Genomic DNA, 94077 nt, shown 5'->3' on the forward strand with positions numbered 1-94077 from the left:
GAACCACCACCGCCCTGATGCAGCGTCAGCCCACTAGACTCGAAACAGGCACGCTGACCAGGACAAATGGAGAAACGCAACTGGAGTACTAGTACTCCAGCAGCACTTTGATGCCTGACCGGGGAAAAACGTCGACCGGTGGGAGGGTAGCGGGCAGGCCGTCACGGGCGGGTTCTGCCTGCCTGCCCCTCGAAGGGGTGTCCCCGACGCCACGGGTGTCCTGGGCCGGGGAAGCCTCAGATCGTGATCACCGAACAGACAGCCGGGACCTGCGCGGACCACCTCTGCCACCGACCTCGACCTTGGTGAAGCGTCCGTTGGCGGGGTGCTCGGGTGGTGGTCGCTGTTCAACCTCCCCCGTGACGTCCATCACCGCAACACACGTCGGCGACGAAGACGCGGTGTGCACCGAGGCCTACTGAGGTGTACCCGTTCGTTGGACGACACACAAATGGCGGCCGGAACAACTCGTGGACCTGATCGAGCAGGCTGGACTGCGCCCGGTCGCCGAACTTCGGCTCCCTGCAGATGAGCAAAGCGGGCCGGGTCTGGTCGTCATGGCCAAGCAACCCGGCTGAGAATCAGGCGTCGGAAGCGGCACAGGGGCCCGTGCCGGGTAAGGCTCCTCCGGACTGGTCGCGACGCCAGTAACCGTCGGCGACCTGGCCCAAGAGGTCGACGAGCTCGGTGAGCGCCTGGTCCCCCTCAACGTCGATCTTGGCTGCCCCGGCTGCTCCGAACACGGATCCGCACGTCCTGACCGCTTCCAGGGCCGCCACGACCGGTCTGAACGCGCGTATTTTCACCCGGAATACGAAGGAGACCAAGTGCGTCGCGATCAAACAAACCAGCAATAGCGCCATCGTTGCTACGTATGCGAACACCGCCACGACACCGAATGGGAGCGGCACCGAAAGTGCTGGCGCGTCAGTAACCGCAGTGGTGAACCTCGCCGCCTGCCTCGTCAGGAACCCCGGCAGCACGACGACATATGTGCCGATATGTTCCGCGGGCGACGACATGGCCGAAGGTGACCCCTTGACCGTGCCATGCCATAGCCCCACGATGTGCGCGAACAACCGAACAGCCGATCCCAACAACCGAACAGACCGAACATCAGCCCGAACACCCGCACCACGACATGGCGTCGCAACTGAACAACCCCCCACACTCCCCACCCAGGAGACAGCATGCGACTTCGCATTCGCGGCAGAAAGACCGCGACCCTCGCGGCCTTTCTGGCGCTCGCAGTAGCCGCCCCCTTCACGGCCGAGGCCGCGCCCCCCGACCCCAAGGCCGCGCCCGCGCCGCCCGCCCCCGCCGAGGAGCAGATCCGGCAGTACGAGATCCATGGCGCGGCCGACGCCGAGGCCCGTACCGCACTCGCCGCCACCGGCGTATCGGTGGACGAGGCGGACGCGCATTCGGCCGTCGTCAGCGCCACCGCCACCCAGGCGAAGCGGCTGCGCGCCCTCGGCTATCGACTCGAAGCGCTGCCCGCGCCCCCGGCCAGGACCAACGGGCGGGCCGTCGAGCCGTTCGACTTCCCCTCGGCCGACGCGCGCTATCACAACTACGCCGAGATGAACGCCGAGATCAACCAGCGGATCGCCGCCCACCCGAACATCATCAGCAAGCGGGTCATCGGCAAGAGCTACCAGGGCCGGGACATCATCGCGATCAAGATCAGCGACAACGCCGCGACGGACGAGAACGAGCCCGAGGTGCTCTTCACGCACCACCAGCACGCGCGCGAGCACCTCACCGTCGAGATGGCGCTGTATCTGGTGCGCGAACTCGGCGACGACTACGGCACCGACTCTCGGGTCACCAACGCCGTGAACAGCCGTGAGATCTGGATCATCCCGGACGTCAACCCGGACGGCGGCGAGTACGACATCGCCACCGGCTCCTACCGCAGCTGGCGCAAGAACCGCCAGCCCAACTCCGGCTCCTCGGCAATCGGCACGGACCCCAACCGCAACTGGAACTTCAAGTGGGGCTGCTGCGGCGGCTCTTCGGGCTCCCCGAGCTCCGAGACGTTCCGCGGCGCGCGGGCCGAGTCCGCGCCCGAGGTCAAGGTGGTCGCCGACTTCACACGCAGCCGGGTCGTCGGCGGCAAGCAGCAGATCAAGGCGGGCATCGACTTCCACACCTACAGCGAGCTGGTGCTCTGGCCGTACGGCTACACCAACGCCGACACCGCACCCGGGATGACGCAGGACGACCGGAACGCCTTCGCGGCGGTCGGCCAGAAGATGGCCGCGAGCAACGGCTACACCCCGGAGCAGGCGAGCGACCTCTACATCACGGACGGGTCGATCGACGACTGGCTGTGGGGCAACCAGAAGATCTTCGCGTACACCTTCGAGATGTACCCGACGGGCTTCGGCGGCGGCGGCTTCTACCCGCCCGACGAGGTGATCGAGCGCGAGACGAACCGCAACCGGGACGCGGTTCTGCAGCTGGTTGAAAACGCCGACTGCATGTACCGCTCCATCGGCAAGGAGCAGCAGTACTGCGCGAGCTGACGGACAGAGCGCCCCGGGACAGTGTCGTCCCGGGGCGCTCTCGTACGTACGTATCCCTGCCGCTAGACCACCAGACTCAGCGCCGCCGCGACCGCGAAGCCCGCGAGAGACAGCACCGACTCCAGCACCGTCCACGACTTGAGGGTGTCCCGCTCCGATATCCCGAAGTATTTCGCCACGATCCAGAAGCCGCCGTCGTTGACGTGTGAGGCGAAGATCGAGCCGGCCGAGATCGCCATGATGACCAGCGCCAGGAATGCCTGCGAGTGGCCGCCGTTCTCGACCAGCGGCAGCACGATTCCGGCCGTGGTGACGATCGCGACCGTCGCCGAGCCCTGGGCCACCCGCAGCACCAGCGAGATCAGATAGGCGAGCACAATGATCGGCAGACCGATGCCGTTGAAGGTGTCGGAGAGCGCCTGTGCGACGCCGCTCCCCTTCAGTACGGCGCCGAAGACGCCGCCCGCGCCGACGACGAGCAGGATGTTGCCGACCGGCTTCAGCGAGGAGGTCGACACGGCCTCGAGGGACTTGCGGGACCAGCCGCGCCTGAGGCCCAGCAGGTAGTACGCCATCAGCAGCGCGATCGTCAGAGCGACGAAGGGGTTGCCGAAGAACTCGATGACCGAGCGCAGCGTGGAGGGGTCCAGCGCGATGGAGGAGAACGTCGCGGCGAGGATGAGGGCCAGCGGCGTACCGATGATGGTGAGGACCGTGCCGAGGGAGACCGGCTTCTCCTGCGGGGCGCGGCCGGCGGCGGTCTGCTCGGCGGCGACGGCGGCCTTGGCGTCCGCCGCCGCCTCCACCATGTCCTGCGGGACCTCGACGAACAGGCGCTTGCCGATCCAGGCGGCGTAGACCCAGGCGGCCAGAACGGCCGGGAGGCCGACGACGACGCCCATCAGGATGACCCAGCCCAGCGAGACATGGAGCAGACCCGCGGCGGCGACCGGGCCGGGGTGCGGCGGCAGGAAGGCATGGGGCATCGACAGACCCGCGAGCAGCGGCATCGCGTAGAGGATGACCGACTTGCCGGAGCGTTTGGCGGCGGCGTACACGATCGGCGCGAGGACGAAGATGCCTACGTCGAAGAAGACGGGGATGCCGAAGATCAGGCCGGTGAGGCCCATGGCGAGCGGGGCGCGCTTCTCGCCGAAGAGGTGCAGCAGACGGGTGCTCAGCACCTCGGCGCCGCCGGACACTTCGAGTATCGCGCCGAGCATGGTGCCGAGCCCGATGATGATCGCCACGTGCCCGAGGATGCCGCCCATGCCCTGCTCGATGACCGAGACGGCGGCGGATCTCTGAACCGTGCCGAAGAGCTCGGTGACGGACAGACCGGCGGCGAGGCCGACGGCTATGGAAACGGCGAGCAGCGCGACGAACGGCTGCAGCCGGACCTTGATGATCAGGAAGAGTAGGAGCGCGATGCCGAAGGCGGCGACGGTCAGCAGACCGGCGGTGCCGTCGATGAGCAGGAGCAGTCCACCGGTGTGGGGTGGGGCTGGTGGTGGGGAGTCAGCGGCTATGAGCATGGCGGGGGACCTCGCGGTTCGGGGGATTTTGGGCGTGGGGGATCACGGCGCGGCGCTTGGGGGAAGCGCGCCGCGCCGTGAAGTGCGGGGTGGAGCGGGATCAGCCGGAGATCAGCCGAGGACTGCCAGGGCGTCGATCTCGATCAGGAGGCCCTGGGGAAGGCCTACGTACACCGTCGTACGGGCGGAGGCGGGCGCCCTCAGTCCCTGTTCCTCGAAGTACGTGTTGTAGATCGCGTTCATCTCGGCGAAGTGGTCCACGTCCGTGAGGTAGACGCGCATCATCATCACGTCGTCCCAGCCCGCGCCGCCCTCTTCGAGGACCGCCTTGACGTTGGCGAGGGTCTGCAGGGTCTGCTCGCGCAGGGTCGGCCCGGCGGGCGTCGGCGGCTGTCCCTCGACGGCGGGCAGGAAGCCGACCTGACCGGCGACCTGGAGGATGTTCCCCTTGCGGACGCCGTGGGAGAACTTGGCGGGCGGGGCGGTGTGGGTGGCGGGGGTGATCGCGGTCTTCTCGGTCATGGGACTTCCTTCACAGGGCCGGTCATTCACTGAGGGGATACAGCGCCTGAGTACTCCCGGCTGATGGCGTCGGCGGTGCGGCGCAGCGCCGGGAGAAGGGTGAGGAGTTCCTCGGCGGTGACGACGACGTTCGGCGCGGAGACCGACATGGCGGCGACGGCGCGGCCGTCCGCGCCCCGGATGGGGGCGCCGATGCAGTTGATGGACTCCTCGTGGCCGCCGAGGTCGGTGGCCCATCCCTGTTCGCGGACGACGGCGAGCTCCTTGAGGAACGCGGCGGAGTTCGGGATCGAACGGGACGTGTACATGGGGTAGTCGAGCTTCTCGGCGAGCGCGCGCCGCTCGGCCTCGGGAAGGTCGGCGAGCAGCAGCTTCGCCACCGCGGCGACGGTAATGGCCACGGGTTTGCCGATCCGCGAGTACATCCGGACGGGATAGCGGCTCTCGACCTTGTCGATGTAGAGGACCTCGCTCTCCTGGTACACGGCGAGGTGGACGGTGTGCCCGATCTGCTCGTTGAGCGCGACGAGATGGGGGTGGGCGATCTCGCGTACGTCGAGATTCTCGACGGCCTCCTGTGCGAGGGCGAAGAGCCGGGCGCCGAGGCGGTAGCGCTGGTCCTGCTGGCGGTAGACGAGTCCGTGCTCGTGGAGCGTACGCAGCAGCCGCAACGCGGTGGACTTGTGCACGCCGAGGCGCTCGGCGACCTGCCCGAGGTCTGCGGGTCCCTGGGCGAGCAGCGGAAGGATGCTCAGCGCGCGGTCGACGGTCTGGCTCATGGGATACGTACCTCCTGCGGGTCCTGCGTGCCCTGCGGGTGCTGCTCCGCGGTCGCGGTCCAGCCGGGGCCGAGTCGCAGTCTCCCCCAGGCGCGCGCGTCGAGTGCGACCAGCCGGTCGGCATACGCCCGAGCGGGCGGCACGGCGAGATCCCCGGCGACGGTGAGGGTGGCGGCGGCCATGAGATGCCCGTACCGCAGCCGTTCGTTGGCGCGGAGCCCCCGCAGGGTGGCGGAGAGGAACCCGGCGGCGAAGGCGTCCCCGGCACCGACGGGTGCGACGACGTCGACGCGTGGTGCGGGCTCGTCGGTGACGGTGTCGGCGGCGGGACGGGCCGGAAGATCGGCCCCGCCGGCGTTTGAGGCGCTCGGGGTCCCCTCACACCCGCACGGCGTAGGGCTGGGGGTCCCCCCACACCCGCACGGCGTGGAGGGAGGGTCCGGGGCCGGAGCCTCCGGTTCGGGATGACGCGGGCAGGGGAACTGCGCCTCGCCGCGGGCGTACGCCACCGCCCCCCGCGCGCCCCTCTTCACCACCAGGACCTCCGGTTCCGGAAGCTCCGCGCGGATCGCCGCCGCGCCCCGTACGCCCCACGCCGCCTCCGCCTCGTCCTCGCCGACGAAGACGATGTCCGAACCCCGCGCCAGGTCCATCAGCACCCGCGGATCGGCCGCGTCGTGCCACAGGTTGACGCGGTAGTTCACGTCGAACGAGACGAGCGGGCGGCCCGGGAACCGCGTCGTGAGGGTGCGCATCAGGGACAGGCAGTCCGCCGAGAGCGCGGCCGTGATGCCGGACAGGTGCAGGATCCGCCCGGAGAACAGGTCCTCGTACCGCATCGTCGACGGTGACATCGCGGACGCCGCCGAACCGGCGCGGTAGTAGACGACTTCCGCGCGGTCCGGTTCCTCGCCCGCGGTGCCCGTCGCCCGCTCGCCCGCCGTACGGAAGTAGATCCCCGTCGGCCGGTGCGGATCGCGCTGGACCGCCGACGTGTCGACGCCGTACGACGCGATCGCCGCGACCAGGTGCTCGCCGAACCCGTCCGCGCCCACCCGCCCGATCCACTTCGCGCGGTGCCCGGACGCCGCCAGGCCGCACGCCACATTGGACTCGGCTCCGCCGATGCCGCGTACGAACGACGGCACGTCGGCGAGGCGGCCCGGAGCCGTCGGCACGAACGTGACCATGGACTCGCCAAGACAGACGATGTCCACTGGGCCGGGCACAGTCGACGTCGCGGTCACCGTCGCGGTCACGATCGCTCGAACTCCTCACTGGTCGGCCGCCGGGACATCATTGACCCGGCGTTGGCTCGGATGTTAGACAGCGTTGAGCGAAGTACGCAATGACCGTTGCACATAATGCAACGCAGGTAGGCGACCTCAAGGAGACTCCATGGCAGCCGACAACGCAGTCGGACGACTCGCCGACGAACCGGTCGACCACCGCTTCAAGGCACTCCCTCCGGACGCCGCGACCGCCGGCCTCACCGTCGGCGCCCTCGCCGCCGAGCGCCGCAACCTCTTCACCGGCGGCTTCACCACCCCCGTCCTCGCCCTCTCCGCCGAGTCGGTCGAGCACAACCTCGCAATCCTCGAGACGTACTCAGAGCGCCACGGCCTCGCCTTCGCCCCACACGGCAAGACCTCCATGTCCCCCCAGCTCTTCGCCCGCCAACTGGCCTACGGGGCCTGGGGCATCACCGCCGCCGTCCCCCACCAGGCCCGCGTCTACCGCGCCTACGGCATCCAGCGGATCTTCCTCGCCAACGAGGTCGTCGACCCCGCCGCGCTGCGCTGGCTCGCGCACGAGCTGGAGGCCGACCCCGACTTCCGCTTCATCTGTTACGTCGACTCCGTACGCGGCGTCGAGCTGATGGACGAGGCTCTCAGGTCCGCGGGCAGCACCCGCCCCCTCGACGTCGTCGTCGAACTCGGCGCCGGCGAGGCCGCCCGCACCGGAGCCCGTTCGGAATCCGACTGCGCCGCCGTCGCCGACGCCGTCGCGGCCACCCGTACCCTCCGCCTCGTCGGCGTCGCCGGCTACGAGGGCGAGGTCCCGCAGGCCGACGGCGACCGCGTCCGCGCCTGGCTGCACCGTCTGGTCTCCCTCGCCGCGGACTTCGACAAGTCCGGCCGCTTCGCCGCCCTGACAGAGACGGAGGAGATCGTCGTCAGCGCGGGCGGCAGCGCCTGGTTCGACGCGGTCGCGGACGTCTTCGCCGAGATCCCCGAACTCTCCCTTCCGGTACTGAAGTTGCTCCGCTCCGGCGCGTACGTCTCGCACGACGACGGCCACTACCGCCACCTCACCCCCTTCAACCGGGTCCCCGACGAGGGCGCCCTCCAGCCCGCGTTCCGCCTCTGGGCCCAGGTCGTCTCCCGCCCCACTCCGGAGCAGGCCTTCGTCAACGCGGGCAAGCGGGACGCGGCGTACGACCTCGATCTCCCCGAGGCCCAGGTCGTACGCGACGCCCGCACCGGCGAGATCCGGCCCGCCACCGGCATCACCATCAGCGGCCTGTCCGACCAGCACGGCTGGGTGCGCACCGCACCGGACGCGGACCTGGAGGTCGGCGACTGGGTCGGCATGGGCCTGTCCCACCCCTGCACGAGCTTCGACAAGTGGCAGCTGATCCCGCTGGTCGAGGCCGACGGCACGGTCACCGACTACATCCGCACCTTCTTCTGAGAGGCCGGGCCATGGATCTCGTCATATGCGGGGCACGCGTCATCGACGGCTCCGGCAGACCTTCGTACCGCGCGGACGTCGGCCTGGACGGCGGCCGCATCGCTGCCATACGTCGCCAGGGCGACCCCGCACTGTCCGCCGGACGCACCCTCGACGCGCACGGCCTCGCACTGTCCCCCGGCTTCATCGACATGCACGCGCACAGCGACCTCGCGCTGCTCCGCGACCCCGCGCACGAGGCGAAAGCCGCGCAGGGCGTGACCCTCGAAGTCCTCGGCCAGGACGGCCTCTCCTACGCGCCGGTGGACGATCGCACCCTCGACGCGGTCCGCAGATCCATCACCGGCTGGAACGGCGGTGCGCCCGGGGACACCTCCGTCGACTTCGACTGGCGTACGGTCGGCGAGTACCTGGACCGCCTCGACCGCGGCATCGCGGTCAACGCCGCATACCTCGTCCCGCAGGGCACCGTCCGGATATACGCGATGGGCTGGGACGACCGCCCCGCGACCGCCGAAGAGCTCACCCGCATGAAGCGGCTCGTCGCCGAGGGCCTGGAACAGGGCGCGGTCGGCATGTCGTCCGGCCTGACCTACACCCCCGGCATGTACGCGGGCGACTCCGAACTGACCGAGCTGTGCCGGGTGGTGGCCGACTACGACGGCTATTACTGCCCGCACCACCGCTCGTACGGCGCCGGCGCCCTTCAGGCGTACGAGGAGGTGGTCTCCCTGACCCGCGACGCCGGCTGCGCGCTGCATCTCGCTCACGCGACCATGAACTTCGGCGTGAACAAGGGCAGGGCGCCGGATCTGCTCGCCCTCCTCGACCGGGCGCTGGACGCCGGCGCGGACATCAGCCTCGACACATACCCGTACACCCCCGGCTGCACCACGCTCGTCGCGATGCTGCCGAGCTGGGCGAGCGAGGGCGGTCCGGAGGCGGTGCTCGTCCGCCTCCAGGACGACGAGACCGCCGAGAGGATCCGCCACCACATGGAGGAGATCGGCGCGGACGGCTGCCATGGCGTGCCCATCGAGTGGGACACGATCGAGATCTCGGGCGTGAGCGACCCGGGGCTCGCGAGCTGCGTCGGCAAGACGATCGCGCAGTCGGCCGCCCGGTGCGGCGAGGCCCCGTGGACCACGGCCCGGCGACTGCTGATCAACGACCGTCTCGGCTCGACGATCCTCCAGCACGTCGGCCACGAGGAGAACGTCCGGCAGATCATGCGCCACCGGGTCCACACCGGCGGCAGCGACGGCATCCTGCAGGGTTACAAGCCGCACCCGCGGGCGTACGGCACCTTCCCGCACTATCTCGGCCGGTACGCGAGGGAGCTGGGCATCCTCACCCTGGAGGAGACGGTCGCCCACCTCACCTCCCGCCCGGCCGCCCGGCTGCGGCTGCCGGACCGCGGCCTGGTCCGCGAGGGCTACCGCGCGGACCTGGTGCTGTTCGACCCGGACACGGTCGCGGCCGGCTCGACCTTCGAGGCCCCTCGTACGCTGCCGGTCGGCATCCCGCATGTGCTGATCGACGGCAGGTTCGTGATCGAGGACGGATCGAGGACGGACGTACTGGCCGGCCGCTCGGTCCGCCGGACGGAGCGCACGCCCGCCTAATCAGCGCACTCCCGCGTAATCAGCGCACTCCCGCGTAATCAGCGCACTCCCTGCGGCCGGAACTGGATGCTGATGCGCGGCCCCACGGCGCGCGCCGTCTTCGGCACGGCGTGCTCCCAGGTCCGCTGGCAGGAGCCGCCCATCACGATCAGATCGCCGTGCCCCAGTGGCCTTCGCAGCGGGGCACGGCCGCCCCCGCGGGGCCGCAGCACCAGATCGCGCGGGGCGCCGACCGACAGGATGGCGACCATGGTGTCCTCCCGGGAGCCGCGCCCCACGGTGTCGCCGTGCCAGGCCACGCTGTCCCGGCCGTCCCGGTAGTAGCAGAGCCCGGCGGTGGTGAACGGCTCGCCGAGCTCGGAGGCGTAATGCGCGCAAAGGGCGGCGCGGGCCTCGTCCAGGACGGGGTGCGGGAGAGCGTCCCGCACCCCGTAGAAGGCGAGCAGCCGCGGAACTGCCACCTCGTGTTCGTACATCTGCCGCCGCTCGGCCCGCCACGGCACACCGGCGGCGAGCTCCTCGAAGAGGGCGTCCGCCCCGCCGAGCCACCCGGGGAGCATGTCGATCCACGCCCCGTCCCCGAGCACCGTCCGCCGTACGTCCCTCAGCGGACCGAGTCGGATCTCGTCGGTCTGGTCGAAGAGCGAACCCTGGAGATGTGCTGCCATGCCTCCAGGGTAACCAGATAATCGAACGTATTGCCGAATCAGCTCACGGCTTCGGCAGCGCGCAGCCCGGTCGGCCCAGGTCGATCTTGTTGTCGAGGCCGACACAGGGGACTATCCCGTATGTCTGCTGCGCGTAATTGATCCCGCGGCGGACCGTGACCGCGCCGTTCTCGTCGACCTCGCAGGGGTTGTTGTCGGTGCAGCGCCCGCCGTTCTCGTTGCCCGTGTTGTTGACGGCGACGACCTTGCCCGTCGCGTTGTCGACGACGGGCGAGCCCGAGGTGCCGCCGATGGTGTTGCAGCTGGAGGTGTAGCGGACCGAGTCCTTCCAGGTCCACTCACCCTCCTTGAGGCGGTACGCGAAGCCGTCGATGTTGCAGCTGTAGATGCGCTTCCAGTACCCGGAGACAACCTTGATGGCGGTGCCCTGCACCGGGTGCGCGGCGTTGAGCTCGAGCGCCTTGATGCCGTACCGGCTCTGTATCTGCTGGTAGGTGCTGGTGAGTTGGTACAGCGAGACGTCGGTGTCCGTCATCGTCGCGTACGCGATCTTGCCGGCCCGCAGTGTCGCGACTCTGGTGCCCGCGGAGTTGAGCAGGCCGAAGCTGCGGCTGGACGGCTGGTCGACTATGACCTCGCCCGCGGCCGGGAAGCCGCTCTCTATGCAGTGCCCGTTGGAGAGTACGAGGGCGGGGTCGTCGGGCTCCGAGGCCGGCATGCGCACCACCGATCCGGAACAGTTGCTGAGCGCCACCGTCCCGGCGAAGTCGACTGCTCTGGCGTCGACTTGGGAAGCGGTGGCCGCGTCGTGCGACGCCGTGTCCGGACCTGCGGCCGCGACCGCGGGCGCCGTGCCTGCCCCGAGGAGTCCGAGGACGAGCAGGGCACCGGCGAGAGGCTTGTTCATGTGGGGGTCCCCTCTTGCGACTTCTGACCGAAGGGTTCCTTCGGTTTGTCATGCGCATTGTTGGGGGATCGGCCGCCATCGACAAGGGACTGATTCCGGTCAGTCCGCTCCGTAACCGAGGCTGTCAGCCGCGTAGTCGGCTCACCGGCAGCAGAACGTGGGCCGCCGTGGCGAGCGTCCGCTCGTCGCCGAGGAAGGACTGGAGCGCCTCCTCGGTGACGGGCTTGCCCGGGACGGCGTCCGGCCAGGGGCGGCTGGCGATCAGGAGGTGCGCATGACCGCGCTCCTCGACGGCACGGAGCCACTGAGGCGGGGCGGGGCACTGGGCGCTGAGGTAGGGCATGTTGAGGACGGCACGGCCGCCTTCGACCAGCAGCCTGATCGGGGAGCGGGCCGAGCGGGTGCTGTCGGCCATGTGGTCGCCGGCCGAGAGCCCGGCCTCCTCGATCACCGCCAGCACGGCCGCCTCCCCCGCCTGCGCACCGTCGGCGCCGTCGCCGAGGGAGTAGGCGAGCAGATACGGCATGTCGTGCCCCTCGTCGGGGTCACCGATCCACGCGAGCACAGAAAGGGTGCCCAACTGGCTGCGCAGTACGGCGTTCTTGGAAGAGCTGGCAGTGGTCATGGCTCGGCACCCTAGGCCCTGCAAACGCCCCCCACCTCACCCGTTCACCTGGATGGACGAAGGCGCCCGCCGCCAATTCCGCGCTTCCCCACCGTGCCCGGCCCGGGGCGAAAATCCGTTCCCGCCGTACTCCACCTCCGTACCACGGCAGTGACTTCGCCCCGCGGGCGCGCGTTGGCCGACTTATGGCAAGGACTACAACGTCTGCCCGATGGCAGCGCGTCCAGACGGCCGCAGTGCCGAACCCGATGAGTTCGCCCACCGGGACCCCGATCTACGAACAGCTGGTCCGGGAGTGGGCCGACGCCGACCGCACACTGCCAGGCCTGCCCGACATGGAGTGGACCCGACTCGCCCACTGTCCGGCGCGGTCGGGCTTCGAAGCTGAGAGCCGCCCCGCTCCGCCGCCTCAGCGCAGGGGCTGGCTCCATGACCGCCACCCGGTCTGATTCCGCCCATGCCGTGGAATGCGGGGGTTTCCGCCGCAGCCAGAACTCGTTACCCAGGACGACGGCGGCGACGAACGCGGCCGGGGAAAGGGATGCGAAAAGATGAAGTACTCGCGGGTTGCCGCAATCGTTGCCGGTTCCGTCGTGGCGATGGGGGGTCTCCCGCCTTCGCCGCCAGTACGACGCCCATGCCTCCCATGAGCCTCAACGGTGGCCTTGAGACCCTCGGCTCGGCGCCTGCCCTCGATCTGACCGACGGGCGTTCCGCGGTGAACTCGGTCGCCGACACCGCGACCGACCTCAACAACGTCAAGGGCGCCGCCCCGCAGCAGACCCTCGAGACGGTCGGCGAAGTCGCCCCGCTGCTGGGTGGCGTCGAACTGGGCGGCTGAACCGGCCTTCTGGGAGAGCGCGTTCGGCAGGGGGTGCAGCCATCGGCGGCTGCACCCCCTGCCGTTCTGCGGGTCCAGGTCAGGGACACAATGCAGGGGTGGTGCCACCGGCAGATACCGATGACACCACCCCGATGCGAAGCGCGGTCAGCCGTTGGCCGCGACGTTGCCGAAGGCCGGGTTGAGCAGGCCGATGACGTTGACGCTGTTGCCCGACACGTTGGCCGGCAGGTGCACCGGGAGCTCCGCCACGTTGCCGGACAGCACACCCGGTGAGCTCTGGGCGACGGCCTCCGCACCGGCGTCGGCGAAGGCGGATCCGGCAGCGGATCCGGCAGCGAGACCGGCGGTGGCCAGAACGAAAGCGGCCTTCTTGACAGAATTCATGGGATAGCACCTTCTGTTCGATGTTTTGCCCGACATAGGGCTCACAGGAATCGCAACGGATTGCCCCCCGGAGATGACACGGCCCACGACGCCGGTACCCCCTGTTCGGCCCAACGCCCTTAGTAGCAACGCAATGTGTGATCCACTCGCCGCCCCGGCGCGGTACGGGCCATTTGGGTGAACCCGGACAACCCCGGAGAACCAATGTCCCGAGTCAGTAGTTCTCCAGGGCGCTCCAGTAGCGGGCATCGACGCGACCACGCGACCATGCAACAGAAGGACGGAACATGCTCAAGAAGGTTATGACCACTGCGGCACTTACCCTTTCCGTGGCGGCCGCGGGAGCGACGATGGCGCCGCAGGCCATGGCCATCGGCGACGACGGCGGTACGACGTCGCAGAGCGGAAACGACGCCGTGCAGATGTATGGCAACTCCGAGACCTTCGGGGACATGAGCCCGCAGATCGGCCTCATCCAGGGCTCGCTCAACAAGCCCTGTGTGGGTCTTCCCGCCAAGGCCGACGTCGGCTCCCTCGTCGGCGTCGTACCGATCTCGGCCCAGGACATCCCGGTCCTCTCGGCCCCGCAGAACCAGCAGTGCAGCGAGAACTCCACCCAGGTCAAGGGTGACGAGCCGCTGTCGCACGTCCTCAGCAACATCCCCGTGCTTTCGGGCAACGGCGAGGGCAACAGCTGAGCCCGAGCAGCAGACCGAAGTCCCCGGCGCCGGTTGCCGGGGACTTCGCTGTGTCCGGTTGCGTCTCTGTCATACGTCTCTGCGTACGCCTCTGTCCGGGTCAGCCGGTCCAGAAGTCCCACCAGCGGGTCAGGATGAGCATCCCGATGATGCCGGTCCACAGGACCGGCGGCATCCAGTGGAACTCCAGCAGCCCCTTGCTCCGGCCGCACCCGTGATCACCAGAAGCCACGCGAACCCACGACTGCCGCCGACTTCTCTCTCGAAAGCCCGTCGCCTTCTCCCATGGCCGACGGACACCCGTCCGCCGGTCGCCGTAATCGTCATATGGTTTCACCGCTCCGATAGCGAACTGGGGGCCTGACTGTGCCTCCATCCAGAATGGCGAATGCCCGCCAAAATCCATTCGGCAAACGGATGAAACCGGACCCTGTAGATCATTGAGCCATGGTGAAATGAACGCGCAGACCGTGCATGTTATCCGCTCCGGGTGCACGCCTCCAGCCGACGGCGCATGCGCCGTGGGGCGGCCGTGCTTCCTATCTGGCATGGCATACCTGGGCGGGACGGTCCGCATCATCGGCGGAGGGCCGCAAGACCCTCCGCCGATATCGCGCAGGGGCGTGCCGACGGCGCTACGACATTCGGGTGAAGGCACGGAACCAAACTCGTCAGGACCCGGTTGATCAGCCTGCTCCACGATCGGTCGTTCAAAGCGAAGAGGGACAAACAGTGATCAAGAGGATTCTGACCGCCGCGATGGTTACCGCTTCAATGGTCGGCGTCGGCGCGGCGATGGCACCGCAGGCCATGGCAATCGGCGACGACGGGGGCACCACGTCGACCAGCGGCAACAACGCCCTTCAGAGCTACGGCAACTCCAGCACCAGCGGTGTGATGAGCCCGCAGATCGGCCTCGTCCAGGGCTCGCTGAACAAGCCCTGCGTCGGCCTTCCCGCCAAGGCCGACGTCGGCTCCCTCGTCGGCGTCGTACCGATCTCGGCCCAGGACATCCCCGTCCTCTCGGCCCCGCAGAACCAGCAGTGCGCCGAGAACTCCACCCAGGTCAAGGGTGACGAGCCGCTGTCGCACATCCTCAGCAACATCCCCGTCCTGTCGGGTAACGGAACGCAGAACCAGTAGTACTCATGCTCGGTGCGTCAGACGTTTCGGCAAATGCAAATACGCACCTTGAGCCACTGATTCACCACCCTGGAGAATCCTCTCGACAGTTCGACAAATTACACGTGCTGCATACGAGTGACTTTCCGGACTCGCAGCCTTGTAGAGGTTTCTTCATGGGAATCCATTCGTTACAAGTGCGCAGAGGTGTTCCACAGGAAACTGGCTGCGCAGCGCGAAGGTCGCGCCTGCGCATTACACCGCTGCCGAAAGGATCGAAATGAAGCACAAGAAGGTCGCAACCGTCGCCGCGGGCGTCATCATGGCCCTGGGCGGCGCCGCGCCCGCCATGGCCGACGCGGGTGCCCAGGGTGCCGCTGTCGGCTCTCCGGGCGTTCTCTCCGGCAACGTGATTTTGGTTCCGCTTCACGTTCCGGTCAACGCCTGCGGCAACACCGCCAGCGTTATTGGCCTGCTCAACCCTACCTTCGGCAACGCCTGCAGCACCGCCTGACAGCCCAGCAGCCCGCACAGGGCCCAGTGGCACAAGACCCCGGAGAGCATCGCAGTGCTCTCCGGGGTCTTCCGGCTACTTCAGGCCCACTCGACCGCGGCCGATAACGGCTCTGTTCAACCCCCGCGCCGGTCCCTACCATTCCCATCGATCCGGCTCTTCGAGAAGCACTCAGAACTATTTGAAGAGTTGACATGCCCATGCACTTCTTTGGGCTGTCTCCGGGTGAACCCCTCACATTTCCCCGATGGGAGAATCATGTCTCGTACACTTATTGCGGGCGGCGCGACAGCGGCATTTCTTGCTTCGCTGCTTGCAGCGCAAGACGCTTCCGCAGTCAGCATCGCGCCCCCGGACAAAATCACGATCGACATCGCGACGGTGAACGGATCGGGGTGTCGCCCGGGGACCGCCGCGGTGGCCGTGTCCGGGGACAACACCGCCTTCACCGTGACGTACAGCGAGTACCTCGCGAAGGTCGGCGTGGGCGCAGGGCCGACCGACTACCGGAAGAACTGTCAGCTCAACCTCGTTGTGCACGTCCCGCAGGGCTTCACGTACGCGATCGCCAGCGCCGACTACCGCGGCTTCGCAAGCCTGCAGCCCGGCGCCACTGCCGTCCAGAAAGCGTCGTACTACTTCCAGGGCTCGCCGGACACGGCGGCGAGAAATCACCCCTTCAAGGGCCCGATCGACGACAACTGGCAGGCGACCGACTCCACGGAATGGGGTCAGATGGTGTGGGCGCCGTGCGGGGTGAAACGTAACTTCAACATCAACACCGAAGTACGGGTCAATGCCGGAACCTCGGATCCGAAGAAAACGACGAGCTTCATGACGATGGACTCGACGGACGGTGAGATCAACACCATCTACCGGCTCGCATGGAAGGAATGCGAGGAGTCCTGAGCGAACGCTGCGCCCCGGCTGCCTTCCCGGCGGCCGGGGCGTGCGCGGCACGGGGCGGGTACGCCCCCTCGGCCACACCCCCGTCGCTACGCCGCCACGCGCAGCGGGGCGAGCGCTGCCGACCAGGCGATGAGCTCGTCGAGCATCTCGTGCAGCGCCGGCTCATGGTGCTCGGCCGGCTCGCACACGCCGGGGTCGGCCGGGTCCGCCGGGCAACTCACTTGCCACCTGGCGCAGTTGCTCGACAGCGCGGCTGCCGCCATTGATCGCGTAGCTGACGAATCCGGCCGCCTTGTGCTGGCCGGCGGAGCGTGGACTGCCGCGCATCGAGGACGCCGACCGCGCGACCATTCACTTTCTGGTGCTGGTCTCCGTCGCCGAACCGTCCCGGCCACGGCTCGTCCTCACGGACAAGGAGCGGGACGAGATCGCGACCGCCGGGGTACGCACGTTCCTCCACGGATACCTGGGATGAGGCACACCGCCCCTACTGTGTGCCCATGACCGAGACCTGGCAGCCCACCGACCCCGGCGTCCTGCGCCTGCCCTCCGGACGCCTCGTCCGGGGGCGCGGCCTGCGCCGCCCGCTCCCGCCCGGTCCGACGCCCACGTACGCCGTCCATCTGCTCGGCAAGCAGCCGCCCGAGGTCCCCTGGGAAGTCCGATGGCTGCGCTGGCCGGACTTCTGGCTGCCCGGCAGCCACGCCGACGCCAGGGCCGTCCTCTGCGAGGCGTGGCAGCGCGCCGCCGACGGGCGCGTCGAGATCGCCTGCGGCGGCGGCCGCGGGCGCACCGGCACGGCGCTTGCCTGTATCGCCGTGCTCGACGGGGTGCCTGCCGACCGGGCCGTGGAGTTCGTACGGCAGAACTACGACGCACGCGCCGTCGAGACCCCCTGGCAGAAGCGCTACGTCCGCCGATTCGCCGGGTGACCGGAAGAACCGCCGGTCACCCGAATCCGACCCGCTCCAGCCAGAAGTCGAGCAGCTCCGCATCGCCCAGGATCTCGATGCGCTCGCTCCGCGCGGGCCGCCGCCGGTAGGACAGAGGGCACCGGGGCCGTCAGGTCCGCGCCGTCGACGGCGGATCTCAACAGGTCGCTCTGCATGACGATTTCGGCGCAGTAGCGGTCAAAACTCAGCAGAGTCATGGCGCCACGGCAGGCCGCACCACTGACCACGAGGTGACCAGAACAACATCGCGCCGTCCTCTGCCCGCGCCCGCAACGCAAACCGCAGGTGTACGTACCGTCCCGCCGCCCCTTTCGAAGGGAACGCGCCGTCCTGACCGGCCGAAGTACCAAACCGGACATTCACGCCACGCGCTCGTGGCCGCTCCCGGGCCGCCGCGGGGTCCAAAACAGGAAGCGATCACCTTTGCGCGCCCGTAAGCTCACCGACATGCAGGTGATCCAGTCGACGAAGCTCGCAAACGTCTGTTACGAAATCCGGGGCCCGGTCCTCGAGGAGGCAATGCGGCTGGAGGCAGCAGGGCATCGCATCCTCAAGCTCAACACCGGCAACCCCGCGGCCTTCGGCTTCGAGTGCCCGCCCGAGATCCTCGAGGACGTCCTCCGCAATCTCGGCGGCGCACACGGCTACGGCGACGCGAAGGGGCTGTTGTCCGCGCGCCGCGCCGTGATGCAGCACTACCAGACCAAGAGCATCGACCTGGACGTCGAGGACATCTACCTCGGCAACGGCGTCTCCGAGCTGATCCAGATGTCGATGCAGGCGCTGCTCGACGACGGCGACGAGGTGCTCGTACCGGCGCCGGACTATCCGCTGTGGACGGCCTCGGTGTCGCTGGCCGGCGGTACGGCCGTGCACTACCGCTGTGACGAGCAGTCGGACTGGATGCCGGACCTCGCGGACATCGAGCGGAAGATCACCGACCGCACCCGCGCGATCGTGATCATCAACCCGAACAACCCGACCGGTGCTGTCTACGACGACGAGATGCTGCGCTCGCTGACGGACATCGCCCGCCGGCACAACCTGATCGTCTGCTCCGACGAGATCTACGACAAGATCCTCTACGACGGAGCCACGCACACCCCGACCGCCGCGGTCGCCCCGGACCTGATGGTCCTGACCTTCAACGGGCTCTCCAAGAACTACCGGGTGGCGGGCTACCGCTCCGGCTGGATGGCGGTCTGCGGTCCGAAGGCGCACGCCTCCTCGTACATCGAGGGGCTGACGATCCTGGCCAATATGCGGCTCTGCGCCAATATGCCCTCGCAGCACGCGGTGGCCACGGCGCTCGGCGGCCGGCAGTCGATCGAGGACCTCGTCCTGCCGGGCGGGCGGATCCTGGAGCAGCGGGACGTCGCGTACGACCTGCTCACCCAGATCCCGGGCGTGACCTGCGTCAAGCCGAAGGGCGCGCTGTATCTGTTCCCGCGGCTCGACCCCAAGGTCTACAAGGTCAAGGACGACCGGCAGATGGTGCTCGACCTGCTGCGCACCGAGAAGATCATGGTCGTGCACGGTACGGGCTTCAACTGGCCGGAGCCGGATCACTTCCGGATCGTGACGCTGCCGGCGGCGAAGGATCTGGCGGACGCGGTGACGCGGATCGGGAACTTCCTGGACGGCTACAGCCAGCCCTGACCGGACCCTGAGCGGGCCCCGGGTATGGCCTCGGCAAAGAGTCCCGACCGGACTCAACTTTAGACAGAATCTAAGCTAGGATGGTCTCCTGACAGTGAGCAGGAGGCCATCCCCATGTACGAGCCGATCCGCACGCAACGTCGTGGGTCCGTCCACGCGATGGCCGACGACGCCCAGTACCCGCACCGCACCCGCGAGGAAGAGCTGGATATCCAGCTCGCCGGTCATCTCTCCGCGCTGCTCGCCGTCACCGACGAACTCGGTCTCGACGCGGCCGCCGACAGCATCGCGGCCCAGGTCGCCCGTCTCCGAGGCACGCCGCCCGTCCGCCACGCGGGCCTGAGCGGCGCGGACCCCGCGTCCCTGCACCGCCGGGCACTCGCCCTCGCGGGCCGCGCCCTCGTCGTCGCCGCATCCCGCGCCGACACCGCCGCCGCGATCCTCTCCGCCGAGCGGATGGACGCGCACACCGCCGCCCTGGCCGAACCCCGCCTGGTCGGCGCCCACTGACGGCCCCGGTTCGCGGGCCGCGGAGGCGCGCGGACCGGGTGCCACCTTTCCCTGCGCGCAAGGACCCGTACGCAAGAGGGGCCCACCGAAGACTTCTTCGGTGGGCCTCCGGTGCTTACCGGCGCGCGATTTCCACCCTGCGGTGCACGAGACACTCCAGAATCAAGTCGAGCACGGATTTTCCCGGGACGTGGGTTTCCAGCATCCCCAGCGCCTCCCGCGCGGTATCGAAATCATGCCATTCAAGCGAGAATGGAGCCGCCTGCCCCAGAGCGCCAGAAAGGCAGTCATCGAGAGCGGCTAGATTCGATCCGTAGTATCCACCGGGTCCGTTGATCGCCTCACCAATGGCACAGTAGAAACTGGCGAGATCCTGGATGTTCTCACCTTCGAGAACATAAGGGCCGGAGACCGGGCGGCGGGCGTCTTTCGCCTCGACCGTCCAGCCGTATCTTCCCGCCACTTCAACCCATGCCTCTCTCCGGCCCGGTGGAATTCCTGCCCAATCATTCTTCGACACAGGCGGGGAGATCGCCCAAGATTCCCAGATATCTCCGGCTCCGGCGTGAGGTTCTGTCGTGAAACAGCAGTGCACCTCTGCATCGATCGAACCGTCGTCCTTCACCACGCAGGCGTCAAGCTCGGCGGAACCGGCAAGGTAGGCCCCGATCACCCGCCCCGTCGGATCTAGAATATTGATCCAGATATTTCCCAGGTCAATGCCGGTGGATTCCCTGCGGAACCAGGATTCGACCAGCTGGTCCGAAGGGTTCAGACCCAACAGCCGGAGACAGGACATACGCACTTCCGGCTCCACGTAGCTGAATTCTTCCAGTGCGCCGTAGGAGCCCGTATAGAGGCCTTCAATATCAAGGGGGCTGCCGAGATGAGAATCATCTTCGTCATCGGCGGAAACAGCAAACCTAACCCTGGCTTCCCGACACTCCATTAGGCTGCCACCTCTTGTTTCATTGAGACAGAAATCGGTCGCGCTTTTATCCTACAGGAAGGACATGCGCCGGGCCCCGCACGCCTCGTGCGGGGCCCAGCACCCTTCATTCAGCTATTTGGTGGCCCAGTCAGGGCTTTCTGAGCTTGGGATACCACGACATCGGGAAGTTCTGGATGGTCCGATAATGGTTGTCCGACCATCCCATGGTGCCGTTGTCGAAGCGCAGGATTCTCACTTCGTTACCCGGCTTGTTCGTCGGAACGACGAATTCCTTCGCGCCCTTCCACTCCCGCTGGGTCGGCTTACTTCCTCGGAATATCTTCTGAAGGCCGGTCGACGTATCGATCTGTGGGATGCCGTTACCGTCACGGATGGCCTTGAAGTGGTACTTGACCTCCTTCGGAATGGGCTTCGGCCTCGGACCGTTCGGAACCTTCTTGGGGCAGTTGTGGACCAGTACCGGAGTCTGCTCCGCGACGACGTAGTACGTGTGGATGCCGCTGACCGTGAGATCGTGCGTCCGCTGACGCTGCTCGAAGTCACGGGAGCCGACGACTGTGGCGGTGGCGCCTTGCGGGGTGCGGAGTTCCATCCCCGGTTCAAGGTCGCCGGCCGCGACCCACGCACCCTCGGACTCCACCCAGAACGGGTGGGTCGTTGTGGAGATGAGGGCAGCCGCCTGTTCGCCCTCGGCCTTGATCGTCAGGTCGACGAACTGCTTGTCGTCCTCCGTGACAATCGTGCCGACGACCTCACGAGCCACCGTTTCGCCGGTCTCGGGATCGGTGGCGATGATCTTGTCGCCGAGCTCGATCTCTTCGATCGGTTTACTCGAACCGTCTGCGAGGAGGATCGGTGTCGCTGGTAGGAAGCTGTGCGAGACATCGCAGGATTCGCCCTGCTTCTTCAGCGCTGCCTTGGCCTTCTCCAGCTTGTCCTTTGCCTTCTGGACCTTGGAGGACTCGTCCCAGGCCTTCATCGCGCCGCTGATCAGCTCGTCGAGGTGACCCGTGATCGTCTTACCGAGGTCCCAGGCCTTGTCCAGCCGCCATCCGTACTTCTTGATCAGCTTGGCGGGCAGGCCGCCGATGAGCATGGTGGCGACATTGAGCGCGGTCTCGCCGCAGGCCCCCAGGTCGCCTGAGGAGAAGCAGTCGAGAGCGGCGTTGATCCCGAGCTCTTCCTTGGCGATTTCGGTGAGCGCGTCGGCTGCTTTCTTGACCCTCTGCTTCGTCTTGCTGTAGTTCGCCTCGGCCTGGCCCAGTTCTTGCTCGGCACTGCTGACCGCGTGGCTGGACGAGTACTTCTTGAAGTAGTTCATCGCCCACTGGAACAGCTTGGGAATGGAGATCCAGAGCCCGCTCGGGTCGGACAGCGTGACCGGGCTGTTGTTGCCGTAGGCGTAGCCGTTGACCTGCTGCGGCTGGGTGAAATCGATGATCGGGTCGGGTGAGATGAACTTGCCCAGGCCCGGGTCGTATTGGCGGGCCCCGACGTTTGTCAGGCCTGTCTGAGCGTCGATGTCACCGCCGACGAAGCCCTTTTCACTGGTCCAGGGGCCGGTCGGCTCGGCGCGCTCGACGCCGTAGGGGTCAAGGCGCCGCTGGGAGACGGCGCCTGTTGTGGCGTTGACGGACAGTTCGTTGGTGCCGTGGTGGTCGGCGGCGAGGAATGAGAGGTCGCCGTTGTCCGTCCGCATGGCGACCGTCTTGCCCGCGAAGCTGTAGTAACGGGTCGCTTCGACGGCCGTGCTGCCCTTGGCCTGGCGGAGTTCCAGGCCGGGGAGGTAGACGGTGGTACCGGTGGCGTCCGAGCGGGTGAGCCGGTTGCCGTCCGCGTCGTAGAGGTAGTCCGTGGTCTTTCCGTCGGCCTCCGTCGTCTTGGCGAGCTTGCCCTCGGCGTTCCAGCCGAGTCTCTGGGTGTCTCCGCCCAGGGTCCGCTCGTCGGTGTTGCCGGCGTCGTCGTAGCCATAGGTCGACTGCTTGTCGCCCGTGGGAGTGTTCTCGACGACCTTGGTGACGGCGTGCGGACCGGCAGGGCCCTCACCGTAGGTGAAGGTGCGCGTGACGTCCTTGGCCGCGTTCAGGCCGGTGTCGTGGCGGACCTCCTTGGTGCGGTTGCCGATTGCGTCCGTCTCGTAGGACGTCCAGTAGGGGGCGGGGCCGCCCACTGCGGACGTGCCGGGAGCCGTGGCACAGGCGGACGGGGACGAGGCGTCGAGCTTGCTGCCGACGGTTCCCGATCCGGTCGCGGTCGCCACGGTGGCGGCCGGAGTCCACGCTTCGGAGAGGCGCTTGCCACTGTCGTACGCGAAGCACTGCACGTCGGGCGATGCGCCGGCCGAGTCCGCGATGGACAGCACATTGCCGGACTGGTCGTAGGAGTATTCGGCCTTCTTGGCCGGTCCGGTGACACCTTCGATGTCGACGACCGAGCGCTTGAGGCGGTCGGTGCCCTTCTCGTAGTGGAAGGTCTGCCAGTTCTTCCTGCCGCTGCCGGTGGACAGTTCGAGCTGCTGGAGCTGGCTGGTGGGCGAGTAGACGGTGTCGGTGACGTAGGACGTCTTGCCGGTCATCGTCTTCGGCCGCTGCAAGTCGTCGTAGCCGAAGGCGATGGCCTCACCGGTGAGCCCGCCCGCGGCCGGCATGCCCTGGCCGTTGACCGTACCGTCGGCGTTGTAGGTGGTGGTGAAGACGTACGTGCCGGCCAGCTTGTCCTGTGACGCGGGGACCGTGTACGCGGTCTTCAGCGGCCGGTACATCGCGTCCATGTCCTGCGTGACGGCGGAGAAGTACTCGGTCGCGCTGGTGTACCGCAGCGAGGCGTACGCCTCGCCGAGCCAGCCCGCCTTGTCGTACTTGGTCTCGGTGAGCTTGGTACCTGTGGTCGGATCGCCGTCCCATGTGGTGACCGGGCGGCCCAGCTTGTCGTAGACCGTGGAGACCTTCTTGCCGCGGTTGTCCGTGCTGGACACGGGCCGGTCGACGTCGTCGTACTTGACCGTGGTGGTACCCGTGTCCGGGTCCACGCTCTTGACCTTGCGGTTCAGCTGGTCGTACTCGTACCGCCAGACGTTGCCCTTGGCGTCGGTGACCGTCTGCAGGTCACCGGCGGGCGTGTGGGTGTACTTGGTGGCGTCGTATCCGGAGACCGGGCCGTCCGGGTCCGGGCTTTCGCCGTGGTAGTGGCGCAGCTCGGTCATCGCACCGGCCGCGTTGGTGATGGTGGTGGAAGGGACGCCGCCCTTGGGCGGGTCGACATGAGTGCGGTCACCGCCGTACGCGATGCTCGTGCGCCACTGCTCGACGCCCGCGACCTGGAAGATCTCAGCCGTCTTGCGGCCCATGCCGTCGTACTCGTAGCGGAACTGCGAACCAGTCTCGCCGTTGGCGACGATCAGCAGTTCGTTCGAGGGTGCGCCGACGGCGTTGTAGGTCTGGTTGCCCATTTTGACCTTGCCGGTGCCGTCGTAGAACGTGTCGCCGACGAGCCGGGTTCCGTTCGGGCCCTCGCTCTGCAGCTGCCGCGGACGGAGCAGTGCATCGTAGAACTGGTACTCGACGCCGTAGCCGCCACCGTGCTCTATCTTCTCCGTCTTGATGGAGACGGGCTTGTCCCGGCGGACGTCGTACGTGTACTTGACGCTCGGGGTCTGCGTCCTGGTCCGGTCGGGGAACCACACCGAGGACACGCGGCCGAGCGCGTCGAGCGACGCCTCGGTACGGCGGCCGTTGGGGTCCGTCTGGCCGATGGAAAGGCCCCACGCCGGCGCGAAGTCGGTGGTGGCGGCGTGACCGAGCGGATTGGTGAGCCTGACCTTGGAAATCAGTCCGTTGACGTCGGTGTACTTGGTCTGCACCGAGGAGCCGGCAGCGTCCGTCTCGGACGTGGGACGCCCGAAGGCGTCGTACGTGATCGTGCCCGTCACCTGGTAGGTGCCGGTCGTGCCGTCGTGGGACGTCAGCCGCTCGGCCTTGGTCTCGTCACCCTTGGTGGGTGCGGCTCCGAACGCGAGATCGTCATAGTGGGTGCGGGTGTCGCCGATGACCTGCGTCCTGCGGTCGGTGGCGGCGCCGCAGCCGGTGGCCACGACCTCGGTGCGGGACTGCAGGGTGTAGAGGTTCTTGGCCGGGTTGTCCGCGTAGGTCAGACGGGTGCAGGTGTCATCAGCCGCCGTTGACAGGTCCGCGGAGTCGTCGGTCCGCAGCAGCCGGCCGGTTCGGTTGGAGGTGTCGAACGTGGACACCGCCTTCGTGCTGCGCCAGCCGCCGCCGGACAGCGCGGTGTAGCCGCGCGAGATGTCCGACTGCACGACGGTCGCCTTGGTGGTGGCCCACGTCTTGGTCTGGGTGGCGGTGTCGTGCTTCCACGGCTCGGTGATCGCCTTGGACGCGACCTTGGTGCCGTTGTAGGTCTGGGCCTCGATCTGGAAGCCGGTGTACTCCTTGTGGCCGGTGTACTCGGTGCCGGTGGAGTCGGTGACCTCCTCGCGGCGGGTGCCGCCGCCCGGCAGCTTGTCGCCGTCGAGTCCCTGCAGGTACGTGTAGTCGATGCGGGTCGTCATGGACTGGCCGTTGCCGCTGGTGACCTTGACCTTGCCGTAGCCCTGCCACTGGCTCCAGGTGAGGAACTTGTCCTCGGTCATTCCGTCGGGCTCCGACTTCCGCCAGCCGGCGTCGCCCTGGTAGTCGTACCGGGTGACGAGGTCGTCACCGCCACCGGTGCGGTCGGTCTCGGTGATCTCGGAGACGACGTACTTGTGGAACCAGTCCGTACGAGGCTCGATGCTCCCCGGCGGGGCCCATACGACCGGGTAGCAGCGCTTCTTCGACTCTCCCGGCCTGGGCAGGGCGGAGGCGGCGCACTCGGTCGGTCCGTAGGTGACGTCTAGCTGGGCTCCGGTCTCACTCAGCACGGTGGCCAGGCGGAAGCGGTGGATGGCGTCGATGTTGTCCGTGTCGCTCGCGACACGGTTCTTGAGGTGCACGCCCTGCAGTTCGACGGAGGGCATCTTGATGCTGCCGCCGCCGCCCCTGCCCTCATGGTCGATCTTGTTCAGCCACAGGGTCTTGGTGTCGTCACCGTTGTCGGTGAAGGTGTGCGTGAACGTCCAGGCATCGACGTCGGCATAGGCATCGGCGGCGGTGCCGGAGCTCATCTGCGTCGTGATGCCGGTCAGCCGCTTGGTCGTCCAGAACGTCTGGGAGGACTGGGGCGCGGTGCACTTGGTGGCGGCCTTGCAGAAGCGGTCGACGGGGGTGTCGGGCCAGTGCGCCGCGTTGGCGGTGGTGAACTTGGACTCGGCGCAGTCGAAGGCATCGGTCGGCAGGCAGCGCTCGGTGGTCCTGAAGACCACGCGGGCCGGCGCCTTGGTGGTGTAGACGCCGCCGTCGCGCTGGCCGTAGTCGATCCGCTTGAGGTACCCGCCGCGGATGTACTCGGTGCCGTTGACGTCCGTCTTGCCGTTGAGGGCGTACCGGTTGGTCTCGGACCCGTAGTAGTACGACATCACATTGCCGTGGGTGTCCTTGACGTGGTCGAGGTTCCACCGCCAGGCCTGCTTGCAGTGCGCGCTGGTGAACGTCGCGTTGTAGCAGGGCTCGCCGGAGTTGTTGCCGAAGACCGGGGACGTCCAGGTGGAGGCAGTGGTCTCCTTGCCCGTGGTCCAGCCGGGGAGCTTGTTCAGCCCGAACCAGTACTCGGTTCCGTCGGTGGTGGTGAGCTTCCAGTGCTCACCGTCGTTGTCACCGTTGTCGGCGCCGGTGAGCTTGGCGATCTTCGCTCCGTTCTCTGAAGCGAGGTGCCATTCCTTGGTCTTGTCGTCCTGGATCAGCTCACCGGACATGCCGTTGAGCACGATCGTGGCGTTGTCGAAGGCCCAGCACTGTTCGGCCGACGTCTTCTGGCCGTCGTCGGCGCAGGACTTGTAGCGCCGTTCGATGTAACCGGGCTCGTAGCCGAAGCCCTCACCGATCCAGGAGCCCTGGTTGTTGGTGGCTGCCGTACGGCCGTCCGCGGACTGCGAGGAGTAGCCGAGAGCCATTTCCGGCGTCAGACCACCCGGCGTCGGGACTGAGCGCAGCGGGTAGTTCCAGGAGAAGCCGCCCGAGGAGTTCGCCACCGACCAAGTCGCGGACGGGGCAAGGCTGGTGGCCTTGTAGTCACCCTTGGACGAGGAGTCGCCGGCCGCCACCGCGAAGACGGCCGGGGCGCCCGCGGCCGGGGCCGCGGAGACCTGCGCGGTCACGGACCGGGTGGCGGGGTCGTTCTTGAAGGGAATGCGCTTGGGCGTCGCCGGGCAGCCCTTGCTGCCGGGCGGCTGGGTCGCGGCGCACGCGGGCAGCTCGATCAGCTGCAGCCGCGAGCCGTATCCGCCGCCCGCGCCCTCGGCGAACTGGGCGTAGTCCAGGGAGAGCCCGACGGGGGCCGCCGCCTTGGCGCCATCGGAGCGCTCCACGGTGAGCAGCGCGGCGCTGCCCCACTTCGCCGCGGCCTTCTGGCCCAGCGAGGTGACCTTGACCCTGGAGGGGGTGACGGCCGCGCCCGCGGCGCGCTTGCCCTGCGCCGCGGCCGGGGTCACCGTGACGGGAAGACCGCCCACGGTGGACTTGGCGGGCTTCGCCGCCCCGGCCCTTGCGGCGGACCTGGCGCCGCTGTCGGCCGACTTGGCGCCGCTGTCCGCCGACTTGGCGCCCTTCACGGGCGCGGCAGGGGCCGTGAGCGCGATCTCCGTGCTGCCGGCCTGCGGCCAGAGCGCCGGGTCCAGGGTCCTTGCCGCGGCCTTCCGGGCCGGGTCGGCAGGACGGGGCTTGGTCTTGGCGTTCTTGCCCTCGGCCGGATCGGAACTGCCGGGAACACCGGGCCGCTTGGCGCCCTCTGGTTTCGCCGGTATCGCCTGGGCGGTAGCGGCCGACAATGACAGCGCCACGCCCAGGACAGTGGCGGCCACCACATGCCTGGGCATGCGTGAGGCCAGCAATCTGCCACCTAAAGACATCAGTCAACTCCACAAAGAAAAGGAAAGAGGAAGGAAGAGACCCGCCGGGCAGACGGGCTTGCCCGTGCGCGGCCGTCGTCATCGACGGCCGCGTACGGGCACCAACTGCGTTCCCTACAGGTCCGGGTCGCCGGTCAGCTGGTTCATCCGGCCGACCGCGGTCGCGTCCGCCGCGCCCGCGTACACACGCACCTCGTCGATCGAACCGGCGAAGTACTCGTCGCCGCCGCCCAGCGCGGAGCGCCCGACCTGGAGGCCACGGCTGGAGGCCCAGGTCGTGTGGTCGAAGAAGTGCTCTTCGTCGTCCGACGCCGTGGCGACCGGCTGGCCGTCCACGTACAGATCCACCTGGTGGGTGACCGCGTCATAGACCACGGCAAGGTGGGTGCCCGACAGCGAGACCCCGGGGACGGCATCGGCGTGGGTCACGGTGGTGACCTTCGCCGTACCGCTGTCCGCGTCGGTCAGCGCGAGCTCCCACTGCTTGGTCGCGGCCTGGAAGCGCACCGTGATCCGGTCCGCGTTCTGGCCCGGCAGGGAGAGCACCGTCTGCGACTTCTCCGCGTCCGGGGTGGTGAGCTTGGCTCGTACGGCGACGGTGTAGCTGTCCGCGCCGGTCACCACGGGTGTGGCCGTCCCGGCCCAGTCGTCCGTGCCGTCCAGGGCCAGGCTTCCGCCGTCGACCAGCGCCGCGTCGTCGAACTCGTCCGCGGGCTTGTAGATGGTCGCGCCGTGCAGCGCCAGCGGCTGGCCGCCGGCCTGGACATTGGCGGAGTTGCTGTCGGCGCCGACGGCCTCCAGCGGCCAGTAGCCCTTGCGCTGCGGCTTGACCGTGATGATCTGGGCGATCTGGCTCTGCGGCAGCACCCGGTCGTACGCCCGTACTTCCGCGAGGTCGCCCTCGAAGTTGTCGCGGTAGCCGTGCTTGGCGAGGACCCGGCCGATCTGCAGACTGCGGATCGAGGACCAGGTGGTGTGGCGCGCGGTCTTGGCGGCCTCCTTGTCGTTGACGTAGAGCCGCAGTTGGGGACCGGCGGTGGCGTAGGCGTCGTAGACACCGGTGAGCAGCACCCACTCGTTGACCTTGACCGGGTACGTGGCGGCGGGCGCGACGGCCTTCCAGCTCTCCATCGCGTCGACGTCCATGTCCGGTGTGGAGAACGACCAGGCTTTGTCCGTGGCGTCGTATCCGAGCACGAAGCCCGGCTCACCGGTGCTGTCCTGGCTGATGACGGCCATGTCCTTGTTCAGGGCCGTGGGCTTGACCCAGGCGCTGACGGAGAAGCTCCGGCCGGTGTCCATCACCGTGCCCCACGAGTCGAGGTAGGCGTTCTTGGTGCCGTCGAAGTGCGCGGCGCCGTCGGCCACCCCGCCTGGTCCTTCGGCTCCGAAGGTGACTCCGGTGCCCGGGCGGCCCGGGTGGCTTCCGCTGTCGGAGCTGTCCTGGGCCAGTTCGCTGCCCTGCTGGTCGTCCAGATTCCACTGGCCCGCGGCCTGCTTGCCGTCGGTGACCAGGAACTCGTGGTGGGCGGGAACGCTGGAGTTGTTGGCGCCGTCATAGGCCTCGACGGTCACCCAGTGGCGTCCGGCCCGGGGAGGATTCCAGGTCACGGTGGCCGGTGCGCCCCCAGTGACGGTGACCGTCTTCCTGGCCTCGCCGTCGAAGACGAACCGGTACTCCTTCACGTCCTTGTCGGACGCGGTGAAGGTGAACTTGCCGACCGTGCCGATGCCGTGGTGCCACATGTCGTCGTCCGGGTACTCCGGTGAGGCGACCTTGGGCGCCTTGGGCCGGGCCGCGTCGCGCATGACGGCACAGCGCTGCGGGGTGCCGTCGGAACTCCACGGCCCCCAGGCGTCACCGTCGAAGGCGCGGGCCTGCCAGGTGATCAGGGTGCTGTCGGGGATCTTCGGCTTGCCGGCCGGCTGAGTCACCTGGTGGGTGAACACGGTGCCGGCGTTGGGCGACTTGTATCCGGTGTCGTACGTGTAGCTCTGCTCGGCGCCGCCCGCGTCGTTGTAGAACACCTGGAACTGCATCTTCACCTGGTCCGCGTACGCCGAGCCGTGGTCCGGGTCACGCGCCTCGGCGCGCAGCTGCGGGAGCACATCGGTGTACTTGCGGGTCGCGGCGTCCCAGTTGCACACGCCGCCGGGGTTGGTCGACATCAGCTTGTGGTCGACCTGCCGGGGCGGGGTGTTGTACTCGATCTTCAGGAAGGTGTTGCCGCAGATCCGCTTCCAGCCCGGATAGTCGGACTCGTCCTTGGCCCGCAGGCCGAGGGACATGCTGGACCAGCTGTCGGCCGTGGCCGCCTTGACCTCGTTCAGCAGCTCGCCGTTCTTGATGTTGAGGTTGGCGCTGCCCTTGCAGGTCGTGGGCGAGATCTTCGTGTCCATCGTGGCCAGGTAGTCCGACCAGTCGTCCTTGGTATTGCCCCAGCTGCTGGTCTTGGTGACCGTGTAGTTCTTGCCGCCGATGCGGTAGAGGTCGACGGGTTCGGCCTTGGCGTCGGCCCAGTACACGAACTCCACGCGGGCCGAGAACTGGGCGCTGAGGATCTGCTTCCCGCGGTAGGCGGACAGCGGGAAGGTGTAGAGGAGACGCCGTACGCCGATGCCGGCGCAGGTGGTCGGGTTGTAGTTGACCGGGCACTTGCCCATGCCTGCGCTGCCCGAGTACGCCCAGTCCTGCTCGCCCGGCATGCCGGACATGACGCCCGTCCACGCGGAGCGGTGGATGGTGCGCGGGATCGGGTCGACCACGACGGGGTAGACGGTGTCCTTGCCGCGCAGCAGCTCGAGGTCCGGGGTCAGGGTGAGGCGGTTCTTGGCGACGGTGAGGCCCACGGATGCCTTCCGGCCGCCGTCGACGGCCTGCAGGGCGGCCTTGGGGGCCGTGGTTCCAGCCGCGGTTCCAGCCGCGGGGCCCGCCACGGTCCCTGCCGTGCTTCCCGTCGTGCCGGCGCCGGAACCGGCCGACCGGACGCCGCCCTTGGCCGGCGGGGTGGTCCTCGCCGAGGAGAGGCTGGGGGCCGAGTCCCACATCACGGCCTTGGCCGCCTCGAAGACGGTGCCGCCGACCGCCGCGTCCACGGCGCGCATACCGCCGCCGCGGTCCTTCTCGATCTTCAGACCCTTGGCGGACAGGCCGAGTTCGATCCGGGTCAGCTCCTGATTGGCGGCCGCCTGCGCGTTCTTGACGATGAAGTAGTGGCCGAATCCTTCGATCTCGGCACGTACAGCCAGGTCCACACCCGGCAGCACTTCCTCGTAGCGGGCGGTGCTGCCCTCCACCTTCGGGGCGGGCAGCTTTCCGCCCGGCCAGGTCAGCGAGTACTCACGGCCCGCTCGGCTCATCGTGGCGAACGGGCCTTCGCCGCCGCCCGAGAACTCCAGTCCGACGGTGGCCGCCTTCGGTGAAAGGCTGCCGTCCGCGCGCTTGACCAGCGTGTCGTCGACCGGTGCCCAGCCGCCGGGCTTGAGCGTACGGACCGGCTGGGTGTACTCCTGCGCGGTGAACGTCCCCCTGGGGTTGGCGAACACATCGCGCCGCTCCTGGCGCAGGCCCGTGACCTCGACGCTCTTGCCTGTGCGCTTCGCCGCGGCCAGCGCCACCTGCTCGGTCTGGGCGTGACCCGTCTCGGCCGCCACGGTGACAGCCCTCGTGTACGCGTCGGCCGCCGCCTCGGCGGCCGTGTCCTCGGCGGTGCCCGGCAGCGCGTACGTACCGGCGGCGAGCATCGCCGTCAGCGCGCCGGTCACCAGCGCCGCGCGGCCTCTTCGCCCTCGCGTGCCTGACCTGGTCATGGGCACCTGCTGGTGTCTCCCTCTGCTCCGCTCCATCACCGGATCACCGCGCCGAATGCCGTGCCGCCCGCAGGCAGGCCGTCCTGGCCGGGGGCGAAGGTACGTGCCGGAGCGCCGCCGCTGACGACCGTCCAGTCGAAGGCGTAGACCGAACCCGGCGTGTCACCGGACGGGTTGACGACTCCGACCAGCAGCGCCTGCGGCGTCGCGGCCAGGCTGGCGCCGACGTACATCTGGTGCTCGGGTACGCCCGGGATGCCCCAGCCCGGATCGAGCCACACGTCGGTGGGGCCGGGATCGGCGGCGAAGGGCAGGATCTGCACTCCGCCCTTGTCCAGGTGCTCGGCCGTGGCCGAGGCCTCGTTGCCGGGGACGCCCACGGCCACCTTCACCGTGTCTGCCGTGGCAACCTGCGTCGGTGCGGTGTTGACCACGGCCACCTGCTGCCCGAAGAAGTCGCCCGCGGCGGGGTCGCCCTCCACCTCGGTGCCGCCCTGGTTCAGGTTCTCCAGCGTCCGCGTCACCGTCTTGTCCGGGTTGACGCGGTACAACGCGACGCGACCGGCGTCGGTCAGGGTGCCGAGGTCCTCGCCCGGCACACCCACCGCGAGTACGGCGCCCAGTGCCGAGGCCTCCGAGGAGATTCGGTGCGGTGCCATCGCCAGGGAGGTGCCGAAGCGGTCGTACGGCTCGGCCGACAGGTCCTTGTCGGTTCCGGCCGGCGCGTCCGGGGTCTGACCGAGGCCGAATACCGGCTCGGGTATGCCACTGGTGTTCAGTGACGGACGAAAGACATGGATGGCGCCCGCGAAGACGGCGGTGGATATCGACTCCCCCGGCGAGCCCACCGTGAAGTAGCGGTCGGTCGAGGCGAGCGAGGCCCCGAAACGGTCGTTCGCCTCGGCGGTCTCCCACACGCCGGTGCTGTCCTGGGAGACGACGACGTTCGTCAGCGGCTTGCCGCTGAGGTAGTGGATCAATCCCGCGTCCGCGCCGGCCGTGGTGTCCTCTCCCGGAGAGCCGATCACCAGGAACGGCAGCGCTGTCGAGGTGGTCCCGCCGGTCAGCGCAAAGCCGAACAGGTCTCCCGCCTCGGGGCCCTGAGAGGCCGTCACCCCGGTCTGGTCGTACGTCACCGATGCCTGGCCGGTGCCCAGTCCGCCCGCGGCACCGAACAGCACATACACGGAGCCCGAGTCGCGGGCCGTGCCGACGTCCTTGTACGGTGCGCCGACCACCAGGTCGCTGCAGCCGTCCACGTTGAAGTCGCCGTGGGCCAGTGACCGGCCGAACTGCGCCTTGCCCTCCGCGTCACCCGGCACCCACGCCAGGTCCTGCTGGATCTGCACGCTTGCGGCCGTCGTGCCGCCGTAGACCACCGTGACCGCTCCGGATCCGGCCTTGCCGCCGATCGTCGCGTCCGGATCGGCGATCGCCGTGTCCCGCAGGCCGTCGCCGTTGTAGTCCGATTCGCCTCCGCCGCCGCAGGTGCCGGCGGCCGACGCGGCCGAGTGACCGAAGAACGCTACGGCAGCGGTGATGAGAAAGCCGAGAACCGCCAGCCAGGCGATCCAGTAACCGACTCGGTAGTTCCTTCCCCATAAACCCGCTGACGTCGGCTCGCGCCGTATGGTGTCATCCTCAACACTCACAACCCCACCCCAGTTCCCACATGTTCTTCACATAAGCCAGGAAATCTTACGTTCCTGGAACGGGTGGGTCACATGTGACAAGAGTCATGCACTGCGGACGACCTGACTGGCTATTTGGCCGACAACAGGGTTGTGGTCCTGAATTCCATCCCGGAAAAAGGTCCGGCCCCCGGAGCCGTGAGGGGGCTCCGGGGGCCGGGGACGCGGCGGACCTGTGTGACCCCACAGGTCAGGGCGGATGTCGAGTTGGCCCGCCGCGACGATTCAGTACGAGCGTCAGCCGAGCCGCGCCACCAGCGAGCGGTACTCGTCCCACAGCTCCTTCGGCGTGTGCTCGCCGAAGGTGTTGAGGTGCTCGGGGATCAGCGCGGCCTCCTCGCGCCAGACCTCCTTGTCGACCTTGAGCAGGAAGTCGAGGTCCTCGTCGGGCAGTTCGAGACCGTCCGTGTCGAGAGCCTCACGCGTCGGCAGGATGCCGATCGGCGTCTCGACGCCCTCGGCCTTGCCCGCCAGGCGCTCCACGATCCACTTGAGCACGCGGCTGTTCTCGCCGAAGCCCGGCCAGACGAACTTGCCCGCGTCGTTCTTGCGGAACCAGTTCACGTAGTAGATCTTCGGCAGCTTCGACGCGTCGGCCTGCTGCCCGACCTTGATCCAGTGGGCCATGTAGTCGCCCATGTTGTAGCCGCAGAACGGCAGCATCGCGAACGGGTCGCGGCGCAGCTCGCCGACCTTGCCCTCGGCCGCCGCGGTCTTCTCGGAGGCGACGTTGGCGCCGAGGAAGACGCCGTGCTGCCAGTCGAAGGACTCCGTCACCAGCGGTACGGCGCTGGCGCGGCGGCCGCCGAAGAGGATGGCCGAGATCGGCACGCCCTTGGGGTCCTCCCACTCGGGCGCGGCGATCGGGCACTGCGAGGCGGGCACGGTGAAGCGGGCATTGGGGTGGGCCGCCGGGGTCTCGGACGCGGGCGTCCAGTCGTTGCCCTTCCAGTCCGTGAGGTGGGCCGGGGCCTCCTCGGTCATGCCCTCCCACCAGATGTCGTTGTCGTCGGTGAGCGCGACATTGGTGAAGACGGCGTTGCCCCACAGCGTCTTCATGGCGTTGGCGTTGGTGTGCTCACCGGTGCCGGGCGCGACGCCGAAGAAACCGGCCTCGGGGTTGATCGCGTACAGCCGGCCGTCCTCGCCGAAGCGCATCCAGGCGATGTCGTCGCCGATGGTCTCCACGGTCCAACCGTCGACGGTGGGCTCCAGCATGGCGAGGTTGGTCTTGCCGCAGGCGCTCGGGAAGCCAGCGGCGACGTACTTGGACTCGCCCTGCGGCGGGGTGAGCTTGAGGATCAGCATGTGCTCGGCGAGCCAGCCCTCGTCGCGCGCCATGACGGACGCGATGCGCAGCGCGTAGCACTTCTTGCCGAGCAGGGCGTTGCCGCCGTAGCCCGATCCGTACGACCAGATCTCGCGGCTCTCGGGGAAGTGCGAGATGTACTTGGTGCTGTTGCAGGGCCAGGAAACGTCCTTCTGGCCCGGCTCCAGCGGGGCGCCGAGAGTGTGCACGGCCCTGACGAAGAAGCCGTCGGAGCCGAGCTCGTCGAGGACGGGCTGTCCCATGCGGGTCATGGTGCGCATGGAGACGGCGACGTAGGCGGAGTCGGTGATCTCGACGCCGATGGCGGACAGCGGCGAGCCCAGCGGACCCATGCAGAACGGCACGACGTACATGGTCCGGCCACGCATCGAGCCGCGGAAGATGCCCTCCTCGCCGGCGAAGATGTCCTTCATCTCGGCCGGGGCCTTCCAGTGGTTCGTCGGGCCCGCGTCCTCCTCCTTCTCGGAGCAGATGAAGGTGCGGTCCTCGACGCGGGCGACGTCGCTCGGGTCGGACGCGGCGTAGTAGGAGTTCGGGCGCTTGATCGGGTCCAGCTTTTTGAAGGTGCCCTTGGCGACGAGCTCCTCACACAGGCGCTCGTACTCGGCTTCGGATCCGTCACACCAGACGACGCTGTCCGGCTGCGTGATTGCTGCGATCTCGTCGACCCAGGAGACGAGCTCCTGGTGGTTGGTGGGGACGGTGCTGGGAGCCGCGATGTCGCGCGCCACGATCGCTCCTAAGTGAGGGGATTCGAAGTTGTTGCCCCGTGGGGGCTGCGACCCGGATGCTTCGGTCCCTTGTTTCTTCCTGGCGCTCATCCGGTGCCGACCGCACTCATCTGATCATCCGTGCAGTGTGCGCATATGTCCAGAGGACCTCTCACGTGAGCATCGCCACTCGGAGCCCGACTCGCATCTCGAGGGCCGCTCGGGCCAGGCGGCAGTAGGGCGCGACGAGGAGGCAAGGAACCATCCGTTACCTACGGTTGCGTAGGTACCATCCTCGTCATGACTGCTGCCGCGCCCGACGTGACCGAGATAGAGCCGGCCCCCGTGAAGCCGAGGCTGCGCGGCTGGCTGCATGCGGGCATGTTTCCCGCCGTCCTGGTCGCGGGACTGGTGCTCACGGCGCTCGCCGACAGCTCCCGGGCCCGGGTGGCCTGCGCGATCTACGTCTTCACCGCGTGCCTGCTCTTCGGCGTGAGCGCCCTCTACCACCGCGGCAACTGGGGCCCGCGCGGCGAAGCCGTGCTGCGCAGGCTCGACCACGCCAATATCTTCCTGATCATCGCGGGCACGTACACCCCGCTGACGATGCTCCTCCTCCCGGACTCCTCAGGCCGGGTACTGCTGTGGGCCGTGTGGGCGGCGGCCGTGGCGGGCATCGCGTTCCGGGTCTTCTGGGTCGGCGCCCCGCGCTGGCTCTACACGCCCTGCTACATCGCGATGGGCTGGGCGGCCGTCTTCTTCCTGCCCGACTTCATGCGCGCGGGCGGGATCGCGGTGCTCGTCTGCGTGATCGTGGGCGGGCTGCTCTACAGCGCGGGCGGCGTGGTCTACGGGATAAAGCGACCGAACCCGTCACCGCGGTGGTTCGGCTTCCACGAGGTCTTCCACTCCCTGACGCTCGCGGCGTTCATCGTGCATTACGTGGGCATCTCGATGGTCGCCTACCAGCACTGAGCTTCTTTTGGGGGTCACTGCCATTTGGCATGGACTCTCGGACCCGGTCCTGGAAGCGGAACTGCGGGCGCGGCCGGCCGACGAGGGCCCCGTGAGGTGATGCCGTACCGGGCGGCGCGGGACCACCAGGACGAACCCGTCGCCCTGGTGGACCGCGCGCTGACGACGATGCGGGGCGGGCTGAAGCTCTGACCCACCCCCGCCGCCGCTACCTCGCCCCGTCCCCCTTCCCGCACGCAACCCCGTCCCTGTTCGGGTCGAGCCGCAAGGGGTCGTCCTTCCCGTTCACCTTCAGCCGTCCGTACTCATGCGCCGCCAGCCACCCGCACCGCGCCGCCGTCGTCGCCTTCACCTCTCGGGGGAACACCGTGGGGACACAGACCCCGGCCGCGCCGTAGTGCCGGTCGCAGCCCGCGATCCGCGGGCTCACCGGCGCCGAACTCCGCTTCTTCAGCGCCTTCTTCGGCGCCTTCGCCGGAGCGTCCGCGAAGTCGTGGACATGCGCGGACGGGGCATCGGCTGCCATCGCCGCGGGTCCCCCCAGATGCACCCACTCGGCCACCGACGGGATCCCGTTCGCATCGACCGCGAAGAGCATGTACCAGCCGGGCGGCGCCATATTGGGGTTGCTGGTGACATTGAGGTCGATGTTGTTGCCGTCCACCGTCATCGGCAGATCCAGGAACCGCTGGTTGGGGTCGGAGGAGTGCGTGACCGCGGCCGGACGGATCAGCTCCGCCTTGGCGATGGGCCGGTCGACCGTGATCCTCTGGGTGTCCCCGTACGTCCACTGCCCGTCGATCACTGAAGTGATCTTCGGCCGGGCGCCCTTGAGCAGATACGGCGGCGTGTAGACGGACACATTGTGGTTGTACGTGCCGTTGCCCGGGTTGTCGCCCACTGCCATCACCCGACCGTCCGGCAGCAGAAAGGCCGAGGAGTGGTACGTCCGCGGGATCGGGTCCGTCGCAAGACCCTCCTGGTACGTGTTGGTCACCGGGTCGAAGAACGACGCCTCGTACACCGGGTCGGCACGGTCGTGCAGCCCGCCGCCCGTCTCGAAGACCTTCCCGTCGGGCAGCAGCACGGCCGAGACGAACATCTTGCCCTCGGCGCCGGTCTGCGGCCGCTTGCCCTGCCCCTGGTCGACCTGGCCCTGCGGCAGCAACGGACCATGTGTATAGACCGGGTTGGGGTCCTTGAGGTCGATGATGTCGGTGAGGCGGTTGGCGGCCGGGTTGGTCTCGTTGTTGCCGCCGCCGATCGTCAGCACCCGCTGGTCCTGGGCGGGCGGCAGCAGCACGCTCGCCGACTCGTCCCGCTGGTCCTTGTTCTGCAGACCGGGCACATCGGTGATGGTGTTGGCGGTGTAGTCGTAGATGGACGCGCCGGAGCCCTGGGTGCCGTTGCCGAAGACATGGCTGCCGGAGTAGAAGAGCCGGCCGTCCTGCATCAGGATCATCGACGGGTACAGACCCCAGTACGACCAGGTCTGGTTGACCTCGTTCATCGGCAGCCACTTGTTCTGCGCCGCGGAGAACTTCTCGGCCGTCACATTGCCCGTCGAGTCCTCCTTCAGACCGCCGAAGGAGATGACATCGCCGTTGCCGAGGATCGTCGCCGACGGATACCAGTGGCCGTCGTTCATGTCGTTCGTCTTCGTATACGTCTCGGTCGCCGGGTCGAAGACGTACGAGTCCTTCAGCCCCTGGTAGCCGATCGTGCCGTCGGCCGACGGATAGCCCTTGTTGCCGCTCATCACCAGGACCTTGCCGTCCTGGAGCTGCACATGGCCGGCGCAGAACATGTCCACCGGGGTGGGAATGGTCCGGAAGTCGCCGGTCGCCGGGTCATAGACGGCGGAGGTGAAAGTGCCCGCCTCGAACATCGCCTCGTCGTTGCCGGAGCCGGCGATGACGAGGACCTTCCCGTTGTGCAGAACCACGGAATGCATGGAGCGCACCGGGTTCTGGACCGGCAGGACGTCCCAGCGGCCCTTGGCGCACTCCTGCGGCGTCCCCGTGCAGACGGGGTCGGGGGCGGGTACGGTCACCTCCTCCATGACGTAGTCGTCAGTGGTGACCGAGCCCGTGCCGTACACCGACACGCCCCAGGTGATCCGGTCGGTGCCGGGCGGGACCGCGGGGGTTCGGACCTCGACCCGCTCGTAATCGGCGCTCATCGGGAGGGTCTTGAGGTCCGTCCAGTACTGCCAGCCGCCCGTCACGTCGTGCCGGAAGAGCGTGACGGCGGTGTCGGGGGTGGTGCTCTTGTACCAGAGGGAGAGGTCGTACTGGCTGTCCGGCTTCACCGTGGGCGCGCAGACCGTGTCCTCGGTGATCATGGCCTTGCGGTCGCCGTCGACGCGGCGGCTCAGTGAGACCTTCATGGCCTTGCTGCCCGAGTGGGCGTCGGCGACGGTCTCGAAGGTGAAGTCGTTGTCGCCCCAGCCGGACTTCTCCCAGCAGGCGGGCATGTCGGCGACGCCGGCGGTCTCGAAGCCCGGATTGGTGATCAAGTTGGGCGGGCCGGCGGAAGCCTGCTGCGGGGCGGATATCAGCAGCCCCCCGGTGAGCGCGGCGACGGCGAGCAGCGCGACGCGGCGTCTCGCGCCTCGCGGCGCGGTGCTGCGTCTCCCGCTCTGCAGCGCGGCGCGCGGCGCTCGCGTGCGGCGCGGCAGGCGGATACGCGGCAGGCGCGCCATCCGCGCCGGGCGCGGTTCGGACGTGCGGGTCTGTGGCTCACAGGGCCCTGGCGTGGGTGAATCGGCAGGCATTACACGGTCCTTTCCTTGCGGCTCCCTCGACTGCTGCGGCCGTCTCCCTCGTCCCGGTGACGCCCACCCGTGCGCGGCAGATAGACAAGCGCCTCCGTCGCCGCGAACCGCAGGACGAACGTGGTCAGCAGCGCCAGCGTGGTGGCGGGCAGCACCGCCATCTCCAGCCGGCCCACGAACAGCGCGATCAGCGGGATGCGCAGCAGCAGATCGGCGTTGGCGAGCAGCGCGAACCGGCCCACCCGGTCCGCCCAGTGCCGGTGCCCGCGGCGGTCCCGGAACAGCAGCACCTCGATGAGGAGGAAGTTCCAGATCACACCGAACTGGTTGGCGACGATCTCGGCCGGCAGATAATGCATTCCGGCTGCGGTCAGGACATGCAGCCCGAACAGGTTCGGCAGAAAGCCGGTGAGGCCGATCAGGCCGAAGGCCACCATCCGGGCCGCCGACGATGCCGTACGCAGCGCGACGAGATGCCCGAGGAAGCGCATCCCTTCCTTCGCCGTCGACTTGGACTCGCCGGCGAACCGCTCCTGGAAGACGAACGGCACCTCGGCGACCCTCTCGGGGCGGCAGCGCACCGCCAGCTCCAGAAGGATCTTGTAGCCGAGCGGCTTCAGCGCCTCGGCCGTCACCGCGCTGCGCCGGATCGCGAAGAAGCCGCTCATCGGGTCGCTGATGCCACGCAGCCTGCGCGGGAAGAGCGCCTTCGTCAGCCAGGTCGCCCCGCGCGAGACGGCGATGCGGTAGCCGCCCGCGAGGCCCGCCCGGCTGCCGCCGCGGATGTAGCGGCTGGCGACGACGAGATCGGCGCCCGACCGCTCCCCCGCCGCGACGAGTTCGGGCACGAGCGCGGGCGGGTGCTGGAGATCGGCGTCCATGACGACGATCCAGTCGGAGCCCGCGCCCTTGAGACCTTCGACGACCGCGCCGCCGAGCCCGCCGGCCGGGACGTCCCGGTGCAGTACGGCGACCGGGAACGGGCAGTCCTGCGCGGCGCTGCGGATCACGTCCGGGGTGTCGTCCGTGGAGTCGTCGACGAAGACGACCTCGCAGGGCAGCCGGGACGGCACGGACTCGGTGAGCTGGTGGAGCAACTCCCGTACGTTCTCGGACTCGTTGAAGGTCGGGATGATGACGGTGACGGCGCCGGGCTCGGCGAGCTGGGCGGCGCTGAGCTCCGGATCGCCGAGTTCCTCGGCGCCCGTACGGGGTGTGGTGGTCATCGCTCGCCTCCGGCGATCCGGCGGATCTCGATCCGGTCCGCACCCTCGCCGAAGACGGCGACGGGCTTCGAATGTTCAAGTGCTGCCTTGACGTTGGGCAGGTCGACGGCGTCGCGGCGGACGGTCGGCGACGACACCACATAGTCGAGATCCCGCCAGCCGCGCGGCATCGTCTTCGTCACCGCGGGGTCGAGGTCGGCCTTGTAGAACCAGATCGCGCCGGTGCCGGGCTCGAACCCGTCGTGCACGAGGTCCAGCCAGAGCGCGTCGTCGACCAGAACCCGGGTGGAGGCGGGGTCGGCGACCTCGTTCTGCATCCAGGAAGCGGCCGCGCGGTAGGGGGCGTTGGCGTCGACGGTGAGGGCGTCGCGGTTTCCGTCGTACCAGCTCGGCACGACGAATGCGGCGGCCGCGAGGGCGAGGGCGGCGGCGACCGTCCGCCGTACCGCCGGAGCTCCGCCCCGGACCCCGCTCCTCCGCCGCAGCACCGCGTGAGCCACACTCGCCGCGCCGCCCGCCAGCACCAGTGCCAGGAACGGCAGGGCCTGGATGACGTACATCGCGGGCAGATAGCCGGAGGGCCTCATCGCCACCAGCGCCAGGATCGCCACCACCAGCGCCGGTCCGGCGAGCGCGCGTGCCGTCACCGACCAGCGCAGGGTCACCAGTAGCAGGGCCGCGCCGGCGAGTCCGCCGAGCGGCAGCACCCGGTCGTAGTAGAGCCAGGACCGGAAGACGCCGTGCGAGCCCGAGCCCGAATCGAAGATGGAGCCCGAACCCTCGCGGCCCATCTGGTACGTGATCCCGTCGATCAGCGACACATGGCCGGGCCCGGGGAACAGCTCATTGTTGAGGAGCGCGAAGAGCGGATAGGCGAGCCCGATCAGCGCACATGCGGTGATCGCGCCGGTCACCGCGTACTTACGGGTGTCACGGTGGCTGTGCCGCCACATCGTCACCAGCAGCGCGGGCAGCACCACCAGCATCGTCTCTTTGGTGAGCACGGAGGTCGCCGCGGCGAGTCCGGCGGCGAAGTGGTGCCACAGATGTCGGCTGGGGGACGCGGCCAGGCAGAACGCCAGCAGCATCCACATCACCGCGATGTTGTCCAGGAAGATCTCGCGCTGCAGGACCACCGAGAGCGGGGAGAGCCCGAAGAGCAGCATCGCGAGACCGGCGGCCCAGCGCGGCAGGAACAGCCGGCGCGCCAGTACGTACAACAGCACCGCGCACGCCGCGCTGACCAGCAGCATCGCGAACCGCATCGTCGCCACGGTCATCGTCTCCGGCGCGATCAGCGACGGGATCCAGGTGAGGACGGCTATCTGGATCCAGCCGAGCGGCGGATGGTCGTACCAGTACGTGTAGTGGGCGAGCCCGTCGCCCTGCTGGACCGCCCAGGCCTGGGCGAGATAAGTGCCTTCGTCGTCGCTGAGCGTCGGGAAGTGCGTGATGTTCCAGCCCTGGACGAGCAGGATCACGGCCAGCAGCCCGAAGCACAGCAGCAGATCGGGCCGCGAGCTGCGGAAGCGTATGACGGGCCGGATATGGACGCGGACCGTCGGCCGGGGCTTCGCGGCAGCGGGCAGGGTGCCGGCGTCAGGAGCCGGCGGGAGAGTTGTGGTCACCGGTGGGCATCCTCTCGGGTCTCGGTGAGGTGCGCGCCGACATGACTGGTCAGCTCCCACTCGTTGCGTCCCCGCTGCTCCCGCCAGACGGCGCGTATCGCGGCGCCGGCCAGGAGGACCTGGTAGAAGGGGCCGCCGATGATGAGCTTGAGGTAGTGGACGGTGCGGACGCGAAGGCCGTACTGCTTGCCGAAGTCGTGCAGCCCGACGATCTCGAAGACGACGGTGACCATGGCCGTGATCAGCGGCAGGAAGGTCACGATGGCGATCCCGACGGGGACGTCGAGGAAGAGCGCGATGGCCACGTTGAGCGGGATGATCACGCCGGAGAAGGCCTGCAGGAAGGGCGTCATCAGGGTGTAGCGGGCGAGCCAGCGCTGTCCGAAGCCCGGGAGTTGTTTCCAGTCCTTCTTCCGGTAGACCTGCAGGAAGCCCTGGTTCCAGCGGGTGCGCTGCTTGAGCAGGCTCATCAGCGTGCCGGGGGTCTCCTCGCGGGTGACCATGTCGCTGTCGTACGCGACGACGACCTTCTTGCCGACGGACGAGAGCCGGACGCCCAGGTCGCAGTCCTCCGCGAGGCAGTTGGGGTCCCAGCCGTCCGCTTCACGCAGCACAGCCGTACGGACGAAGACGGTGTTGCCGCCCAGCGGGATGAAGCCCTTCTGCGCGTGCAGATGCAGGCGGCTGCGGAACCAGAAGAAGTACTCCAGGCAGTTGCGCAGGCTGTACCAGCTGGAGTGGAAGTTGATCAGCTGTACGCCGCCCTGGACCACGTCCGCGCCGGTGGAGGTGAAGGCGTGGTCGACATGGGCGAGCAGCTCGGGGTGGACCTGGTCCTCGGCGTCGAAGACACCCACGATGTCGCCACGGCAGTGCGGCAGCGCGGTGTTGAGGGCCTTGGGCTTGTTCTTCACCTCATGCGTGTCGGTGATGACCCGCACCCGCACCGGATCGCGCTCTGCCGAACGCTCGGCGACCGCCGCGGTCTCCGGGTCGTCGTGGCCGACGATCACGATGATCTCGAAGTTGGAGTGGCTGGACTCCAGCAGCCGCTCGATGGTGTGCTCCAGCACGGCCTGCTCGTGGCGGGCGGGCAGAAGCAGGGAGAAAGAGAGCCCGACGGCGCCGTCGGGCCGGTCGAACCGGGTCGCCGCGAGTATCTCGGGCGTACGCCAGGCATGCATCTGCCACCACAGCGTGAACGCGGCCATCCAGAACAGCGCCACGGAAATGGCAACAACGAACACCGATATGAGCACCGAAAGGTCCCCCCTTGGACCTGCGCCCCGGCAGCAGGACCCCCCTGGCCGGCGACACACCTGTGTCAGCCTCGGTGCGGCACTCCCCAGTGCGCAGCCTCGGCGACTCCTCGTGCCGAGGACCCTATAGGCGGAAGGTTAAAGTCCGGTGCTCGCCCGATAAAAAGTGATGTGACGCCGTCAATTGGCGAGTTTTCGGGCAAGTGCGGATGCATCCGCGGTAGGGGCGTCACAGACGAAGTGCTTGCACACGTACGCGGCGGGGCTGCCGTCCACCAGAGGGCGGTCCCGCAGCAGCGGGAACTCCTCGCTGTCCGGTTCGCCGGCCGCGACCACCGCGCCCGGAGCCTGCGCCAGCAGCGCCGTACGGTGCAACTCCCGTGTCGCCGCGTCGTCCTGAGGCCCGACCACCGCCACCTCCCGCGGCCCGTCCAGCAGCGCCTCCGCGACCGCGAGCCCCCAGCCGATGAAACGCGGGGCCCGCGGCCCGAGCGCCTTCACCACGCCCAACGCGCCCTCGGCGGCGGTGCGATGGGCCTGCGAGCCGGTGTGGGCCGCATAAGAGAGCAGCGCGCCGGCCGCCGCCGACCAGCCGGACGGGGTCGCGCTGTCCGTCGGGTCCTGCGGGCGGCGAATCAGCCGCTCGGCGTCGTGCGCGGTGTCGTACAGCGCCCCGCCCTCGGCCACGAACTGGTCGACGACGATGTCAAGCAGAAAACCGGCGAACTCCAGCCACACGCCCTCACCCGTCACGCCCGCGAGCGCCAGGAAACCCTCCGCGACGTCCGCGTAGTCCTCCAGCACCCCAGAATTCGCGCCGACTTGGCCGTCCTTGGAAGTACGGGCGAGGCGCGCTGCGTCGTCCATGTGCAGCCGCACCAGCAGATCGGCGGCCTCGGTGGCGCGCTCGACGAGATCCGGCCGCTCGAAGTACGCACCGGCCTCGGCGAGCGCCGCGATCGCGAGGCCGTTCCAGGCGGCGACCACCTTGTCGTCCCGCGCTGGGCGCGGCCGCTGCGCCCGCGCCGCGAGCAGCCGCTCCTTGATCGACGATTCGGCCTCCCCGTCCGGGAGTTGAAGGACCGAGGCGCCCTCCTCGAACGTCCCCTCCTCCGTCACCCCGAACAGCTCGGCGGCCCGCCGGCCGTCCTCGTCCCCCAGCACCTCGCGCAGCTGCTGCGGCGTCCACACATAGAACGCGCCCTCGACATGCTTGCCCGTACCGTCTCCGACGTCGCTGTCCGCGTCGAGCGCCGAGGCGAACCCGCCCTCGGCCGTGCGCAGCTCCCGCACCATGAAGTCCGCGGTCTCCAGCGCCACCCGCCGGGCCAGCCCGGAACCGGTCGCCCGCCACAGATGCGCGTACACCCGGCACAGCAAGGCATTGTCGTACAGCATCTTCTCGAAGTGCGGCACCGTCCACTCCCGGTCCACCGAGTACCGCGCGAAGCCGCCGCCGAGCTGGTCGTACATCCCGCCGCGGGCCATCGCCCCACACGTTTGCGCGGCCATCTCCAGTGCACCCTCGGCGCCGGTCCGGGCGTAGTGCCGCAGCAGGAACTCGACGACCATGGACGGCGGGAACTTGGGCGCGCCGCCGAAGCCGGCGTGCCGCTCGTCGTACTCCCGGGTCAGCCCGAGCAGCGCCTGCGCCAGCTCCTCCTCGCCGGGCACCCCCTCCCCGCCGAACGCGAGCGAACGCCCGGCCAGATCCCGGACGATCTTCCCGGCGACCTCGCCGACCTCGTCCCGCCGGTCGGCCCACGCGGCCGCGACCCCTTCGAGGACCTGCCGGAAGGAGGCCATCCCGTGGCGGGGCTCGGGCGGGAAGTACGTACCGAAGTAGAAGGGCTCGCCGTCCGCTGTGAGGAAGACGGTCATGGGCCAGCCACCCTGCCCGGTGGCGGCCTGCACGGCCTCCATGTAGACCGCGTCGACGTCGGGCCGCTCCTCGCGGTCGACCTTGATGTTGACGAAGTGCTCGTTCTGATACTCAGCGGTCGCCTCGTCCTCGAAGGACTCGTGCGCCATGACATGGCACCAGTGGCAACTCGAATAGCCGACGCTGAGCAGCACGGGCACCCCGCGCCTGCGTGCCTCGTCGAAGGCCTCGCCCGACCACGGCCACCAGTCGACCGGGTTGTCGGCGTGCTGGAGGAGGTAGGGGGAAGTCTCATGGGCGAGGCGGTTCGGCATACTCCCATCCTCTCTCAGGTGAGGATGATCGTCAGACTCTCTCGCGCTGACGCGCCGTACGCAGGAGACTTGTCGCCGGAACGGAACCGGAACCCGAGACGGGGCCGGAACCGGAACAGAACCGGAAGGCTCTCGGAGGGGGACCCATATGCGGGACAGCCATCGGGCGGAAGCCGAGCGGCTGTTGGTACGCGCCGTAGAGGAAGAGATGCGGCGTTCGGGCGGGCGGTCGGACTCGGGCGTGCTGATGGCACGCGCACGCGCCGCCCTGGACAGCATGGCGGCCAATGCGGCCGAGGAGTACGCCGCGTACGAGCAGGCGCTGGTGGAGGCGGAGGCCGGGCAGCAGCCGCTGTCGGCGCGGTTCAGCCGAGAGAACATCTCAACTCCCGTGCTGGTCACGGCTATTGCCGCGGCCGCTGCGATCGGCGCGGACGTCGCGCTGGGGACGGCGACGGGTACCGCGCTCGGCGCCGGGGCCGTCGTCGCCGTCGCCGGGGCCGCGACCACCGTCGCCAAGGTGACCGCCTCGCACTGGCCCGCCGCGCACCGTAGAGCCGGGGCGCTGGGGCAGCCGGGCGGGACCGAGCAGCTGCGGCTGCAGTGGCTGACGGCGTTGGAGGTGCGGGGCATCCGGCCGTTCCTGGACCAGCAGCGGATGCTGGCTTCCTCCACCCGTACCGCGAAGAAGACCACCGTGGCGCCGCAGCTGCGCGGCGCGGACCGGAGCGCGGCGGCGCGCAGGCGGTCGGTGCTCGAGCAGTCCTTCGGGCATCTGCCGGAGCCTGAGGGGCCGTTCGCGGGCCGCCGGGATGCGATGACGCAGATCTCTCAGTGGGTGCACGCCGCCCGCGCGTCGACGGAGACCAGGCCGACGGTCGTGGTGCTGTACGGCGCGCCGGGATCGGGGCGCACGACTCTCGCGGTCCGGGCCTCGCACCATCTCAAGGATCAGTTCCGGGGCGCGTGCGTGGTTGATCTGCGCGGCGACAGCGAGCAGCCGCTCTCTACGCGTGATGCGCTGCTGCATCTGCTGAACCGGCTGGGCGCACCCCGCGAACAGCTGCTGTTCCGGGAGCGTTCGTCGGCCGAGCAGCAGGTGCGGCGCCTGGGCGAGCTGTACCACCAGCATCTGACCGGGCTTCCCGTGACGGTGGTGCTGGACGACGCGAGCGACGCGGCGCAGGTGCGCACCCTGGTGCCGGAGCGTTCGGACAGCCTGGTGCTGGTGACCGCGCGCGAGCGGCTCGACCTGCCGGCGGACATTCCGGCGTGGGTGCACCAGCTGCCGGTCGACGCACTGGACGCGGCGGGCGCGGAGGAGCTGTTGCGGGCCTCGGCCGAGGAGCCTCTGTCGGGTCCGTACGACGCCCAGTCGGCCGACGAGGTACGGGAGTTGTGCGGCGGGCTGCCGCTCGCGCTGCGTATCGCCGGCTCCTCGCTCGGCCCGCGGACCGCGCATCAGCTGGCGGCCGATCTCGGCGCGTACGGTCCGGTGGGCCCGGTCGAGCGGGCGCTGTGGCTGCGTTACACCGACCAGCCCGAGCAGGCGCGGCGGCTGCTGCGCCGGCTCGCGCTGGCCGGGCGGGCATCGCTGGGCGCGGCCGCGGCGGCGGCGCTGCTTGCCACGGACGAGCAGGAGTCGCAGCGGCTGCTCACCGGCCTGGCCGGCGCGGGACTGATCGACCATGTGCGGGCCAGCCGCTACCGGCTGCACGACGTCGTACGGTCCTTCGCCCGGGCCCGTCTCCTCGACGAGGAGGAGGCCGCGGAGCGTACGGCCGCGCAGGAGCGGCTCATCCAGAACTACGCGGACCTGGCCGGTGCCGTGATCCGCATGGTGGACGGCAAGATGTCCACGCGCGCGGGCCAGTTCGGTGCGCACGGTTTCGCCTCGCTGGACGCGGCGCTGCGCTGGCTGGACGACGAGTCGAGCTTCATCACCTCGGCGCTGCGGCACGCGGAGGGCGTCAATCAGCAGGCGGTGCTCAATCTGCTGGGCGCGCTGTGCGACTACTGCCTGCTGCGCGGCGATCTGTACCGGCTGGGCGAGATCAGTGAGCTGTCGCAGGCGGTGGACCAGGGCCTGCTCGAACGCTCTGTCCGGTGGCGTACCGGCATCGCGGCCCGGCAGCTCGGCGAGCTCGACAAGGCCCGTACGACCCTGTCGTCCGTCGTCGGCCTCTACCGCGAGGCACACAACGACTCGGGCACCGCGCTCGCGCTCTGTTCTCTCGGCATCACCCTGCACCACCAGGGCAATCTGACCGAGGCCGCGGCGAAGCTGCATGAGGCGATCGAGCTTCAGTCCTCGGACGAGCAGGCCGAGGACCGGGCGTGGTCGCTGCACGCGCTGGCTGCGGTGGAGCGCGACCGGGCCAATCTCGCGGAGGCGCTGACGCTGCTGGCGACGGCGCTGACCCTGCACCGGGAGGGCGAGTCGCTGCACGGCGAGGCATGGACGCACTTCCAGCTGGGCCAGGTGTGCCTGCGGATGGGCGATGTCCCGCGTGCCGATTCGGAGTTGCGTGCGGCCCTCGATCTGTACGGCCGCACCCGCGACGAACGGGGTGAGGCCTGGGCGCTGACGCAACTGGGCAGGGCCAGGCTGGTGGACGGCGACCCGGCTCCCGCGGTGGAACAGCTGGGGCAGGCGCTGTCCCGCCACCGCGACAACGAGGACGCGCGCGGCGAGGCGTGGACGCTGTACTACCTGGGCCAGGCGCTGGAGGAGCGTGGCGACGGCGACCAGGCGGTACGGGAGCTGGAGCGGGCCCGCACGATGTTCTCCCGGATGCGCGACGTGTACGGCCTGGCCTGCGCCCGCCACCACTCGGGCCGTGTCACCCGGGACCAGCGGGCGGCTCAGACCGGCAACCTGCGCAACTCGGGCTTCGCCCGCCAGCTCCTGGTGGACGCCCGCGCCGACTTCCACCGCATCGGCGTCGCCCACGGCGAGGCCTGGACCTGCCTGGAGCTGGCGTTGATCGACGCGGGCAACAACCGCGCGGCGCAGGCGCTTGCGCTGTGCGACGAGGCGGCGGCCCTGTTCGCCTCGTACCAGGACGACCGAGGCGCCGACTGGGCCAGGTTCCTGCGCTGCACGCTGCTGCCGTACGCATCGCCGGGCGGCATCGAGGTCGGCACGGTGGTGGCCCAGGAGGAGCTGGCCCAGCTGATGGGGACGACGCACGCTTCGCGCGACGGCAAGTTGGAGGACTGCGCGGAGGCGCTGGCGGTGATGCTGGAACGGGGCGTGCACCTGGAGGACGGCTGGCAGGCCTGGCACCTGGGCATGGTCCCGAACCGCCATGCGCGCGAGGTGATGGGCGTCCCGGTGCCCGCGGCGACGTAGTGCCGGGGCCGTCCGGCAGCCGTTTCGTCCTCAATCGCCGGACGGGCTTGATTTCAAGCCCGTCCGGCGATTGAGGACAAGCGCTACGCCGACGCCGCGCCCGGCTTCCGCTTGCCGTCCTTCGGAGCCGCCTCCGCTCTGGGGTCCGGGGCTTCCTCGAAGTCGACCCTGCCCATGTGGCGGTTCATCGACTTCATCAGCAGCCACACGCCCACGGCCAGCGCCGCGAAGACGATGAAGCCGAGGACGCCTGGGGTGACCTTGTTGTCGTCGACCTCCTTGGCGAGGGGTACGAGGTGCGTCAGTGCGAGGTTTGCGCTTGCGCTCATATCAGGCATTCTCGCGGATGCCCGCGAAGAGGTCGTCCTCGGGGAGGGAGGTATCGACCAGAGACTTGGCGAGCTCGTACTCCTCGGTCGGCCAGACCTTCTTCTGGATCTCCATCGGCACGCGGAACCAGCCGCCGTCCGGGTCGATCTGCGTCGCGTGCGCGATCAGCGCCTTGTCACGGATCTCGAAGAAGTCCGCGCACGGGACGTACGTGGTCAGGGTGCGCTCGGCGCGCTGGAACTCCTTCCAGCGCTCCAGCCACTCGCCGTACGGGGACTCGATGCCGCGCTCCAGCAGCGCCTCGTGCAGCGCGACCGTACGCGGCCGGTTGAAGCCCTGGTTGTAGTAGAGCTTCTGCGGCTGCCACACGGGGCCGAACTCGGACTCCGGGAACCTCTCGGCGTCCCCCGCGCCTTCGAAGGCCACCATCGAGATCTTGTGGGTCATGATGTGGTCGGGGTGCGGGTAGCCGCCGTTCTCGTCGTAGGTCGTGACGACCTGCGGACGGAAGGCGCGGATCGACTTCACCAGTCGGCCGGACGCCACCTCGATGTCTTCCAGCGCGAAGCAGCCCTCGGGCAGCGGCGGCAGCGGATCGCCCTCGGGCAGGCCGGAGTCGACGAAGCCGAGCCACTCCTGCTCGACGCCGAGGATCTCGCGCGCCTCGTCCATCTCTTTCTTGCGCACATCGTGGATGTTCTCCTCGATGTACGCGTCGCCCTGGAGCTTCGGGTTGAGGATGGAGCCGCGCTCGCCTCCCGTGCAGGTCACGACCAGCACGTCCACCCCCTCGGACACGTACTTGGCCATGGTGGCCGCGCCCTTGCTCGACTCGTCGTCGGGGTGGGCGTGAACGGCCATCAGTCGCAGCTGCTCAGTCAAGACTCGATCCTCAGTGATTCGTCGCGAAACAACCGGTGCCGTCCCGCAGGGCCGTCCGTGTGGGGCGGCGGTCGGGTGACGGGCGGGCGGCTTCTATAGTGACCGAATCGGGGGACGGAAAATTCCGGCAGCCCGTTCTGGAGAGGAATCCCTCATGACCGCGGTGCGCGAGCAGCTTCCGGAGGGCCGTTATGGCCGCTCGGCGGACGAGCGCGCCGACCGCACGCTCAAAGTCGTGGGCGCGGGTCTCGGTGTGGTGCTGCTCTCAGTGGTCGGCTGGTTCGGTTACGACTACATCGCCGGGCAGAAGATCAGCGCCGAGGTGATCAAATTCAAGGTCGTCTCCGACACCGAGGTGCAGGCTCATCTCGAGGTGCGCAAGGACGCGGACGCCACCGGCACCTGCACGCTGCGCTCCCGCTCCGAGGACGGCAGCGAGGTGGGCCGTATCGACGTCGTCGTGGAGCGGCCGGGAGAGAAGCGGATCGACCAGGTCGTGACGGTGCGCACCACGGCGCGCGCGACCAGCGCCGAGCTGGAGCAGTGCACCGCACGCTGACGGCGCGCCGCCATAGCCGCATCGGCTCTGACCTGCACTGATGTAATCTTGATGGCTTTCGTCCTCCCCCTTTCGCCATGAAATTGTTAGGCTCGTGGTTTCGCCCATCCATGAAGGCACATCCTTCTGGGTAGGGCGATGCTTTGTATTCCCAGTACCTACGAGGAGCACCTGTGACCCAGACCAGCGAGAACGTCACCTGGCTCACCCAGGAGGCGTACAGCCAGCTGAAGGCCGAGCTGGAGTACCTGTCTGGTCCCGCGCGCACCGAGATCGCCACCAAGATCGCGGCAGCGCGTGAGGAGGGCGACCTGCGCGAGAACGGCGGGTACCACGCGGCCAAGGAGGAGCAGGGCAAGCAGGAGCTCCGTGTGCGCCAGCTGACCCAGCTCCTGGAGAACGCCAAGGTCGGCGAGGCCCCGGCGGCGACCGGTGTGGTGGCCCCCGGCATGGTCGTGACCATCGCTTTCGACGGCGACGAGGACGACACGACGACCTTCCTGCTCGCCTCCCGCGAGTACGCGAGCGACGACATCGAGACGTACTCACCGCAGTCCCCGCTGGGCTCGGGCGTGAACGGCAAGAAGATCGGCCAGGACGCGGAGTACGAGCTGCCCAACGGCAAGAAGGCTTCGGTGAAGATCCTCGAGGCCAAGCCGTACACCGGCTGAGACCGGACAGAGCGAAGGGGCAGGACCGCTTGACGCGGTCCGGCCCCTTCGCTGTGCGTGCTGCGTGCTGCGTGCTGCGTGCTGTGCGTGCTGCGGATCAGACGGTCGCCGAGCGGTACTTGCGCACCGCCAGCGTCCGGAACACCGCGATGATCAGGACCGACCACAGGATCGAGGCCAGCACCGGGTGCTCCATCGGCCAGGCGTCGGACGGCGAGACGCCCGGGTTACCGAAGAGCAGGCGGCAGGCCTGGACCGTGGCGCTGAACGGGTTCCACTCGGCGATCGGCTGCAGCCAGCCGGCCATTTTGCTGGAGTCCACGAACGCGTTCGAGATGAACGTCACCGGGAACAGCCAGATCAGACCGCCGGAGGTGGCCGCCTCTGGCGTCCGCACCGAGAGTCCGATCAGTGCGCCGATCCACGAGAAGGCGTACCCCAGCAGAAGCAGCAGGGCGAAGGCCCCGAGCGCCTTGGGCAGGCCCTCGTGGATCCGCCAGCCGACGAGGAGGGCGACGATCGTGAGGACCACGACGGTCAGCGCGGTCTGTACGAGGTCCGCGAGCGTACGACCGGTGAGGACCGCTCCACGGGCCATCGGCAGCGACCGGAACCGGTCTATGAGGCCCTTGTGCATATCGTCGGCGATGCCCGCGCCGGCGCCCGCGGTGGCGAAGGTGACGGTCTGGGCGAAGATGCCGGCCATCAGGAATTCGCGGTAGACGGACGGGGCGGTGGACGAACCGATCTGCATGGAGCCGCCGAAGACGTAGCTGAACAGCACTACGAACATGACGGGCTGGATCATCCCGAAGATGATCATCTCCGGGATCCTGGTCATCCGGATGAGATTGCGCTTGGCGATGACGAGCGAGTCGTTGACCGACTGCACTATGCCGCCGCGGGGTCTGGGTGGTGCCGCTGCCTGCACGGCGTCCGTTGTGGCGGTTGTCGCGGTCACTTCGCGGACTCCTTCCGGGACTTCTCGGCTTTCTCTCCCTGGGCGCCCCTGGCATCCTCCGGTGCGCCGTTCTCCTCGGCCCCGGTCTCGGCGGCGTGGCCGGTCAGCGAGATGAAGACATCGTCGAGGGTGGGGCGGCGCAGGCCGATGTCGTCGATCTCGACGCCTCGGACGTCCAGCTCGCGGATCACCTCGGCGAGCAGCTTGGCGCCGCCGGTGACGGGAACGGTGAGCTTGCGGGTGTGCTCGGCTATCGCGACGTCGCCCTTGCCGAAGCGCAGGAGCACTTCGCGTGCGGGGCTGATCTGCTCGCTCTCGTGCACGACCACCTCGACGCGCTCGCCGCCGGTACGCGCCTTGAGCTGGTCGGAGGTGCCGCGGGCGATGACCTTGCCGTGGTCGACGACGCAGATGTCGTGGGCCAGGTGGTCGGCCTCTTCGAGGTACTGGGTGGTGAGCAGCAGTGTCGTACCGACGCTGACCAGCTCCTGGATGACCTCCCACAGCTGTTGCCGGTTGCGCGGGTCGAGGCCGGTGGTCGGCTCGTCCATGAACATCACCGGCGGCGATACGACCAGCGCCGCGGCGAGGTCGAGGCGGCGGCGCATACCGCCGGAGTACGTCTTGGCGGGGCGGTCGGCGGCGTCGGCGAGGTTGAAGCGATCGAGCAGCTCGCCCGCCCGCCGCTTCGCGTCCCGCGCGCTCATCTGGTAGAGCCGGCCGACCATTTGGAGGTTCTCGCGGCCGGTCAGATACTCGTCGACCGCGGCGAACTGGCCGGAGAGGCCGATGGAGCGGCGGACTTCGTTCGGATGCTTGAGGACGTCGATTCCGGCGACGACTGCCTTGCCGCTGTCGGGCTGCAGCAGCGTGGTCAGTACGCGCACGGTGGTGGTCTTGCCGGCGCCGTTCGGGCCGAGAAGTCCCAGAACCGTGCCTTCGGGGACGTCGAGATCGACGCCGTCCAGAGCCCTTACGTCGCCGAAGGTCTTCACCAGACCTTCGGCGTAAATGGCGCCTGGCATATGGGGTCTCCCAAGGTGGCGGTTGTGGTCGCGTGGTTGCGAAAAGCTCGGACATGCATGCGGGCCCGCGGCTCGGCGGGAACATAGCAGAGGCCATAAGTTAACGCGATACATCGCGATACTCAAGAGGGTTGCGATGTAGGGGTCGCGGCGCTCAAGAGCGTCGCGACTGGTGCAGGTTGCTTTGGCCGGCGGCTCAGACCATGACGGTGTAACCCGCCTCGCGCAGCGCCGCCGCGACCTCCTCGCAGTGCTCCGGGCCCTTCGTCTCCAGGTGCAACTCCACCTCCGCCTCCGTGAGCCCGAGCCGCGGATCGGTCCGCACATGACTCACATCAAGGACGTTAGCGTCGACCACTGACAACGAGCCGAGAAGTGCGGCAAGGGCCCCTGGCCGGTCCGTCAGGCGCAGCCGCAGCGAGAGATACCGCCCCGCCGCCGCCATGCCGTGCCGCAGGATGCGCTGCATCAGCAGCGGGTCCACATTGCCGCCCGACAGCAGAGCGACAACCGGCCCTTCGAACGCCCGCGGCTCGCTCAGCAGCGCCGCCACCGGACTGGCCCCGGCGGGCTCGACCACGAGCTTCGCCCGCTCCAGGCAGAGCAGCAGCGCGCTGGAGAGCGCGTCCTCGGAGACCGTACGGACATCGTCGACAAGATCGCCAATGATTTTGAACGGAACGTCCCCGGGGCGGCCCACCTTGATGCCGTCCGCCATCGTCGACGGATGGTCGATCGACACCGGGTGCCCCGCGGTGAGCGAAGGCGGATACGCGGCCGCGCCCTCCGCCTGCACGCCGATCAGCTTCACATCCGGACGCAGCGTCTTCACCGCCACCGCGATGCCGGCCGCGAGCCCGCCGCCGCCGATGCCGACGACGATCGTCCGCACCTCCGGGCACTGCTCGAGGATCTCCAGGCCGACCGTTCCCTGCCCGGCGATGATGTCGGGGTGGTCGAAGGGGTGGATGAAGACCGCGCCCGTCTCGTGCGCGTACTCCTGCGCGGCGGCCATCGTCTCCTCTATGACATGGCCCTGGAGCCGTACATCGGCGCCGTACTCCATCGTCGCCGCGACCTTCGGCAGCGGCGCTCCCATCGGCATGAACACCGTGGAACGCACCCCGAGCAGCGACGACGCCAGCGCGACCCCCTGCGCGTGATTGCCCGCGGACGCCGCGACGACGCCTGCGGCCCGCGCCTCCTGGGAGAGCCCGGCGATCCGTACGTACGCGCCGCGCAGCTTGAACGAACCGGTGCGCTGCAGGTTCTCGCACTTGAGGTGGACGGGCGCGCCCACCAGCTGCGACAGATGCCTGCTGCCCTCCATCGCGGTCATCCTGGCGACCCCCGCGAGCATCTTCTGCGCCCCCCGGATGTCGTCGAGGATGACGGGGCGAAAGGTGCCAGGCGTGCTGAAGGTCATGACGTCAAGTCTCGCAGCTCACGGGCCCGGCGGCCGCCCGGATCCCGTGCTTCCCCACTGGTTTGTGCAGCCCTGGTACGCACCGGGTCGTTGCCGCGTACTCTGTCCCCCACCAACCGACCACCGCACGAGAGAGCCCCCTAGCCATGCCCACCACTCAGGACATGACGACTCATCTCGATCCCGGCCTCCTCGATGCTCTCCAGCACCAGGTCGCCGTCTTCGCACGCCGCGCGGAACAGACCCGGCTCGGCGGGGTCGGCCAGGTCCGCAACTCCATGGACCGTGCCGCATATCTGCTGCTCAACCGGCTCGACAAGGAAGGCCCCATGGGGGTCAAGGCGCTCGCCGCGGGCATGGGCATCGACTCGTCGACCGTCACCCGCCAGGTCGCGCCGCTCGTCGACACGGGCCTCGTCAAGCGCACCTCGCACCCGGAGGACGGCCGCGCCGTCGTGCTCCAGCTGTCGCCCCGCGGCCAGGCCCGGCTCGAAGAAGTCCGCTCCTCGCGGCGCGAACTGATGGCACAGGTGACGGACGGCTGGACGGAGACGGAGCGGGAGTCGTTCTGCACCCTGCTCACCCGCTTCAACACCGCGCTCTCCGCCCGCCAGGCCGGGCTGCCGCCCGTGGACACGGAGACGCCGCCGACCTCTTGACCCCGGTGGCGTACCTGCCTCTATATGAGGAGGTGAGCGAGCGGCAGACGGTACGAGGGCGTCGCCGGGCCCGTGAGTTCGATGCGTTCGTCGCGGGCGCGGCCGGGCGGCTGTTGCACGCCGCGACCCTGCTCACCGCCGAGCCCCCCAGTGCCAACCCGCACGCCCAGCAGCTGCTGACCGCGGCCCTCGCCCATACGTACGCGGAATGGGACCGGCTGCGCGGCGAGGACCCGTACGACCGCACCCGCCAGGAACTCGCCGCCCGCTTCGCCCGCAGCGCCTGGCGCTACCACCGGGTGCGCGGCGGCGTACTGGACCGCCTCACCCCGCAGGAACGCCTCATCCTGGTGCTGCGCCTGTACGAAGGGGTCGCCGAGGAGCAGACGGCGGCGCTGATCGGGCTCCCGGTGGAACGGGTCCGCGCCATCTGCGCCCGCGCGATCGCGACGATGCGCAGCGCCCCGCCGACGCCGCCGCGCGCACAGGCCCAGGCGGTGACATGAGCCGCCAGGACCGCAAGGAGGACGAAGTCCGCCGAATGCTGGAGACCCGCCACCCCGCGGTCCCGGCGGATCTGGCGGCCCGCGCGGCGGAACACGGGACCAGGCTGCTGCGCCGCCACCGGGCGGTCCGCCGCGCCGCATGGCTGCTGGTCGTGGCCGCGGCGATCGCGTTCGCGATCTGGGCGGCGACGGCGGAGCCATGGATGACGCCACCGGCGAAGACAACCCCTCCGTTGGAGGGCTGGTAACGCCCCCCTTGTCCGGATCTATGCTGGATGAAGCGGCGCACAGATCGAGCCGAGGAGGTCGTCATGACCAGAAAAGTTGCCGACTGCCGCAAATTCCCGAGCGAGATGAACTGCACTCTCACCATCTCCGGCGAGGAAGAGGAAGTCGTCCGGGCCGCCAGTGAACACGCGGTCTCCGTCCACGGACACACGGACAGCCTGGAACTGCGTTCGCAGATCCGGGAGATGCTCGAGGACGAGAAGGTCCACGCCTGACCGGGCCTTTGCCGTACGGGCGTGGGGCATTTCGTACGGGCGTAGGGCGTTCCGTACGGGCGTAGAACGCCGGCCGGGCCGGGCGTAGGCCTCCGGTCCGCGTGGTTCAGCCGAGCGCCTGCTGCAGGTCCGCCAGCAGATCGTCGCCCGCCTCGATGCCCACCGACAGACGCACCAGGTCCGCCGGAACCTCCAGGGCTGAGCCGGCCACCGAGGCGTGCGTCATCCGTCCCGGGTGCTCGATCAGCGACTCGACACCGCCCAGGGACTCGCCCAGCGTGAAGAGCTTGGCGCGGTTGCAGACCTCGACCGCCGCCTCCTCGCCGCCTTCGACCCGGAAGGAGACCATCCCGCCGAAGGCCTTCATCTGCTTCGCCGCGGTCTCGTGGCCCGGGTGCTCCGCAAGACCCGGGTAGAGGACCTGTGTGACCTTGGGGTGACGGGTGAGCATCTCGGCGACCCGGGCGGCGTTCGCACTGTGCCGGTCCATCCGCACGGGCAGCGTCTTGATGCCGCGCAGCACCAGCCACGCGTCGAAGGGGCCCGCCACGGCGCCCATCGCGTTCTGGTGGTACGCCAGTTCCTCCCCCACCGCCGCGTCCGCAGCGATCAGCGCACCGCCGACGACGTCGGAGTGCCCGCCCATGTACTTGGTCAGCGAGTGCACGACGATGTCCGCGCCGAGCGCGATCGGCTGCTGCAGATAGGGGCTGGCGAAGGTGTTGTCCACGACGAGCCGCGCGCCCACGCCCCGCGCGATCTCCGCGACCGCCGCGATGTCGGTGATGCCCAGGAGCGGGTTGGACGGGGTCTCGACCCAGATGACCTTCGTCTTGGGGGTGAGGGCCGCACGCACCGCGGCCGGGTCGGAGGTGTTCGCCACCGACCACTCGACGCCCCACCGGGAGACGACCTTCGCGAAGAGCCGGAAGGTGCCGCCGTAGGCGTCGTTCGGGATCACCACATGGTCGCCCGGCTCCAGCAGCGTACGCAGCAGGCAGTCCTCCGCCGCGAGCCCGGAAGCGAAGGCGAGCCCGCGCCGGCCGCCCTCCAGCGCCGCGAGGTTCTCCTCGAGGGCGGTCCGGGTGGGGTTGGCGCTGCGGCTGTACTCGTAGCCGCCGCGCAGTCCGCCCACGCCGTCCTGCTTGTAGGTGGACACCTGATAAATGGGCGGGACGACCGCGCCGGTCAGCGGGTCCGCAGTGTTGCCCGCGTGGATCGCGATGGTCTCGAAGCTGTGCAAGCTGTGCTGGTCGCTCATGAGCCCCGAGCGTAGTCCGGGTCGGCTTCGGGGGCGCGGCCCGGTCCGGCAGCTGTCCGGGACTGTGCGGTCGGACCCGGGACGCGGCCCGCGCCGGCCGCTGTCCAGGGCATCGCGGCCGGGCCCTGGTGCGTGTGCCGCGCCGGCCGCTGTCCTGGACTGTGCGGTCTTGGAGACAATGGGGCCATGGAGATTCTCTGGTTCCTGATCGCGATGGGCATGCTGGCCGCGGTCATCGGTCCTTTCGTGCTGCGCCGCCGCCACGGCATCCGCCAGGTCGCCCCGGGCTCGCCCGACGCCGCCGACCCGGACACGTACGGATTCATGCGCCAGGAGGAGCTGGACATCCGGCTGCCGGGACCTGACCAGGACCTCCTCGACGTACTGGACGTCGTGCTGCAGACCCAGGACTGGCGGGCCGCGTCGCAGCTGCTGGCCGGCACCCCGAAGGACGGCGAGGTGCGCTGGCAGCGCGTGCAGGCCTTCGCCGGAGCGGCGTCGCTGGAGCTCCAGCAGCGGCCGGGCGTCGGCGGGGCATGGCTGCGCGCCTGGCGCTCGGAGTCCCCGAAGGACGCGGGCGGCGCGCAGGTGCACGCGGAGTTCCTGGTGCAGCAGGCCTGGCGGTCCTCGACCGCGGGGACGGACGACTTCCGGATCATCCTGGAGGAGGCCCGTACGGTCTGCGAGGAGGCGGCTCTGCTCGCGCCCGGCGACCCAGTCCCGTACATCATCGAACTCGCCGTCGCGCGCGGACTCGGCTACCCCGCCGAGCAGTTCGACCAGGTGTGGGCGAAGGTCATCGACCGCGCGCCCGAGCACATGGGCGCACATCTGGCCGCGCTGCACTACTGGTGCGAGAAGTGGCACGGCTCCCGCGAGGAGGCCGACCACTTCGCGACGACGGCCGCGGCCCGCGCCCCGCAGGGCTCGCTGCTGGCCGCGCTGCCGCTGTTCGCGGTGTACGAGCACGTCCCCGACGTCAACCTGGTGCAGGGCTTCTACCAGAGCGCGGTGGTGACGAAGGCGATGGAGGGCGCGCTCTTCGCGGTGCACTCCGCCCGCCCCGACGACCCGATGCTCGCGCACGTACGGCATCTGCTGGTCCTCTTCCTCGTACGGTCGGAGAGGTGGGCCGAGGCGATGAACCAGCTGGTGAGGGTGGACGGCCACGTCGGCGCGCTGCCGTGGACACACAGCGGCGACCCGGCGGCGGAGTACACGGTGTACCGGAACCTGGCGGTGGCGGGGTACGAGGCGAATGGCGGGAGCCCGGCGACGCTGCTGCAGTGAGGCGGGGCCGGGGCCGCGGGGCGCGGGCGGCGGCGGGCCGCGGGGCGGAGTGGCGGCGGGGTCAGGAATCCTTGCCCGCCCCCGGACGTTGTCATGTAGGCCGACCGTACGTCGAGGAGACCCGCATGTTCCTGTCCCGCCGCACCCCCGAGCTCCCCACCCCCGACCAGGCCCTGCGCGGCCGCCCGACCCCCGAGTTCTCCGTCCCCGACCGCCACACGGTCCTCGGCAACCCACTGCTGGGCCCGTACCCGGAGGGCCTTGAGGTCGCAGACTTCGGTCTGGGCTGTTTCTGGGGCGCGGAGCGCAAGTTCTGGCAGACGGACGGCGTCTGGACGACGCTGGTCGGCTACCAGGGCGGATACACCCCGAACCCGGCGTACGAAGAGGTCTGCTCGGGCCTGACGGGCCACACGGAGGCGGTCCGCGTCGTCTTCGACCCGTCCGTCGTCTCGTACGAGTCGCTGCTGAAGCTGTTCTGGGAGTCCCACAACCCGACGCAGGGCTTCCGCCAGGGCAATGACGTGGGCACGCAGTACCGCTCGGCGATCTACACCCACTCGGACGCCCAGGCGAAGTCCGCGGAGGCGTCCCGGGAGGCGTACCAAGGGGTCCTGACGGGCTCCGGGTACGGCACGATCACGACGGAACTGCTCCCGGCGGAGGGCCGCCCGTTCTACCCCGCGGAGGGATACCACCAGCAGTACCTGGACAAAAACCCGGCCGGGTACTGCGGGATCGGCGGGACTGGGGTTTCTTGCCCGATCGGCGTCGCAAAGGCAGATGGCTGAGCCCCTCTCACAGCAGGCGACGGCGACGCTGAATGCGCTGCTGACCGGCTCGGATCCGGTGAGCAGCGCGCTGCGCACTCAGATTCCGCATACGCAGGTGGCGGACAGGTGTGGATGCGGCTGCGTGACGGCCGACCTGGCGGTGGACCGTGCCGCAGTGCCGCCAGCTCCGACGCACGGCAATCCGGCTGCGGATGCCTGGTACATCTCGCCCGAGGACGCCGGGGTAATGGTGTTCACGAAGGACGGCTATCTCTCGCTCCTGGAGATCTACTCGGCGTCCAGCGAGCCAATCACCTCATGGCCGCAGCCTCGCTTCGTCGACCGCTGAGCAGCCGACAGCGCAAGCGAGAACACCCACCCTGGTCAAGCGAGAGCAGTCCGCTGTGCCGCGGCAGGAGAACCTTTGTAATGTTCGCGCCATGGTGGATCAGGAAGAACCTGCACGTTTCGTGAATCGCTGGGGTGATACATCGGCCCCGGCCACCGGCAGTCGCGGCTCCTACCGGGACACGTGCATGTGCTTCGACCAGCGCAAGCCACATCCACGTGCGCGCGTGGGCTTCCACCCAGAACGTCAGGACACGTCAGCCCTGGGCTGGCAGCGCCTGCTCGCGCTCATCGAGGAAGCGGCCGCTGACGGCAGAGAGGAGTTCCGCCCGCTCGCCGAACTCAGCCCCGATGAACGCCGGCAGATCATTACTCTGCCCGCAACCATCGCAAAGCTGACCGCCGTCAGGCACCTTGTCCTCTACGGCAGCAACCTCGTCCGGATCCCCCCGGAGATCGGTGCCATGAGCAGCCTGGAGGAGTTCACCCCCTACACCTCATACCGGCTGCACTGGTTCCCTTACGAGATCAACAGATGCTCAAAGCTCACCAGAAGTACCGTCAGCACCCGCGCGCTCTACGGCAACTACAAGTTGCGGGCACCCTTCCCCCGGCTTCAGCGCCCGAGGAGCAGCTCGGCGGACCGCCTCGATCGCGGAGATCTGGATCCCCATATTTGGGGTGCGACAACAATCCGCTCATGCAGCGTTTGCGGCCAGCAGATCAAACAGACCGATCTCCATCAGGCATGGATCTCCCTGCGAGTAGCCACGGACGTCCTTCCCCTTTTGGTCAATGCATGCTCGCCAAAGTGCCTGACAGCTCTGCCCCGTGGTGCTGAGGACTACATCACAACGACACACGAAGGCGGCAGAGTCGACCAACCGTCTCCGGGCTACCTGTAACCGTCCACAGCTGGTGCTCTTGGGTATGCAATACGCCACAGGTCCAATGAACAGCAGCGCATTGGCAACTGGGCTGTCGCCTGACCGAGACCACGGCACTCGCGCGGATCACGTATCGGGTGCTCCCGCATCTCGGTCGGCCACCAGCTGATGCCACTCATGACTGCACCCATCAGCGCAATAGCGCTCGCGTATCCGAGCATCGGCGATGCCGAGCAGAGTGACCAGTAGCCGGAACGCCTTGCTGAGCTCATACATAGGCAGTTGGGACATGTGGAAGCGTCCCAGGCTGGCCATCACGGCAGGTGTGTGAGTGGGCCGTATCCCTGAACGCGCAATACCCTCTGCCGCGTCTTCCTTTGTGGTACGCGCCTGACCACAGAACAGTGACAGTTCATGCAGCGTCAGATGCTGCTCCTCCTCCGCGAGTTTTTCGACCACGCGATGCCCTCTGGCATCGGACGGAGCCTTGAGCAAGCTCGTTGAGGATGATCTCGCGTTCACGCATCACTGCTCTGCCCCCTGACTGGATCCCCGGGGTGAGCGAGGGCGAGTACGACGAGGAGCACATGCCGGAACCGTCCACGTTGTCCCCGATTACCGCGGAGGACTGTCCGAGGTGGCTTGATCTGCCCAAGGACATGTGGGAGACCTGGGAACCTCGTCTCCGGTTGCCGACGGGCGGCTCCAGGTGGCCATCCGACTCCGACATCATCGGGACGAAGGTCGGCGGCTGGCCCGCCTGGACGCAGCCTGCCGACTGGCCGAACTGCGAGAGGGGCTGCGGGTGGCGCTCGCGGCAGGCCGGGACCTCGAACGCCGGGACCGACCAGGGCCGCTCAACGCACCGGGAAGCCGCAGGAGTAGCCCTGCTCCTTGAGCCAGGGGAGGATCCGGCGCAGGGCCTCGACGGTCTGGGAACGGTCGCCGCCCGCGTCGTGGAAGAGGAGCGTCGGCCCATTGGGCAGCTCCCGCTCGACGGTGGCGACGATAGCGTCCGTGCCCGGTTGTTCGAAGTCCTTGGTGTCCACGTTCCAGCCCAGCGGGCGCATCCCCCGGGAAGCGGCGAGCTTACGGCTGTGAGGGGTGAAGGCCCCGCCGGGCGCCCGGTAGTACATCGGCCGTACACCTCCGGACGCCTCGGTGATCAAGCGTTCGGCGTCGTGTATCTGCTGCGACTGGTAGGCCTGGGACTTCTTGTCCATGGTGGTGTCGTGCGACACCGAGTGGTTGCATAGCCGGTGCCCGGCCGCGACCACCTTCTTCACGAGGTCCGGGTGGGCCTGCGCCTGCCTCCCCACCATGCAGAACGTGGCCTTCACCCCGTACTCCCGCAGCACGTCCAGCACTTGAGGGGTCCACACAGGGTCGGGGCCGTCGTCGATGGTGATGTTGACGCCGCGCGTCCCCTTGTCCGAGGCGTGCGCGATGGTCACCGCGACCTGCTTGACGTCACTGCCCGGAGTCGCCGACGCGGCTGCCTTTGGCGACGAGCCGCCCACGGCACCGGCCTGCGCCGTCCACACCGAGGCACCGGTGGCGAGCACCGTCACCCCGAGCGCCGCCCCGACCAGATGGCCGTACCAGCCCCGCCCGCCACCGTGCCGTGCCATGTCGCCCCCGCTTTCGCCCAGTTCCTCGCCGATCCCCGGTCACTTTGCGACCACCTGGCAGGACGAGGGGCGGCGGCCACGGGATGCGTCCGTTACCGATCACGGACAATCTCGGGGGAGTTCGCGGACAACTCGGCTGGCAGCGGCCAGAACCGGGCCAGTTGGCCCGATCCCAGGGCAGCGGCCACGGTGCGGGCTGTCGTTCCACTCAGCCTCCCCGGACATCCCCGACGACGAAGCATCGCGTTGGTGGACACTCCAGCGCCTGGCGGAAGGCCAATGAACGCGACACTCCCCCTCGACCGGCGCGACTTCCATACCGCACGGCCCTTGAGACGGCACAAGGCATTCTGGGCCCGGCCCGACGATCTGCCGCTGTGACGAGGGCCTCCGGCATCGAAGGCCGGCCGCGGAAAGGACTTCGCCAAGCCGAGGTCCTATGGCGTGGGAAGACTCCGACTCGCACTGCGACCCTGTGCCTCTGAGCAACGAGGCACAAACGGGTCACACGGCCTACAGGCTCGGCGGCACCGGCGTCTCCTGCTCGATCGGCGTCGCAAAGGCTCATGGATGAGCTCCGACTTCACCCCCGAGCTGTTGGCGGGGCTGTGGCAGGAACGGCGGCCGTCGGGTCCGCTCATCGCCCACACGTTCCGCAGTACGTACTGCGACCGGTGGGTACGCTTCCACAGCCTCCCCGAATCGAAGCGCTACCCGGAGTCCGAGGACGAGTACGCGATCGTGCTGAACCGGTACAACACGGTTCTCGACGAGCTGTTCGCGGGCAGGGACGTGTTGGTGGTGACCATGGACTGGTCGAACACGCCGACCGGGCCCGCCAGCCACCCGACGCACGACACACGTCAGAAACTGCACCCCGACGGCATCCGCTGGTGGACCCCCGACCGCGCCACCTGGCAGCGTCAGCTGAAGCGCGCGCCCACTCGCATCCAGTGGGATCCCGAGCGCGATACCTGCATCTGCACGCCTTGCCGTACCGCTCCCTGCAACTCGGCCTCGCCGGTGAAGCCGTACGACGCTACGCGGACGAATGGACGGTCGGCATCGTCGATGTGACCCCACTCGCCCGTGAGATCCGCACTCTCGTGAGCAGCGGCGACCTCGACTCCGCGGCCCGGCTACTGCCACAGGAGCGTCCCTACCCTGCCGCAGACGAACTGCTGGCCCACCTACGTCCGTGAACGCACAAGCTCGCCGAACAACCGACCGTCGTAATTGGGTTGGGTCACATGGCAGCACAGGCTCGCCGGGACGGGGGTCAAGCTAAGTACCCCGTTCGAGACGAACTGGGGGCTTCCTGCCCGACCGGCATCGCCCCTGCGCCGGAAGCCACTGAGGGATAATCGCCGCCAGCGGGCCGGGAATTCAGTTGCGTCGCGTCACCCCAAGCTGGCTAGATTCTCCGCATGGCGGACGTTCAGGGCTCATACGATGATCTGTTCACTGCCGTGCCCAGCGCGCTGGCGGCATTGCTGGACGAGGGGGACGCCGGTGGCTCGGTGGCCGTCTTCGTGGACGGCCGGCCGGTGGTGGACGTCTGGGGCGGATTCACCGACGCCGACCGTACGGTCCCGTGGCAGCGCGACACGATCGTCAACGTCTGGTCCGTCACCAAGACGATGACCGCGCTGTGCGCCCTGGTTCTCGCCGACCGTGGCAAACTCGACCTGGCCGCGCCGGTCGCCCGGTACTGGCCGGAGTTCGCCGCGGCGGGCAAAGAGAAGGTGCTGGTACGCCATCTGCTCGCGCACACGGCTGGCCTGCCCGACTGGGACGGGCCGGTGGCGGAGCTGTACGACTGGACGTCCGCCACGGCACGACTGGCCGCGCAGGCTCCGCAATGGGAGCCGGGCAGCGAGGCCGGATACCACTCGCTCACCCAGGGATTCCTCGTGGGCGAGGTCGTACGCCGCATCACCGGCCGGACTCTGGGCGCGTTCTTCGCCGACGAGGTTGCCGGCCCGCTGGGCGCGGACTTCCACATCGGCCTGCCCGCCGAGCACGACCACCGGGTGGCGCTCACGATCCCGCCACAGTCCCGGGACGACGGCTACGCCGCGAGTGCCGCCGCCGATGGCGCGACTCCCGCCGCCGGGACCCCGATACGGGTCCACGACGGGAACAGCGTGGCCTGGCGCCGTGCGCAAATCCCTGCGGCGAGCGGGCTCGGCAACGCCCGCTCGGTCGCCCTCGTGCAGTCCGTGATGGCCTGCGGAGGATCGGTGCGGGGGGCGCGGCTGCTGTCGCAGGCGGGTTGTGACCGTGCCCGGGAGGAGCAGTTCCACGGCGATGACCGCGTCCTGGGCATGCCGATGCGCTGGGGTCTGGGCTACGGACTCTTCGGCAACACCTACGGGTGGGGCGGTTGGGGCGGCTCACTGGTCATGATCGATCCTGACGCCCGTATGGCAGTGGCGTACGTGACACATCAGATGCGCGAACCCGCGGACGACAATCGGGGACTGGAGATCGTCACGGCCGCGTATGACGGGCTCATTGGTCTGCGCGCCTGATCCAACGGGTCGCATGGCAGCACAGGACGAGTGACCGCCCCGTCCTCCGGGCCGGGCGCCGCTCGCACTGCTGGTCGCAGCCTGGCCTCGGGTGTCAATGCCCGTCCCTGCACGCGGAGTTGTGGCACGTGGCCGGACGGCAGGCCATGCTTGGGCCATGGCGGATCAAGCTGCCCTCTATGGGCTGGCCGGGGCGATTGCCGGAGCGGCCCTGGGTGCGGGCGCCGCAGTGTTCGGGCCGATGCTCCTGCACCGGCAGCAGGCACACGAGCGCCGCCTGCAAGAGGCACGGCTTGAGCAGCGCGAACAGGGCCAGGCGCAGCTGGAGTTGGACCGAGAAGAGCGGCGCAGTCGCGAGGGGCTGGCTCAAAGACTGATCAATCTGAGGGCAACCACGAGGAGCTACCAAGAGCTTCTGCTGCAGACCTTTCTCGAACTGAAATCAGGTCGCGCGGTCGACCCTGGAGCATTCGAAGGCAACCTGGCCACCGCCCACTCGGCGCTGAACTCCGCGTTCGACGAAGCTCTCCTGGACGGAATCTGGTTTGCCCACGCGGCATCCGCCCATTTCCTCCTGGCCCGGGGCAGCATGCTCGACGCCCTCGGAAGGGGCACACCTGTGGACGACAGAGTCGATGTCACCGATCTGGGCCACACCTTGAGTCACGCTGCCTTCACCGTGGCGGAGTGCGTCAAGAACGGCGTTCCGGTCACTGCGGAGCGGAACGCCGAAGCAGAACAGGCGCTCGGACAAGTAGAGGCGGCGCGCGCCGAATTGGCCGCCTACATCAAGGGACGGCTCGACGCCCGAAGCGCCGACCTCAGCGCCCCCAGAGAAGCCCACAGAGAATGAGGAGGCCGCCATGTCGTTCGCACGGAGTCGTGATCTGCATCTGCCCACACCCGAGGAGGCCCCGCCGGGCCGGTCCGCGCTCGCGTACGAGGTTCCCGAGAAGCACACCGTGCTCGGGACGGCGTTGCGGAGCCCCTACCCCGAGGGCTTCGAGGTCGCCGACTTCGCCCTTGGCTGCTTCTGGGGTGCCGAGCGCCGGTTCTGGCAGCTTCCGGCGGGCGTCTGGACCACCCTGACCGGCTTTCAGGGGGGCTACACGCCCCACCCGGTGGACGACGAGATACGCACCGGGCTGACGGGGCACGCGGAGACGGTGCGGGTGGTCTTCAACCCCGCGGAGATCACGTACGAGCGGCTGCTCCGGCTCTTCTGGGAGTCGCACGACCCCACCCAGGGCTTCCGCCAGGGCAATGACGTCGGCACCCACGTCAGGTCGATCCTCTTCACCCACTCCCCCGCCCAGCGCGCAGCGGCCGAGCAGACCCGGACGCGCTACCAGCAGGCCCTGTCCGCCTCGGGATACGGCGAGATCACCACGGAGATCCTCCCGGCCGAGCACCACCCGTTCTATCCGGCGCGGGCGTACCACCAGCAGTACTTGGCCAAGAACCCGGCGGGCTACTGCGGGATCGGCGGGACCGGGGTCCAGCTGAATACCCCGTCCGAAACCAACTGCGGACGGCAGTGACAACAACCTGGTCGGCCGAGCCGACCGGGCCCGAGCGCCGCTTGAGCCGCCGCGATGTGCAATCGCAGTTCAGTAGCGTGGGACGGGACAGACCGCGCAATCAGGAGGACGGGATGGCGGCACCACCGAAGCACGCGCTGGCGAAATGGGAGAAGGTCCGGTCCTTTGCCTTGGGACTGCCCAGCGCCGGCGAGGAATTTCCCTGGGGCGACACCGTCGTCAAGGTCAACAAGAAGATCTTCGTCTTTCTGGGAGTGACCGACGGCAGCTATCCGCTGGGTGTCGGCGTAAAACTCAAGGACGAGGCGATGCACGCCCATGCCCTGTCCTGCCCGGGCGCTGAGCCGTCCGGCTACGGGCTGGGGAAGGCGGGCTGGGTGCAGATCCCCCTCGCCCAGAAGGGTGCGCCGTCGGCGGAGGTGCTCTGCGACTGGGTGGAGGAGAGCTACCGCACCATCGCCACGAAGAAGCTGATCGCCGAGCTCGAGGCCCGCTGATCGCGCCCCGGCCCGGGCGCGCAGCGCCTACTCCAGCCATCGTCCATGCGGGGCGAGGGCATCGCGCATCTTGTCGTTGAACGCAGCCACCGTCGGGTTGGCCGCATGCGTCACAACCTAGCCAGGGGCGGGCCCGTGGAGACGACGAGAGACCCCGCCGCTATGGTGGACCGATGGCCTCGATCAAGCAGATCCAAGTCACCTTCGACTGCGCAGAACCTGAGCGCGTCGCTCGTTTCTGGTGCGAGGTGTTGGGGTACGTCGTACCGCCGCCACCGGAGGGGTTTGCTACGTGGGACGATTTCGATCGCTCGCTGCCGCCTGAGCGTCAGGGTTCAGCGTTCGCCTGCATTGATCCCTCAGGTGTGGGCCCGCGACTGTTCTTCCAGCGCGTTCCCGAAGGCAAGGTCGTCAAGAATCGGCTGCATCTTGACGTGCGGGTCGGCACCGGGCTCGTGGGTGAAGAGCGCCTCGCCGCACTTGAGGCCGAGTGCGCACGACTGCTCGCGCTCGGCGCGGTACGCGTGCGACTACTGCGTGCCGATGGCGTCAACGAGTCGTGCCTCTTGATGCAGGACGTCGAGGGCAACGAGTTCTGTCTCGACTGAGTGGCCGCGAACGTGGCCGAGGAGCCCGCGCCGAGGCCCCGGGCCGGCGGTGTGGCCCAGCCTCTGCGCCCACAACTCCCGTCGCCCGGTGCCGAGTTACAGGAAGGTGGCGTATGGCGCGCGGTGCGGCCCGGGTTCCTGTGAGCTGAGAGCAACCATCCCCTTACCGCTGGGAAACCGCACCGGTCACGCCGGTTCGTATCGTCGTCGGACGTGATGCCCAAGCGACGACGCACTCTGCCTCGACAGCCCGCACGGCCCGCACTTCCCGCGCTGCCCGGTTGGGGCACGATTCGCGGCCGTGTGGCCATCGTGCTCGCCGTCCCCACCTGTCTGCTGCTGATCGTGACCGGCCTCGGTGTCGTCGACCGGGCGGCCGACTGGTCCGCGGCGCGCGAGACCGCCGGGCGGGTCGAGCTTGTCCTCAAAGCCCAGGACCTGGTGCGCGAGCTGCAGCGCGAACGTGGCCTCACCAATGGGCTGGTGGGCGGCGCCAAGCAGTACCGCGACGACGTCGACGTCCAGCGTGCCCGCACCGACACCGCCCGTACCGGATTCGACGCCCTGCTCACGGCGGGCGGCGCGGGAGCGGACACCGCCGACGACTTACGGGATGCGCTCTCCGCGGTCGCGGCATTGGCCGACGTGCGCCGGACGGTCGACGACGGCGCTGCCCAGCGCGCGCCGACCCTGGCCGCCTACACCGAATCGATCGACGGCCTGATCGGCGCCGCGGCGGCGGGAGCCGTTCGTGGTGACCGCGCCCTCGCCGACGCGATGGGCGCCCTGCAGGCCCTCGCCAGGGCCACCGAGGCGGTCGCCCTGGAGCGCGGCTCCCTCAACGGGGTCTTTGCCGCCGGGCGTTTCAAGGGGAGCGAGTTCCTCGACTTCACCGAGGTACGGGCGGACCGGCTGGCCTTCCTGCGTCAGTACGCCGAACTTGCCACCTCCGCCCAGCAGTCCGCACTCGCCGCCGCCTTCGGCACCAGCGACGCCCGGCGCGCCACCGGCTACGAGAAGCGGGCGGAGAGCGGGGCCGACGGCAGACGGCTCGCCGTGGACCCCGGCCGTTGGTGGTCGTCGATGACCGTTCTCGTCGACCAACTCCACCGCGTTCAGGGGCAGATCGGCGCCGACGTACGGGTTCGCGCGGTCCGCATCGGGGACGACGCCACCAGGCAGTTGGGCGGCTTCATCGGCCTCGGTGTGCTGATCCTCGCGGTTGCCACCGCACTCGCCGTGCTCTCCGCCCGCTCGATCACCCGGCCGCTCGTCGCACTCGCCGATCAGGCCGACTCGGTGGCACGTACCGGGCTGCCCGCCGCTGTCGCCCGTATACAGAATGCCGAGGCGGGCGACGAACTCGTCCCCGAACCGTCCCGCCGGGTCCCCGACAGCGCCCGCGAGTTCACCCGGCTCGCCACCGCCTTGCACAACGTCGAGCACACTGCGATCGGCCTTGCGACCGAGCAGGCTGTGCTCCGCCGCAACACCTCCGAGTCGCTCGCCAGCCTCGGCCGCCGCAATCAGGCACTGCTCTCGCGCCAGCTCGGCCTGATCACCGTCCTGGAGCGCCAGGAAATCGACCCGGACGCGCTTGGTGAGCTCTTCGAACTCGACCACCTGGCCACCCGTATGCGCCGCAATGCCGAGTCGCTGCTCGTGCTCGCGGGGGAGGAGCTGCCGCAACGCACCTGGTCCGGCCTGGTGACGGCGGCCGAGGTGGTGCAGTCGGCGATCGCCGAGGTCGAGCAGTACCAGCGCGTCGCTGTGGCCGACGTACAGGACGGCCGGATCAGCGGCCGGGCCGTCGCCGAGCTCTCCCATCTGCTCGCCGAACTCATAGAGAACGCCCTGGTCTTCTCACCTCCCTCGTACCCGGTCGAGATCTACGGCTGGCGCGACGGCGGCGATTACTGCCTCGCGGTCGTCGATCGGGGTTCCGGCATGACCGCGGAGGAAATGGCCCGCTCCAACGCCCGTCTCGCGGGCCGGGAGACGTTCCTGATCGCCCCCACCCGCTACCTCGGCCACTACGTCGTCGGGACACTGGCGGCCCGGCTCGGCGCCCAGGTCGAACTGCGCCCCACCCAGGGGCAGGACGGGGCCGCGGGCGTCACCGCGTACATCGCCCTGCCGGCCACTCTCGTCGATGTGCCACAGACGCAGTCGGCACAGACGCAGTCGGTGACGGCCGGCTGAACTCGGGGCGGCCCTGTGGCGGGTCGGCAGCTGTAGCCGAGTGCGCCGGTTCATGCCCTGGCATGCTCCGCGACCTCCGGCACCCGCTGGTTTCCCATCACGCTGACCAGCCAGCCGAGCAGAAAGGCCGCGGGCATCGACACGAGGACGACCGTCTGGAGCGGAAACCAGTCGAGGTGCCAGTCCGGGAAGAGCGCCGAGGGGGAGCCGGAGAAGACCGGGCCGGAGATCTGCAGTCCGACGGCGCAGCCCAGGCCTCCGTACAGCGTCCAGAGCAGCCCGGTACGGGTGTAGCCGCTCCAGAAGAGGGAGTACACCAGTGCCGGAAGCAGGCAGGAGGCGGCCACCGCCAGGGAGAGAGCAGACAGGAACAGGACGTTCCATCCCTGGACCCAGACCGCCAGTCCGATACTCAGTACTCCCACCCCGGCGGACGCCAAGCGTGCGGCGGCCACCTCTCGGCCTTCGGTCGTGCGCCCGCGGCGCAGGACATGCGTGTACAGGTCGTGGGCGACCGCCGCCGCGGCCGCCAGGGTGATGCTCGCTACGACCGCGAGCGTGGTGAGGAACACCGCGGAGGAGACCAGTACGACGAGGAACGCACCGCCCGTGTTGGTGGACGAGCCGCCCGCCAGTTCGCCGGTGAGCATCAGCAGGGTGGTGTTGCCTCCCGGATCCGCGGCCATGATCGCAGGGGCGCCGACCAGCGCGGCGGCCGCGAAGCCCATCAGAGCCAGGGTGAGGCAGAAAGCGCCGACGATGCCGATGGTGTGGCGCACCGTACGGCGCGCGGCGGCCGCGTCAGGAGCGGTGCCGAGTTGCATGGACACGTGTGGCAGGCACGCCACTCCCAGCACGATCGTGATCATCAGGCCGACGAAGTCGAGTGTGCTCTCGGGGTCGGGGCTGCCGGCGAACCGGAGGCCTGGAGTCATATAGCCGGCGGGACGGCCGCTGCCCTGTCCAGCGGCGTCGATCAGGGAGTCGCCGCTCCAGTGGAACTGATGGAGCAGCACAGCTGTCACAGCCAGGGCCGCGGAGAGCAGCACCACCGTTTTGATCACCTGAATCACGATGGTGCCGCGCATGCCGCCGAACACCGTGGCGCAGACGACCAGTGCGCCGATCATGACGACGGCTGTCTGTTCGGCGCCCGCACCGGACAGTCCCAGCAGCGCCGTGGTGGTCACTCCCGCACCGGAGAGCTGCACGACCAGATAGGGGACGCACGCGCAGAGAGTCACGACGGCGGCCGCGATCCTTGCCGCGGGTCCTGGAGCCCGCAGGGCGAATATGTCGCCCAGGGTGTAGCCGGCGCGCTCGCGCAGGGGGCGGGCCAGCAGGAGGAGCACGCCGAGGGACAGGAAGGTGCACATGGCGATGAACAGACCGTCGTAGCCGAAGACCGCGACGCTTCCCGTGGTGCCGAGCACCGTGGCGGCGGACAGGTAGACGCCGGCCAGTACGAGAGCCCCCCGCAAGGGCGCCACCGTGCGACCTGCTGTGTAGAAGTCGTTGACCCGGTCCCTTTCTGGGCCGCTGAGGACGCAGATGAACAAGATGGGGACGATGAACGTAAGAAAGCCCACGAGGACCAGGGCGCGCGTGTCCCTGTCCAGGGCACCGGGCGCGGCGAGCAGAATCTCCGGATTCATCAGTAATCCAGCTCCTGCTCCTGCGGAACGACGCGTTGGTCCGCACGGCGGTCGTACCGCGCCGCGGTCCACATCAGCAGGAAACCCTGGATGAGGAGGGCCAGCACACCGATGGTGGTTTTCCCCCAGACGCGGGTGGCCATCAAGTCGGGGGCGGAGCAGGCGAGCAGCAGATGGACGCTGAACGTCAGTCCGTTGACCACGGCGAAGGACACACCCGGGCGATGCGGCCGTGGTCGATGATGAAGCAGAGGGGCGTGCTGTTGGGCCATGGCGGTCTCCTGGCGGGCGCGGATGCGGGCGGGTCACCTCTGATGCGAGGCTCACCAGAGCACCCGCGTCCCGGCCCGTCCATGCGCTGTGCTCGGGCTGTTGTCCGCTCCCAATGCTCCGCACAGGTGGCTGTGCGGATGCACATTCAGTCGTGCCGCCCACGGTCATGGCGGCGGCGGCCATGGCGGCGGTCATCGGCCGCCGCGGAGCCGTGCGTCGTCAGGCAGTCGTCGGGCGATTGCGGTCGTCGGTGGTGCCGAGCGCGGCGGCTGGTCCGAGCAGGCGGTGGGCGTCGAGCGCGAGGGTGAGTTGCACCAGATCGCGGGGGCGGGTCAGCGTAAGACCGGTTATCTGCTCGAAGCGGCGCAGCCGGTTGAGCACGGTGTTGCGATGGCAGAGCATGTGCCGGGCGGCCTGGACGGCGGAGCCGCCGTTCTCGATCCAGATACCGACGGTGTCGAACAGTGTCTCCCGGTCGGCGGGTTCAAGGTCGTACATGGGACGGAGCACCCCGTGGGCCAGTTCCGCGGACAGGTCGGGCCGCGAGATCAGGAGCCCTTCGGGCAGGCGGGAGTCGAGCCGGGCGATCTCACCGTCGGCCCGGCACGTACGAAGGGCGAGCCCGGCCATGTCACGCGCTCGGGCCAGGTTCTCCAGCCCCTGGACGACCGGGCTGATCCCGATACGGAACCCGGGACCGGCGTCCAGGCCGGAGGCGAGCGCGTCCAGGGGACGGTCGCCCAGGTGGGCGACGAGCACATCGCGCCGTCCGCAGGCTTGGCGCAGGATCCGGATGCCGCGAACCTCCGGAGTGGTCTGCGGCGCACGGCCGTACGGCGGTGTCGCCCCCACCACCGCCACCGCGAAGCGCCCGTCGATCGGCAGATCGAGGATGGCCGCCGCGTCGCGGGTGAATTCGGGTTCGTTACGGGACTCCAGCAAGGCGGCGAGGATCAGACGGACGCGTTCACCGTCCTGGCTCGCGACGCCTTTGGCGACCTGCCGGTAGGCGTCGGCGACCATGAAGGCGTCGCGGTCATTGGTCTTCCACACCAGCTCGGCGACGTGTACCAGCTGGCTCGCGTCGCCGAGTCCGTCCCGCTCCACCACGCTGATGATCCCGCTCCAGACTTCGGAGCCGGCGACACGGAACGCATGCAGCACCTCGTCGAGAGGTCGGCCCTCTTCCGCGCGTCTCATGCCGAGCTCTCTGGTGAACCGCTCGACGTCCACGATTCTGCTTGGATCCACGCCGGCTTCCAGCGCGTGGCGGATGCCGATGCCCACGTTCCGCCGCACGTCCGGCGGCGCGAGCACCGGGTCGGCGTAGTACGGCACTTCGGCGCGGATCTTCTCCACCACGGTGTCGGTGAAGTCAACGCCGCGCCCCAGAAGGCGCCGGCAGGCACGGTCGAAGAGCTGGAGAGGAGAGGGATCCCGGCCGCCGTCGGGCAGCGGACGGCTGGGCAGGGCTACGTCATGGCGGCGAGTGCGAACGCTGCCGGGGACGGAACTGGCGTGCATGGACCCTCCAGGTTGGACGGGGCGTGCGAGAACACCACGCGAGTTGCCATGTCGTGAGCTGCGCTGCGCGCAGTGAGGTTCCTCCACCGGGTCAATGGCTGCCGCGCGGAAGCCGCGTGCGGAAGCCGACGGCACCTTCCCGGAGGCCACCATGCTAAGCAGTCGCTTATCCAAGGGCGAGGTTTCAGCCAAACCGTAATGTTTCCGCCCAGTAGGTCTTGCGGACTGTGAGCTCTCACAAGCAGGACACCTCCCGACTGGGAGCGGACAGCGACTCGCCGTACCTGTATGGACGCCCTGCTCCGGCCGTGTTCTCGTAGCGCCCAGCCCGACCCGCTCGTTTGCACCTTTTGCGAGGAGACCCCCTATGAGCCCTCCACCGACGCAGCCAGGATCCCTTCGAATCACTGATCTCCACGTCACCTACGGCAGGTCCGTGCGGGCGTTGCACGGGGTTTCGCTGAACGTCCCGCAGGGTGGAATCGTCGCCGTCCTGGGCTCCAACGGAGCGGGCAAGACCACGCTGCTCCGGGCGGTCTCCGGGACCCTCGCGCTCCATCGGGGCACGGTGGACAGCGGCACTGTGCACTTCGGCGAAACACGGCTGACCGGCGATGCCGCACGGTCGGTGGCCGCCGGAGTGGTGCAGGTGCCCGAGGGCCGCAGGATCTTCGGCGCCCTGTCGGTGGAGGACAACCTGCGGGCCGGGTTCCTGGGGGCCCGCAGCCGCGGTGGCGCGGACCGGCAGGCGGCCCGCGACCGCGTCTTCGCGCTGTTCCCGCTGCTGGCCGAGCGGCGGCGGCAGGCCGCGGGGCTGCTGTCCGGAGGCGAGCAGCAGATGCTCGCGATGGGCCGCGCGCTCATGGCCGCCCCCCGGCTGCTGCTGCTCGACGAGCCCTCACTGGGACTTGCGCCCCTCATGGTTCAGCGCATCGCGTCGGTCATCCGCGAGATCAACGCCCAGGGAACGTCGATCCTGCTCGTCGAGCAGAACGCCTCTATGGGTCTGGCACTGTCCGACCGTGCCTCGGTGCTGGACGTCGGCCAGGTGCGGCTGGAGGGGGCGTCGGCCGACCTCGCCGGCACGGACGAAGTGCGGCGCCTGTACCTGGGCGAGAGCTTCGAAGCCGACACGGCGGGCCAGGATGCGGTGTCCGCCGCTACGTCCGCGAGCGCCTTGTCCGCGACCGCACCGGGACTGACCGAGCTGGCCAGGTGGAACGGATGAGCATCGACGCCGCGGCCACGACGCGCGATCCCGCCTCTTCACCGGAACCGGACGCTGAGACGGAGCCGGTGCCGGCGCTCACGGTCGACGCGCTGACCGTCCGCTTCTCCGGCCTCGTCGCCCTCGACACCGTCTCATTCACCGTCGCCCCCGGTACGATCCACGCCCTCATCGGGCCCAACGGCGCGGGCAAGTCGACCTGCTTCAACGTCGTGTCCGGGGTGTACCGCGCCACGGCCGGAGCCGTCCGGTACGCGGGCAAGGACCTCACCCGCCTGGCACCGCACAGCATCGCCCGACTCGGAGTGGCCCGCACCTTCCAGAACATCGTGCTCACCCACGGAACCGTTGCCGACAACCTCATGCTCGGCCGCCACAGCCTGACCCGTGCGGGATTCACGGCGACCGCGTTGCGACTGCCGCAAACGGTACGGGAGCAGCGCCGCCACCGGGAGCGCGCGGCCGAGATCGCGGACTTCCTCGGCCTGGGCCCCGCCTTCGACAAGCCGGTGGGTTCGCTCGCGTACGGAGACCGAAAGCGCGTCGAGATGGCTCGCGCGTTGTGCATGGAACCGAAGCTGCTGCTGCTGGACGAACCCGTCGCCGGTATGCATCCCACCGAGCGGGTGGCGATGGCCGAAACCATCGCCAAGGTCCGTGACGCCCTGAACATCTCGATCCTCATCGTCGAGCACGACATGGGCTTGGTCATGCGGATCGCCGATTCCGTGACCGTTCTCGACTTCGGCCGGCTCATCGCCGACGGGACGCCCGAACGTGTCCAGCGCGACCCGGCGGTCATCAGCGCCTACCTCGGCGCCCCTGCCGAAGACGCCCAGGACACGCAGGACGCCCAGGACACCCAGAACGAAGGGAAGCAACCGTGATCAAGCTGGCCGAAACGATTCTGAACGGGCTGGCGCTGGGTTCGGTGTACGCGCTGATAGCCCTCGGCTTCGTCGTGATCTTCAAGGCGTCGGGCGTCATGAACTTCGCCCACGGCTCCCTGCTGCTGTTCGGCGGCTACGTCGTGGCACGGCTGCACGACAGCATCGGCTTCCTGCCGGCCGTGCTCGTGGGCGCCGCGCTGGCGGCGGCGCTCGCGGGGCTGGTGCAACTCCTGGCCACCCGCGGTCTGCGCGGCGCCGAAATCCACACGCTGACGATCCTGACGATCGGTGTGGACGTCCTGCTCAATACCGAACTGAACAGGCGGGTGGGCGCCGACTTCCTCAGCATGGGAGACCCCTGGGGCGCCGAGGTGACGCGGTTCGCAGGCATCACCGTCGCCGACGCCCGCATCGCGAGCACAGCGGTGGCGGTCGTTGTCATCAGCGTGTTCTTCGCGGCGTTCCGCTGGTCCCGCTGGGGCCTGTCCATGAGGGCGGCCGCCGCCGACCCGGAGGCCGCCTCCTTGATGGGGATTCGACTGGACCGCGTACGCCTCATCGCCTGGTGCGTCGCCGGAGCGCTGGCCGCTCTCGCCGCGGTGTTCCTCGCCGCCTTTCCCGCCCCGGGGCTGGACCGCACGACCAGCCAGATCGCCCTGAGCGCCTTCCCGGCCGCCATCCTCGGCGGTCTGGACTCGGCCGCCGGCGCACTTCTCGGGAGTTTCGTGATCGGCCTGACAGCGGCGATGGCCGCCGGATACCAGAGCGAGTTGAGCGCTCTCGGCTCCGGACTCTCCGACGTGGCCCCGTACCTCGTGATGGTGCTCGTTCTCCTGGTCCGGCCGAACGGTCTCCTCGGATCGAAGGAGCTGACCCGTGTCTGACACCCTGTCGCCCGACGCCTCCCCTCCTGCCACCACGAGCGCTCCCCCCGAAGGTTCGGGCGGTGCCGCCGGACGCCGGTCCGGCACAGCTTCCAGGGCGGGCACCGTCATCGCCGCCGTGCTGCTTCTGCTCGTCATGCCCTTCTACGTCTCGTCGTTCTGGCTTCAGACAGGCCTGTTCGCCATGGCCGCCGTCATCGGAGCCATCGGACTGAACCTGCTCTCCGGGACCACCGGACAACTGTCCCTGGGCCACGCCTTCTTCCTCGCCATTGGCGCGTACGGCTATGTGTGGCTGGCCGCGGACCCGTCCGGCACCGGCTCCGCCCAGCTGTACGGGCTCGGGCTGCCGCCCCTGCTCGCCCTCGTTCTCGCCGTCGCCCTCGCCGGCGTCGCGGGAGGGCTGTTCAGCCCCATCTCCGGTCGCCTGCGCGGCATGTACCTGGGCATCGCCACCCTCGCCCTGGTCTTCCTCGGCCACCACGTGATGCTCAACGCCCGTGACATCACAGGCGGCTTCAACGGCCGCTCCGTACCGGCGCTGGAAATCTTCGGGTTCTCCTTCTCCGACGCCTCACCCGACGGGCTCGCCGTGCTCGGCGTCCCCTTCGGCGGACTTGAACGCCTCTGGTACTTCGGCCTCGTACTGGTAGCCATAGCCTGGCTCGCCGCGCGCAATATCCTGCTCGGACGTCCCGGCCGTGCCCTTGCGGCGGTACGCGACAGCGAAGTCGCCGCAGCCGTCATGGGAGTTCCCCTCTCCCGCTACCGCGCCTCCGCGTTCATCGTCTCCTCGATGTACGCGGGCGCCGCCGGCGCTCTGCTGGCTCTGGTGTTCAAGCGCGTCGTCCCCGACCACTTCGGTCTGCTGCTCTCCATCGACTACCTCGCGATGATCGTCATCGGCGGCCTGGGATCGGTCGGCGGCGCCGCCGCCGGAGCCGTCTTCGTCGCCCTGCTACCGCATCTCCTCACCAAATACGCCGACCACCTGCCGCTGCTCACCGCACCAGGTACCGCCGGATCCGGCGTGACCCCCGGCGACGCCGCGCGCTACCTCTACGGCGCCGCGATCGTCCTCGTCCTGATCTTCGCGCCGGGCGGCCTGGCCGGCCTGGCCCACAGACAGCCGCGCCGCACCGGCGACGGCACTCGCCGCAACTGGCGTTTCCCTCTCCGCACCCGCACCACCTCCGACCCTCAGGGCGTCGAAGGCGCCACCCCGAAGGAGCACACACCGTGAGATACCACCGCCTTACCCCGGCCGCGGCCGTCCTTGCCGTACTCACCCTGAGCGCCACGGCCTGCAGCACCAAAAGCGGTACCGGTACGGACACGGCCGGCAGCGACGGCGTCAAGACCGGCCCCGGAGTGACGGAGACGACCATCACCCTGGGCGCGCTGACCGACCTCACCGGACCGTACGCGTCGCTCGGCAGGAGCATCGTCAACGCGCAGCAGCTGTACGCCGACCAGCTCAACGCCTCCGGCGGCGTCTGCGGCCGTACCGTCCGGATAACCGTCAAGGATCACGGCTACGACGTACAGAAGGCCGTGACCGCGTTCACCGAGACCGAGCCGAATGTGGCCGCCCTGTCCCAGGTGGTCGGTTCTCCCGTGGTGTCCTCGCTGCAGCAGGAGATCGAAGCCAAGCACCTGCTGACGCTTCCGATGGCATGGGCCTCCAGCCTGCTGGGCAACGAGTACCTCCAAGTGATCGGATCCACCTATGACATCGACATGGTCAACGGCGTCGAGTTCGTCGTCCGCAAGGCGAAGCTGAAGCCCGGCGACAAGATCGGCCACGTCTACTTCGAGGGCGAGTTCGGTGAGAACGCCCTGGCCGGAGCCAAGTACGCGGCGAAGCAGCACCGGCTGAGCATCGTCGAGCAGAAGATCAAGCCCACCGATCAGGATCTGACCGCACAGGTCACCGCCCTCAAGCAGGCCGGCGTCAAGGCGGTCCTCATCAGCGCCGGCCCCAAGCAGACGGCGGCCCTGGTCGGCACCGCGGCTGCGCAGGGCTTCGCTGTCCCGGTTCTCAGCAACTCACCCGGCTTCGCCCCTCAACTGCTGGCCACGCCGGTCGCCCCGGCCGTGGAGAAGCAGCTCCATGTGGTCAGCCCCGCCCCGTCGTTCAGCTCCGACATCCCGGCGATCCAGAAGCTCGCCAAGGACTACAAGGCGAAGTACCCCAAGGCCCTGCTCGACTCGGGCGTCATCGGCGGCTGGAACGCGATCGCTGTCCTCGGTGAGGACCTCAAGGCAGCCTGCAAGGCCAAGGACCTCACCCGGGACGGCATCGCCGCGGCGCACCGCAAGCAGTCCGGGCTCAGCATTCTCGGGGTGTCGCACGACTTCTCCGACCGCGCCAAGCCGTCCACCTACGAGTCCTTCGTCCACAAGCCCTCCAAGCAGGCCGCGGGCGGGCTGGTGAACGTCGAGCCGGCCCACGCAGTGCCCGCGGCACGGTCCTACCCGCTGCCCAAGAGCTGACGCGTCACCTCTGCCCCGCCCTGTGCGGCCGGGGGAGGGCGGACGTCCCTGGTGCGGCCCCGCCCGGCCGATCCCCGGATCGGCCGGATGACGCCCCCGTTAGGGTTGCCGGGTGGGGGTCAGCGAACAGGCAGAGGCCGTACGGACAAGAGCCGGCAAGCGGGACGCGTCACCGAGGTGGCGCGTCCCGCTCGTCGCCACCGCCGTCGTCGGTCCGCTGTACATCCTGTGGGCCGGCCTGCTCGCGACCGGCGGCGGCGATCTGGCCGCGCAGCTCGCCTGGGCCGGCTTCATGGAGCGGCACCCCGCGTCCGCTTACAACCTCTCCTGGTACGGCGGCACCCACACCGCCAACTACAGCCTGCTGACTCCCCCGCTGATGGCCGTCTTCGGCGTACGGGCCGTGTCCGTGGCCGCCGGCCTCTCCGGAGCCTGGGTGCTGGCCTGCCTGTTCGTACGCAGCGGGGTGCCGCGGCCGGTGTGGCCCGCTGTCGTCGGGGCGCTCGCGCTCTGGTGCAACGTGGCCTCCGGGCGTACGACCTTCGCGCTGGGCGTCGCGATCGGGCTGCTCGCCGTGCTGTACGTACGCAGAAGCGCGATCGCGGCGGTGTGCGCGGCGCTCGCGACCATGGCCAGCCCTGTCGCCGGGCTGTTCCTGCTGGTGGCGGGGGCGGGGTATCTGCTGGACCGGCAGTGGCGGAAAGGGGCCGCGCTCGTACTGCCGCCGTTCGTCGTGGTGGGGGCGGTGACACTGCTCTTCCCCTTTCAGGGCGAACAGCCCATGGCGACCGGCAAACTGTGGCTGCCGCTGGCCGTCTCCGCCGCGGTGGCCGTCGCGGCGCCGCGCGCGTGGCCGGTGGTGCGGTACGGGGCGGGGGTGTACGGCGTCGGGGTGGTGCTGACGTATCTCATCGCCTCGCCGATCGGCACGAACGTCGAGCGGCTGGTGGGACTGGTGGGGCCGCCGGTGCTGCTCGCGGCGGTACTCGCGAGCGGGAGCGGGAACGGAGGGCTGGACAGGCTCAACGGGCGGGATCGGCTCACCGCGCGGGATCCGCTCAGGGCGCGGGTCAGGCAAGGCGGGCTCCACAAGCTCGGCGAGCTGGTCGACCGCGGCGGGCTCCTGCTCGCCGTGCTCGCGATCGCGCTCGTCATGAACACGCACTGGCTGATCGACAAGACCGAGGACGATCTGGCCGTCTCCAACGACGTGCCCGTGTGGGCCGCGCACACCGACGGTGTCGTACGGGCGCTGGAGCGGCTGGGCGCCGACCGTACGCGGGTCGAGGTCGTCCCCGCCCGCAATCACCGCGAGGCGACGGCGCTCGCCCCGCACATCAACATGGCGCGCGGCTGGAACCGGCAGCTCGACGTCGAGCGCGGGCGGCTCTTCTACGACGGGTCGCTGACCGGGACGACGTACCGGCAGTGGCTGGACCGATGGGCCGTCGGCTTCGTGGTGCTGCACCACGGACGTCCCGACGGGCCCGCCGAGGGCGAGGCCGCGATCGTCAGGAGCGGGCCCGGCTGGCTGGAGCGGGTGTGGCAGGACGAGGGCTGGACGGTCTACCGGGTGCGGGATGCGGTTCCGCTGGCGGCCGCCCCGGCGACGGTGGTGCGGGGCGATGACGCGGAGCTGGTGGTACGGATGCCGGCGGCCGGATCGGTGACGGTGCGGGTGGCGTACTCGCCGTGGCTGCAGGCGAAGGGGGCGTGTCTGCGGCAGGAGGGCGAGTGGACGCGGCTGACCGTGCCGCGGGCGGGAGAGTACCGGCTGGAATCGCCCTACCGGCTGCCGCGCTCGGCGGGCTCGGACTGCTGAACGGAGCCCGCCCGCCGACCGGTTCGCGGTCAGGGCCGATTGTCAGTGGCGTGTGCCACGCTCGATCCCATGATTGACCACATCGCAGTGCAGGTGGATGACCCGGCGGCCAGTGCCGTCTTCTACGACCGCGTGCTGGCCCCGCTCGGCGGCACCCGGCTGCTCGACTTCGGCGAGGTGATCGGCTGGGGCACCACGCAGCCGACGTTCTGGATCAGCCCGGTGACGACGCAGGGGCGGCCGCGCGAGGCGCATATCGCTTTCGCGGCGGCCGACCGCGCGGGCGTACGAGCATTCCATGCGGCGGCCGTGGAGGCGGGGGCGGAGGTGCTGCACGAGCCACGGGTGTGGCCCGAGTACCACCCGTCGTACTACGGGGCGTTCGTCAGGGATCCGGACGGCAACAACGTGGAGGCGGTCTGCCATATGCCGGAGTGAGTCTTCAGCGCCGGCTGCGGCGCCGACGCGACCGGACGCGGTTAGAGCTTCGCCTGGAAGACCGCGGCCGCCCGCTCGCGCCGGTAGCCGAGTTGTTCGTTGACCGCCAGCATCGGTCCGTTGTCGTCGGCGACTGTGGTCGCGATCTCCCGTACGCCGGGCTGCTGCGCGCTCACCATCGACAGCATGTGCCGCTTGACCGCACGGCCGAGTGCGCGGCCCCGGTGGGCCGGGGCGACCACCGTGTCGTACTGGAGGGCGCGGACGTCCGAGGGGTCACGCAGCACCAGTTCGGTGTACGCGGCGACGGCGTTGCCGCCCGCCGGGTGGAGGACCACCGAGGAGAGGATCACCCCGCCCCGGTCCACGATCAGCTGCGCGGCGGCCCGCACCCGGTCCGCGTCCCACCTCGGTGACTGCTCGTCCCTGTCGCCGTTGGGCGCGTCCTCCATGGCGTTGTGGGCCTCGGCAAACGCGTCGGCATGGGCGTCGGGCACCACGCCGGCCCACTGGGCGTAGGCATAGCCCTCGGGGAGTTCCGGCGGCTGCGGGTGTGCGTCCAGCGCGGCGCGCACATTCTGTACGTACCACCCGAGCGGCAGCACGTTCTCGAAGCCGAGCCCGGTGGCGAACTCCTCGCCCGCGCCGCCCGGTTCGAGGACGGTGGAGACCGATGTCCGCCCCTCGGCGGCGAGTTCGGCGCGCGCGGCGGCCCAGAGCGCGGCGCCGACGCCGCGGCGCCTGGCACCCGGGCGTACGGCCAGCACATCGAGACAGGCCGTGTGCCGGTTGGCCTCGTCCGTGAACAGCAGCAGCGAGGCCACGCCGTCGTACGAGCCGTCCGGGGCCGTCGCCGCGAGGTGGACGGTATGCCCACTCACCGAGGAGTGCCGCAGCTTCCCCTCGGTCTCGGCCCGGCCGGGCGCCGGCACCCCCGCCGGAAGGTCGTGCGCGTGCGCGGCGGTGACCACCGCATGCCAGGCGTCGACGGCGGAGGCGGTGGGTGGGGCGGGGAGGCGGGTGATCGTCATATCGAGCGACCGTACGGGCAGGTTCAGCCAGGCGCAGGCCAATTTTCCCGGCACCATCCGGCGGGATCCGGCATCCGGCATCCGGCGACAAGAAGAGGCGGCGGCACCCCGGGCTGGGTGCCGCCGCCTTCTCAATCCGTACGGACCCGGGCTCAGACCGCGGAACCGGCCTTCCACTGGCTCCAGCTCAGGTTCCAGCCGTTCAGGCCGTTGTCGGGCTGGATTACCCGGTCCTTGGAGTTCTTCACGATGACGACATCGCCGACGATCGTGTTGTTGAACAGCCAGGCGGCTGGCTGGTTCGGGTCACCCGCGCCCTTGACGTCGTTCAGGCCGACACAGCCGTGGCTGGTGTTGGCGCTGCCGAAGATCGAGTCGGCGCCCCAGTAGTTGCCGTGGATGAAGGTGCCCGACGTGGACAGCCGCATCGCGTGCGGGACGTCCTTGATGTCGTACTCGCCCTTGCCGTCGTCGTCCGTGAAGCCGACCGTCGCGCCGTTCATCCGGGTCTCCTTGAACTTCTCGGAGACCACCATCTGACCGTTGTAGGTCGGGTTGTCGGAGGAGCCCGCGGAGATCGGGATGGTCTTGATCGTCTTGCCGTCCTGAGTGACCGTCATGGTCTTGGAGGAGGCGTCGACGGTGGAGACCTGGTTGCGGCCGATCTTGAAGGTGACCGTCTTCTGCTGGACGCCGAAGACTCCGTCGGCACCCTCGACGCCGTCGAGGTTCAGCTTCAGGGTGACGGTCGCCCCCTCCTGCCAGTACTGGTCGGGACGGAAGTCGAGACGCTGCCCGTTGAACCAGTGGCCGACGACCTCCTGGCCGCTGCTCGACGTCACGGTGATCCCGGACTGCACGGCCTTCTTGTCGGTGATCGCCTTGTTGAAGTTGATCGACACCGGCATGCCGACGCCGACGGTGGAACCGTCCTCCGGCGTGAAGTTGCCGATGAAGCTGTTCGCGGGCGAGACCGTCGTGAAGGACGAGTTCTCGTGGGCCTCCAGGCCCTTGCTGTCCTTCGCGGTCGCGGCGATCTTGTACGTGGTGGAGCGCTCGAGCTGCGCGTCCGGCTTCCAGCTCTTGCCGTCGGCGGCCAGCGTGCCCTTGACGCTCTGACCATCGGCGGTGGTCATGGTCACCTGAGTCAGGGTGCCGTCACTGACGGTGACTTTGGCGTCCTTGTTGAGGCCGGCATTGGTCGCGCCGTTCTTGGGCGAGATGGTTATTCGGGCCTTCGAAGCGTCCTTCGCCGCCGCCTCGTCGACCTGGGCCTGCGACTTCTTCGAGCTGTCGGCGCTGCCACCGTCGCCGCTGCAGGCAGACATCGCCAGCACGCCACCGAGCACGGCGGACGCGGCCATCAGGGCCCTGCGCCGCTTGCTGTCCGTTATCACACGCTTCTCCATCGTCGCCGAGTCCCCTGACCAACACCTTGGTAAACACCCATACCGGGCTAGCCGGTTCCACATCAGATTTCGATGTGGGGAAAGCCACTCACCGATCCACCGACGCAGCCGCGGCACCCGGCGGTTGCACTGGGAACGAAATCAGCCGGGCACCGGTTCACCGACGGCCTTCGTCGCCGTCGTCGTCGTCGCCGTCGTCGTCGCCGTCTTCGTACGCCTCGCCGTCTCCATCTTCCTCGTCGAGGTCCCACTCCTCCGCATCGGGGTCGTAATCGATCTGCTCACTGCTCCAGGAGGCCTGGGCGAGTTCCACCCCGGGGACCTCGCTGATCAGATCAAAGGGGTCCACGAGATAGGCGATGGCCTCGGCCTCGTCCTCGCGTACGGCCGACTCGGCGTGCGCACGCTCCTCGTCGGGCATGAACTCGTCCGCCGCGATGCGGTCGAGGGCGGCGCCGGTCAGCTCTCCGGAGTCCCCCACCTCCAACACCAATTCCACCCGCAGCCGCACATAACGTGATGTCTCAGAAGTGGTCATACGACGGAGGGTAGGCCTCCCGCCCCTGCGGGTTTCCCCCGACCCGCTGCTTTCATTAGCATCAGCGCACCCGCCCAATTCGAGGATGCCTCAAGGGGGATCGAGTCCGTGTCCGTCGCACGTCGACCGCTTCTGACCGCCACTGCCGCAGGGACTCTGCTGTGTGCGCTGTGGTTCGTTCCCTCGGCGAATGCCACCGCAGAGCGGGAAGCCGTGCAGAGGCATCAGAGCGGCGCCGCCGCCTCTTCACAGGGACTGACTCTCGCCGACACAGGCACCGTTGACACGACTCCGTATCTGGTCGGCGGGACAACGTTCCTGGGGATCGGCGTGGGCTTCGTGGCGTACTCCGTGCGCCGCCGCGGTGCTTGGGAGATGTGACGAGTGACGTGGAAGGGCCGCCCCGCGGGGCGGCCCTTCCACGTGCACGCTAGGCCAGCGGGCCGGTCACCGGCTCCACGGCGGCGATGAGCTTTCCGTCCCGTACGAACGCGTCCGCGGCCTCCAGGTCGGGCGCGAGGAAACGGTCCGGGCCCGGTCCCTCGACGCCTGCCCCGCGCAGCGCCTCGATCGCGGCCTGCGAGGCGGGCGCGGGAGTCAGACCGCGCCGGAGCTGGATCGCCCGGGTCGCGGCGTAGAGCTCGACGGCGAGGATGCGGTTCAGGTTGGCGACGGTGGTGCGCAGCTTGCGAGCGGCCGACCAGCCCATAGAGACATGGTCCTCCTGCATCGCGGAGGACGGAATCGAGTCGGCGGAGGCCGGCACGGCGAGCCGCTTCATCTCGCTGACCAGGGCTGCCTGCGTGTACTGGGCGATCATCAGGCCCGAGTCCACGCCGGCGTCGTCGGCGAGGAAGGGCGGCAGGCCATGGCTGCGGTTCTTGTCGAGGAGCCGGTCGGTGCGGCGCTCGGCGATGGAGCCGAGGTCGGCTGCGGCGATGGCCAGGAAGTCCAGGACGTACGCGACGGGCGCGCCGTGGAAGTTGCCGTTGGACTCCACGCGGCCGTCGGGGAGTACGACCGGGTTGTCGACGGCCGACGCCAGCTCGCGGTCGGCGACGAGGCCGGCATGGGCGAGGGTGTCCCGCCCGGCCCCGGCGACCTGCGGGGCGCAGCGCACCGAGTACGCGTCCTGGACGCGGGGCGCTTCCTCCTCCTGGAAGTGACCCGTGAGCCCGGAGCCCTTGAGCACGGCGCTCATATTGGCGGCGGCGGCGGCCTGGCCGGGGTGCGGGCGGATGGCGTGCAGCTCGGGGGCGAGCACCTTGTCGGTGCCGAGCAGAGCCTCCAGGGACAGCGCGGCGGTGATGTCGGCGGTGACGTAGAGGCGCCGGAGGTCGGCGAGGGCCATGACCAGCATGCCGAGCATGCCGTCGGTGCCGTTCAGGAGGGCGAGGCCCTCCTTCTCGCGGAGTTCGACGGGCGCGATGCCGTGCGCGGCGAGCAGCTCGCCTGCGGGCTTCACGATGCCGTCGGGGCCCTCGGCGTCGCCCTCGCCCATGAGGGTGAGCGCGCAGTGGGAGAGCGGCGCGAGGTCGCCGGAGCAGCCCAGGGAGCCGTACTCGTGGACGACGGGAGTGATGCCGGCGTTCAGGATGTCCGCCATGGTCTGGGCGACCTCGGGGCGTACGCCGGTGCGGCCGGAGGCCACGGTCTTCAGACGGAGGAACATCAGCGCGCGGACGACCTCGCGCTCGACGCGCGGGCCCATGCCGGCGGCGTGCGAGCGGACGATGTTGCGCTGGAGCTGGGCGCGGAGCTCGGGGCTGATGTGCCGGGTGGCGAGTGCGCCGAATCCGGTGGAGACCCCGTAGACGGGCTCGGGCTTGGCGGCCAGCGCTTCGACGATCCCGCGGGCCGCGGCGAGGGCGGCGACGGCCTCGGCGGAGAGCTCGATCCGGGCTCCCTCGCGGGCCACGGCGATGACGTCATCGGCGGTGGTACCGGACGTCCCCACCACGACTGTGTGCATATCCATATTCAGCAGCGTACGGACTGAAACTCAACCTGTCACTACTGCCGACGGCGTTGGCCCCTTACTGCAATCACACCGTTGTCAGGGCTCGCTCCAGGGCTCCTGGGAGTCCTCGGGCCGTACGCCCCGGAAGGCGCGGCGCTCGTGCGGCGGGCGCGGCGGGGCGTCCGCGAGACGGATCACCGTGCCGTCGCGGCCCGCGACCACCGGCTTCGGGGAGCGCGCCGCCTTCGCCCGGTACTGGGCCGCGTCCGCGAGCCGGAACAGCCGGCGGGACGAGCGGACCTGCCCGATCGGGTCACCGGTCGACGCGACCCCGCACGCCACGCCCTCGCCCAGCTCCAACTCGCCCGCGCGGACGCAGAGTTCGTCCGCGACACGGACCACCTCGTCCGCCGCGGGGCCCACCGCGAGGAGGCAGAACTCGTCCCCGCCGAGCCGTGCCGCGAGGGTGCCGGGCAGCATCGCCCCGCACAGCGAGAGGACCGAGCCGAATCGTTCGAGCAGCCGGTCGCCGACCGCGTGGCCGTGGGTGTCGTTCACCTGCTTGAGACCGTTGACGTCGCAGACGACGAGGCTGACGACCGAGCCGTCCGTGCGATGCCGTTCAAGGGCCTCGTCGAGCCTTATGTCGACGGCGCGGCGGTTGGCGAGCCCGGTCAGCGGATCGGTGAAGGCCAGCCTGCGTACCTCTTCGAGGCGCTCGGTCTGGGCGATCCCGGCGGCCACGACGGAGGCGAGCACGGTCGCGAAATCCGCGTCGTCCCGGCCGAACATCGGGGCGCCGAGCGGCCTGGCGACGTACAGCTCGCCCCAGGCGCGCCCGTGCAGCACTATCGGCGCGACGACGCAGCAGCCGCGGCGGCGTCGGCGCAGGGCCGCGACCCTTTGGTGGCAGTAGCCGTGCGCGGGCGTCGCCGGGCCGTCCACGGTCTCCACCCAGGCGTCGGGCTCGCCGCCGCCGGCCCACCGCTCGTGCAGAAACTCGGTGATCTCCGGGAAGCGGTTGACCGGGTAGGTCTCGGACTCGGGGAACTCCTCCTCCTCGGGGGCCCGTTCGCCCGCGTTCACGAGCACCTTGAGCCGTCCGAGCTCGCGCTCCCACACCGACAGCGCGGCGAAGGACCCGGCGAGCGCGTCGCGTGCGCCCAGCGCAGCCGCCCGCCAGGACTCGCGCGGGGTGTGCGCGGACGCCATCGCCTGCGCCAGCGCCACCACGGCTCGCAAACGCCGATCCTCAGCCATCACTCCAGCTTAGGGAGTTTTGCGCCACTTCGATCACATGGGTGGCCACGATCCGAAATGCTCACTGAGTCATGGGGGCCACGGCCCTTCGGGACGTGCCGTTCGGGACGTGCCGTTCGGGACGGGGTCACTCTGGACGGGGTCACCCGGACCGTGGCCGTCCGGGACGGGGTCACTCGTACACGGTCACTCGCCGGGCCACTGCGGCTTCCGCTTCTCGTTGAAGGCCGCGACGCCCTCGGCCCGGTCCCCGGAGAAGGCGACAGAACGCCACGCGGCGTCCTCCACCTCGAGACCCGCCCGCAGATCGAGCCCCTGCCCCAGCCGAAGCGCGCGCTTGGCGGCGCGCAGCCCGACGGGCGAGTTCGCGGCGATCCGGGCGGCGAGGGCGAGCGCCTCGGTCCTGGCGTCGTCCGCCAGCTGATCGACGAGCCCCAACTCCCGTGCCTCGGCTGCCTCCAGGCGCCGCGCCGTATAGATCAGCTCGGCGGCCCGCGCCGCCCCGACCCGGCGCGGCAGCAGCTGCGTCCCGCCGCCGCCCGGGATGACGCCCACGGACACCTCGGGCAGCCCCACGACGGCGGTGCCGTCGGCCACGATCAGATCGCAGGCCAGCGCCAGCTCGTACCCCCCGCCGAGCGCGTAACCGTGCACGGCGGCGACGGTCGGCATGGGCAGCTCCAGCACCCCGGTGTAGGCGGCGCGCGCGGTCGGCCGCTGGCGCACCAACTCGGCGTCGGAGAAGGAGTTCCGCTCCTTGAGGTCGGCGCCGACGCAGAAGGCCCGCTCATGGGTGGAGGTGAGGACGGTGACGCGCACGCCCCGGTCGGCGGCGAGCGCGTCGCAGGCGGCGGCGATGGAGCGGGCCATCTCGCTGGAGACGGCGTTCATGGCCTTGGGCCGGTCGAGTACGAGCTCGGCGACATGCTCGTGCCGCCGTACGACGACGAAATCCCCGAACCGCTGCTCGGACTCGGACATGACGGCACCCTCCCTGACGGCTTGGGGGAACCCCCAAGGAACACAGCACGATGGTTCACCGGATCATAGGCGCGCGGGCGCGCCCGGCCTCAGCCCCTACGGGACAGCAGCCAGGGCTCGACCACTCCCAGGCCGCGGACCGGGCGTTGCCACATCGGCTGGAGGGCGAAGCGGTACGAGGGGGGCTCCTCGCCCTCCTTCTCGGCCGCGGCCGCCGCCTCCGCCGCCTCCGCCTCGGAGGCCGGCGCGTCTCCCGTACGGATGAGTTCCTCCGCGAACGCGCCGTCCACCAGCACCGCGTCCTTCGGCGCTATCGACGTCAGCCGACTGGCCAGGTTCACCGTCGTACCGAAGACGTCACCCATCCGCGTGGTGACCGTCCCGAAAGCGATGCCGACGCGCAGCTCCGGCATCGACTCGTCCTGAGTCATCGTCTCTATCAGCCGCAGCGCGATCTCCGTCGCCGTGCCCGCCTCGTCCGCCGCGTACAGGACCTCGTCGCCCAGCGTCTTGATCAGGCGGCCGCCGTGCGCCGCGACCAGGTCGGCCGAGGTGGTTTCGAACGCCTCGACCAGCTCGCCCAGTTCCTCCTCCTCGAGGCGCCGCGTCAGCCGGGTGAAGCCGACGAGGTCCGCGAAGCCGACGGCGAGCCGGCGGTCGACCATCTCCTCGTCGTCCGCGGCCTGGACCACGCGCCCGGTGGCCGCGGCCAGCTGGCGGCGCCAGACGTACACCAGGAACTCCTCCAGCTCGGGCAGGAGCAGCTCCACCAGGGGGTACGTGACTTCCGTGCGGGTCATCCCGGGCTCGGGCGGCTCGGTCAGGCCCTCCAGGAAGGAATCGATCTGCCATTCCGCCAGCCGGGCGGTCGTCTGCCCGGTCGAGCGGGCCACCTGGACCGCCATCGGCTCGCTCAGCAGGCCCGCCTCGACCAGACCGGCGAGCCGCCGCAGGGCCAGCACGTCCGCCTCGGTCAGCGCCTTCGCCTGGCCGATGTCGGCGAACCCCATCGCCCGCCAGAAGCGGGAGGCCAGCTCCATCGAGACACCGGCGGTGCGGGCCGCCTGGAACGGCGTGTAGCGCCGGTCCGCGCCGAGAATCAGCTGCTCGAGGCGGATCGCGAGCGGGTCGTCGGTCGGCTCCGCCGTGTGATCGACCTCGTGGTGCGGCGGGTGCACGGCGGAGGATCCGGAATACGGTCCGGAGGCAGCCCCGGGAGAGATCGCGGACGTGCCCCCGGAAGACGATTCCGAAGACGATTCCGAAGAGGACGCGTCAGAGGACGCGTCCGACGGCACAGACGTCTCGTCGGACGATGAAAACGATGAGGACGATGCATTCGATGGGGAGGACGCGCCGGAGGAGGAGTCCGACGGCGGCTGCGCGCCCTCGCCGGAATTGGTGTCGTCGACGGTCACCAGCCGCCTCCTGCCCGTTCCCTGCGCACTGCCGTGCCGATCTGTCGCTCGATCGCCTCAACGATACGGCAGGTGTGCCCTGGCTCACGTCCTGGCCGCCGTACCGGTTCAGCCGGCCGGCCGCAGGTGCACGATGTCGCCCGCGCTGATCGGCTGGTGCTCGCCGTCCTCGGTGGCCAGCACCAGCCGCCCGTCTCCGTCCAGTGCCACGGCCTCGCCGGTGACCGCGCGGCCGCCCGGCAGCTCGGCCCGTACGGTCTGTCCCAGCGTCGCGCAGCCCGCCGCGTACGCCGCCTGCAGCCCCGAGGTCCCCGGGTCGCCGCCCGCCGCGCGCCAGTCGCCGTACCACTGCTCCAGCGAGCGCAGCACCGCCCGCAGCAGCGGGTCGCGGTCCGTGGAGATCGCGTTCGCCAGGCCCAGGGAGCCCGCCGTGGGGACGGGGAGTTCGCCCTCGCGCAGCGTGACATTGACGCCGATGCCGATGACGACCGCGTCGTCCCCCGCACGCTCGGCGAGGATCCCGCCGGTCTTGCGCTCCTCGCCGCCGACTTTTACCAGCAGGTCATTGGGCCATTTGAGGGACATGTCCACTCCCGCGGCCCGCGCGAGGCCGGTAGCGGCCGCGACTCCGGCGAGCAGCGGCAGCCACCCCCAGCGCTCCACCGGGACGTCGGCCCCGGGCCGCAGCAGTACGGACAGGAACAGCCCCGAGCGCGCGGGCGACGTCCAGGTCCGGTCCAGGCGGCCCCGCCCCGCCGTCTGCTCCTCGGCGACGAGCACCGCCCCCTCGTCCAGGGATGCGGCGCGGGCCGCCAGGTCGGAGTTGGTGGAGCCGGTCGAGGCCACGATGTCGAGCGAGGTCCACAGCCCGCCCGGCTGCAGCAGCGCACGGCGCAGCATGGGCTCGTTCAGCGGCGGCCGGTCGAGGTCGGACCAGCGGCTCTCGGGCGCATTCTCAGGCGTCATGCAAGCCAGGTTAGGTGTGGCAAACGCCGCACTGCTGAGCGCCATGCGCGCCGATACGCTACGTGTCAGTAGCCATTCCGGTTGACGTTGACCAGGACAGGGAGCCGCATCCCGATGTCGGAGTCCGAGATTGACATCCACACCACCGCAGGAAAGCTCGCAGACCTGCAGCGCCGCGTAGACGCGGCGACGCATGCAGGCTCCGCCCGCGCGGTGGAAAAGCAGCACGCCAAGGGCAAGTTGACTGCCCGCGAGCGGATCGAACTGCTGCTGGACGAGGGTTCGTTCGTGGAGCTCGACGAGTTCGCCCGGCACCGGTCCACCGACTTCGGCATGGAGAAGAACCGGCCCTACGGCGACGGTGTGGTCACCGGCTACGGCACGGTCGACGGCCGCCCGGTGGCGGTCTTCTCCCAGGACTTCACGGTCCTCGGCGGCTCCCTGGGCGAGGTCTACGGCCAGAAGATCATGAAGGTGATGGACTTCGCACTGAAGACCGGCTGTCCCGTCATCGGCATCAACGACTCCGGCGGCGCCCGTATTCAGGAAGGCGTCATGGCCCTCGGCATGTACGGGGAGATCTTCCGCCGCAATACCCATGCCTCCGGCGTGATCCCGCAGATCTCGCTGGTCGTCGGACCGTGCGCGGGCGGCGCTGTCTACTCCCCCGCGATCACCGACTTCACGGTGATGGTCGACCAGACCTCGCACATGTTCATCACCGGCCCCGACGTGATCAAGACGGTCACCGGCGAGGATGTCGGCTTCGAGGAGCTGGGCGGAGCCCGTACGCACAACACCACCTCGGGTGTCGCGCACCACATGGCGGGCGACGAGAAGGACGCCGTCGAGTACGTCAAGTCGCTGTTGTCGTACCTGCCGTCCAACAACCTCTCCGAAGCACCGGCCTTCCCCGAGGAGGCCGACCTGGAGACGACCGACGAGGACCGCGAGCTCGACACCCTCATCCCCGACTCCGCGAATCAGCCCTACGACATGCACACGGTCATCGAGCATGTGCTGGACGACGGCGAGTTCCTGGAGACCCAGGCGCTGTTCGCGCCGAACATCGTCACCGGCTTCGGGCGGGTGGAGGGCTTCCCGGTCGGCATCGTCGCCAACCAGCCGATGCAGTTCGCCGGCTGTCTCGACATCAACGCCTCCGAGAAGGCCGCGCGCTTCGTACGCACCTGCGACGCGTTCAACGTTCCCGTGCTGACCTTCGTCGACGTGCCCGGCTTCCTCCCCGGCGTCGACCAGGAGTACGGCGGGATCATCCGGCGCGGCGCGAAGCTGATCTACGCCTACGCGGAGGCGACGGTCCCGCTGATCACGGTGATCACGCGGAAGGCCTTCGGCGGCGCGTACGACGTGATGGGCTCCAAGCACCTGGGCGCCGACCTCAATGTGGCCTGGCCGACCGCGCAGATCGCGGTGATGGGCGCGCAGGGCGCGGTGAACATCCTGCACCGCCGCACCATCGAGGCAGCCAAGGACGCAGACGAGGCAGCGGCGACCCGCGCCGAGCTGATCCAGGACTACGAGGACACGCTCCTCAACCCGTATGTCGCGGCGGAGCGGGGCTATGTCGACGCCGTGATCATGCCGTCCCAGACACGGGAGCACGTCGTGCGGGGCCTGCGTCAGCTGCGTACGAAGCGGGCCAGCCTGCCGCCGAAGAAGCACGGCAACATCCCCCTGTAAGCACACAAGCCCGGAAGCCTGGAAGGAGTCGCTGTGATCAAGGTTGTACGGGGCAATCCGACCCCGGAGGAGCTGGCCGCCGCACTGGCGGTGGTTCAGGCGCGCGCCGCCGCGACGGCCTCCGCGGTGGAGGGCGCGGCGGCGCCGCCCGAGCAGTGGGCCGACCCGGCGCGCATCGCGCGCAGCCGCAGGCCACTGCCGGGGCCGCGCGCGTGGGCGCGCACCTACTGGCCTGTGTAGGGCAGGACACCGGGGTTCCGCCCCGGCAGTCCAGCGGTCCGCAATCGCCGGACGGGCTGAAGATCAGCCCGTCCGGCGATTGCGTGACAGCCCGGGCACCCCAGACGGAACAGCAGCCCCATTTGTTCGTTTCGGCACCTGGAATTAGTCCGTTGTCACCCCGGCGGCTGAGTACGCGTACTCAGGCGCCGGGGCAGGACCCGGCAGCAGGATCGAAGGCATGCTGTGGTCCGATCCGGAGGACGAGCCCCCCGAGGAACTGCGTGAGACGCAGGCCATGATGCGCCGCGTGGGCCTTGTGCTGGCGCTGGCCATGGTGCTTGCGATGTTCGTGCTCGGGCTCCGCTGACCGCCACCTACGATGACCCCATGACCGCTCAGCGCCCCCGCCTCGTCCTCGGTTCCGCCTCCCCCGCCCGGCTGAACCTGCTGCGCCATGCCGGACTCGCCCCTGAGGTGATCGTCAGCGGCGTCGACGAGGACGCGCTGGACGCGCCGACCCCCGCCGAGCTGGCCCTGGTACTCGCCGAGGCGAAGGCAGCCGCCGTGGCCGCCCGCCCCGAGGCCGCCGGCGCGCTCGTCATCGGCTGCGACTCGGTCCTCGAACTCGACGGCGCGGCCCTCGGCAAGCCGGCCGACGCGGAGGACGCCACCGCCCGCTGGAAGGCGATGCGCGGCCGCTCCGGCGTCCTGCTGACCGGCCACTGCGTGACCGACACCGCGACCGGCCGCAGCGTGTCCGCCACCGCGTCGACCACCGTGCACTTCGGCGACCCGACGGACGCCGAGATCGCCGCGTACGTCGCCAGCGGCGAACCGCTGCATGTGGCGGGCGCGTTCACGCTGGACGGCCGCTCGGCGCCGTTCATCGACTCCATAGAGGGCGACCACGGGAACGTGATCGGCCTCTCGCTGCCGCTGCTGCGCAGGCTGCTGGCCGAGCTCGGTTACTCGATCACGGACCTGTGGGTGTAGTTCAGACAGCCGCGGGGGCCCCGGCCTCCGCCCCGTTGCCGTTGCCGTGGCCGTTCTCGGCGCCGGGCCCCTTCTCCTTCTCCTTGCCGTACGCCACCAGCGTCAGCACGATCAGCGCCAGCACGACCATCAGGAACGCGAACGCGTCCCACCCCACGAGCCCCACCGTCAGCGCCCCGAAGACCCCGTGCACGATCGCACAACTGATCAGCAGGATCCGGGCGATGCGCCCCGGGGCGCGGTCGCGCAGCCCCATCACCAGACACACCACGGCACACGTCGCCAGATACAGGCCGAAGACCCCGCCCATCGCCCAGGTGCCCGCGACCATCGCGCCGGGGTCCAGGTGGGCGAGCGACATGTTCTGCTTGTCGACGAAGGTGGCGAGGATGCCGTTGATCAGCACGATGCCGACGGCCTCCACCAGCAGAACAATCGCGGCCACCACGGCCACCGGTCTGCGCGCCACGGCGCCCCCAACCCTCTGTTACCGGAAGTACGTACGACATCGCGAAGGCTACTAACGGGTAAAGGGCGGGACAAGGGTTCCGGCACGCTCGGTCTCGCGGCAAAGAATCATTGGGCCATTCGTAGGGACTCGACAAAGAAACGTCATCCGTCGCTGGGCTGTCGAACAGAGACCTGTGCCACACCCCAGGGCTACTGTTCGGGGGAGGAACCCGTCGTACCGTGGTGCGACAAGGGATTTCGCGACTTGCGCGAGCCTCGAATCACGCTCTGTGTGGGCAAGCTCACCATTGGGGATGGGTCGAAAGGCCGTGTCGGTAGTCCCTAAACTCAGCTTGTTTCAAGGAGGGAGCCATCGTGCGCAAGGTGCTCATCGCCAACCGTGGCGAAATCGCTGTCCGCGTTGCCCGTGCATGCCGGGACGCCGGGATCGCGAGCG

At 69.3% G+C, this 94077-nt stretch carries 84 protein-coding genes and 2 pseudogenes; 45 read left to right on the forward strand and 41 right to left on the reverse strand.

The features are described from left to right. Positions 1–283 precede the first annotated feature (283 nt). Positions 284–578, forward strand: a pseudogene (locus tag ACFYWY_RS30560) (SAM-dependent methyltransferase); the annotation flags it as partial. Positions 579–581: 3 nt separating this feature from the next. Here the strand turns inward: ACFYWY_RS30560 and ACFYWY_RS30565 are convergent. Next, the gene (locus ACFYWY_RS30565; protein ID WP_389192123.1) at positions 582–1022 is read right to left on the reverse strand and encodes a hypothetical protein; all 441 of its coding nucleotides are present in this window, start codon (positions 1020–1022) and stop codon (positions 582–584) included. A gap of 168 nt (positions 1023–1190) precedes the next feature. Here ACFYWY_RS30565 and ACFYWY_RS30570 point away from each other — a divergent pair, with 168 nt between their 5' ends. Next, the gene (locus ACFYWY_RS30570; protein WP_389192126.1) at positions 1191–2531 is read left to right on the forward strand and encodes a M14 family metallopeptidase; all 1341 of its coding nucleotides are present in this window, start codon (positions 1191–1193) and stop codon (positions 2529–2531) included. Positions 2532–2593: 62 nt separating this feature from the next. Here the strand turns inward: ACFYWY_RS30570 and ACFYWY_RS30575 are convergent, their stop codons facing one another. From ACFYWY_RS30575 to ACFYWY_RS30590, 4 genes are all read right to left on the reverse strand, one after another. After that, entirely contained in the window at positions 2594–4066 is a 1473-nt protein-coding gene (locus tag ACFYWY_RS30575) for a GntP family permease (RefSeq protein ID WP_389192129.1), read from the reverse strand. Positions 4067–4177: 111 nt separating this feature from the next. Next, entirely contained in the window at positions 4178–4588 is a 411-nt protein-coding gene (locus tag ACFYWY_RS30580; RefSeq protein ID WP_389192132.1) for a RidA family protein, read from the reverse strand. Positions 4589–4614: 26 nt separating this feature from the next. Continuing rightward, positions 4615–5367, reverse strand: a complete 753-nt coding sequence (locus ACFYWY_RS30585; protein WP_389192136.1) for an IclR family transcriptional regulator — start codon at positions 5365–5367, stop codon at positions 4615–4617. Continuing rightward, positions 5364–6626 carry a sugar kinase gene (locus ACFYWY_RS30590; RefSeq protein ID WP_389192139.1) on the reverse strand — a complete coding sequence of 421 codons (1263 nt, stop codon included), beginning with the start codon at positions 6624–6626 and terminating at the stop codon, positions 5364–5366. Before ACFYWY_RS30590 ends, ACFYWY_RS30585 begins: the two co-directional genes overlap by 4 nt. A gap of 139 nt (positions 6627–6765) precedes the next feature. Here ACFYWY_RS30590 and ACFYWY_RS30595 point away from each other — a divergent pair, with 139 nt between their 5' ends. Both ACFYWY_RS30595 and ACFYWY_RS30600 read left to right on the forward strand, forming a co-directional pair. Further along, on the forward strand, positions 6766–8061 hold the full coding sequence (locus ACFYWY_RS30595; RefSeq protein ID WP_389192142.1) for an amino acid deaminase: 1296 nt from the start codon (positions 6766–6768) through the stop codon (positions 8059–8061). 11 nt (positions 8062–8072) lie between these two features. Further along, positions 8073–9686 (forward strand): amidohydrolase family protein, encoded by a 1614-nt coding sequence (locus ACFYWY_RS30600; RefSeq protein ID WP_389192145.1) that lies wholly within the window; start codon positions 8073–8075, stop codon positions 9684–9686. 38 nt (positions 9687–9724) lie between these two features. On the opposite strand, the gene ACFYWY_RS30605 is transcribed toward ACFYWY_RS30600, so the two are convergent. From ACFYWY_RS30605 to ACFYWY_RS30615, 3 genes are all read right to left on the reverse strand, one after another. Then, positions 9725–10354 (reverse strand): alpha-ketoglutarate-dependent dioxygenase AlkB, encoded by a 630-nt coding sequence (locus tag ACFYWY_RS30605; RefSeq protein ID WP_389192148.1) that lies wholly within the window; start codon positions 10352–10354, stop codon positions 9725–9727. A gap of 43 nt (positions 10355–10397) precedes the next feature. Continuing rightward, positions 10398–11261 (reverse strand): serine protease, encoded by an 864-nt coding sequence (locus ACFYWY_RS30610; RefSeq protein ID WP_389192151.1) that lies wholly within the window; start codon positions 11259–11261, stop codon positions 10398–10400. A gap of 124 nt (positions 11262–11385) precedes the next feature. Next, positions 11386–11886 (reverse strand): DUF5949 family protein, encoded by a 501-nt coding sequence (locus tag ACFYWY_RS30615; protein ID WP_389192155.1) that lies wholly within the window; start codon positions 11884–11886, stop codon positions 11386–11388. Positions 11887–12532: 646 nt separating this feature from the next. On the opposite strand from ACFYWY_RS30615, the gene ACFYWY_RS30620 reads away from it, so the two are divergent. Then, positions 12533–12727 (forward strand): hypothetical protein, encoded by a 195-nt coding sequence (locus ACFYWY_RS30620; RefSeq protein WP_389192159.1) that lies wholly within the window; start codon positions 12533–12535, stop codon positions 12725–12727. A gap of 147 nt (positions 12728–12874) precedes the next feature. Here ACFYWY_RS30620 and ACFYWY_RS30625 read toward each other — a convergent pair whose 3' ends face one another. After that, positions 12875–13114, reverse strand: a complete 240-nt coding sequence (locus ACFYWY_RS30625; RefSeq protein ID WP_389192162.1) for a chaplin — start codon at positions 13112–13114, stop codon at positions 12875–12877. 287 nt (positions 13115–13401) lie between these two features. Here ACFYWY_RS30625 and ACFYWY_RS30630 point away from each other — a divergent pair, with 287 nt between their 5' ends. Then, complete coding sequence (locus tag ACFYWY_RS30630; protein WP_389192165.1) at positions 13402–13812, forward strand: rodlin; 411 nt, start codon at positions 13402–13404, stop codon at positions 13810–13812. A 100-nt stretch (positions 13813–13912) separates the two neighbouring features. Here the strand turns inward: ACFYWY_RS30630 and ACFYWY_RS30635 are convergent, their stop codons facing one another. Then, entirely contained in the window at positions 13913–14044 is a 132-nt protein-coding gene (locus ACFYWY_RS30635; RefSeq protein WP_389192362.1) for a hypothetical protein, read from the reverse strand. A gap of 500 nt (positions 14045–14544) precedes the next feature. Between ACFYWY_RS30635 and ACFYWY_RS30640 the strand changes: the two genes are divergently transcribed. The 3 genes from ACFYWY_RS30640 (at position 14545) to ACFYWY_RS30650 (ending at position 16357) form a co-directional block, all read left to right on the forward strand. After that, a complete protein-coding gene (locus ACFYWY_RS30640) occupies positions 14545–14955 on the forward strand; it encodes a rodlin (RefSeq protein ID WP_389192168.1) in 411 nt (136 codons plus the stop codon). Positions 14956–15214: 259 nt separating this feature from the next. Then, the gene (locus tag ACFYWY_RS30645; RefSeq protein ID WP_389192171.1) at positions 15215–15448 is read left to right on the forward strand and encodes a chaplin; all 234 of its coding nucleotides are present in this window, start codon (positions 15215–15217) and stop codon (positions 15446–15448) included. A gap of 258 nt (positions 15449–15706) precedes the next feature. After that, a complete protein-coding gene (locus tag ACFYWY_RS30650) occupies positions 15707–16357 on the forward strand; it encodes a DUF4360 domain-containing protein (protein ID WP_389192352.1) in 651 nt (216 codons plus the stop codon). An 86-nt stretch (positions 16358–16443) separates the two neighbouring features. Here ACFYWY_RS30650 and ACFYWY_RS30655 read toward each other — a convergent pair whose 3' ends face one another. Next, on the reverse strand, positions 16444–16578 hold the full coding sequence (locus ACFYWY_RS30655) for a hypothetical protein (protein WP_389192173.1): 135 nt from the start codon (positions 16576–16578) through the stop codon (positions 16444–16446). A gap of 71 nt (positions 16579–16649) precedes the next feature. Here ACFYWY_RS30655 and ACFYWY_RS30660 point away from each other — a divergent pair, with 71 nt between their 5' ends. The 4 genes from ACFYWY_RS30660 (at position 16650) to ACFYWY_RS30675 (ending at position 19479) form a co-directional block, all read left to right on the forward strand. Continuing rightward, on the forward strand, positions 16650–16832 hold the full coding sequence (locus tag ACFYWY_RS30660) for a hypothetical protein (protein ID WP_389192176.1): 183 nt from the start codon (positions 16650–16652) through the stop codon (positions 16830–16832). A gap of 25 nt (positions 16833–16857) precedes the next feature. Then, positions 16858–17289 carry a protein phosphatase gene (locus ACFYWY_RS30665; protein ID WP_389192179.1) on the forward strand — a complete coding sequence of 144 codons (432 nt, stop codon included), beginning with the start codon at positions 16858–16860 and terminating at the stop codon, positions 17287–17289. 468 nt (positions 17290–17757) lie between these two features. Beyond that, positions 17758–18969: a pyridoxal phosphate-dependent aminotransferase gene (locus tag ACFYWY_RS30670; RefSeq protein ID WP_389192182.1), complete on the forward strand. Its 1212-nt coding sequence runs from the start codon at positions 17758–17760 to the stop codon at positions 18967–18969. A gap of 114 nt (positions 18970–19083) precedes the next feature. Further along, positions 19084–19479, forward strand: coding sequence for a hypothetical protein (locus ACFYWY_RS30675; RefSeq protein WP_389192185.1), 396 nt, complete (start codon positions 19084–19086; stop codon positions 19477–19479). 115 nt (positions 19480–19594) lie between these two features. On the opposite strand, the gene ACFYWY_RS30680 is transcribed toward ACFYWY_RS30675, so the two are convergent. The 5 genes from ACFYWY_RS30680 to ACFYWY_RS30700 all read right to left on the reverse strand — a co-directional run bounded on the left by ACFYWY_RS30680 (position 19595) and on the right by ACFYWY_RS30700 (position 34990). Beyond that, positions 19595–20428: a barstar family protein gene (locus ACFYWY_RS30680; protein ID WP_389192188.1), complete on the reverse strand. Its 834-nt coding sequence runs from the start codon at positions 20426–20428 to the stop codon at positions 19595–19597. Between the two features lie 130 nt (positions 20429–20558). Next, on the reverse strand, positions 20559–27359 hold the full coding sequence (locus ACFYWY_RS30685) for a polymorphic toxin-type HINT domain-containing protein (RefSeq protein ID WP_389192191.1): 6801 nt from the start codon (positions 27357–27359) through the stop codon (positions 20559–20561). Positions 27360–27542: 183 nt separating this feature from the next. Next, positions 27543–31238: a LamG domain-containing protein gene (locus ACFYWY_RS30690; RefSeq protein WP_389192194.1), complete on the reverse strand. Its 3696-nt coding sequence runs from the start codon at positions 31236–31238 to the stop codon at positions 27543–27545. Between the two features lie 35 nt (positions 31239–31273). Next, positions 31274–32890: an integrin alpha gene (locus ACFYWY_RS30695; protein ID WP_389192197.1), complete on the reverse strand. Its 1617-nt coding sequence runs from the start codon at positions 32888–32890 to the stop codon at positions 31274–31276. Positions 32891–33166: 276 nt separating this feature from the next. Further along, complete coding sequence (locus ACFYWY_RS30700) at positions 33167–34990, reverse strand: phosphoenolpyruvate carboxykinase (GTP) (protein ID WP_389192200.1); 1824 nt, start codon at positions 34988–34990, stop codon at positions 33167–33169. A 279-nt stretch (positions 34991–35269) separates the two neighbouring features. On the opposite strand from ACFYWY_RS30700, the gene ACFYWY_RS30705 reads away from it, so the two are divergent. Beyond that, positions 35270–35944, forward strand: coding sequence for a hemolysin III family protein (locus ACFYWY_RS30705; RefSeq protein ID WP_389192203.1), 675 nt, complete (start codon positions 35270–35272; stop codon positions 35942–35944). Positions 35945–36152: 208 nt separating this feature from the next. On the opposite strand, the gene ACFYWY_RS30710 is transcribed toward ACFYWY_RS30705, so the two are convergent. From ACFYWY_RS30710 to ACFYWY_RS30730, 5 genes are all read right to left on the reverse strand, one after another. Next, a complete protein-coding gene (locus tag ACFYWY_RS30710) occupies positions 36153–38648 on the reverse strand; it encodes a galactose oxidase-like domain-containing protein (RefSeq protein WP_389192206.1) in 2496 nt (831 codons plus the stop codon). 71 nt (positions 38649–38719) lie between these two features. Further along, the gene (locus ACFYWY_RS30715) at positions 38720–39946 is read right to left on the reverse strand and encodes a glycosyltransferase (RefSeq protein WP_389192209.1); all 1227 of its coding nucleotides are present in this window, start codon (positions 39944–39946) and stop codon (positions 38720–38722) included. After that, complete coding sequence (locus tag ACFYWY_RS30720) at positions 39943–41574, reverse strand: ArnT family glycosyltransferase (protein ID WP_389192212.1); 1632 nt, start codon at positions 41572–41574, stop codon at positions 39943–39945. Before ACFYWY_RS30720 ends, ACFYWY_RS30715 begins: the two co-directional genes overlap by 4 nt. Beyond that, positions 41571–42785: a glycosyltransferase gene (locus ACFYWY_RS30725; protein WP_389192355.1), complete on the reverse strand. Its 1215-nt coding sequence runs from the start codon at positions 42783–42785 to the stop codon at positions 41571–41573. Before ACFYWY_RS30725 ends, ACFYWY_RS30720 begins: the two co-directional genes overlap by 4 nt. Positions 42786–43013: 228 nt before the next feature. Next, on the reverse strand, positions 43014–45029 hold the full coding sequence (locus ACFYWY_RS30730) for a thioredoxin domain-containing protein (RefSeq protein WP_389192214.1): 2016 nt from the start codon (positions 45027–45029) through the stop codon (positions 43014–43016). A gap of 148 nt (positions 45030–45177) precedes the next feature. Between ACFYWY_RS30730 and ACFYWY_RS30735 the strand changes: the two genes are divergently transcribed. Continuing rightward, positions 45178–48384, forward strand: coding sequence for a tetratricopeptide repeat protein (locus ACFYWY_RS30735; protein ID WP_389192217.1), 3207 nt, complete (start codon positions 45178–45180; stop codon positions 48382–48384). Positions 48385–48467: 83 nt separating this feature from the next. Here ACFYWY_RS30735 and ACFYWY_RS30740 read toward each other — a convergent pair whose 3' ends face one another. Further along, entirely contained in the window at positions 48468–48722 is a 255-nt protein-coding gene (locus tag ACFYWY_RS30740; RefSeq protein ID WP_389192220.1) for a hypothetical protein, read from the reverse strand. After that, the gene (mca, locus tag ACFYWY_RS30745) at positions 48715–49596 is read right to left on the reverse strand and encodes a mycothiol conjugate amidase Mca (RefSeq protein WP_389192223.1); all 882 of its coding nucleotides are present in this window, start codon (positions 49594–49596) and stop codon (positions 48715–48717) included. Before mca ends, ACFYWY_RS30740 begins: the two co-directional genes overlap by 8 nt. A 154-nt stretch (positions 49597–49750) precedes the next feature. Here mca and ACFYWY_RS30750 point away from each other — a divergent pair, with 154 nt between their 5' ends. Both ACFYWY_RS30750 and greA read left to right on the forward strand, forming a co-directional pair. Continuing rightward, positions 49751–50155 carry a DUF4307 domain-containing protein gene (locus ACFYWY_RS30750; protein ID WP_389192226.1) on the forward strand — a complete coding sequence of 135 codons (405 nt, stop codon included), beginning with the start codon at positions 49751–49753 and terminating at the stop codon, positions 50153–50155. Between the two features lie 173 nt (positions 50156–50328). Then, complete coding sequence (gene greA, locus ACFYWY_RS30755; RefSeq protein WP_389192229.1) at positions 50329–50826, forward strand: transcription elongation factor GreA; 498 nt, start codon at positions 50329–50331, stop codon at positions 50824–50826. Between the two features lie 97 nt (positions 50827–50923). Here the strand turns inward: greA and ACFYWY_RS30760 are convergent, their stop codons facing one another. From ACFYWY_RS30760 to ilvA, 3 genes are all read right to left on the reverse strand, one after another. Then, on the reverse strand, positions 50924–51787 hold the full coding sequence (locus ACFYWY_RS30760) for an ABC transporter permease (RefSeq protein ID WP_389192231.1): 864 nt from the start codon (positions 51785–51787) through the stop codon (positions 50924–50926). Next, positions 51784–52812: an ATP-binding cassette domain-containing protein gene (locus tag ACFYWY_RS30765; protein ID WP_389192234.1), complete on the reverse strand. Its 1029-nt coding sequence runs from the start codon at positions 52810–52812 to the stop codon at positions 51784–51786. Before ACFYWY_RS30765 ends, ACFYWY_RS30760 begins: the two co-directional genes overlap by 4 nt. A gap of 196 nt (positions 52813–53008) precedes the next feature. Further along, on the reverse strand, positions 53009–54238 hold the full coding sequence (gene ilvA / locus ACFYWY_RS30770; RefSeq protein ID WP_389192238.1) for a threonine ammonia-lyase: 1230 nt from the start codon (positions 54236–54238) through the stop codon (positions 53009–53011). A gap of 146 nt (positions 54239–54384) precedes the next feature. On the opposite strand from ilvA, the gene ACFYWY_RS30775 reads away from it, so the two are divergent. The 4 genes from ACFYWY_RS30775 (at position 54385) to ACFYWY_RS30790 (ending at position 55906) form a co-directional block, all read left to right on the forward strand. Then, positions 54385–54897, forward strand: a complete 513-nt coding sequence (locus tag ACFYWY_RS30775) for a MarR family winged helix-turn-helix transcriptional regulator (protein ID WP_307661457.1) — start codon at positions 54385–54387, stop codon at positions 54895–54897. A 32-nt stretch (positions 54898–54929) separates the two neighbouring features. Next, positions 54930–55403 (forward strand): sigma factor-like helix-turn-helix DNA-binding protein, encoded by a 474-nt coding sequence (locus ACFYWY_RS30780; protein WP_389192241.1) that lies wholly within the window; start codon positions 54930–54932, stop codon positions 55401–55403. Then, complete coding sequence (locus tag ACFYWY_RS30785) at positions 55400–55651, forward strand: hypothetical protein (protein ID WP_389192244.1); 252 nt, start codon at positions 55400–55402, stop codon at positions 55649–55651. Before ACFYWY_RS30780 ends, ACFYWY_RS30785 begins: the two co-directional genes overlap by 4 nt. 63 nt (positions 55652–55714) lie before the next feature. Then, positions 55715–55906, forward strand: coding sequence for a DUF1059 domain-containing protein (locus ACFYWY_RS30790; protein WP_389192247.1), 192 nt, complete (start codon positions 55715–55717; stop codon positions 55904–55906). A gap of 106 nt (positions 55907–56012) precedes the next feature. Here ACFYWY_RS30790 and ACFYWY_RS30795 read toward each other — a convergent pair whose 3' ends face one another. Next, positions 56013–57167, reverse strand: coding sequence for a cystathionine gamma-synthase (locus ACFYWY_RS30795; RefSeq protein ID WP_389192249.1), 1155 nt, complete (start codon positions 57165–57167; stop codon positions 56013–56015). A 186-nt stretch (positions 57168–57353) separates the two neighbouring features. On the opposite strand from ACFYWY_RS30795, the gene ACFYWY_RS30800 reads away from it, so the two are divergent. The 4 genes from ACFYWY_RS30800 (at position 57354) to ACFYWY_RS30815 (ending at position 60483) form a co-directional block, all read left to right on the forward strand. Beyond that, on the forward strand, positions 57354–58457 hold the full coding sequence (locus ACFYWY_RS30800) for a hypothetical protein (protein WP_389192252.1): 1104 nt from the start codon (positions 57354–57356) through the stop codon (positions 58455–58457). 125 nt (positions 58458–58582) lie between these two features. Beyond that, positions 58583–59248, forward strand: coding sequence for a peptide-methionine (S)-S-oxide reductase MsrA (gene msrA, locus ACFYWY_RS30805; RefSeq protein WP_389192255.1), 666 nt, complete (start codon positions 58583–58585; stop codon positions 59246–59248). After that, on the forward strand, positions 59241–59579 hold the full coding sequence (locus ACFYWY_RS30810) for a hypothetical protein (RefSeq protein ID WP_389192258.1): 339 nt from the start codon (positions 59241–59243) through the stop codon (positions 59577–59579). Before msrA (ACFYWY_RS30805) ends, ACFYWY_RS30810 begins: the two co-directional genes overlap by 8 nt. 91 nt (positions 59580–59670) lie before the next feature. Next, positions 59671–60483, forward strand: coding sequence for a leucine-rich repeat domain-containing protein (locus ACFYWY_RS30815; RefSeq protein ID WP_389192260.1), 813 nt, complete (start codon positions 59671–59673; stop codon positions 60481–60483). 108 nt (positions 60484–60591) lie between these two features. Here the strand turns inward: ACFYWY_RS30815 and ACFYWY_RS30820 are convergent, their stop codons facing one another. Together ACFYWY_RS30820 and ACFYWY_RS30825 are read right to left on the reverse strand one after the other, a co-directional pair. Beyond that, positions 60592–60960 carry a DUF5958 family protein gene (locus ACFYWY_RS30820; RefSeq protein ID WP_389192263.1) on the reverse strand — a complete coding sequence of 123 codons (369 nt, stop codon included), beginning with the start codon at positions 60958–60960 and terminating at the stop codon, positions 60592–60594. Positions 60961–61322: 362 nt separating this feature from the next. Beyond that, the gene (locus tag ACFYWY_RS30825; RefSeq protein ID WP_389192266.1) at positions 61323–62096 is read right to left on the reverse strand and encodes a polysaccharide deacetylase family protein; all 774 of its coding nucleotides are present in this window, start codon (positions 62094–62096) and stop codon (positions 61323–61325) included. A 570-nt stretch (positions 62097–62666) separates the two neighbouring features. On the opposite strand from ACFYWY_RS30825, the pseudogene ACFYWY_RS30830 reads away from it, so the two are divergent. From ACFYWY_RS30830 to ACFYWY_RS30860, 7 genes and pseudogenes are all read left to right on the forward strand, one after another. Then, positions 62667–63298 (forward strand): annotated as a pseudogene (locus tag ACFYWY_RS30830) (DUF4291 family protein). Between the two features lie 225 nt (positions 63299–63523). Further along, complete coding sequence (locus tag ACFYWY_RS30835; RefSeq protein WP_389192269.1) at positions 63524–64630, forward strand: serine hydrolase domain-containing protein; 1107 nt, start codon at positions 63524–63526, stop codon at positions 64628–64630. Positions 64631–64787: 157 nt separating this feature from the next. Beyond that, positions 64788–65483 (forward strand): hypothetical protein, encoded by a 696-nt coding sequence (locus ACFYWY_RS30840; RefSeq protein WP_389192274.1) that lies wholly within the window; start codon positions 64788–64790, stop codon positions 65481–65483. A gap of 10 nt (positions 65484–65493) precedes the next feature. Beyond that, positions 65494–66171, forward strand: coding sequence for a peptide-methionine (S)-S-oxide reductase MsrA (gene msrA, locus ACFYWY_RS30845; protein WP_389192277.1), 678 nt, complete (start codon positions 65494–65496; stop codon positions 66169–66171). 113 nt (positions 66172–66284) lie between these two features. Continuing rightward, positions 66285–66668, forward strand: coding sequence for an MmcQ/YjbR family DNA-binding protein (locus ACFYWY_RS30850; RefSeq protein WP_389192280.1), 384 nt, complete (start codon positions 66285–66287; stop codon positions 66666–66668). Between the two features lie 173 nt (positions 66669–66841). Next, positions 66842–67276, forward strand: a complete 435-nt coding sequence (locus tag ACFYWY_RS30855; protein ID WP_389192283.1) for a VOC family protein — start codon at positions 66842–66844, stop codon at positions 67274–67276. A gap of 303 nt (positions 67277–67579) precedes the next feature. Continuing rightward, complete coding sequence (locus ACFYWY_RS30860) at positions 67580–69478, forward strand: nitrate- and nitrite sensing domain-containing protein (RefSeq protein WP_389192286.1); 1899 nt, start codon at positions 67580–67582, stop codon at positions 69476–69478. Positions 69479–69528: 50 nt separating this feature from the next. On the opposite strand, the gene ACFYWY_RS30865 is transcribed toward ACFYWY_RS30860, so the two are convergent. From ACFYWY_RS30865 to ACFYWY_RS30875, 3 genes are all read right to left on the reverse strand, one after another. Beyond that, positions 69529–71133, reverse strand: a complete 1605-nt coding sequence (locus ACFYWY_RS30865) for a cation acetate symporter (protein ID WP_389192289.1) — start codon at positions 71131–71133, stop codon at positions 69529–69531. Further along, a complete protein-coding gene (locus tag ACFYWY_RS30870; RefSeq protein WP_389192292.1) occupies positions 71133–71348 on the reverse strand; it encodes a DUF485 domain-containing protein in 216 nt (71 codons plus the stop codon). The genes ACFYWY_RS30865 and ACFYWY_RS30870 overlap by 1 nt, the downstream gene beginning before the upstream one ends. 277 nt (positions 71349–71625) lie before the next feature. Beyond that, positions 71626–72930: a PucR family transcriptional regulator gene (locus ACFYWY_RS30875; RefSeq protein ID WP_389192294.1), complete on the reverse strand. Its 1305-nt coding sequence runs from the start codon at positions 72928–72930 to the stop codon at positions 71626–71628. Positions 72931–73297: 367 nt separating this feature from the next. Between ACFYWY_RS30875 and ACFYWY_RS30880 the strand changes: the two genes are divergently transcribed. The 7 genes from ACFYWY_RS30880 to ACFYWY_RS30910 all read left to right on the forward strand — a co-directional run bounded on the left by ACFYWY_RS30880 (position 73298) and on the right by ACFYWY_RS30910 (position 80688). Beyond that, the gene (locus ACFYWY_RS30880) at positions 73298–74158 is read left to right on the forward strand and encodes an ABC transporter ATP-binding protein (RefSeq protein ID WP_389192297.1); all 861 of its coding nucleotides are present in this window, start codon (positions 73298–73300) and stop codon (positions 74156–74158) included. Continuing rightward, positions 74155–75045 (forward strand): ABC transporter ATP-binding protein, encoded by an 891-nt coding sequence (locus ACFYWY_RS30885; RefSeq protein WP_389192300.1) that lies wholly within the window; start codon positions 74155–74157, stop codon positions 75043–75045. Before ACFYWY_RS30880 ends, ACFYWY_RS30885 begins: the two co-directional genes overlap by 4 nt. After that, on the forward strand, positions 75042–75932 hold the full coding sequence (locus ACFYWY_RS30890) for a branched-chain amino acid ABC transporter permease (protein ID WP_389192302.1): 891 nt from the start codon (positions 75042–75044) through the stop codon (positions 75930–75932). The genes ACFYWY_RS30885 and ACFYWY_RS30890 overlap by 4 nt, the downstream gene beginning before the upstream one ends. Next, complete coding sequence (locus ACFYWY_RS30895) at positions 75925–77175, forward strand: branched-chain amino acid ABC transporter permease (protein ID WP_389192304.1); 1251 nt, start codon at positions 75925–75927, stop codon at positions 77173–77175. The genes ACFYWY_RS30890 and ACFYWY_RS30895 overlap by 8 nt, the downstream gene beginning before the upstream one ends. Further along, positions 77172–78428: an ABC transporter substrate-binding protein gene (locus ACFYWY_RS30900; RefSeq protein ID WP_389192307.1), complete on the forward strand. Its 1257-nt coding sequence runs from the start codon at positions 77172–77174 to the stop codon at positions 78426–78428. The genes ACFYWY_RS30895 and ACFYWY_RS30900 overlap by 4 nt, the downstream gene beginning before the upstream one ends. A 112-nt stretch (positions 78429–78540) precedes the next feature. Next, complete coding sequence (locus tag ACFYWY_RS30905) at positions 78541–80250, forward strand: hypothetical protein (RefSeq protein WP_389192310.1); 1710 nt, start codon at positions 78541–78543, stop codon at positions 80248–80250. Between the two features lie 69 nt (positions 80251–80319). Next, on the forward strand, positions 80320–80688 hold the full coding sequence (locus ACFYWY_RS30910; RefSeq protein WP_389192313.1) for a VOC family protein: 369 nt from the start codon (positions 80320–80322) through the stop codon (positions 80686–80688). A 41-nt stretch (positions 80689–80729) separates the two neighbouring features. Here the strand turns inward: ACFYWY_RS30910 and ACFYWY_RS30915 are convergent, their stop codons facing one another. The 3 genes from ACFYWY_RS30915 to ACFYWY_RS30925 form a co-directional block, all read right to left on the reverse strand. Then, positions 80730–81719: a GNAT family N-acetyltransferase gene (locus ACFYWY_RS30915; RefSeq protein ID WP_389192316.1), complete on the reverse strand. Its 990-nt coding sequence runs from the start codon at positions 81717–81719 to the stop codon at positions 80730–80732. A gap of 152 nt (positions 81720–81871) precedes the next feature. Continuing rightward, positions 81872–83128, reverse strand: a complete 1257-nt coding sequence (locus tag ACFYWY_RS30920; RefSeq protein ID WP_389192319.1) for an Ig-like domain-containing protein — start codon at positions 83126–83128, stop codon at positions 81872–81874. A 157-nt stretch (positions 83129–83285) separates the two neighbouring features. Further along, positions 83286–83666 (reverse strand): hypothetical protein, encoded by a 381-nt coding sequence (locus ACFYWY_RS30925; RefSeq protein WP_389192321.1) that lies wholly within the window; start codon positions 83664–83666, stop codon positions 83286–83288. Positions 83667–83774: 108 nt separating this feature from the next. On the opposite strand from ACFYWY_RS30925, the gene ACFYWY_RS30930 reads away from it, so the two are divergent. After that, the gene (locus tag ACFYWY_RS30930; RefSeq protein ID WP_389192324.1) at positions 83775–84047 is read left to right on the forward strand and encodes a hypothetical protein; all 273 of its coding nucleotides are present in this window, start codon (positions 83775–83777) and stop codon (positions 84045–84047) included. A gap of 49 nt (positions 84048–84096) precedes the next feature. On the opposite strand, the gene hutH is transcribed toward ACFYWY_RS30930, so the two are convergent. The 5 genes from hutH to ACFYWY_RS30955 form a co-directional block, all read right to left on the reverse strand. Continuing rightward, entirely contained in the window at positions 84097–85638 is a 1542-nt protein-coding gene (hutH, locus tag ACFYWY_RS30935) for a histidine ammonia-lyase (RefSeq protein ID WP_389192358.1), read from the reverse strand. Positions 85639–85722: 84 nt separating this feature from the next. Beyond that, positions 85723–86886, reverse strand: a complete 1164-nt coding sequence (locus ACFYWY_RS30940; protein ID WP_389192327.1) for a diguanylate cyclase domain-containing protein — start codon at positions 86884–86886, stop codon at positions 85723–85725. A gap of 186 nt (positions 86887–87072) precedes the next feature. Further along, positions 87073–87867, reverse strand: coding sequence for an enoyl-CoA hydratase/isomerase family protein (locus ACFYWY_RS30945; RefSeq protein ID WP_389192330.1), 795 nt, complete (start codon positions 87865–87867; stop codon positions 87073–87075). Positions 87868–87956: 89 nt separating this feature from the next. Beyond that, a complete protein-coding gene (locus ACFYWY_RS30950; RefSeq protein WP_389192332.1) occupies positions 87957–89045 on the reverse strand; it encodes an adenylate/guanylate cyclase domain-containing protein in 1089 nt (362 codons plus the stop codon). Between the two features lie 348 nt (positions 89046–89393). Next, on the reverse strand, positions 89394–90251 hold the full coding sequence (locus tag ACFYWY_RS30955; protein WP_389192335.1) for a biotin--[acetyl-CoA-carboxylase] ligase: 858 nt from the start codon (positions 90249–90251) through the stop codon (positions 89394–89396). 114 nt (positions 90252–90365) lie between these two features. On the opposite strand from ACFYWY_RS30955, the gene ACFYWY_RS30960 reads away from it, so the two are divergent. The 4 genes from ACFYWY_RS30960 (at position 90366) to ACFYWY_RS30975 (ending at position 93170) form a co-directional block, all read left to right on the forward strand. Further along, on the forward strand, positions 90366–91955 hold the full coding sequence (locus ACFYWY_RS30960) for an acyl-CoA carboxylase subunit beta (protein WP_389192338.1): 1590 nt from the start codon (positions 90366–90368) through the stop codon (positions 91953–91955). Between the two features lie 33 nt (positions 91956–91988). Continuing rightward, entirely contained in the window at positions 91989–92195 is a 207-nt protein-coding gene (locus ACFYWY_RS30965) for an acyl-CoA carboxylase epsilon subunit (RefSeq protein ID WP_389192341.1), read from the forward strand. A gap of 220 nt (positions 92196–92415) precedes the next feature. Next, positions 92416–92544 carry a morphogenic membrane protein MmpB gene (gene mmpB / locus ACFYWY_RS30970; RefSeq protein WP_389192343.1) on the forward strand — a complete coding sequence of 43 codons (129 nt, stop codon included), beginning with the start codon at positions 92416–92418 and terminating at the stop codon, positions 92542–92544. A gap of 20 nt (positions 92545–92564) precedes the next feature. Continuing rightward, positions 92565–93170, forward strand: a complete 606-nt coding sequence (locus ACFYWY_RS30975) for a Maf family protein (protein ID WP_389192346.1) — start codon at positions 92565–92567, stop codon at positions 93168–93170. A 1-nt stretch (position 93171) separates the two neighbouring features. Here the strand turns inward: ACFYWY_RS30975 and ACFYWY_RS30980 are convergent, their stop codons facing one another. Then, positions 93172–93639 (reverse strand): hypothetical protein, encoded by a 468-nt coding sequence (locus tag ACFYWY_RS30980; protein WP_389192349.1) that lies wholly within the window; start codon positions 93637–93639, stop codon positions 93172–93174. Positions 93640–93995: 356 nt separating this feature from the next. Between ACFYWY_RS30980 and ACFYWY_RS30985 the strand changes: the two genes are divergently transcribed. Next, a partial coding sequence (locus tag ACFYWY_RS30985; protein ID WP_308434054.1) for a biotin carboxylase N-terminal domain-containing protein occupies positions 93996–94077 on the forward strand: 82 nt, incomplete at its 3' end.

Origin of the sequence: Streptomyces sp. NPDC002870, from assembly GCF_042888505.1 — a bacterium.
Taxonomy (GTDB): Bacteria; Actinomycetota; Actinomycetes; order Streptomycetales; family Streptomycetaceae; genus Streptomyces.

Coding starts and splice junctions, on each gene's coding strand:
- ACFYWY_RS30565 (WP_389192123.1), bottom strand. CDS start 1,022: ATGTCGTCGCCCGCGGAACATATCGGCACATATGTCGTCGTGCTGCCG.
- ACFYWY_RS30570 (WP_389192126.1), top strand. CDS start 1,191: ATGCGACTTCGCATTCGCGGCAGAAAGACCGCGACCCTCGCGGCCTTT.
- ACFYWY_RS30575 (WP_389192129.1), bottom strand. CDS start 4,066: ATGCTCATAGCCGCTGACTCCCCACCACCAGCCCCACCCCACACCGGT.
- ACFYWY_RS30580 (WP_389192132.1), bottom strand. CDS start 4,588: ATGACCGAGAAGACCGCGATCACCCCCGCCACCCACACCGCCCCGCCC.
- ACFYWY_RS30585 (WP_389192136.1), bottom strand. CDS start 5,367: ATGAGCCAGACCGTCGACCGCGCGCTGAGCATCCTTCCGCTGCTCGCC.
- ACFYWY_RS30595 (WP_389192142.1), top strand. CDS start 6,766: ATGGCAGCCGACAACGCAGTCGGACGACTCGCCGACGAACCGGTCGAC.
- ACFYWY_RS30600 (WP_389192145.1), top strand. CDS start 8,073: ATGGATCTCGTCATATGCGGGGCACGCGTCATCGACGGCTCCGGCAGA.
- ACFYWY_RS30605 (WP_389192148.1), bottom strand. CDS start 10,354: ATGGCAGCACATCTCCAGGGTTCGCTCTTCGACCAGACCGACGAGATC.
- ACFYWY_RS30610 (WP_389192151.1), bottom strand. CDS start 11,261: ATGAACAAGCCTCTCGCCGGTGCCCTGCTCGTCCTCGGACTCCTCGGG.
- ACFYWY_RS30615 (WP_389192155.1), bottom strand. CDS start 11,886: ATGACCACTGCCAGCTCTTCCAAGAACGCCGTACTGCGCAGCCAGTTG.
- ACFYWY_RS30620 (WP_389192159.1), top strand. CDS start 12,533: ATGAGCCTCAACGGTGGCCTTGAGACCCTCGGCTCGGCGCCTGCCCTC.
- ACFYWY_RS30625 (WP_389192162.1), bottom strand. CDS start 13,114: ATGAATTCTGTCAAGAAGGCCGCTTTCGTTCTGGCCACCGCCGGTCTC.
- ACFYWY_RS30630 (WP_389192165.1), top strand. CDS start 13,402: ATGCTCAAGAAGGTTATGACCACTGCGGCACTTACCCTTTCCGTGGCG.
- ACFYWY_RS30645 (WP_389192171.1), top strand. CDS start 15,215: ATGAAGCACAAGAAGGTCGCAACCGTCGCCGCGGGCGTCATCATGGCC.
- ACFYWY_RS30650 (WP_389192352.1), top strand. CDS start 15,707: ATGTCTCGTACACTTATTGCGGGCGGCGCGACAGCGGCATTTCTTGCT.
- ACFYWY_RS30665 (WP_389192179.1), top strand. CDS start 16,858: ATGACCGAGACCTGGCAGCCCACCGACCCCGGCGTCCTGCGCCTGCCC.
- ACFYWY_RS30670 (WP_389192182.1), top strand. CDS start 17,758: ATGCAGGTGATCCAGTCGACGAAGCTCGCAAACGTCTGTTACGAAATC.
- ACFYWY_RS30675 (WP_389192185.1), top strand. CDS start 19,084: ATGTACGAGCCGATCCGCACGCAACGTCGTGGGTCCGTCCACGCGATG.
- ACFYWY_RS30680 (WP_389192188.1), bottom strand. CDS start 20,428: ATGGAGTGTCGGGAAGCCAGGGTTAGGTTTGCTGTTTCCGCCGATGAC.
- ACFYWY_RS30690 (WP_389192194.1), bottom strand. CDS start 31,238: ATGACCAGGTCAGGCACGCGAGGGCGAAGAGGCCGCGCGGCGCTGGTG.
- ACFYWY_RS30705 (WP_389192203.1), top strand. CDS start 35,270: ATGACTGCTGCCGCGCCCGACGTGACCGAGATAGAGCCGGCCCCCGTG.
- ACFYWY_RS30710 (WP_389192206.1), bottom strand. CDS start 38,648: ATGGCGCGCCTGCCGCGTATCCGCCTGCCGCGCCGCACGCGAGCGCCG.
- ACFYWY_RS30715 (WP_389192209.1), bottom strand. CDS start 39,946: ATGACCACCACACCCCGTACGGGCGCCGAGGAACTCGGCGATCCGGAG.
- ACFYWY_RS30725 (WP_389192355.1), bottom strand. CDS start 42,785: ATGGCCGCGTTCACGCTGTGGTGGCAGATGCATGCCTGGCGTACGCCC.
- ACFYWY_RS30730 (WP_389192214.1), bottom strand. CDS start 45,029: ATGCCGAACCGCCTCGCCCATGAGACTTCCCCCTACCTCCTCCAGCAC.
- ACFYWY_RS30735 (WP_389192217.1), top strand. CDS start 45,178: ATGCGGGACAGCCATCGGGCGGAAGCCGAGCGGCTGTTGGTACGCGCC.
- ACFYWY_RS30740 (WP_389192220.1), bottom strand. CDS start 48,722: ATGCCTGATATGAGCGCAAGCGCAAACCTCGCACTGACGCACCTCGTA.
- ACFYWY_RS30750 (WP_389192226.1), top strand. CDS start 49,751: ATGACCGCGGTGCGCGAGCAGCTTCCGGAGGGCCGTTATGGCCGCTCG.
- ACFYWY_RS30765 (WP_389192234.1), bottom strand. CDS start 52,812: ATGCCAGGCGCCATTTACGCCGAAGGTCTGGTGAAGACCTTCGGCGAC.
- ilvA (WP_389192238.1), bottom strand. CDS start 54,238: ATGACCTTCAGCACGCCTGGCACCTTTCGCCCCGTCATCCTCGACGAC.
- ACFYWY_RS30775 (WP_307661457.1), top strand. CDS start 54,385: ATGCCCACCACTCAGGACATGACGACTCATCTCGATCCCGGCCTCCTC.
- ACFYWY_RS30785 (WP_389192244.1), top strand. CDS start 55,400: ATGAGCCGCCAGGACCGCAAGGAGGACGAAGTCCGCCGAATGCTGGAG.
- ACFYWY_RS30790 (WP_389192247.1), top strand. CDS start 55,715: ATGACCAGAAAAGTTGCCGACTGCCGCAAATTCCCGAGCGAGATGAAC.
- ACFYWY_RS30795 (WP_389192249.1), bottom strand. CDS start 57,167: ATGAGCGACCAGCACAGCTTGCACAGCTTCGAGACCATCGCGATCCAC.
- ACFYWY_RS30800 (WP_389192252.1), top strand. CDS start 57,354: ATGGAGATTCTCTGGTTCCTGATCGCGATGGGCATGCTGGCCGCGGTC.
- msrA (WP_389192255.1), top strand. CDS start 58,583: ATGTTCCTGTCCCGCCGCACCCCCGAGCTCCCCACCCCCGACCAGGCC.
- ACFYWY_RS30810 (WP_389192258.1), top strand. CDS start 59,241: ATGGCTGAGCCCCTCTCACAGCAGGCGACGGCGACGCTGAATGCGCTG.
- ACFYWY_RS30815 (WP_389192260.1), top strand. CDS start 59,671: ATGGTGGATCAGGAAGAACCTGCACGTTTCGTGAATCGCTGGGGTGAT.
- ACFYWY_RS30825 (WP_389192266.1), bottom strand. CDS start 62,096: ATGGCACGGCACGGTGGCGGGCGGGGCTGGTACGGCCATCTGGTCGGG.
- ACFYWY_RS30835 (WP_389192269.1), top strand. CDS start 63,524: ATGGCGGACGTTCAGGGCTCATACGATGATCTGTTCACTGCCGTGCCC.
- ACFYWY_RS30840 (WP_389192274.1), top strand. CDS start 64,788: ATGGCGGATCAAGCTGCCCTCTATGGGCTGGCCGGGGCGATTGCCGGA.
- msrA (WP_389192277.1), top strand. CDS start 65,494: ATGTCGTTCGCACGGAGTCGTGATCTGCATCTGCCCACACCCGAGGAG.
- ACFYWY_RS30850 (WP_389192280.1), top strand. CDS start 66,285: ATGGCGGCACCACCGAAGCACGCGCTGGCGAAATGGGAGAAGGTCCGG.
- ACFYWY_RS30855 (WP_389192283.1), top strand. CDS start 66,842: ATGGCCTCGATCAAGCAGATCCAAGTCACCTTCGACTGCGCAGAACCT.
- ACFYWY_RS30865 (WP_389192289.1), bottom strand. CDS start 71,133: ATGAATCCGGAGATTCTGCTCGCCGCGCCCGGTGCCCTGGACAGGGAC.
- ACFYWY_RS30875 (WP_389192294.1), bottom strand. CDS start 72,930: ATGCACGCCAGTTCCGTCCCCGGCAGCGTTCGCACTCGCCGCCATGAC.
- ACFYWY_RS30880 (WP_389192297.1), top strand. CDS start 73,298: ATGAGCCCTCCACCGACGCAGCCAGGATCCCTTCGAATCACTGATCTC.
- ACFYWY_RS30885 (WP_389192300.1), top strand. CDS start 74,155: ATGAGCATCGACGCCGCGGCCACGACGCGCGATCCCGCCTCTTCACCG.
- ACFYWY_RS30910 (WP_389192313.1), top strand. CDS start 80,320: ATGATTGACCACATCGCAGTGCAGGTGGATGACCCGGCGGCCAGTGCC.
- ACFYWY_RS30915 (WP_389192316.1), bottom strand. CDS start 81,719: ATGACGATCACCCGCCTCCCCGCCCCACCCACCGCCTCCGCCGTCGAC.
- ACFYWY_RS30920 (WP_389192319.1), bottom strand. CDS start 83,128: ATGGAGAAGCGTGTGATAACGGACAGCAAGCGGCGCAGGGCCCTGATG.
- ACFYWY_RS30925 (WP_389192321.1), bottom strand. CDS start 83,666: ATGACCACTTCTGAGACATCACGTTATGTGCGGCTGCGGGTGGAATTG.
- hutH (WP_389192358.1), bottom strand. CDS start 85,638: ATGCACACAGTCGTGGTGGGGACGTCCGGTACCACCGCCGATGACGTC.
- ACFYWY_RS30940 (WP_389192327.1), bottom strand. CDS start 86,886: ATGGCTGAGGATCGGCGTTTGCGAGCCGTGGTGGCGCTGGCGCAGGCG.
- ACFYWY_RS30945 (WP_389192330.1), bottom strand. CDS start 87,867: ATGTCCGAGTCCGAGCAGCGGTTCGGGGATTTCGTCGTCGTACGGCGG.
- ACFYWY_RS30955 (WP_389192335.1), bottom strand. CDS start 90,251: ATGACGCCTGAGAATGCGCCCGAGAGCCGCTGGTCCGACCTCGACCGG.
- ACFYWY_RS30960 (WP_389192338.1), top strand. CDS start 90,366: ATGTCGGAGTCCGAGATTGACATCCACACCACCGCAGGAAAGCTCGCA.
- mmpB (WP_389192343.1), top strand. CDS start 92,416: ATGCTGTGGTCCGATCCGGAGGACGAGCCCCCCGAGGAACTGCGTGAG.
- ACFYWY_RS30975 (WP_389192346.1), top strand. CDS start 92,565: ATGACCGCTCAGCGCCCCCGCCTCGTCCTCGGTTCCGCCTCCCCCGCC.